General features: G+C 70.9%; 98 protein-coding genes and 1 riboswitch (2 of these 99 running past the window's edge). Of the genes, 56 read left to right on the top strand and 42 right to left on the bottom strand.

All coding sequences use genetic code 11. The features are described from left to right. The 5 genes from BLT59_RS16740 to BLT59_RS16760 form a co-directional block, all read right to left on the bottom strand. Positions 1-1920: the 5' portion of a penicillin-binding protein 1A gene (locus tag BLT59_RS16740; protein WP_091782493.1), read on the bottom strand. It extends 513 nt beyond the left edge of the window; 1920 of the gene's 2433 nt are visible here — the first part of the coding sequence; the start codon lies at positions 1918-1920; its stop codon lies beyond the left edge, outside the window. Between the two features lie 169 nt (positions 1921-2089). Beyond that, positions 2090-3349 carry an N-acetylmuramoyl-L-alanine amidase gene (locus tag BLT59_RS16745; protein WP_091782496.1) on the bottom strand — a complete coding sequence of 420 codons (1260 nt, stop codon included), beginning with the start codon at positions 3347-3349 and terminating at the stop codon, positions 2090-2092. Positions 3350-3486: 137 nt separating this feature from the next. Then, on the bottom strand, positions 3487-4098 hold the full coding sequence (locus BLT59_RS16750; protein ID WP_091782500.1) for a hypothetical protein: 612 nt from the start codon (positions 4096-4098) through the stop codon (positions 3487-3489). A 199-nt stretch (positions 4099-4297) separates the two neighbouring features. Next, positions 4298-4654 carry a phasin gene (locus tag BLT59_RS16755; RefSeq protein WP_091782794.1) on the bottom strand — a complete coding sequence of 119 codons (357 nt, stop codon included), beginning with the start codon at positions 4652-4654 and terminating at the stop codon, positions 4298-4300. Positions 4655-4989: 335 nt separating this feature from the next. Further along, the gene (locus BLT59_RS16760) at positions 4990-6255 is read right to left on the bottom strand and encodes a glycosyltransferase (protein WP_091782504.1); all 1266 of its coding nucleotides are present in this window, start codon (positions 6253-6255) and stop codon (positions 4990-4992) included. 123 nt (positions 6256-6378) lie between these two features. Here BLT59_RS16760 and BLT59_RS16765 point away from each other — a divergent pair, with 123 nt between their 5' ends. Further along, a complete protein-coding gene (locus tag BLT59_RS16765) occupies positions 6379-7644 on the top strand; it encodes a glycosyltransferase family 4 protein (protein ID WP_091782798.1) in 1266 nt (421 codons plus the stop codon). A 163-nt stretch (positions 7645-7807) separates the two neighbouring features. Continuing rightward, on the top strand, positions 7808-7984 hold the full coding sequence (locus BLT59_RS31335; protein WP_173009393.1) for a hypothetical protein: 177 nt from the start codon (positions 7808-7810) through the stop codon (positions 7982-7984). 21 nt (positions 7985-8005) lie between these two features. On the opposite strand, the gene BLT59_RS16770 is transcribed toward BLT59_RS31335, so the two are convergent. The 5 genes from BLT59_RS16770 to BLT59_RS16790 form a co-directional block, all read right to left on the bottom strand. Then, positions 8006-10498: a putative bifunctional diguanylate cyclase/phosphodiesterase gene (locus BLT59_RS16770; RefSeq protein ID WP_091782507.1), complete on the bottom strand. Its 2493-nt coding sequence runs from the start codon at positions 10496-10498 to the stop codon at positions 8006-8008. Between the two features lie 94 nt (positions 10499-10592). Beyond that, a complete protein-coding gene (locus BLT59_RS16775) occupies positions 10593-12275 on the bottom strand; it encodes an acyl-CoA dehydrogenase family protein (RefSeq protein WP_091782510.1) in 1683 nt (560 codons plus the stop codon). 231 nt (positions 12276-12506) lie between these two features. Beyond that, the gene (locus tag BLT59_RS16780; protein ID WP_091782512.1) at positions 12507-12713 is read right to left on the bottom strand and encodes a hypothetical protein; all 207 of its coding nucleotides are present in this window, start codon (positions 12711-12713) and stop codon (positions 12507-12509) included. 191 nt (positions 12714-12904) lie between these two features. Next, positions 12905-14455: an FAD-dependent oxidoreductase gene (locus BLT59_RS16785; RefSeq protein ID WP_091782515.1), complete on the bottom strand. Its 1551-nt coding sequence runs from the start codon at positions 14453-14455 to the stop codon at positions 12905-12907. Between the two features lie 113 nt (positions 14456-14568). Then, positions 14569-15477 (bottom strand): DMT family transporter, encoded by a 909-nt coding sequence (locus BLT59_RS16790; RefSeq protein ID WP_091782801.1) that lies wholly within the window; start codon positions 15475-15477, stop codon positions 14569-14571. Between the two features lie 239 nt (positions 15478-15716). Between BLT59_RS16790 and BLT59_RS16795 the strand changes: the two genes are divergently transcribed. After that, positions 15717-16589, top strand: coding sequence for a YihY/virulence factor BrkB family protein (locus BLT59_RS16795; protein ID WP_091782517.1), 873 nt, complete (start codon positions 15717-15719; stop codon positions 16587-16589). 394 nt (positions 16590-16983) lie between these two features. On the opposite strand, the gene BLT59_RS16800 is transcribed toward BLT59_RS16795, so the two are convergent. Then, the gene (locus BLT59_RS16800) at positions 16984-18759 is read right to left on the bottom strand and encodes a glucan ABC transporter ATP-binding protein/ permease (protein ID WP_091782520.1); all 1776 of its coding nucleotides are present in this window, start codon (positions 18757-18759) and stop codon (positions 16984-16986) included. A 280-nt stretch (positions 18760-19039) separates the two neighbouring features. Here BLT59_RS16800 and BLT59_RS16805 point away from each other — a divergent pair, with 280 nt between their 5' ends. Then, positions 19040-19813 (top strand): motility protein A, encoded by a 774-nt coding sequence (locus BLT59_RS16805; RefSeq protein ID WP_091782523.1) that lies wholly within the window; start codon positions 19040-19042, stop codon positions 19811-19813. Position 19814: 1 nt separating this feature from the next. Further along, positions 19815-20648, top strand: coding sequence for an OmpA/MotB family protein (locus BLT59_RS16810; protein ID WP_091782526.1), 834 nt, complete (start codon positions 19815-19817; stop codon positions 20646-20648). A 92-nt stretch (positions 20649-20740) separates the two neighbouring features. Here the strand turns inward: BLT59_RS16810 and BLT59_RS16815 are convergent, their stop codons facing one another. Then, the gene (locus BLT59_RS16815) at positions 20741-21220 is read right to left on the bottom strand and encodes a CAP domain-containing protein (protein WP_091782529.1); all 480 of its coding nucleotides are present in this window, start codon (positions 21218-21220) and stop codon (positions 20741-20743) included. 192 nt (positions 21221-21412) lie between these two features. Between BLT59_RS16815 and BLT59_RS16820 the strand changes: the two genes are divergently transcribed. Further along, positions 21413-22495 carry a GGDEF domain-containing protein gene (locus BLT59_RS16820; RefSeq protein WP_091782532.1) on the top strand — a complete coding sequence of 361 codons (1083 nt, stop codon included), beginning with the start codon at positions 21413-21415 and terminating at the stop codon, positions 22493-22495. Here the strand turns inward: BLT59_RS16820 and BLT59_RS16825 are convergent. Beyond that, positions 22448-25117, bottom strand: coding sequence for a DUF3772 domain-containing protein (locus BLT59_RS16825; protein ID WP_091782535.1), 2670 nt, complete (start codon positions 25115-25117; stop codon positions 22448-22450). The genes BLT59_RS16820 and BLT59_RS16825 overlap by 48 nt on opposite strands. Positions 25118-25626: 509 nt before the next feature. On the opposite strand from BLT59_RS16825, the gene BLT59_RS16830 reads away from it, so the two are divergent. Beyond that, positions 25627-26175, top strand: coding sequence for an HNH endonuclease (locus BLT59_RS16830; RefSeq protein WP_091782538.1), 549 nt, complete (start codon positions 25627-25629; stop codon positions 26173-26175). Positions 26176-26191: 16 nt separating this feature from the next. On the opposite strand, the gene BLT59_RS16835 is transcribed toward BLT59_RS16830, so the two are convergent. The 3 genes from BLT59_RS16835 to BLT59_RS16845 form a co-directional block, all read right to left on the bottom strand. Beyond that, a complete protein-coding gene (locus BLT59_RS16835; RefSeq protein ID WP_175544039.1) occupies positions 26192-26419 on the bottom strand; it encodes a hypothetical protein in 228 nt (75 codons plus the stop codon). A 46-nt stretch (positions 26420-26465) separates the two neighbouring features. Further along, positions 26466-27410 (bottom strand): outer membrane protein, encoded by a 945-nt coding sequence (locus BLT59_RS16840; RefSeq protein WP_091782544.1) that lies wholly within the window; start codon positions 27408-27410, stop codon positions 26466-26468. Between the two features lie 254 nt (positions 27411-27664). Continuing rightward, complete coding sequence (locus BLT59_RS16845; RefSeq protein ID WP_091782547.1) at positions 27665-28639, bottom strand: outer membrane protein; 975 nt, start codon at positions 28637-28639, stop codon at positions 27665-27667. Between the two features lie 277 nt (positions 28640-28916). Here BLT59_RS16845 and BLT59_RS16850 point away from each other — a divergent pair, with 277 nt between their 5' ends. Then, positions 28917-29255, top strand: coding sequence for an MmcQ/YjbR family DNA-binding protein (locus BLT59_RS16850; protein ID WP_091782550.1), 339 nt, complete (start codon positions 28917-28919; stop codon positions 29253-29255). Between the two features lie 4 nt (positions 29256-29259). On the opposite strand, the gene glmM is transcribed toward BLT59_RS16850, so the two are convergent. The 6 genes from glmM to pal all read right to left on the bottom strand — a co-directional run bounded on the left by glmM (position 29260) and on the right by pal (position 36411). Beyond that, positions 29260-30600 carry a phosphoglucosamine mutase gene (gene glmM / locus BLT59_RS16855; protein ID WP_091782804.1) on the bottom strand — a complete coding sequence of 447 codons (1341 nt, stop codon included), beginning with the start codon at positions 30598-30600 and terminating at the stop codon, positions 29260-29262. A gap of 129 nt (positions 30601-30729) precedes the next feature. Further along, positions 30730-31476 carry a sulfite exporter TauE/SafE family protein gene (locus tag BLT59_RS16860; protein WP_091782553.1) on the bottom strand — a complete coding sequence of 249 codons (747 nt, stop codon included), beginning with the start codon at positions 31474-31476 and terminating at the stop codon, positions 30730-30732. Between the two features lie 243 nt (positions 31477-31719). Beyond that, on the bottom strand, positions 31720-33642 hold the full coding sequence (gene ftsH, locus BLT59_RS16865; RefSeq protein WP_012321255.1) for an ATP-dependent zinc metalloprotease FtsH: 1923 nt from the start codon (positions 33640-33642) through the stop codon (positions 31720-31722). A 48-nt stretch (positions 33643-33690) separates the two neighbouring features. Continuing rightward, positions 33691-34803: a tRNA lysidine(34) synthetase TilS gene (gene tilS / locus BLT59_RS16870; RefSeq protein WP_091782556.1), complete on the bottom strand. Its 1113-nt coding sequence runs from the start codon at positions 34801-34803 to the stop codon at positions 33691-33693. Continuing rightward, positions 34800-35795: a tol-pal system protein YbgF gene (ybgF, locus tag BLT59_RS16875; RefSeq protein ID WP_091782559.1), complete on the bottom strand. Its 996-nt coding sequence runs from the start codon at positions 35793-35795 to the stop codon at positions 34800-34802. The genes tilS and ybgF overlap by 4 nt, the downstream gene beginning before the upstream one ends. Positions 35796-35916: 121 nt before the next feature. Continuing rightward, the gene (gene pal / locus BLT59_RS16880) at positions 35917-36411 is read right to left on the bottom strand and encodes a peptidoglycan-associated lipoprotein Pal (RefSeq protein WP_012321252.1); all 495 of its coding nucleotides are present in this window, start codon (positions 36409-36411) and stop codon (positions 35917-35919) included. A 351-nt stretch (positions 36412-36762) separates the two neighbouring features. Between pal and BLT59_RS16885 the strand changes: the two genes are divergently transcribed. Beyond that, entirely contained in the window at positions 36763-37167 is a 405-nt protein-coding gene (locus tag BLT59_RS16885; protein ID WP_091782562.1) for a response regulator, read from the top strand. A gap of 152 nt (positions 37168-37319) precedes the next feature. Here the strand turns inward: BLT59_RS16885 and BLT59_RS16890 are convergent, their stop codons facing one another. Further along, positions 37320-38369 carry a WcbI family polysaccharide biosynthesis putative acetyltransferase gene (locus BLT59_RS16890; RefSeq protein WP_091782565.1) on the bottom strand — a complete coding sequence of 350 codons (1050 nt, stop codon included), beginning with the start codon at positions 38367-38369 and terminating at the stop codon, positions 37320-37322. A gap of 73 nt (positions 38370-38442) precedes the next feature. Here BLT59_RS16890 and BLT59_RS16895 point away from each other — a divergent pair, with 73 nt between their 5' ends. The 3 genes from BLT59_RS16895 to BLT59_RS16905 all read left to right on the top strand — a co-directional run bounded on the left by BLT59_RS16895 (position 38443) and on the right by BLT59_RS16905 (position 41137). Continuing rightward, on the top strand, positions 38443-39510 hold the full coding sequence (locus BLT59_RS16895) for a GSCFA domain-containing protein (protein WP_091782568.1): 1068 nt from the start codon (positions 38443-38445) through the stop codon (positions 39508-39510). 74 nt (positions 39511-39584) lie between these two features. Then, positions 39585-40193, top strand: coding sequence for a nitroreductase family protein (locus BLT59_RS16900; RefSeq protein WP_091782571.1), 609 nt, complete (start codon positions 39585-39587; stop codon positions 40191-40193). A 149-nt stretch (positions 40194-40342) separates the two neighbouring features. Then, complete coding sequence (locus tag BLT59_RS16905; RefSeq protein WP_091782574.1) at positions 40343-41137, top strand: SHOCT domain-containing protein; 795 nt, start codon at positions 40343-40345, stop codon at positions 41135-41137. Positions 41138-41262: 125 nt separating this feature from the next. Here BLT59_RS16905 and BLT59_RS16910 read toward each other — a convergent pair whose 3' ends face one another. Beyond that, positions 41263-42288, bottom strand: coding sequence for a KpsF/GutQ family sugar-phosphate isomerase (locus BLT59_RS16910; protein WP_091782577.1), 1026 nt, complete (start codon positions 42286-42288; stop codon positions 41263-41265). Between the two features lie 216 nt (positions 42289-42504). Between BLT59_RS16910 and BLT59_RS16915 the strand changes: the two genes are divergently transcribed. Beyond that, on the top strand, positions 42505-43938 hold the full coding sequence (locus tag BLT59_RS16915; RefSeq protein WP_091782581.1) for an FAD-linked oxidase C-terminal domain-containing protein: 1434 nt from the start codon (positions 42505-42507) through the stop codon (positions 43936-43938). A gap of 96 nt (positions 43939-44034) precedes the next feature. Here BLT59_RS16915 and BLT59_RS16920 read toward each other — a convergent pair whose 3' ends face one another. From BLT59_RS16920 to BLT59_RS16935, 4 genes are all read right to left on the bottom strand, one after another. Further along, positions 44035-44574 (bottom strand): Ros/MucR family transcriptional regulator, encoded by a 540-nt coding sequence (locus BLT59_RS16920; protein ID WP_091782584.1) that lies wholly within the window; start codon positions 44572-44574, stop codon positions 44035-44037. Positions 44575-44966: 392 nt separating this feature from the next. Continuing rightward, entirely contained in the window at positions 44967-46187 is a 1221-nt protein-coding gene (locus BLT59_RS16925) for an ABC transporter permease (RefSeq protein ID WP_091782586.1), read from the bottom strand. Between the two features lie 88 nt (positions 46188-46275). Continuing rightward, a complete protein-coding gene (locus tag BLT59_RS16930; protein WP_091782589.1) occupies positions 46276-46770 on the bottom strand; it encodes a DUF4112 domain-containing protein in 495 nt (164 codons plus the stop codon). Between the two features lie 81 nt (positions 46771-46851). Further along, complete coding sequence (locus BLT59_RS16935; protein ID WP_175544043.1) at positions 46852-48021, bottom strand: aminotransferase; 1170 nt, start codon at positions 48019-48021, stop codon at positions 46852-46854. Positions 48022-48376: 355 nt separating this feature from the next. Between BLT59_RS16935 and BLT59_RS31340 the strand changes: the two genes are divergently transcribed. The 6 genes from BLT59_RS31340 to zwf all read left to right on the top strand — a co-directional run bounded on the left by BLT59_RS31340 (position 48377) and on the right by zwf (position 60468). Next, positions 48377-48553: a hypothetical protein gene (locus BLT59_RS31340; protein ID WP_244514027.1), complete on the top strand. Its 177-nt coding sequence runs from the start codon at positions 48377-48379 to the stop codon at positions 48551-48553. A 298-nt stretch (positions 48554-48851) separates the two neighbouring features. Beyond that, positions 48852-50246 (top strand): MdtA/MuxA family multidrug efflux RND transporter periplasmic adaptor subunit, encoded by a 1395-nt coding sequence (locus BLT59_RS16945; protein ID WP_091782595.1) that lies wholly within the window; start codon positions 48852-48854, stop codon positions 50244-50246. Positions 50247-50310: 64 nt separating this feature from the next. Further along, complete coding sequence (locus BLT59_RS16950) at positions 50311-53439, top strand: MdtB/MuxB family multidrug efflux RND transporter permease subunit (protein ID WP_091782598.1); 3129 nt, start codon at positions 50311-50313, stop codon at positions 53437-53439. Further along, the gene (locus BLT59_RS16955) at positions 53436-56900 is read left to right on the top strand and encodes an efflux RND transporter permease subunit (RefSeq protein WP_091782601.1); all 3465 of its coding nucleotides are present in this window, start codon (positions 53436-53438) and stop codon (positions 56898-56900) included. The genes BLT59_RS16950 and BLT59_RS16955 overlap by 4 nt, the downstream gene beginning before the upstream one ends. 233 nt (positions 56901-57133) lie before the next feature. After that, positions 57134-58630, top strand: coding sequence for an efflux transporter outer membrane subunit (locus tag BLT59_RS16960; RefSeq protein ID WP_091782809.1), 1497 nt, complete (start codon positions 57134-57136; stop codon positions 58628-58630). Positions 58631-58941: 311 nt separating this feature from the next. Next, positions 58942-60468 (top strand): glucose-6-phosphate dehydrogenase, encoded by a 1527-nt coding sequence (zwf, locus tag BLT59_RS16965; RefSeq protein ID WP_091782604.1) that lies wholly within the window; start codon positions 58942-58944, stop codon positions 60466-60468. A 274-nt stretch (positions 60469-60742) separates the two neighbouring features. Here zwf and rnhA read toward each other — a convergent pair whose 3' ends face one another. The 4 genes from rnhA to BLT59_RS16985 form a co-directional block, all read right to left on the bottom strand. Next, positions 60743-61228 (bottom strand): ribonuclease HI, encoded by a 486-nt coding sequence (rnhA, locus tag BLT59_RS16970; protein WP_091782607.1) that lies wholly within the window; start codon positions 61226-61228, stop codon positions 60743-60745. A 7-nt stretch (positions 61229-61235) separates the two neighbouring features. After that, positions 61236-62201 (bottom strand): homoserine kinase, encoded by a 966-nt coding sequence (gene thrB / locus BLT59_RS16975; RefSeq protein ID WP_091782610.1) that lies wholly within the window; start codon positions 62199-62201, stop codon positions 61236-61238. 117 nt (positions 62202-62318) lie between these two features. Further along, a complete protein-coding gene (ispH, locus tag BLT59_RS16980) occupies positions 62319-63320 on the bottom strand; it encodes a 4-hydroxy-3-methylbut-2-enyl diphosphate reductase (protein WP_091782613.1) in 1002 nt (333 codons plus the stop codon). A gap of 132 nt (positions 63321-63452) precedes the next feature. Beyond that, on the bottom strand, positions 63453-64298 hold the full coding sequence (locus BLT59_RS16985) for a C40 family peptidase (RefSeq protein ID WP_091782616.1): 846 nt from the start codon (positions 64296-64298) through the stop codon (positions 63453-63455). 281 nt (positions 64299-64579) lie between these two features. Here BLT59_RS16985 and BLT59_RS16990 point away from each other — a divergent pair, with 281 nt between their 5' ends. Beyond that, complete coding sequence (locus tag BLT59_RS16990; protein WP_244514028.1) at positions 64580-64912, top strand: hypothetical protein; 333 nt, start codon at positions 64580-64582, stop codon at positions 64910-64912. 66 nt (positions 64913-64978) lie between these two features. Here BLT59_RS16990 and BLT59_RS16995 read toward each other — a convergent pair whose 3' ends face one another. Then, a complete protein-coding gene (locus BLT59_RS16995; RefSeq protein ID WP_091782622.1) occupies positions 64979-65689 on the bottom strand; it encodes an MgtC/SapB family protein in 711 nt (236 codons plus the stop codon). A gap of 233 nt (positions 65690-65922) precedes the next feature. Here BLT59_RS16995 and BLT59_RS17000 point away from each other — a divergent pair, with 233 nt between their 5' ends. The 10 genes from BLT59_RS17000 to crcB all read left to right on the top strand — a co-directional run bounded on the left by BLT59_RS17000 (position 65923) and on the right by crcB (position 74589). Continuing rightward, positions 65923-66948, top strand: a complete 1026-nt coding sequence (locus tag BLT59_RS17000) for an AAA family ATPase (RefSeq protein ID WP_091782624.1) — start codon at positions 65923-65925, stop codon at positions 66946-66948. Between the two features lie 140 nt (positions 66949-67088). Further along, the gene (locus tag BLT59_RS17005; RefSeq protein ID WP_091782626.1) at positions 67089-67958 is read left to right on the top strand and encodes a DUF58 domain-containing protein; all 870 of its coding nucleotides are present in this window, start codon (positions 67089-67091) and stop codon (positions 67956-67958) included. A gap of 51 nt (positions 67959-68009) precedes the next feature. Next, positions 68010-68489 carry a DUF4381 family protein gene (locus tag BLT59_RS17010; RefSeq protein ID WP_091782629.1) on the top strand — a complete coding sequence of 160 codons (480 nt, stop codon included), beginning with the start codon at positions 68010-68012 and terminating at the stop codon, positions 68487-68489. Then, positions 68486-69520, top strand: a complete 1035-nt coding sequence (locus tag BLT59_RS17015) for a VWA domain-containing protein (RefSeq protein WP_175544040.1) — start codon at positions 68486-68488, stop codon at positions 69518-69520. The genes BLT59_RS17010 and BLT59_RS17015 overlap by 4 nt, the downstream gene beginning before the upstream one ends. A gap of 103 nt (positions 69521-69623) precedes the next feature. Further along, positions 69624-70553, top strand: coding sequence for a VWA domain-containing protein (locus BLT59_RS17020; protein ID WP_091782632.1), 930 nt, complete (start codon positions 69624-69626; stop codon positions 70551-70553). 13 nt (positions 70554-70566) lie between these two features. After that, the gene (locus tag BLT59_RS17025) at positions 70567-71487 is read left to right on the top strand and encodes a tetratricopeptide repeat protein (RefSeq protein WP_091782635.1); all 921 of its coding nucleotides are present in this window, start codon (positions 70567-70569) and stop codon (positions 71485-71487) included. 20 nt (positions 71488-71507) lie between these two features. Continuing rightward, a complete protein-coding gene (locus tag BLT59_RS17030; RefSeq protein WP_091782638.1) occupies positions 71508-72758 on the top strand; it encodes a BatD family protein in 1251 nt (416 codons plus the stop codon). A 96-nt stretch (positions 72759-72854) separates the two neighbouring features. Further along, a complete protein-coding gene (locus tag BLT59_RS17035) occupies positions 72855-73280 on the top strand; it encodes an EF-hand domain-containing protein (RefSeq protein ID WP_139174061.1) in 426 nt (141 codons plus the stop codon). 179 nt (positions 73281-73459) lie between these two features. After that, positions 73460-73969 carry a hypothetical protein gene (locus BLT59_RS17040; RefSeq protein WP_091782641.1) on the top strand — a complete coding sequence of 170 codons (510 nt, stop codon included), beginning with the start codon at positions 73460-73462 and terminating at the stop codon, positions 73967-73969. A gap of 74 nt (positions 73970-74043) precedes the next feature. Beyond that, positions 74044-74115, top strand: a riboswitch (Fluoride riboswitch). Between the two features lie 84 nt (positions 74116-74199). Next, a complete protein-coding gene (crcB, locus tag BLT59_RS17045; protein ID WP_175544041.1) occupies positions 74200-74589 on the top strand; it encodes a fluoride efflux transporter CrcB in 390 nt (129 codons plus the stop codon). Between the two features lie 118 nt (positions 74590-74707). Here crcB and BLT59_RS17050 read toward each other — a convergent pair whose 3' ends face one another. Then, positions 74708-75538 carry a pyruvate, water dikinase regulatory protein gene (locus tag BLT59_RS17050; RefSeq protein ID WP_091782644.1) on the bottom strand — a complete coding sequence of 277 codons (831 nt, stop codon included), beginning with the start codon at positions 75536-75538 and terminating at the stop codon, positions 74708-74710. Between the two features lie 487 nt (positions 75539-76025). On the opposite strand from BLT59_RS17050, the gene BLT59_RS17055 reads away from it, so the two are divergent. The 3 genes from BLT59_RS17055 (at position 76026) to BLT59_RS17065 (ending at position 78071) form a co-directional block, all read left to right on the top strand. Then, the gene (locus tag BLT59_RS17055; protein ID WP_175544042.1) at positions 76026-77198 is read left to right on the top strand and encodes a uroporphyrinogen decarboxylase; all 1173 of its coding nucleotides are present in this window, start codon (positions 76026-76028) and stop codon (positions 77196-77198) included. Between the two features lie 7 nt (positions 77199-77205). Then, complete coding sequence (hemJ, locus tag BLT59_RS17060; RefSeq protein ID WP_091782647.1) at positions 77206-77637, top strand: protoporphyrinogen oxidase HemJ; 432 nt, start codon at positions 77206-77208, stop codon at positions 77635-77637. An 83-nt stretch (positions 77638-77720) separates the two neighbouring features. Continuing rightward, positions 77721-78071: a lysozyme inhibitor LprI family protein gene (locus tag BLT59_RS17065; protein ID WP_091782650.1), complete on the top strand. Its 351-nt coding sequence runs from the start codon at positions 77721-77723 to the stop codon at positions 78069-78071. Between the two features lie 60 nt (positions 78072-78131). On the opposite strand, the gene hisG is transcribed toward BLT59_RS17065, so the two are convergent. Together hisG and BLT59_RS17075 are read right to left on the bottom strand one after the other, a co-directional pair. Continuing rightward, positions 78132-79124, bottom strand: coding sequence for an ATP phosphoribosyltransferase (gene hisG, locus BLT59_RS17070; protein WP_091782653.1), 993 nt, complete (start codon positions 79122-79124; stop codon positions 78132-78134). Then, on the bottom strand, positions 79121-80275 hold the full coding sequence (locus tag BLT59_RS17075; protein ID WP_091782656.1) for an ATP phosphoribosyltransferase regulatory subunit: 1155 nt from the start codon (positions 80273-80275) through the stop codon (positions 79121-79123). The genes hisG and BLT59_RS17075 overlap by 4 nt, the downstream gene beginning before the upstream one ends. A 197-nt stretch (positions 80276-80472) precedes the next feature. Between BLT59_RS17075 and BLT59_RS17080 the strand changes: the two genes are divergently transcribed. Then, positions 80473-82158, top strand: a complete 1686-nt coding sequence (locus tag BLT59_RS17080) for a methyl-accepting chemotaxis protein (RefSeq protein ID WP_244514029.1) — start codon at positions 80473-80475, stop codon at positions 82156-82158. 16 nt (positions 82159-82174) lie between these two features. On the opposite strand, the gene BLT59_RS17085 is transcribed toward BLT59_RS17080, so the two are convergent. From BLT59_RS17085 to BLT59_RS17095, 3 genes are all read right to left on the bottom strand, one after another. Further along, positions 82175-82432, bottom strand: a complete 258-nt coding sequence (locus BLT59_RS17085) for a hypothetical protein (RefSeq protein ID WP_091782662.1) — start codon at positions 82430-82432, stop codon at positions 82175-82177. A gap of 93 nt (positions 82433-82525) precedes the next feature. After that, positions 82526-84061 (bottom strand): histidine--tRNA ligase, encoded by a 1536-nt coding sequence (gene hisS, locus BLT59_RS17090; RefSeq protein WP_091782666.1) that lies wholly within the window; start codon positions 84059-84061, stop codon positions 82526-82528. Between the two features lie 132 nt (positions 84062-84193). Further along, positions 84194-84697 carry a DUF3429 domain-containing protein gene (locus tag BLT59_RS17095; RefSeq protein ID WP_091782669.1) on the bottom strand — a complete coding sequence of 168 codons (504 nt, stop codon included), beginning with the start codon at positions 84695-84697 and terminating at the stop codon, positions 84194-84196. A 430-nt stretch (positions 84698-85127) separates the two neighbouring features. Between BLT59_RS17095 and rho the strand changes: the two genes are divergently transcribed. The 12 genes from rho to BLT59_RS17155 all read left to right on the top strand — a co-directional run bounded on the left by rho (position 85128) and on the right by BLT59_RS17155 (position 95911). Next, a complete protein-coding gene (gene rho, locus BLT59_RS17100) occupies positions 85128-86414 on the top strand; it encodes a transcription termination factor Rho (protein WP_091782820.1) in 1287 nt (428 codons plus the stop codon). A gap of 287 nt (positions 86415-86701) precedes the next feature. Then, entirely contained in the window at positions 86702-87313 is a 612-nt protein-coding gene (locus tag BLT59_RS17105) for a Maf family nucleotide pyrophosphatase (protein ID WP_091782672.1), read from the top strand. A gap of 12 nt (positions 87314-87325) precedes the next feature. Beyond that, positions 87326-88387, top strand: a complete 1062-nt coding sequence (locus tag BLT59_RS17110; RefSeq protein ID WP_091782675.1) for a cation diffusion facilitator family transporter — start codon at positions 87326-87328, stop codon at positions 88385-88387. Continuing rightward, positions 88384-89247, top strand: a complete 864-nt coding sequence (locus BLT59_RS17115) for a shikimate dehydrogenase (RefSeq protein WP_091782678.1) — start codon at positions 88384-88386, stop codon at positions 89245-89247. The genes BLT59_RS17110 and BLT59_RS17115 overlap by 4 nt, the downstream gene beginning before the upstream one ends. Next, entirely contained in the window at positions 89244-89882 is a 639-nt protein-coding gene (coaE, locus tag BLT59_RS17120; RefSeq protein WP_091782681.1) for a dephospho-CoA kinase, read from the top strand. The genes BLT59_RS17115 and coaE overlap by 4 nt, the downstream gene beginning before the upstream one ends. Before the next feature lie 66 nt (positions 89883-89948). Then, entirely contained in the window at positions 89949-90176 is a 228-nt protein-coding gene (locus BLT59_RS17125; protein ID WP_091782822.1) for a hypothetical protein, read from the top strand. Between the two features lie 73 nt (positions 90177-90249). Then, a complete protein-coding gene (gene dnaQ, locus BLT59_RS17130; protein WP_091782684.1) occupies positions 90250-90972 on the top strand; it encodes a DNA polymerase III subunit epsilon in 723 nt (240 codons plus the stop codon). Positions 90973-91173: 201 nt separating this feature from the next. Beyond that, positions 91174-92403 carry an extracellular catalytic domain type 1 short-chain-length polyhydroxyalkanoate depolymerase gene (locus BLT59_RS17135; RefSeq protein ID WP_091782687.1) on the top strand — a complete coding sequence of 410 codons (1230 nt, stop codon included), beginning with the start codon at positions 91174-91176 and terminating at the stop codon, positions 92401-92403. Positions 92404-92519: 116 nt separating this feature from the next. Next, a complete protein-coding gene (locus tag BLT59_RS17140) occupies positions 92520-93410 on the top strand; it encodes a TIGR01459 family HAD-type hydrolase (protein ID WP_091782690.1) in 891 nt (296 codons plus the stop codon). Between the two features lie 245 nt (positions 93411-93655). After that, complete coding sequence (locus BLT59_RS17145; RefSeq protein ID WP_091782693.1) at positions 93656-94054, top strand: DUF350 domain-containing protein; 399 nt, start codon at positions 93656-93658, stop codon at positions 94052-94054. A 10-nt stretch (positions 94055-94064) separates the two neighbouring features. Continuing rightward, the gene (locus tag BLT59_RS17150; protein ID WP_091782696.1) at positions 94065-94751 is read left to right on the top strand and encodes a DUF1190 domain-containing protein; all 687 of its coding nucleotides are present in this window, start codon (positions 94065-94067) and stop codon (positions 94749-94751) included. Further along, the gene (locus tag BLT59_RS17155) at positions 94751-95911 is read left to right on the top strand and encodes a glutathionylspermidine synthase family protein (RefSeq protein ID WP_091782699.1); all 1161 of its coding nucleotides are present in this window, start codon (positions 94751-94753) and stop codon (positions 95909-95911) included. The genes BLT59_RS17150 and BLT59_RS17155 overlap by 1 nt, the downstream gene beginning before the upstream one ends. Here BLT59_RS17155 and BLT59_RS17160 read toward each other — a convergent pair. Next, positions 95898-96536, bottom strand: coding sequence for an HD domain-containing protein (locus BLT59_RS17160; RefSeq protein ID WP_091782701.1), 639 nt, complete (start codon positions 96534-96536; stop codon positions 95898-95900). The two genes, BLT59_RS17155 and BLT59_RS17160, sit on opposite strands and share 14 nt — an antisense overlap. Positions 96537-97049: 513 nt before the next feature. Here BLT59_RS17160 and BLT59_RS17165 point away from each other — a divergent pair. From BLT59_RS17165 to BLT59_RS17215, 10 genes are all read left to right on the top strand, one after another. Then, the gene (locus BLT59_RS17165; protein WP_091782705.1) at positions 97050-98009 is read left to right on the top strand and encodes a YiiG family protein; all 960 of its coding nucleotides are present in this window, start codon (positions 97050-97052) and stop codon (positions 98007-98009) included. A gap of 312 nt (positions 98010-98321) precedes the next feature. Beyond that, positions 98322-98900: a peroxidase-related enzyme gene (locus BLT59_RS17175; RefSeq protein WP_091782711.1), complete on the top strand. Its 579-nt coding sequence runs from the start codon at positions 98322-98324 to the stop codon at positions 98898-98900. A gap of 290 nt (positions 98901-99190) precedes the next feature. Further along, positions 99191-101446 carry an ATP-binding protein gene (locus BLT59_RS17180; RefSeq protein ID WP_091782714.1) on the top strand — a complete coding sequence of 752 codons (2256 nt, stop codon included), beginning with the start codon at positions 99191-99193 and terminating at the stop codon, positions 101444-101446. A gap of 15 nt (positions 101447-101461) precedes the next feature. Next, positions 101462-101923, top strand: a complete 462-nt coding sequence (locus BLT59_RS17185) for a response regulator (RefSeq protein ID WP_091782717.1) — start codon at positions 101462-101464, stop codon at positions 101921-101923. Then, entirely contained in the window at positions 101920-103647 is a 1728-nt protein-coding gene (locus tag BLT59_RS17190) for a response regulator (protein ID WP_091782721.1), read from the top strand. Before BLT59_RS17185 ends, BLT59_RS17190 begins: the two co-directional genes overlap by 4 nt. A gap of 215 nt (positions 103648-103862) precedes the next feature. Next, complete coding sequence (locus tag BLT59_RS17195) at positions 103863-107093, top strand: PAS domain-containing protein (protein ID WP_091782724.1); 3231 nt, start codon at positions 103863-103865, stop codon at positions 107091-107093. A gap of 119 nt (positions 107094-107212) precedes the next feature. Continuing rightward, positions 107213-108343: an FAD-binding domain-containing protein gene (locus BLT59_RS17200; protein ID WP_091782728.1), complete on the top strand. Its 1131-nt coding sequence runs from the start codon at positions 107213-107215 to the stop codon at positions 108341-108343. Between the two features lie 91 nt (positions 108344-108434). Beyond that, on the top strand, positions 108435-109040 hold the full coding sequence (locus BLT59_RS17205; RefSeq protein WP_091782731.1) for an SOUL family heme-binding protein: 606 nt from the start codon (positions 108435-108437) through the stop codon (positions 109038-109040). A gap of 289 nt (positions 109041-109329) precedes the next feature. Then, entirely contained in the window at positions 109330-111936 is a 2607-nt protein-coding gene (locus BLT59_RS17210; protein ID WP_091782734.1) for a TonB-dependent receptor, read from the top strand. 224 nt (positions 111937-112160) lie between these two features. Then, positions 112161-112391: a DUF6894 family protein gene (locus BLT59_RS17215; RefSeq protein WP_091782824.1), complete on the top strand. Its 231-nt coding sequence runs from the start codon at positions 112161-112163 to the stop codon at positions 112389-112391. 49 nt (positions 112392-112440) lie between these two features. On the opposite strand, the gene paoC is transcribed toward BLT59_RS17215, so the two are convergent. Continuing rightward, on the bottom strand, positions 112441-114660 hold the full coding sequence (gene paoC, locus BLT59_RS17220; RefSeq protein ID WP_091782738.1) for an aldehyde oxidoreductase molybdenum-binding subunit PaoC: 2220 nt from the start codon (positions 114658-114660) through the stop codon (positions 112441-112443). Between the two features lie 3 nt (positions 114661-114663). Further along, a protein-coding gene (locus BLT59_RS17225) for an FAD binding domain-containing protein (protein ID WP_091782741.1) crosses the window boundary here: on the bottom strand, positions 114664-115343 show its 3' portion. It continues 271 nt past the right edge of the window; only the last 680 of its 951 coding nucleotides appear in the window; the start codon falls outside the window, past its right edge; its stop codon occupies positions 114664-114666.

The following is a 115343-nucleotide window of genomic DNA, read 5'->3' on the forward strand; positions in this document are numbered from 1 at the left end:
GAGCACCTGTTCCGAATCGTCCACCAGCTTCGGCTCGTCCTGGCCGGACCACTTCTCGGCGTCGCAGCCGATGCATTTGCGGTTGTCGTGCCGGTAGATCGTCTCGCCGATGCGGTCCTGGATCCGGTCGATCAGGGTCGGCCGGATGCGCCGGCCGCCATTGGCCAGCATCGAGTAGGCGGTGACCATGCGCATCACCGTGGTCTCGCCCGCGCCGAGCGACATGGGCAGCACCGGCAGCATGTCGTCGTAGACGCCGAAGCGGCGGGCGTACTCGGCGATGAGCGGCATGCCGACATCCTTGGCGAGGCGCACCGTCATCAGGTTCTTCGAGTGCTCGATGCCGTAGCGCAGGGTATGCGGGCCGCCGGACTTGCCGTCGTAGTTCGATGGCGTCCAGGCCTCCTGGCCGGGACCGGCCTCGATGGTGATGGGCGAGTCCTGCACGATCGAGGCGGGCGTGTAGCCGTTGTCCAGTGCCGCCGAGTAGACGATCGGCTTGAACGAGGAGCCGGGCTGGCGCATCGCCTGCGTGGCGCGGTTGAATTCGGATTCGTCGTACGAGAAGCCGCCGACCATCGCGTGCACGCGACCCGTATTCGGGTCCATGGCCACGATGGCGCCGGAGACCTCGGGCTTCTGGCGCAGGCGGAACTGACCGCGCCCGCCATCCATCGCCTCGACATAGACCATGTCGCCGGCCTGGAGGTTGGCGCGGCCGGCCCAGCGCATGCCCTCGGGGGTGATCACGCCGGTCTCGCGGTCCTTGACCACCTGGCCGGAAGCCTCGCGTTTGGGCTGCAGGCCGATCTGCACGCCGCCGCCGCCATTGCCCAGCACCACGGCGAGACGCCAGGGCGCCACGTCGCCGAGGGCCGGAACCTCGGCCGCCGCCATGCCCCAGTCGCGGCCGGTCAGGTCGACCTTGGTGACCGGACCGCGCCAGCCATGAGCCTGATCGTAGCGCACGAGGCCGTCGACCAGAGCCTTGCGGGCCCAAGCCTGCATCTTCGGATCCAGGGTCGTGCGCACCGAGAGGCCGCCCTCGTAAAGCTTCTTCTCGCCGTAGCGCTCGGAGATCTCGCGGCGGACCTCCTCGGTGAAGTAGTTGGCGTTGGCGGCGTTCGGAAAGGCGACGCGCGGGTTGACGCCGAGCGGCATCTTCTTGGCGGAATCCGCCTCTTCCTTCGTGATGTAGTTGTTCTCCGCCATCAGGCGGATGATCTCGTTGCGGCGGTCCAGCGCCGCCTGGGTCTTGCGGTAGGGGTGGTAGTTGTTGGGCCCCTTCGGCAGGGCGGCGAGGTAGGCCGCCTCGTTGATGGTCAGTTCGTGGACCGACTTGCCGAAGTAGTCCAGCGCGGCGGCCGCCACGCCGTGCAGGTTGCGGCCCGGAACGATCGTCCCCAAAAAGATCTCGTTGAGGTAGAGTTCGAGGATCTTGTCCTTCGAGTAGGCCGCCTCGATCCGGAGCGCCAGCAGCGCCTCCTTGATCTTGCGGTCGTAGGTCTGCTCGGAGGAGAGCAGGAAGTTCTTGGCGACCTGCTGGGTGATGGTCGAGGCGCCCTGGCGCTTGCCCGATTTGGCGTTCGTCAGGAAGGCGCGCACGATCCCCTCGGGGTCGATGCCGCCGTGCTTGTAGAAGTTCTTGTCCTCGGCCGACAGGAACGCCGCCACGACGATCTTCGGCATCGCCTGGATCGGCAGGTACAGCCGGCGCTCGCGGGCGTACTCGGCGAGCAGCGAACCGTCCGCCGCGTGGACGCGGGTCATCACCGGCGGCTCGTAATTGGAGAGCGCGGCGTGGTCGGGCAGGTCCTGGCTGTACTTCCAGTAGAAGTAACCGCCCGCCGCCGCGCCGATCACGAACAGCACCGCGGCGGCGCTGAACAGGATCCCGAAGAAACGAAGGATCAGACGCATCCGGTGTTCCGCTCGTCGCTGGCCCGGCCGAATGCCGGAATCGGCTCATCCGGCGCGTGCGTCCGCTCTCGATGCGGTCGGCCCCCGGACGGTCCCGTCAGGCCCCCTCGGAATGCCGGTTTCGGCGGCCGTGCGACGGGGCGTCGGACGTCCCGTATCGACACTCTATCTATGGTGAAACTGGGGCGGCGGCTGCCGAGCGGCGTGTCCCGGCCGGGCGGCCGAGCGTGGCGCGGTTGGTGAAGAACAGGTCGATCGCCTTGGCCATGGAGCCGGTGACACCGGCTCGCCACTCCGGCGATTGCAGCATCTCCAGGTCGCGCTTGCTGGAGAGATAGCCGAGTTCCACCAGCACGCTCGGCACGTCGGGGGAGCGCAGCACCACGAAGCGCGCCTCGCGGTGGGGCTTGGCGCTCATCTCCATCACCGGGCCGAGCTGGCCCATCAGCGTGCGGGCGAAGCCCGAGGAGAAGCCGCGGGTCTCGCGCAGGGTCAGCTCCTGCAGGATGTCGGCGATGTCCGGCGGCGCCTCGGCGGAATCGACGCCCGCGGCGGCGTCGGCGCGGTTCTCGCGCTCGGCAAGCTTGGCGGATTCGACGTCGGTGGCCTTCTCGGCATTGGTGTAGATCGTGGCCCCGCGCACCTGGGGCGCCGCCGAGATCGAATCCGCGTGGATCGACACGAACAGGTCGGCCCTGGCCTCGCGGGCGAGGCGGACCCGCTCGGCGAGCGGCACGAACACGTCGCGGTCGCGGGTCATCCGGACCCGGTAGCGGCCACCGGCCTGCAGCTTGTCCACCAGCGCCTGGGCGAAGCCGAACACGATGTCCTTCTCGAACACCCCGCCGACCGCAATGGCACCGGGATCGGTGCCGCCATGGCCGGCATCGACCATGATCAGCGGGCGCTGGTCGGCGGGCTCCGGCGGAACGCTGCGGGCCTGGGCGGGGGCGGGATCGGCGGCGGCCGCCGCCTTGCGGAAGGCGTCTCGGTCGGCGCGCTGCAGCGGGATCGTGAGCAGTACCGCGCCGTCGCGGGGCCGCGTTGCCGTCTCGATCTTGCCGACGGTGGCGGGAGCGGCGAGGTCGATCACGATGCGGGAGCGCCCGGGCGCGAACAGGCCGTAGCGGAAGGATTGCACGAGGCCGTCGCGACGACTGCCGGTGCCCGATTCGAGCTGGAAGTTGACCTCGGGCAGGTCGATCACCGCCCGGTCGGGCCGCTCCATCACGAAGCCGCGGGCCTCCACGGCCCGGGACAGCGTCAGGATGAGCCGTGTGGTGCCGGCCTGGCTTGCGAGGTCGGCCCCGATGGCGACGGCCGGCTTCTCGCCGTTCTGTGCGGCAAGCGGCGTCCCCGCCAGTGCCGCCAGAAGCGCCACGGCGAGGCGAAGCCATGCGGTACGGATCAGGCGCGCGCAGTTCGGCATCGGTCCGGTATCGTCTCCCGTGCCCTCCGTTAAGGCATGGAACCGGCTTGGTTAACGGGCGGTTGCCGTCGCCGGTTCGATCCGGCCGGCCTTGTGACCGGGATGCGACAAGTCCCGCGCCGCTCCGAGGCACGGTCTCAGGGGTGCGTGATGACGCGGCTCGCCTGACCGACCACCGTGACCCAGCAGGTCAGAGATGCGTCGGCGGCCCGCTGAACCTCACCGACCTGCAGGCGAATCACGTCGGCCGGGGAGCGGGCGCCCGAGAGCGCCCGCAGATGCGCGAGGGCGGCCTCGCCCTCGCCGCGCATGTAGCGGGCAATGGTCGAGCCGATCCCGACGACGTCGAGGCGGTCGGGCGCGACGGTGATTCGGTTCGGGGCCGCGGTCGCGGCGAGTCCCGGCCCCGCGGCCGGCACCGGCGGGAGGGCGATGTCAATCGCGGCCTCAACTCCGGAGGCCGTCTCGGTGGCGGCCCCAGCCACCGGTTCGGACGGGACTCCCGCCCTGGCGTCGGGCGTATGCCCGGCCACGATCTCGGACGCCGTGTCAGGCGTCGCCTCGATCATGACCGCTTCGACCGCCCCGACTCCTGCCTGGACGGCTTCGACGGGCCGATCGGTCGCCGGACCGGGTTGATTTGCCGTGTTCGGGGCGTCCGCGGCTTGGATCTCGGGCGAGGCCGGCACGGCCTGCAACGGCTTGGGCGTCCCGGTGGGGCGGCTCCTCGGTCGACGCGGCTTACCCATCGCGCGATCTCCTCCTGTCGGCGTCGGCCCGTCCTGACGGAGCGGCGGCCGGAGGATCGTGTGCGGCCGGCTCGCCCGCGGTGTCGGCGCCGGACCCGTGACGCCCGGGCGTCAGAGCGTGGGATCCGGCTGGCGCTGAGCGGCCTTCCGGACCCCGGATTGCGTCCCCGATCGCGGATCGGGGACGGGTCGACCGACCTTAGCGGGCGGCGGCGTTCTGGGCGAGAGCGCCGTAATCCTTGGCCTGGGCCTGGAGCGCGGCGAACTGGCTGCGGACGAACTCGGACTGGAGCTCGAACGCCTCGCGGAGGTCCTTCGTGCGCACCAGCTTCTGGGCGAAGTCGAAGGTCGCGTTCGCGTTGGCCTGCGCGTGATCAAACCCCTTCGCGACCGCGGCGCTGAAGGTCGACTGGAAGGTCTGGCCCGAAGCCTGGACCTGCTCGGCGGCCTTAACGGCGTTCGCCATCAGGGTGCCGACGGCGGTGCGAGCCTGATCGACGCTCTTGTCGGCGAAGTCGCGCATCTCGGTCGGGATCTCGAAATTCGGGGTCTGCATCGATGTCTCCAGCATCATTCATGGAGCGGGACGCCGGATGCGTCCGCGGTGACGCGCCTCTATATGTTGCACCGCAACAAGAAGTCAAGTGCAGGTTCCGGAGCAGCACCAAACCTGGAAGCCCGATAAAATGCCGATCCGAGGTCCTTACCCAGTCATCGGCTCGCGGCCTGAGACCGATAGCAGATTGCGTGCGAGCTATGCCATCCATCTGAGTGGCCAAGATTGCTAGCTCCGGCAATGGGCGATGTTACAAAGAGCTATCTTTCTGTCCAAGAGGGCACGAACGGAACGTGAATTCTTCTGGTATGCCAATCGTTCCGGCGCGCGCCGGATCATTGCGCTTCGAGGATCGCTTCCCGATGCTGCATCGCACCAGACACGGATCCGGCCAGTCCGGCGTAGAGCGCGCAAAGTGCGGCCGTATGGGCATCCAGGCTCATCGGCGCCGCGTGGAACAGCCTGCGGGCCTCCCGCCCGAGGGTATCGGCCACGGCATCGTCCCGGAGCGCCGTGAAGGCCGCGGCCAGCGGCTCGATCTCCGGGGCGACCACGAAGCCGGTCCGGCCCTGCCGCACCTTCTCGGCGGCGCCAGAGCGGTCGGAGGCCACGACCGGGATGCCGGCCGCCAGCGCCTCGTAGACGGTGAGCGGCCCGGTCTCGTACCAGCGTGACGGCGCGGCGAGCGCCCGAGCGCGGGCGCGGAGCGTAGCCCAGACTGCCGCAGGGCTCCGCCATCCGATCACCTCCACGCCGTCCCGGCCGCGCAGCTCTGCCTCCAGTGGGCCGGCGCCGATGAACAGGGCGGCGAGGCCGGCACGGCGCGCGGCATCGGCCACGAGGTCGGCGCCCTTCTCGCGGGTCAGGCGGCCCACATAGGCGATCGCGTCGCCGCGGGCGGGTTCGGCCGCCGGCCCCTCCGGGAGCCGGACCGGGTTGTCGACCCGGTGATGCGTGAGGGCGTAGCCGCCGAGCAGATCCCCGAGCCGTTGCCGGCTGGCGTCGCAGACATGGACGACGTGGAGCGGATCGCGCCGGGTCGCTTGGCCGACGGCCTTCCGCAGCGCGGCGGCGCGGGCGACCCGCACGAGCTTGTGGACCCGGCTGCGGGGATCACAGGGCGCCGCGATGCAGGCGGCCGAGAGGGGCGCGAGCCCGCACGGCTCGGCCCGGTCGAAGCGGTAATAGACGCCGTTCGGGCAGGCCAGGGCGTAGTCGTGCAGGGTCACGATCAGGGGCACACCGGCCTCCGACAGGACCGGAAAGATTGCCGGCGACAGGGCCCGGGTCCATTGGTGCAGATGAATGCAGTCCGGCCGCAGGGCGAGCCCGGCAAGGGCCGCGGCGAGCCGGCGGGCGGCATTCGCGTGCCAGATCCCGGCGGCGGCGGCCCGCGCCGCGCCGAGCGACCAGATATCGGGCAGGCCGAGGTCGATCCGGCGAATGCCGGCATGGTCGAGGAGCGGGTCGACCGGACCCGGGATCGCCTGGATGTAGGTGACGGCGAGGCCGGCCTCGGCGAGCCCGCGCGCGGATTCCAGCGCCACCTTCTCGGCCCCGCCGGTGGCGGCCGCGAATTCGGCCAGGATCACGACATGCATGGTGACCCTCCCGGGGATCGATCGGTCTCGCAGGCCAGGAGGATGAGGCAGACCGGTTTACGGGCGATCAACCGCGGCCGGATACAGATGTCGGCCTCGGATCGCAGCGGCGGAAGTCCTGACGTGCACGTCGTCCTCGTCGCAGACCACGCCGCGATCAACGGCGGCCAGGCCAAGGTCGCCATCGAATCCGCCCTGGGGCTCGCTGCCCGGGGGATCCGCGTCAGCCTGTTCGCCGCGGTCGGCCCGGTGGACCCGCGGCTGGAGCCGGCCGGCATCCGGGTGGTCTGCCTGGAGCAGGACGACGTCACCACGGCGCGCAGCAAGCTCGCCTTCGCGGCCCAGGCGATCTGGAACAAGCCGGCGCGCCGCGCCCTGGCGGCGGAGCTCGCCGCCTGCGATCCCCGGGACACGCTGGTCCACGTTCACGCCTTCGCCAAGGCGCTGTCGCCGTCGATCGGCCCAGCGCTCCGGACCTCCGGGCTGCCCTGCCTCTACACGATGCACGAGTTCTTCCTCGTCTGCCCGACCGGCGGCTTCTACGCCTATCCGGAGCAGCGGATCTGCCATCGGACCCCGATGTCAGCCGCCTGCATCGTGGCGAATTGCGACGCGCGCAGCTACCCACGCAAGGTGGCCCGGATGATCCGCCATGCCGGCCTCGCCCACGTGGCCCGGCTGCCAGAGCTGTTCTCCCACATCATCACGATCAGCGACCTGCAGGAGAGCGTCGTGCGGCCGCTGATGCCCCGCGGGACCGTGTTTCACCGCGTCGACAACCCGATCGCGGTGGCGCGGGCGCCGGTGCACGCGGGCCCGCCGGGCGACGTCCTATTCGTCGGGCGGATCTCCACCGAGAAGGGCGCGCCGATCTTCGCCGAGGCGGCCCGGCGGGCGGGGGTGCGGGCGGCCTTCGTGGGCGACGGGCCCGAGCGGGCCGAGCTCGCCGCGCGCTACCCCGAGGCGGCGATGCTCGGCTGGCGCGACGCCGAGGCCGTGCAGGCGCTGATGCGGCAGGCCCGGGCGCTGGTCTTCCCGAGCGTCTGGTACGAGGGTCAGCCGCTCACCGTCTACGAGGCCCTGGCCTGCGGCACGCCGGTGATCGTCAGCGACGCCTGCGCGGGGCGCGAGGCCGTGACCGACGGCGAGACCGGGTTCTGGTTCCGCTCGGGCGACCCTGACGCGCTGGCCGCACATCTGCTGCGCCTGTCCGACGACAGCCTCGCCGCCCGGATGGGCCGGGCTGCCCACGACCGCTACTGGGCCGCGCCCCTGACCTTGGATGCCCATCTCGACCGCCTCGAATCCGTCTACGAGACGGTCATGCGCGCGGCTGCCACCCGCGCGCGGACCCTCGGCCCGGTCGGGCGGCCGCTCGCGACCGCCTGATATCCCGGTTGAGCGTCAGCGCCCCGCCCTGGAAAGGCGCGACCCGCCCCTTCGGACCCGCCAGATCGACGCGCCGTCCGCGAAGTATCGGAAACACCCGCCCTCCGTCGCGTTGATGCCCACCAGCACCCTTGCGTGCCTCCGTCACGGATGAGCGAGCGACATGGCCGAGAACCACAAGCCGAACGAGAACAAGCCGGGCTTCCAGCAGGGCAGCGCCAAGCCGGGCGACGCCAAGAACCCCGACAACAAGCAGGAGAAGCTGAACGAGCGCCTGGACGACGCCCTGGAGGAGACCTTCCCGTCGAGCGACCCGGTCTCGGTGAAGATCACCAAGTAGGCCCCCGCGCGCCGGGCGGGATCAGGCCGCCCGGTCGCCCGGGATCGCCTCCCGTTCGCCGTCGATCAGGCGGCGGGCCTCGGGCCCAGGGACCGCGCGGCTGAACAGGAACCCCTGCACCTCGTCGTAGCCCTCGGCGCGGAGCATTGCGAGCTGCTCGGCGGTCTCGACACCCTCGGCGGTGGTGGCGATGCCGAGGCTGGTGCCCAGGCTCGCCACCGCCCGTACGATCGCCGTGCAGTGGGTGTTCTCGCCGACTTGGCTCACGAAGGAGCGGTCGAGCTTGATCTTGTCGAACGGGAAGCTGCGCAGGTAGCTCAGGCTCGAATAGCCGGTCCCGAAATCGTCCATCGCGATCCGGATCCCCATGGCCCGCAACTCGTGCAGGGTCGCGAGATTGGCGGTGCTGTCGGCGAGCAGGACCGATTCGGTGATCTCCAGCTCGAGACGCCGCGGGTCGAGCCCCGTGACGGCGAGCGCGCCGCGCACGGTCTCGACCAGGTTGCGGTTGCGGAACTGGATCGGCGACAGGTTCACGGCGAGCCGGATCGTCTCCGGCCACGCCGCCGCCTCGGCGAAGGCGGTCTGCATCACCCAGGCGCCGATCGGCACGATCAGGCCGGTCTCCTCGGCGAGCGGCACGAACTCGGCCGGCGAGACCGGGCCGTGCTCCGGGTGGTGCCAGCGCAACAGCGCCTCGAAGGCCAGGATCCGGTCGGCGCGGGCATCCATGAGCGGCTGGTAGACCAGCGAGAACTGGCCGCGGGCGAAGGCCTCGCGCAGCTCGTTCTCGCGCCGCCGCCGCGCCTGCACCCAGGCATCCATCTCCGGCTCGAAGCACCGGAAGGTGCCGCCGCCCTCGGCCTTCGCCCGGTACAGGGCGAGGTCGGCGTTCTTCATCAGCGTCTCAGGATCGGTGCCGTCCCGGGGCAGGCAGGCGACGCCGATGCTGGTGCCGATGTGGCAATCCTGGCCCTCCAGGCGGAAGGGCCGGCCGAGCTCTGCGATCACCCGGGCGATCAGCCCGTCGGCCAGCGCCGGGAGATCCAGCCCGCGCACCAGGATGGCGAACTCGTCGCCGCCGAGCCGGGCCACGAGGTCGTCCTTGCGCAGGCAGCCGGCGATCCGCTCGGCCGCCTCGCGCAGCAGCGTGTCGCCGACCGGATGGCCCAGCGTGTCGTTGACGATCTTGAACTTGTCGAGGTCGAGGCAGAGCAGCACCGCCTCCTCGCCGTCCCGGGCGTGGCGGGCGATCGCCTCGCCGAGGCGGTCCCGGAACAGCACGCGGTTCGGCAGCCCGGTAAGGGCGTCGTGGTGGGCCATGTGGGCGATGCGGGCCTCGGCCCGGCGCCGCTCGGTCATGTCGATGGCGGCTTCGAGCACGGCCTGCCGCCCCTCGAACGGCATCGCCCGCTGGAACAGGGAGACCTCGATCGCCGACCCGTCGGCGCGGCGGTGGAGCGAGCCGGCGGCGGAGGGCAGGCCGAGCCCCGTCGCCTCCTCGGCCGCGATGGCGAGGTCGGCCGGCGCCCGGCTCAGGAACTGCTCGCGGCTGTAGCCGTAATGCGCGACGGCCGCGTCGTTCACCGCCAGGAAGCGGTCGCGCGCGTCGGCCACGACCCACATCGGCACCGGGTTGTTCTCGAACAGGAGCCGGAACGAGGCTTCCCGGGCCTTGATATCGCCGACATCCGTCATGGTGACCGAGAGGAGATCGCCGACGCAGCCCGCCTCGACCTTGAGGTAGAGCGTGCCGCCGTCGGACCGGGGGCGGCTCAGCTCGAAGGCGGAGCGCCCACCCCGCTCGACCATGGCGGCGAGCGTCGCGATCGTCCGCTCGGTGATCGCCCCGGGGAAGAACTGGCCCACGCGCTGCCATTGCAGGGCGGCGGCGGGGCGCTCGAGGAGCCGCTCGGCGCCGCGGTTGAGGGCGACGATCTTGAAATCGACCGGGCGGCCCGCGGCGTCCCGGATCGTGCTGAGGGCCAGGATGCCCTGGTCGGTGGCCGTGAACATCGCCTGGACCAGCTCGGTCCGGACGCTCGCCCCGTCGAACCCGATCAGCACGAACGGCTCGCCCCACCGGTTGCCCAGGGGCAGGCCGACGAGGCGGGTCGAGGTCACGACCCCGGCTGCGAGGCGATCGCACCGGCTGTAGGCAGGTAGGCCCGACGCGAGGGCGGACGTGACCATCTCGTCGACGGGCTCGCGCAGCTCGATCGGGAGCGCGTCGACCGGGAGGGTCTCGACCGGCGGGCCTGCCGAGCCCTCCACGCCGTCCGCGAGCCAGGCACCGAAGGCCTGGCCCGCCCAGAGAATCCGGGCGGCCCGCCCGTCGCGGGTGGTCACCAGGGCGGCCCGGTCGGCGAGGCGGCCGAGGCTCCCGAGCACGACGGCCTCGTAGGACGGGATCGGCGCCCCCGGCGTCCGGCAATCCTGCCAGTGCCGGAGGAGGTTCTTGCCCGTCTGTCCGTCGTCGTGCTGCGCGCTCACCGAGCCGCCCCAGTTGTTCACCGGGCGTCAGGAAGCAGGGACTTCGTTTAAGCCGGGTTCATATGCCGACTTATAATCCCATGTTACGTACTATTCCCCAGCTTTAGCTGGGATTTCAGGCGGATTCGAGCAGCCGGCGGGCGATCACCTGGGCCTGGATCTCCGCGGCGCCCTCGAAGATCGAGAGGATGCGCGCGTCGCACAGGATCCGGCTCACCGGGTACTCGAGCGCGAAGCCGTTGCCGCCGTGGATCTGGAGGGCGTTGTCGGCCGCCGCCCAGGCGACGCGGGCGCCGAGCAGCTTCGCCATCCCGGCCTCCAGGTCGCAGCGCTTGCCGGCATCCTTCTCGCGGGCCGAGAAGTAGGTGAGCTGGCGGGCGATGTTGATCTCCACCGCCATCATGGCGAGCTTGTCGGCCACCCTCGGGAAGCTGACGAGCGGCTTGCCGAACTGAACCCGCTCCTCGGCGTAGCGCAGGCCGACATCGAGGGCCGACTGGGCGACGCCGATGGCCCGCGCCGCGGTCTGGATGCGGGCCGATTCGAAGGTCTGCATCAGCTGGGCGAAGCCCTTGCCCTCGACCTCGCCCAGCAGGTTGCCGCCCGGCACCTCGAAGCCCTCGAAGGCGAGCTCGTACTCCTTCATGCCGCGGTAGCCGAGCACCTCGATCTCGCCGCCCGACAGGCCCTGGACCGGGAAGGGCTCGGCATCGGTGCCGCGGGGCTTCTCGGCGATCAGCATCGAGAGGCCCTTGTGGCCCTTCTCTTCGGGCTTGGTGCGCACCAGCACCGTCATGATGTCGGCGCGGACCGGATGAGTGATCCAGGTCTTGTTGCCGGTGATCTTCCAGACGTCGCCCTCCTTCACCGCGCGGGTGCGCAGGCTGGCGAGGTCGGAGCCGGTGTTCGGCTCGGTGAAGACGGCGGTCGGCAGGATGTCGCCCGAGGCGATCTTCGGCAGGAAGCGCTGCTTCTGCTCCTCGGTGCCGCCGCACAGGATCAGCTCCGCGGCGATCTCCGAGCGTGTGCCCAGCGAGCCGACGCCGATATAGGCCCGGGACAGCTCTTCCGAGACCACGCACATGGCGGTCTTCGGCAGGCCCATGCCGCCGTATTCCTCGGGGATCGTCAGGCCGAAGACGCCGAGCTCGGCCATCTTCTGCACGATCTCCATCGGGATGTAGGCGTTCTTCAGGTGCCACTCGTGCGCCTGATCGACCACCTCGGCCTTGCCGAAGCGGCGCATCTCGGAGCGGATCGCCTCCATGTCCTCGTCGAGGCCCGAGGCGCCGACCGTGGCCGAGCCGCTGCCGTCGCGCATCTGCGCCACCAGGGCGGCGCGGTTCTCCGGCGTGTTGCCCTCGGCGATCAGGGTCTCGACCGCCTCGGTGCGGTACTGCGCCACCTCCTTGGCGGAGAGGCCGAGCGACCCGGTGAGGCGGACCATCTCGCCCTGGCTCATCGGGATGCCGGAGAAGAGCTGGTCGAGATACTCGCCGGCGCCGATCCGGACGAGGAGCGCCTCGGTCTCGCCGAACCGGCCCTCGGCCTGGAGGCGCTCGGCGTAGCCGCCGAGTTCGTTCACCGCCTCCGCGTAGGTCGCGAGCCAGGCGAGCCCGTGGGCAGCGTGCTGCTGGCTCTCGAGCTTGGCCGCGTCGACCCGCCCGTCCGTCCCGAGGACCCGCGTGCGGACCCGCCGGGTGGCCTCCGCGACGAGGGCCTTGGCGCTCTCGCCGGCGGCCCTCGCGAGGGCGACGACATCCTGCGGCTCGGTCTGGATGGCGGGGGATGCGGACATGATTTTTGCTCGCGTGGCGTCTTCTTGGATCGGATCTTTTAACCTGCCGCGCTCCGGAGCCGAAGCAGATTTCGTTTGGCTCGTCTTGAACTCAAGTTGAATGCCGGGCTCGTGAGCCAGTGCGTAGCGGATCGAAGTCAAGGCCGGACCGGTGCGGCGATGCGCATCGATCCGGACATTGATGATCAGTCCGACGGGCTGTTGGAAGCTGTTCGCCAGACCGTGTCCAGCTCAGCGCCTCTGCTCGCAGCGCGTCTTCACGTAGGCTCCATCCTCCCCCTTGAAGCCGGTGCTGGCCGCCAGCACCGGTCCCTGGACGAGACATTCCTGGAGCGTGTGGGCCGGGCCGGTGACCACGTCGAGGGCGGTCTCGCGGGAGCAGTCCGGGGCTTGGACGGAGGCGGCGCAGATGAGGGCGACGACGACGATCTGGTTCATGGGGCCTCCCGTACAGGCCCGGCTCTCAAGACGGCGGGCGGCGTCTACCGAAAGATGAACCATCGGAACTGGTTCCATCGACCTGAGCGGTCCATCTTCGCGCGCGCAGCAAAGCAATCCCATGCAGCGCCGCGCTCGATGCGGTTCTACGATCCTGTGTCGCTTCCCGGCATGCGCGATGACGGAGCGCGTCACACCAGAGCGGGAAGATCTGCGCCGGACTCGATCGCCTCCGGGCTGGGTACGCGCCCCTCGCCCAGCAGGTGCAGGAATGCCGTGAAGGCCGGGTTGCGGCCGATGCTGCAGGCGGCCACCGCGCGGTTCTCGCGGATATAATAGGCGATGAAGTCCAGCGCTGCCGGATCACCCTGCAGGATGATCCGCTCGAAATCCGGCGCGTAGCCGCCGTAATCCAGGCGCTTGTCGCCCTGGTTGCTCCAGAAGAATGGCGTGCCCGCGAAGGCGTCGGTAGCACCCAGGATCGCCCGGGCGACGTGGGTGCCGTGCTGCTGCGCCAGCCGCCAATGCTCGATCCGAGCGGTGACGCCGCTGATGCGCTCCGGGAAGGCCGCGATATCGCCCGCGACCCAGACCTTGTCGGCGAGCTTCAGGTCGGCGCCCACCGGCAGGCCGCCGGTCTCGTCCGGCTCCGCCCCGGCGACGATCCCGGTCTCCGGCGCGGCGCCGGCGCCGATCAGCACGAGGTCGGCCGGCAGCCGCGCGCCGTCCGCGGTCTCGACCGCCTCGACGGATCCGGTTCCGGCGATCCGCGCGACCTCGCCCGTCACGAAGGTCACGCCGTTGCCGGCGTGGTAGCGCTTCAGCGCCGCGCCCACGGCCTCGCCAAAGCGCTTGGCGAAGGGGGTTTCCTCCCGGGCCAGCACCGTCACCGACAGGCCGCGCTTGGTCAGGAAGGCCGCGGCCTCCAGGCCGATGAAGCCGGCGCCGATCACCACCACGCGCGTCGCCCGCTCCGCCGCGGCGCTGAGCCGCACCGCGTCGTCGAGGCTGCGCAGGGTCATCACGCCTTCGAGGTCCCTGCCGTCGAAATCCGGCACCACCGCGCGGCTACCGGTGGCAATCAGCAGCGCGTCGCCGGACAGGAGCCGTCCGTCCGCCAGGGTGACGCTGCAGGCGGCCGGATCGATCCGGATCGCCTCCGCTTCGATCCGCTCGACCCGATGGGCGGCGGCGAAATCCGGCTCCAGCAGGGTCTTCTCCGCCGGGGTAGGCTTGGCCAGGAACTGCTTGGACAGCTTGGTCCGGTCGTAGGGCGGATGGTCCTCCCGGCCGACCATCGTGATCGTCCCCGAAAACCCGTCGCGCCGGAGGGTGGTAACGCAGGCCACGGCCGCCGCGCCGGTGCCAACGACCAGGACCGTCGCGATGGGCGTCCGCGCCTGCCGCGCCGGGGCAGGTTCGGGAGTCAGCGTCGCCACCGCCTCGCCGCCCTCGATCCGGACGGGATAGCGGGTGAGTCCCTCCAGCGCCGGCGGCTCCTCCAGGCTGCCGTCGGCGACCGCGAAGGCCGCCTTGTGCCAGGGGCAGTAGAGCCGGCCGCCGCAGATCTCGCCCTTGGCGAGCGGCGCCCCGAGATGCGGGCACTTCGCCTGAAAGGCACGCACGCCGTCGGCGTCGCGCACGAACAGCACCGCGTTGTCGCCAGCCTTGCCCTCGGCCTTGCCGCCCAGGGGGATCGCGTCGAGGGCGAGGCGGATCTCGCGGGGCTTGTCCTGGTTCATCCTCGCCTCGCGCGGTGCCGGCCCGGGCCGAGCCGGCCCGCGCGCACCAAACCGCGAGGGCGCGAAGGGTTTCCGCGCCTTCCGTCGCAGGGGCGGCGGCCTCAGCGGCGGCCTCAGCCGCGACTCGCCACCGCCACGCCGAGGGCGGCGAGCGCCATGCCGGCGCCCTGCACCGGGGTCAGCACCTCGCCGAACAGCAGGTAGCCGAGCACGGCCGCGACCGGCGGCACGAGGAAGAACAGGGCGGCGACGCCCGCCACGGCCCCCCGCCGGATCAGCACCAGCAGCAGCAGGATCCCCGCGACCGAGTTGACCAGGACCGCCCAGCCGAGGCCGAGCCACAGGGCGGGCGCCGGGTCGAACGCGGTGCCGCCGAAGGCGAGCGCCAGCGGGATGGCGCAGGCCATGCCGCCGACGAACTGGAGGGTCGCGCCGGCCAGGAGATCGACCCGGCCGCCGGTGCGCTTCTGCCAGAGCGTGCCGAGGGTCAGCGCCAGCACCGCCAGGAGGCTGACGGCCAGCGCCGCCGGCGGGATCCCGGACGGGTCCGTGGCGCCGAGCTTCGGGGCGAGCACGAGGCCCGTGCCGACGAAGCCCATGAGGATCCCGAGGGCCCGCCGGCCGCTGACCCGCTCGCCCAGCAGCGGTTGCGCCAGGAGCGCGGTGAGCAGCGGCTGGAGGCTGCCGACCAGGGCCGCGATGCCGGCCGGCAGCCCGTGGCTCACCGCCCAGAAGACGCCCGACAGGTAGACCCCCTGCATCAGGAAACCCGCGATGACCGGGTCGCGCCACCCTGCATGGTCCCCCGGCCAGCGCACCCGGGAGGCCGTGGCGATCAGGGCCAGCACCAGGGCGACGGCCGTGAAGCGGATTGCCGTGAAGGTGAGCGGATCGACGTGCGGCACCACCGCCCGGGCGGAGATGAAGCCCGTGGCCCAGATCGGGATGAACAGCGCCGGAAGGGCGCCGGACGCGAGCGTCGACGGGCGTGGGAGCGGAGGCATGTCCGCCGGACGGAGCATGTCGGCGCGCGCGGCGCAACGGTGATCTCGCCCTCCGGTCGGCGCGCGGCCGCCACGGCTGCCGGCGTGGCGCGGGTGCGTCACCGCGCGGCGATCGGGACCGGATCCGGCCGGCGGCGTTGACGCGCGGGTGCCGGCGCCGTTCATCGGCGGGCCTCTCCCGAGAGGATCACCCAGAGGATCGTAAGATCGAGGATCGTCGGATACCCGTGAAACCTCTCCGCAGCGGATTACAGGTCATGGGCGTCGCCGCGCAGCGCTTCGTCTCCCATGACGGCTGGGCGATCGCGAGCCACATCGCGCTCTCGAGCCTGACCTCGCTGTTCCCGTTCCTGATTCTGCTGGCGGCGCTCGCCGGCCTGTTCGGCACGCAGTCGCTCGCCGACGAGGCCGGGGTGCTGATCTTCGACGCATGGCCGCGGGAGATCGCCAAGCCGATCGTCGGCGAGGTGCACCGGGTGCTCACCGAGCAGCGCAGCGGCGTACTGACACTCGGCGCGCTGTTCGCCCTGTACTTCTCCTCCTCGGGCGTCGAGAGCCTGCGGGTCGGGCTGAATCGGGCCTACGGCCTGCGCGAGAGCCGGCCCTGGTGGCTGACCCGCCTCGAATCGATCGGCTACGTGATCTGCGGGGCCTTCGCGATGCTGGCCTTCGCGCTGCTCGTGGTGCTGGGGCCGCTGATCTGGCGCAACGTCGTGCTGGTGGCGCCCGGGCTGGAGCCCCTGAGCCTGACGGTGGCGATCGGGCGGATCGGCGTCACGGCCCTGTTGCTCGCCGTCGTCCTGGTGATCGCCCACAAATTCGTCGCCGCGGGCCGCCGCTCGATCCTGTCGGTTCTGCCCGGGATCGCCGTGACGCTGGTCCTGTGGTTCTTCGCCGGCCTCGGCTTCGGCTACTACCTCGACCGGTTCTCCAACGCCTACGCGTCGACCTACGGGGGTCTGGCCACCGCGATGGTGTTCCTGGTGTTCCTCTACTGGCTCGCCGCCATGTTCCTGTTCGGCGGCGAGATCAACGGCACGGTGATCGCCGCCCGCCGCAGCCGCCTGCAGGCGAAGATGCTGGCGCGCCGGGCCGAGAGGGAGGGTAGAAGGGTGGGAACGAGCCCCTGAGGGTCTCGGAGAACGGCGCGAATCTGCAGGGGGCGCTGTGAACGGGCGGGGCTGCCCTCGCTCCAAGGCTCGCCGCAATGCTGGTTGGCTCGGAAGCCTGTGCGGGCATCGTTTCCGGGTAAGGGCCAGGTCCCGCATCGGGGAGAGGCCGGGTCTGGTCGCCGATGGGATCGCGGGGATCTTCGCCCGGATCGTGTGGGTGTGAACCACGCCATCGCCCTGCCCGGGTCAGTGCTTCGACGCCGTCTTTCCGGGGCGCCGCAGGCGCGCCCGGAATCCGGACGCCCCGTCGGTACAGATCGTGTCGCGGCGGCTCTGGATTCCGGGCTCCGCTTCGCGACCCCGGTATGGCGCAGCCGAAGGCGTTCCGAACCGAGTCTCCGGAACAGCGGGCTCACGCCGCCAGCGCCAACCCCTCCTCCTCATCGGCCTGGGCCGCCATGAACTGCGCCCGGGCGAGTTCGGCGAAGCGGCCATCCTGCGCGACCAGCTGGTCGAAGGTCCCGGCCTCGACGATCCGGCCCTCGTGGAACACGAGGATGCGATCGGCGTCGCGGATCGTCGCCAGCCGGTGGGCGATCACGAAGGTGGTCCGCCCCTCCATTACGGTCTCCAGCGCGCCCTGGAGCTTGCGCTCGGTGGCGGCGTCCAGCGCCGAAGTCGCCTCGTCGAGGATCAGGATCGGCGGGTTCTTCAGGAGCGCCCGGGCGATCGAGAGCCGCTGGCGCTCGCCGCCCGAGAGCGAACGGCCGCGCTCGCCGATCACCGTGTCGAGACCGGCAGGCTGGCGCGCCATGAAGGTGCTGGCCTGGGCCCGCTCCAGGGCGTCGAGCATCTCGGCGTCCGTGGCGTCGGGGCAGCCGACCTGCAGGTTCTCGCGGATCGAGCGGGCGAACAGCATCGGCTCCTGGAACACCACGCCGATGTTGTGGCGCAGGCTCGAGAGGCCGACGTCGCGGATGTCCATCCCGTCGATGCGGATCGAACCGGAGGCCGGGTCGAAGCTGCGGTGCAGGAGGCCGAGCGTCGTCGACTTGCCCGAGCCGGTCGTGCCCACCAGCGCGATCGTCTCGCCCGGCCGCGCCGTGAACGAGACGCCGTCGAGGGCCTGGCGCCTTCCATCGTACGAGAAGGCGACATCCTCGAAGGTGACCGCACCCTCGAAGCGCGCGACCTGCCGGGCGTGCGGCCGGTCGGCCACCGCCGGGACGGTGTCGTAGATCTCGAAGAACTCGGCGATCTTCGGCGCCTGCTGGAACAGGCCGTTGACGAAGCCGACCACGTGATCGAGTCGGGCCACGAAGGCGGTGGCGAGGCTCATGAAGGCCACGACCTCGCCCACCGTGGTGGTGCCGGCCTGATAGAGCCAGATGCCGGTGACGAAGATCGCCGTCATGGTGATGGTGGCGGAGGCGCGGGTCGCCACGTTGGCGAGCGCCCACCAGGACAGGACCGGGATCTGCGCGGCGAGCAGGTTGGTGATGATGCCGCGCATCGCCTCCTTTTCGGCCTTGGCGCGGGTGAAGGACTGAATCACCGCGACGTTGCCGAGCGCGTCCGACGCGTGGGCGGCAAGCCCCGAGTTGAACGCCTCGACCTGACCCTGCAGCGTCTCGGTCCGGCGCATCACGAAGGTGGTGAGCGCCGTGAAGGCCAGCACCAGCACCACCAGGATCGAACCGAGCTGCCAGTTGATGAACAGCGTCATCGGCAGGAGCACGCCCAGCGACACCAGGGCGACGAGGTGGTCGCGGAAGAAGCCGAGCCACAGCCACGCCATGCCGTTCGTGCCCTCCAGCATCGCCTTCAGGACGCGGCCGGAATGGTTGGCCGAGTGGAAGGCGAGCGGCAGGTCGAGGACGTGCTCGAAGTAGCTCGCCATCGACGACAGGCGGTTGCGGTGCGCGAGCCGGTCGGCGTGGAGCGCGATGAACACGCCCGCCGCGATGGTGAAGAAGCCGAACGCCACCCAGGCGGCGAGCAGGGGCAGCATGGTGCCCATGGCGTCGCCGCCGCGCTTGAGATGGGTCAGCTGGTCGATGATCCGGCCCATCAGCAGGGGTTCGGCGAAAGCCGCGATCGCCAGGACGACGTTGGTCGCGGCCAAGCCTATGGCCAGCCGCCGCTCCGCCTTCAGGAAACCCAGGACCCGCCCGTACAGACGAACCATCGTACCGCTCCGCCACCCCTGGCCTGGCCCGTGTGACCCGGGTCTCACGCCGTCTCTGAGGAGGCTCGCCGACCGACATCCGCGCCGGATCCGGGTCAAACCCCTCTTGGGAAACGGGTATGCCAGCGCCCGCCTGAACGGGCGATGACAGACCGATACAGGGTCGAAACGGCTGTCTTTACGGTTCGTTCAGCAAGATTTCCTAATTCTGTAGGCTGCCCGGCCCTTTTCGGCCCCGGCTTCCGGTTTTCCTAACGCTTCGGCATCGGGCACCCGCCTCATGGATCTCGCAACCGCACTCGGCCTGCTATCGGGCCTCGGCGTCGTGGTCGGGCTGATCATGCTCGATGGTGGGCATTTCGGCGCCTACGCGTCGGAACACGCGGTGGTGGTGGTCTTCGGCGGCGCAACCGCGGCCACGATGATCCGCTTCCCCTTCTCGGTGATCGTGCACGGCCTGCCCATGGGCCTGCGCTACGCCTTCATGATGCGCTCGGTGAAGCCGCAGGAGCTGATCGAGGAGATCACCAAGATCGCCGACGTGGTGCGCAAGTCCGGCCCGATGGCGCTGGAGAACATGGAGATCTCCGACCCCTTCCTGGCGCAGGGCGCCCGCTACATCGCCGACGGTTACGACCGCGAGTTCATCCGCGACACGATGGAGCGGGACCGCGACAACTTCCTGATGCATCTCGACGAAGGCTCGAAGGTCTACCGGGCCTACGGCGACTGCGCCCCGGCCTGGGGCATGATCGGGACGATCCTCGGCATGGTGGCGATGTTCGCCAACATGTCCGACCCCTCGAAGCTCGGGCCCGCCATGGCGACCGCGCTGCTCGCCACCCTCTACGGCGCCGTGATCGCCAACCTGATCACCCTGCCGCTCGCCGACAAGCTGCACGTCAAGCTCGAGGAGGAGGATGTCTCGCGCTCGCTGATCATCGACGGCATCCTGATGATCCGCGACCAGAAGAGCCCGACCCTCGTGCGCGAGATGCTCGTCGCCTACCTGCCGCACAACCATCGCGAAGCGCTGATGGAGCAGGCCGCGTAACATGGCCAGGAAGAAGCGCGGCGGCGCGCATGGCGGTCACGGCTGGTTCGTCACCTTCGCCGACCTGATGGCGCTGCTGATGAGCTTCTTCGTGATGGTCGCGGCGTATTCCACGCAGGACCAGAAGAAGATGCAGATGGTTGCGGGGTCGATGCGCGACGCCTTCGGCGTCAACAAGGAATCGAAATTCGCCGGCATCATCGAGTCCGAGGGCCTGCCGGCCGCCGACCACGTGAAGTACCTGCGCGACGTCCCGGCCGACCAGGCCACCGACCGCACGACCCCGTCGCGGCTCAACAAGAGCAGCGAGTTCGGCCTGACCGACACCGGCGAGCCGGAGAATTTCGGCCTGGCGGCCGCCTCCCTGCGGCAGGCTCTGCAGAGCCTGCCGGATTTCGCCGAGCTCTCGAAGAACGTCGTGATCGCCCGGACCGAGCAGGGCCTCGACGTGTCGATCGTCGATCAGGACGGGCGCTCGATGTTCCCGGAGGGCTCGACCCGGCCCAACGAGCGCACCCGGAGCCTGCTGGAGAAGCTCGGCCCGGCGCTCCGCCAGATGCCGAACCGCATCGCAGTCACGGGCTACACCGCCACGGACCGGCCCGGCCGGCGTCCCGCCGCGCCGCCCTGGGAATTGTCGGCCGGCCGCGCGGTCAGCGTCCGGGACATCCTGGCCGGCGCCGGCGTTCCGGACGACCGGTTCGCCACCGTCGCCGGCAAGGCCGACACCGAGCCGATGTTCCCCGACGACCCCTACATGCCGGCCAACCGGCGCGTGACGGTGACGCTGCTCAAGGAGGCCCCCCCGGTGCCGAACGTGAAGGGGCTTCCGTAAGCGCGCCGCGGCTGCCGGATGGGTCCCACTGACGGCGTCGCCCGACGGCGCGGATCACCTCCCCCGCGCGATCGTCGGGCGCGGAAGCGCCGCTACTTCGCCGTGAGCAGCGCCCAGTACACCTTGTACTTCGAGCCCGGCGCGAAGGCGGTTGCGATTCCCATCCGGGTCGCCCCGGGCGCCAGCATGGTGGCGTCGTGAGGCGGGCTCTCACGCCAGCCCGAGAAGGCCTCGGCGAGGGTGTGGTAGCCCGCCGAGAGGTTGGCGTTGACGTTCGCGTAGCCCAGCCGCTCGACGGCAGCCTTAACGGTCTGGGCCCGGCTCGGCCGATCGGCGAGCGCCATGGCGGCCGCCTCGGCCTCGGCGAGGCGCTGCAATTCGGGATCGACCGTCAGCGGCGGCGCGCCGCGGTTGCGCCGATAGGACGAGATCATGTCGCGCGCCGCCTCGACGTCGATATGCGCGCTGTTGCTGGCGAGCGGCAGGTAGATGCTCGGCAGCGCCGTGCTGCTCGGCGCCTGGGCGGCGCAGCCGCCGAGCAGCGCCGCCGCCAGCGTGGCCGGGCCGACCATCCGGGTCCTGATCCCCGTCCTGATCCGGCCGAGCCCCCGCCCCGCATGTCGACCGTCCCGATCGCGTCTCGTCACGACTTTCCCATCCCTGCGACGGCCCTGCCGCCCAGGCGGCATATAGGTCCTGCCACGCCGCCATGCATCGGACGATTAGGGCTTCCTCAAAGGTCCTCGGTCTAAAACAGCACACCGATGACGACCGAGCGCGCCCTGGCCCTGGTGGATTCGCCCCGCGACCGATCCGTCGGCGGGCTCTCCGACCCGTCGGCTGCGGACGAGGAGGCCTCCGGGGCCGCGGCCGCGTTCGCCCTGCATCAGGCGATCATCCGCCGGCAGGCCGGACTGCTGGTGCAGCAGCAGCGTGCCCTGGCGGCCGCCGGGATGGGCCTGTGGTCCTGCTGCCTGCGCGCCGGCGCCCTCGACTGGTCCGGGAGCGTCCACGACTTGTTCGGTGTCCCCCGGGGCACGACCCTGCACCGGCCCCGGATCCTGGAACTCTACGAGCCTGCCTCGCGGCGCCTGCTGGAGAGGCTTCGGCACCGGGCGATCACCCGGAGCGGCGCCTTCGTGCTCGATGCCGAAGTCCATGCGGGAGGCCGGCCGCGCTGGATCCGGATCCGCGCCTCGGTCGAGACCGCGGACGGGCGCCCCATCCGCCTCTTCGGAACCAAGCAGGACATCACCGAGGAGATCGCCCGGCTGGCCGAGCTGAGCCGGCGTGCCGAGCGCGACCCGCTCACCGGGCTGGCGAACCGCCGCGGCTTCGAGGCCCAGTTCGAGGCCCAGTTCGCGGCCAGGACGGCCGGCTCCGGTCCAGATCCCCTCGGCGCCCTGCTGCTGATCGACCTCGACGGGTTCAAGCCGGTCAACGACGTCCACGGCCACGCGGCCGGCGACCTGTGCCTCCGGCGCTCGGCCGCACGGCTGGCCGCCGTCTGCCGGGACGCGGCACTCGTGGCCCGCATCGGCGGCGACGAATTCGCTGTGCTCCTGCGAGGCCCCGTCGACCCGTTCGCGCTGGTGGAGCGCGGCCGGCGCATCATCGCCGCCTTGAACCGGCCGATCCCGTATCGCGGCCAGGGGCTGCGGATCGGTGCCTCCGTCGGGATCGCCGTGGGGAACCCCACGTGCGGCGGCCGCGCCCGGCTGTTCGGCCGGGCGGACGGAGCGCTCTACGCCGCCAAGGACGCCGGCGGGAACGCCGTCCGGATCGCCCTCGGCGGCCGGTTAGCCACCCGCGCTCCGCAGGCCGCGGTCGCGCTGGAGCCGGGCTGAGTCGCCGCCCTCGGGCACGGAGGCCGGCTGGATGAGGCGGCTGGCGATCTCGCCCATGGCACTCTGCATCGTATCGAGCCCCTGCACGGTGACGATGCTGGAGCCGGGCCCCAGCGGCGGGATGAAGCCCGCCTCCGAGAGAGTCGCGAACACGGAGAAGTTCAGGTCGGTCACCACCTTCTGGCCGAGGCTCACATCCACGATCCCGACGAGCAGCTCGAATTCCAGGAACGGGTCGCCGATCTTCTTGAACACCACCCGGGGCGGCGGCTCCTTCAGGATGTCGGAATGGCTTTGCGCGCAGGCCGTGATGATCTCGGCGGCCCGCACCGGGTCCTGATTGCGCAGGACGCTGACCGTGATGCTGACGCGCCCGGTCCGGTCACCCCGAACCCGGTTCTTGACCACCCCGGAGATCAGGTTCGAGTTCGGCACGATCACGGCCGAGCGGTCGAAGGTCTGGATCTCGGTGGAGCGGACCGAGATCCGCTTCACGATGCCCTCGGAATCGCCGATCACCACCTGGTCGCCGACCCGGATCGGGCGCTCCCACAGGAGGAGCAGGCCGGAGACGAAGTTGTTGACGATCGACTGCAGGCCGAAACCGATACCGACCGACAGGGCGCCGGCCACGATGGTGAGCTTCTCCAGGCTCAGGCCGAGATACGAGAAGGCGAGCGCCAGCGCGATCAGGAAGCCGCAATAGCCCGCCACCGTGGTGATCGAGTTGCGCAGGCCCGCGTCGAGGTCGGTGGCCGGCAGGTAGGTGTTCTCCAGCCAGCGCTGCACCCCGCGGGTGATGAACACGCCGACCACCAAGATGCCGATCCCGAAGGCGATGCTCGAGAGCGAGATCGTGACGTCGCCGACCTTGAAGCCGAAGAAGGCCTGCCGGACCGACGAGACGATGTCGGTGGAATCAAGCCCCCAGGGCGCCAGCACGAGGACCGCGGCCGCCAGGAACAGGACGAGCCGGGTCGCGCCGGTGGTCAGGACCGAGATCTGGTTGAGCGAGCGCTTCCGCAGGCCGGTATTGGCCTGGAGCGTGGTGGCGAGCCGCGTCTCGTCGCTGAGCGCGCGGCCGACGAAGATGTCGACGCTCTGGACCAGCAGGTAGAGCAGCACGAGGACGGCCGCGTCCCAGATCAGCTGGTCGATCAGGAAGGCCGCGAAGGCGACGTAGCCCACCAGCGCACCAAGGCCGATCAGCGCCACCGCGGCCCAGCCGAGCAGCCGCGCCGGCCCGCCGATGCCCGTCGTGGTCTTGGTCGGCACGTAGGGGCCGAAGCAGGCCTCCTCCTCCTGCTCGGTGTCGGCGAACCGGTGGAGGCCGACGGCCAGGATCAGCGCGGTGGCCACGGCGCCGATGCCCCGCGTGGCGATGGAGATCGGCAGGGCCGCCGAAATCCCGGAATTCAGGGCCTCCACGGACTTCACCACGGTGATCACCGTGGCGATGCCGACCGCGAGGCGGGTCAGGCGCGTGGCCGCGGCATCGCTCACCGGGGCGGGCCGCCACGCCGGCTTCTCGGGGCTGAGCAGCCCGTCGCAGAGGGCCTCCACGAAGGCGATGAAGGCGAGGCCCCCGAGGATCGCGGCGGCCACCGGCAGGAGCCGGGACGGCAACAGGTTGGTGGAATCGAGGGCGTAGTAGACGGCGTAGGACCCGGCCACGGCCGGCACCGTGCCGAGCAGGATCACCCGCCAGGCGGCGAGCATCACGGCGCGCCGCGACGGATCGGCCTTGGCGGGGTCCCGGCGGGCGCCCTTGGGGGCGATGTTGCGCCGGCCGAAATACAGCGCGATCGAGATGCCGAAGGCGAGCCCCAGGAACAGCAGGTTGGCGATGTTGCCGTTGCGGGAGAACAGCAGCCCGATATCCGACACGGCGCTCTGCAGGGCGCGCGTGTCGCGGGGTACGTCGCCCATCACCTTGGTCCAGAGGCCAGGGCCGACCAGGGGTTGGGAGCGCTGGAGCAGGTCACGGGTGAAGGATTCGCGGCGGCGATTCGAGACCCGGTCGACGATCTGATCGCCCTGCACCACCAGGGCGCGGGCGAGGCGCTGGGTCTCGTCGATGCGGGTGACGGCGGCCTCGCGCTCGCCGCGCTCCGCGGCGACGTCGGCGCTTTCCTGGGTGTCCTTCGGCTTCGGGCCGAGCTGGGCCAGGCGCTCGCGCGCGGCTTCCAGCGGCGCATCGAGCCGCGTGACGAGGGTGCGGATCTCGTCGGTGACCGTGACGGCGCTGTCGCGGATGGCGGTGAGGTCGGCCACCGTCAGGTCCGTGTGCCCGAGCTGCTTCTCGCGGGCATCCAGCTCGGCCTTGGCGGCATCGAGCTTGGCCCGGACCTTCTTGAACTGCTCGGGTACCTCGGCCCTGGCGGCCGGCGGGGTGGCCTTGGCGTCGGAGGGTTTCGTCTCGGACGCCTTCCCGTCCGAGGACTTGGCCTCCGGCACGGGCTTGCTGTCCGCGGGCTTGCCGGCGGGCGCAGGATCCTGGGCGAAGGCCGGCAGGGTCAGGGCCGCCGGGGATCCGAATACCAGCGCGGCGAGCAGGACGAGCACGGGGGACGGGCGCGGGGCGCCCTTCGGCTTCCGGGTCCGCGCTGGGATACGATGCATGAGCAACCTCTCGTCGGGCGCGCGGCGGCCGGCCGGAGTCCGGCATCGGCGAATCGGCGGCGATCGGGGACCGGGCGGGCCTCCTGGCGGCCGGGCGCTCTGGGCGAGCAATAGGGCGAAACCGTGCCCCTGCCCACCCCGGGCCGGATCCGGCGCCTGTCAGCCTGCTGTGGGTGCGTCCTCGGGGCTCAGCCGGAAAAGCTTCACAAGGGTGTCACGCTGGGATTAGATGAAGACCTGATGGACAGGGCCTTTTCGTTGCTACGCGAAAGGGCGCGGCCGGTGGCGATACCGGCCCGGCCCGGCCGCGTTCCGGATGCTACCGCATCGACCGGCGCCCCCGCGCGCCGGCCCGCCGCCCTGTTGTTCCCTCCGCCTCTCCCGTCAAGCCGTCGCTCCGCGCGCCGGCTCGTCCTGCATCGGCCCTGGGCCGGCTCGGACGGGCCGGCGGGGCGGCGGCATGGTCCCGCGCGTTATCCGCGCCAGAGCTAGTCCGAAGAGTCGCGCCGATGATGGATCTCCAAACCCTCGTCCTCAACGCGGATTATCGGCCGCTCTCGTATAATCCGCTCTCCCTCTGGTCGTGGAAGGACGCCTTCACGGCCCTGTTCCTCGACCGCGTCACCCTGGTGGCGAGCTACGACGTGGAGGCGCGCTCGCCTTCCCGGTCCCTGCGGGTGCCGAGCGTGGTGGCGCTGAAGAACTACGTGGCGCTGGCCCGCAGCCCGGCCTTCACCCGCTACAACATCTACCTGCGCGACGGTTTCAGCTGCCAGTATTGCGGCCTGCGGCTGCCCTCGGGCGGCCTGACCTTCGACCACGTGGTGCCGCGCTCCCGGGGCGGCCTGTCGAGCTGGGAGAACGTCGTGGCGGCCTGCTCGCCCTGCAACCTGCGCAAGGCCAACCGCACGCCGGACGAGGCGGACATGCCGCTGATGACCGAGCCCCGCCGGCCGACGCGCTACGAGCTGCACCACCGGCAGCCCGAGTTCGACCACCGGCAGTACCACCACACCTGGCTCGACTACCTGTACTGGGACAGCGAGCTGGAGAGCTGAGGACGGAGCGGGGCCCTCACCAGGCAGGCGCGCGGCGGGGCGGCTCGTTGTACATCGGGACGTTGTGGTTGCGCGGCAGGTAGCCCTGCACCAGCATGGGCGGGGGGACGTCCGGCACCGGCCGCACCCGCACGATCCGGCGGGACGGGTGATGAGCCCCGCGGCGCTCCGCGGAGGCCGGCCCGTGGACGAGCACGAGACCGACGAGCAGCGCGGCGCGCGACGCCCGGGGCCACAGTCTCATGGAACGGACAATCATGGTCAGGATCCGGCCGGCGCGGGAGGAAGGATCAGAACTTCACGGCCGCGCCGCCCCGGACGGTGTTCAGCTCGGCCTTGTGACCGTTGAAGTCCTGGAACCGCACGTACTGGTACTCGCCGCGCACCAGGATGTTGGGCGTGATGGCGTATTCCAAGCCGAAGCCGAGGGCGACGCCTCCGATGGTCTTAGTCCGGGCATTTGCCGTCAGCGTCGTCGGCCCGAGCGGGACGGTCTGAGCGCCTTGTCCCGCCGGCGTCGAGTTGTTGAGCGGGAAGTTCGGATTGAAGCTCGCGTAGCCGTGGTGGTAGACGGCCGCGGGCTGCCCGGTGGTCAGGGCCTGGTTCGCCGCGTAGGTGGTGGCGCTGTAGCCGTAATTCTGGACCGCCACGGTGTCGTTGATGGTGACGCGGCCGATCGCGGCACCGGCAGTGACGTACGGGAGCAGGTTGCCGAACGCGTAGCCGGCCCGGCCCCGGATGGTGCCGTAATCCTCGATCCGCGTGTTCGAGGTCCCGGACAGATTCACGTCCTCGGAAACCCCGCCGGAGGTCGTCATGATGCGGCCGATACGGTTGGTCGACCAGCTGTTCTGATCCGTGTGCGTGTAGTCGGCCTCGATACCGAGGACGATGTCGTCGAACTGCACATTGTACCCGGCGAAAGCGCCGAAGCTGGCCCCGTGGGTCCGCGTGCCGGGGAGCGATAGGTATTTCGAGACGCTGAACTCGCTCTCGATGTCGCGGTTGCTGAAGTAATTCGCCAACGTAGACTGCATCGCGTCGCGCTGCGACAGGCCGCCCGACGTGAAGCCGCCGTGGCCGCCCAGATACACGCCGCTCCAGTCGACCACCGGAGCCGGGACCGGGTCGTAATCCGCGCCGCGCAGGTAATCGTAGTCCAGATCGGCGGCGCGCGCGGTGTTCACGCCGCAGAGACCGAGAACCGCCAGCAGCGGGAAGGTGACGGTACGCATCGGGATCGTCCTGGGACCGAAAGAGACGGACGGCGGATCGCGCCTCGACACGGTGATAAGCCGGTAACCTTAATTCTCCGTTGCTCGGCCGTGATGACTGGATCCCGATCCGGGTCTTTCAATCCCGGCGTGTCTTGCGGACTATTGGGCCGGGCAAGAACCGGATCGAGCACCCTGGGCCGCAGAAACGCGAGACGGCGCGGAGAGCCTCCGCGCCGTCATCGTCTACCGGTGGGATCGCGTTGGAGGTGCGATCAGTACTTGCGCACCAGCGGGCCGGGGATCGGCTCCGGCATCAGCGGCGGCAGCGGGGCCGCCACGAAGCCGCCGAGGTAGTAGCGCAGGCCGATCTTCACGTCGTGCGCCTCGATATCCTTGATCTTGATCGCCTGCAGGCTGCCGGTGCAGCACGGCACGAAGCCCGGTCCCGTCTCAGCCTTGCCGAGGTTCAGGTAGCGGTAGGCCAGTTCGATCTTCAGCGCGTCGGTCACGTTGTAGGCGAGACCGGCGTGGAGCGCCCAGGCGAGGCTGCCGCTCGTCTTGTCCTTGTAGAACTTGCTGCCGCTGTTGGTGTTGTACACCGCGTTGCCGTTCGGGTCGTAGACCGGGGCGTACGGGATGCAGCCGCAGCCGGCATTGGTGTAATCGTACGCGTAGGTCGGGCTGGTGAACTGCTGGTTCGTCGAGTAGCTCGAGACGTGGTTGAACGCGTAGCCGACGCCGCCGCCGATGAACGGCGTGATGCCGTACCACGTGCCGAGGTCGAAATAGGCGTTGGCGAGCACCACCGCCGAGTCGAAGCTTCCGCTCGACTTGTTCACGCCGTACGAGCCGAGCCCGTTATCGAAATCCGGACCCTTGTAGTACTCGCTGCCGCGCAGACCGGTGGAGTAGCGGTACTCACCGGTGATGTCGCCGCGCAGGAACGGGGTGAACTGGTAGCCGACGCCGACGCCCGCGAAACCGCCGCCGCCGATCGCGTTGCCGAAGGCACGGTTGGACTCGGCGTAGCCGGTATAGTCGTAGGCGTCGCTGTAGCGCGGACGGGTGTAGATGCTCGCGCCCACGTCGCCGCGCAGGTACCAGCCGCCGCCGACCTCGATCGGCGGGGGCGGCGGCGGGGGCGGCGGCGGAAGCAGCAGATCCGCGGCCGCGGCGAGGCAGGGCGTGCCGACGCTCGCCGCGAGCGTCAGGCTGCGCACCAAAGCGTTCAGCTTGGAGCGGGCCATGGAGATTCCTTCACTGGACTCGTGAGCCGGACGCGCGGCGCGCGGTCCCGGGGTACGGAGCGAAGGATGGAAGCAACGTCTTAAATCTGGCTTAACGTTAAATGTTAGCCTTGTGCATCCGTTGCGGACGTGTCGAAACGGTTATCCGGGCGGGACTTGCTTGTCTCTGCCGCATCGCGTCACCAAGTCGGATGAGTTTATCTGTCGTAGCAAACGCGCATGTGCGACCCGATCGTCGCCGCCCGGGTGCCCGGGCCTCGCAGGGGCTGACATCCGCATGGGGCCCGAGGACGTGCGCATCCTGGCGCTGATGCTGCCGGAGACGGTGGCGGGCGCCCATAGCGGCAACCCGGATTTCCGGGTCGGCGGCCGGGTTTTCGCGACCCTCTGGATCGAGGAGGCGCGGGTGGTGCTGCGCCTCGCGCCCGAGGATCAGGCCGCCCTGTGCGAGGCGGAGCCGGACCTGTTCACGCCCCTGGACGGCGCCTGGGGGCGGCGGGGCTGGACCAATCTCGACCTCGACCTCTGCGAGGAGGAGATCCTGCGGACGGCGCTGCTGGGGGCTTGGCGGATGACCGCACCCGCGGAGCTGCGCGCCGCCTACACGGACGGATGACCGCTCAGGCGGCCGCGCGGGTGACCGCGTCGACCACCTCATCGACCACGTCATTGACGAGGCCGCGATCGTCACCCTCGGCCATCACGCGGATCACCGGCTCGGTACCGGAGGGGCGGATCACCAGGCGGCCGGCATTGCCGAGCCGCTCGCGGGCATGCTCGATGGCGCTGACCACGCTGTCCTCACGCAGGGGCTCGCCGCTCCGGTAGCGGACATTCTTGAGGATCTGCGGCAGCGGATCGAAGCAGTGGCAGACCTCGCTCACGGGCCGGTTCTGCCGCTGCACCACGCTGAGGAGCTGCAGGGCGGCCACGAGGCCGTCGCCGGTGGTGGTGTAGTCCGACATGATGATGTGCCCGGACTGCTCGCCGCCGAGGTTGTAGCCATGCGTGCGCATGTGCTCGAGGACATAGCGGTCTCCCACTGCCGTGCGGGCGAGCGTGAGGCCGAGGCCGCCGAGATAGCGCTCCAGGCCGAGATTGGACATGATCGTGGCGACCACGCCCGGCTGCGTGAGGCGCTCATCCTCCTGCCAGGAACGCGCCACGACCGCCATGAGCTGGTCGCCGTCGACCACCTGGCCCTTCTCGTCCACGATCAGCACCCGGTCGGCGTCGCCGTCGAGCGCGATGCCGATATCGGCCCGGCGCTCGCGCACCATGTCGATCAGGGCCGCGGGCGCGGTCGAGCCGACATCCCGGTTGATGTTGAACCCGTCCGGCTCGGTGCCGATGGCGATGACCTCGGCGCCGAGTTCCCACAGGGTCTCGGGGGCGACCCGGTAGGCCGCGCCGTTGGCGCAATCGACCACGACCCGCAGGCCGTCCAGGGTCACCTGCCGCGGCAGGGTCCGCTTGGCGAACTCGATGTAGCGGGCATGCACGCTCTCGATGCGCTTGGCCCGGCCGAGATCGTTGGAGCCGGACAGGCGCTTGTGCATGTCGGCATCGATCAACCCCTCGATCTCGTGCTCGATCGCGTCGTTGAGCTTGAATCCGTCCGGTCCGAACAGCTTGATGCCGTTGTCCTCGAACGGGTTGTGCGAGGCCGAGATCATCACGCCCAGATCGGCCCGCATGGACCGGGTCAGCATCGCCACGGCCGGCGTCGGCACCGGCCCGAGCAGCAGCACGTCCATGCCCACCGAGGTGAAGCCGGCCACGAGCGCGGTCTCGATCATGTAGCCGGAGAGGCGGGTGTCCTTGCCGATCACCACCCGGTGGCGGTGCTCGCCGCGCTGGAACACGAGCCCGGCGGCCTGCCCGACCTTGAGGGCGAGTTCGGGCGTGATCACCCCGTTGGCCCGGCCCCGGATGCCGTCGGTTCCGAAATACTTGCGCACCATCACGTCTCCGAAGCCGGGCCGTGGACCCGACACAGCTTAGCAGATTCCAGAGAAGTCCGACTCGAACGCTTCCCTAGGGTGAATCGGTTGCTCCGCGACAAAGGCGTTCGAAATGCGGCGCGGCGCTTACAGGATCCTGGGCAGCGCCGAGACCGTGAGCATGATTCCTGAGAGCGTGAGCAAGCTCAGCACGAGCCTGCGGAACGCCGTCTCGCTCACGCCCACATAGGCCCGGGTCCCGAGGAGCGTGGGGATCAGCATGGCGGGCAGGACCACAGCCAGCATCGGCAGAACCGGCCGCGTGATGAGCCCCGAAGCGAGATAGGTGATCATCGTTACGGTGAGCATCGCGAGGTTGAAGTTCTGGATGATCGTGCGCTGCACGTCGCGCTCGTAGCGGCGCAGGGTGCACCAGAGGGTTGGCAGCACGCCCGTGAAGCCGCCCAGAGCGCCCATCACGCCGCCGGCAAGGCCGACCGCGGCATCGGCGAGCCGGCCACCCACCGTGATCCGCGGCAGATCCTTGGCGCACAGCATCACCGGGCACCAGACCATCAGCAGGAGGCCAAGCAGCGCCTTGAACAGGTCGGCGTCGAGCCGGGGCAGGAGCAGGACGCCGAGGGGGATGCCGGCAAGGCCGCCGAGCACGAAGGGGGCGAGGCGCTCGAGGTCGAAGCCGCGCCGCACCGAGACGGCGGCGACGATCTGACCGGTGAGGCCGCCGGCCACGGAGAGGATGGCGGCGAGCTTCGGATCGATCACCCAGGCCCAGAACGACAGGGCCACGAGCCCGAAAGCGAAGCCCGACAGCCCCTGCACGAAGCCGGCGACGCCGGCGCCGAGGGCGACGACGAGATAGGTCGAGACCGACATCGGGGATTTCGCGGCGCTGCAGGGGAGAGGGTTCTGTGTTTCCGCTTCGCTGATCGACGCGGAGGCCACCGGCCAAGCTGATAGCATCGATGTGCCGATAGGAGATCCGGTTTGTCACCGGAGACGCGACGTGCCCTCCCGCCTCTGCGGGGGAGGGAAAGTCACGGTCCGCACTCTGCCTGCACCCCGCACGAAAAAGGGCGCCTCGCGGCGCCCTTTCCGATCGTCGTCCTATCCGTCGCCTCAGGCCTGCGGCTGCGGCTCCAGCCCGCCGTCGCTCTCCTTCGGCCGGCCGCGGCCCGCCGAGGGGACCGAGGAGCCCCGGGCCGGGGTCGGCGGAACGTCACCGCCGTCGCGGATCGGGGGCTGGCCCTTGAGCAGGTTGCGGATCTCCTCGCCCGAGAGGGTCTCGTATTCGAGGAGCCCCTGCGCCAGGGCCTCCAGGTCGTCCTTGTGCTCGGCGAGGATGCGGCGCGCCTCCTCCAGGCCGGTCTCCACGAGGCGGCGGACCTCGGCGTCGATCTTCTGGGCCGTCGATTCGGAGACCGATTGCTGCCGGCCCATCGACATGCCGAGGAAAACCTCGTCGTTGTTGTCGCCGTACGCGACGGTGCCGAGCTCGGGGCTGAAGCCCCAGCGGGTCACCATCATCTTGGCAAGGCGCGTCGCCTGCTCGATGTCCGATTGCGCGCCCGACGTCACCTTCTCGCGCCCGAAGATCATCTCCTCGGCGATGCGCCCGCCCATCATGATCGCCAGCCGCGAGGTCATCTGCTCGAAGCTCATGGAGAGCTTGTCGCGCTCGGGCAGCTGCATGACCATGCCGAGGGCCCGGCCGCGGGGGATGATGGTCGCCTTGTGCACCGGGTCGGTCGCCGGGACGTTCAGCGCCACGATGGCGTGGCCGCCCTCGTGGTAGGCGGTGAGCCGCTTCTCGTCCTCGGTCATGACCAGGGTGCGCCGCTCGGCGCCCATCATGACCTTGTCCTTGGCGTCCTCGAACTCGTGCATCGTCACGATGCGCTTGCCGCGGCGGGCCGCCAGCAGGGCCGATTCGTTGACGAGGTTCATCAGGTCCGCGCCCGAGAAGCCCGGGGTGCCGCGCGCGATGGTCTTCAGGTCGACATCGGGCGCCAGCGGCACCTTGCGGACGTGGACCCGCAGGATCCGCTCGCGGCCGGTGACGTCCGGGTTCGGCACCATGATCTGGCGGTCGAACCGGCCCGGGCGCAGCAGCGCCGGATCGAGCACGTCGGGGCGGTTGGTCGCCGCGATGATGATGACGCCCTCGTTGGCCTCGAACCCGTCCATCTCCACGAGGAGCTGGTTCAGGGTCTGCTCGCGCTCGTCGTTGCCGCCGCCGAGGCCGGCGCCGCGATGGCGGCCGACCGCGTCGATCTCGTCGATGAAGATGATGCAGGGCGCGTTCTTCTTGGCCTGCTCGAACATGTCGCGCACGCGGCTGGCGCCGACGCCCACGAACATCTCGACGAAGTCGGAACCCGAGATCGTGAAGAACGGCACGTTGGCCTCACCGGCGACCGCCCGGGCGATCAGGGTCTTACCGGTGCCGGGCGGGCCGACGAGCAGCACGCCGCGCGGGATCCGGCCGCCGAGCCGCTGGAACTTCTGGGGGTCGCGAAGGAACTCGACGATCTCCTGCAGATCCTCCTTCGCTTCCTCGACGCCCGCGACGTCATCGAACGACACGCGCCCGTGGGCCTCGTTCAGGAGCTTGGCCTTTGACTTGCCGAAACCCATGGCGCGGCCGGCGCCGGACTGCATCTGGCGCGAGAGGAAGATCCAGGCGCCGATGAAGACGAGGATCGGCAGCCAGCTCACGAGAAGCTGGATGAACCAGGGCGTGTTGTCCGACGGCGGACGGGCGGTGATCTGCACCCCCTTGCCCTGGAGCTTGGAGACCAGGCTCGGGTCGTTGGGCGCGTAGCTGGTGAAGTTGCCGCCGCCGACATAGGTGCCGGACACGTCCTGCCCGGAGATCACCACCGACTGGATCTTGCCGGCATCGGCGTCGTTCAGGAGCTGGCTGTAGGCGATCTCGCTGCCGCCGCCCCGGTGCCCCGGATTCTGGAACAGGGTGACGAGGGCCAGCACCAGCAGGAAGATGACGACCCACAAGGCAAAGTTGCGAAAATTCGGGTTCATCGATCAATCCCTGGCGCGTGCGACCCCCAGGACGGACCCGCCACGCGGCTAGTCCTGTCCGTCCGTGCACACCTCGCCAATGTAGGCGGGGGGTTCTCCCTTGCCAAGTAATTCGGGAGGCCCTGCGGCGAGGGCAGCACCTGCCGCCCTGCGTCGACGCGGCGGAGCAGGGGCGAGGCTCACGGTCCCTCCCGCATCGGCGCAGACCAGAAACCCCGCCAAGGTGCGCCGGATCGGCTCCCGGCGCCGCAGGGCCGGCAGGAGCGATTCGAGGACCAGGGTTTCGAGGCGTTCGAGACGGCGCGGCGGCGCGCCGGCCCGGGTCAGGGCGAGATCGAGGCAGCGCAGGGCCACGGCGTCGGGCAGGGCCGCCAGGGCGGCCCCGTCGAGGCCCATGCCAACCCCCGTCTCCGGTCCGGGCCGCCGCAACCGGTCGAGGGCCTGCTCAGCCGCGCTCCGGAGCGCGGCCTCGTCGCGGGCGGCGCGCTCGGCGAGCCGGGCAAGGCGCGCCTGGGTCAGGCCCTCGCGTTCCAGAACCGGCCAGGCCGCGCGCAGGCGGCCGCGGGCGAAGCGCGGATCGCCGTTGGCGGGATCGCGCAGATACGGGATGCCCCGGGCCTCGCACCACGCCACCAGGGCGGATTTCGGCAGGTGCAGGAAGGGCCGTCCGAGGGTCAGGCCGGGGACGAGGTCCCGCTCTGCGCGCATGCCGGCGAGCCCCGCGAGGCCGCTGCCGGCGGCGAGCCGGATCAGCACCGTCTCGGCCTGATCGTCCCGGGTGTGGCCTGTCAGGACGAGGCCGGCGCCGACCGCCTCGGCCTGGGCGGCAAGCAGGGCATAACGGGCCGTTCGGGCCGCGTCCTGCAGCCCGGTGCCGGGCTTCGCGCCCGCCCAGGTCAGAATTGCGTGGGGCAGGCCGAGTTCTCGGGCGGCGCGGCCGACGTTCTCAGCCTCCGCGGCCGAGTCCGGACGCAGGCCGTGATCCACGGTGGCGACCTGCAGTGATGCGCCGGTCGCGTCGCGCAGGATCGCGGCGGCATGCATCAGGGCGCTCGAATCGGGACCGCCCGAGACGGCCAGGAGCGCGCCCCGGCCGCCGCGCGCGGATGGGCCGAGCCAGGGGCTGAGGGCAGCGAGGACCGGGTCGTCCGGGCCGATCAAGCGCCGCAGCGGGCGCGCTTCTGCTCGCGCGCGACGCCCTGGCGGACGCCGTTGCCGGCATTCGGGAACTTCCGGTCCAGCTCGGCCAAGGTCGCGCAGGCTTGCTCGCGGGCGCCGAGCGCGTTGAGCGTGACGCCGAGCTTCAGCATGGCGTCGGGGGCCTGGGAGGAGCGGGCGTAGTCGGTGGAGACCTTCAGGAACTGCTCGGCGGCCTCGCGGTTGCGGCCGCGCGCGAGGTAGCTCTCGCCGAGCCAGTAGGTCGCGCCGGCGACGCGGTTGTCGCGCGGATGCGACTGGATGAACTGGCGCAGGCCCATCTCGGCCTGCTCGTACTGCTTGGCGCGGTACAGCTCGACCGCGGCGTCGTAATCGGCGGCCGGATCGCCGGTCCGGGTGGCGGCCACGCTCTCGGAGGGCCGCGCCGGGATCGCCCCGGTCCGGGCCGGCGGCCGCAGATCGACCGGCTCGTCGTAGCCGGGAACGGCGTCGGCGTCCTCATCATCCCCATTGATTGCCCCATTGATCGCCCCTTGCGGCAGACGCTGCGGCCGGGGGGCGGCCTCGGTCGCCTCGACGGCGTCACGCGGCGGCAGCGGCGCGGAGGGCTGCGTGCTGCCGAGCTGCACGGGGGCGCCCGGGGCTCCGGGGGATTGGGACGGGTCGAAGGCGTCGCCGCGCTTGCCGGGGCGGCCGGCGCCCGGATTGCCGCCGTTGACGGCGCCCGACGGCGCGGGGGCGGCCGAGGGCTTGCCGCCCTTGCCCTCGTTCAGGCGGAACTCGACGTCCTCCTGGAACTTGCGCAGCTGCTCCTTGAGCTGGCGGTTCTCGTACTGGAGGGTCTCGATCTGTCCGGCCATGAGCCGGGACTGGTTCTCGATGCGGCCAAGGCGCACCACCAACTCGGAGGCGTCCTGCGCGGCTGCCGGGTGGCCGAGGAGCATGGCTCCCAGGATCGTGGTGAGCGCGAGGCGGGTGCGAAGACGGGCGGACATGGTGCGGGTGCGATCCGGTGGCGGCGCGAGGGCCTAACAGATGCGCCGTTCCGCGGCAAAACTGCGGCGCGAGGCGGAGGCGGCGGTCGGAAGCCGCCTCCGGGGTCGTTTTCGCCGCGGCTTACGCCCCGGCGCCGCGATCGAGGACGATCACCGCACGGCGGTTCTGCGACCAGCAAGAGATGTCGTTGCACACGGCCACCGGCCGCTCCTTACCGTACGACACGGTCCGCATCCGGCTCGCCGCGATGCCGCGGGTGGCGAGGTAGTCGTTCACCGCCTGGGCCCGGCGGGCGCCGAGGGAGAAGTTGTACTCGCGGGTGCCGCGCTCGTCGGCATGGCCCTCGATGATGAAGGTGTAGCGCGGGTAGCGCTGCAGCCACGCGGCCTGCTTGTCGAGGGTCGCGGTCGCGGTGGGCGTCAGGTCGGTGGAATCCGACTCGAAGAAGACCCGGTCGCCGATATTGACGACGAAGTCCTGGGCGCTGCCGGGGGTCGCGGCGCCCGCCCCGAAGGCGGAGGCGTCGGCGAGGTCCTTGTCGTTGCTGCAGGCGCCCAGGCCGAGGGCGGCGACGAGCGCGAGGCCGAGGGCGGCGGCGCGGAAACGCTGGGGCATGGTCTAAAAAACTCCTCGAGCGGTGCCGAAGGCCGGCTGCTGGTCTTCGAGGCGGGTCCGCGTATTCCTGGCGCCGTTGGTAGGCGGGGTTGGTTAAGCGACGGTTCCGCCGGGCGGCGCGGGGGCGTGGTGACGGCCCGCACCGGTCGACGGCGTGCGCTGACACACCCGGGACGCGCCCGGAATGCGGCGGCGGCGGGGCGGCGGGCTGCGACGCGGCATTTCGGCCGCCCCGGTTGCGGCGTTGCAACAGGCGCCGGGCCTCCGCCCGGTAACGGGTCCAGGCGGGTCTTTAAGAGATCCTCAACCCTGTCGCTCCCTAATCGGCGGGCCGAACACCGGACCTCCCGCATGCGCCCCGCCCAGAGCGTCCTCATCGTCGAGGACAGCTACCTGCTCCTCGAGATCGTCGCGAGCCTATGCGAGACGCACGGCATCCGGGTGATCGAAGCCTCCACGGGCGAGGCCGCGCTGACCATCCTGCGCGACCGGGGCGGCGCGATCGACTGGCTGTTCACCGACATCCACCTGCCCGGGCTGATCGACGGCTGGACGGTGGCCCACGCCTTCCGGGCAATCCACCCGGACCGGCCGGTGGTCTACACCTCGACGGACACGCACGGCCGCAGCGGCGTGCCGGGCAGCCTGTTCCTGCGCAAGCCCTTCCAGATGCAGGAGGTCAACCGCCTGGTCCGGATGATGGTCGAGGGCCTCGGCGCGGCCGGCTCCGACAGCCGGCTCTGCGCGGCGGGCTGAGTCACGGATCCATCCGAGCCGGACCGTCATCGCGCGCGCAGCGAAGCGACCCCGGGCGGCCCGCGCTCGGCCGGCGAGGCGCTCCTGGATTGCTTCGCTCCGCTCGCAACGACGCGTCTGCCGGCTGGACGCCTTGGCTCCCGGGGGCGGCCTCAGCCGCCCCGGAACAGCGCGACGATCTCCGGCGCGGCGAGCCACGCCTCGACCCGCGGGCAGGCGAGATCCCCGGGGGTCATCGCGTCGTAGAGCGCGAAGCTCGCCGCGATGAAGCCTGGCAGGTCGTAGAGCACCGGGAAGTCGTCGCCCCGCGGCTTGGTCTTGAACAGGTACGAGCCGGTCAGGCCGAAATGCTCGGCGATGGGCGGGTAGATCGGCCAGACCACGTCCTGGGCCAGCTCGTCGCCGAGGTAATCCTCGATCTCCACGGGCTCGGGCGCGAGACCGCTCTCCTGCAGCAGCCGCCGGGCGATGTCGCCGAGGACGTGGACCTTGGGATGGTTCATCAGGTGCATGAAGGCGCCGCGGCGCGCCCAGCGGGTCACCTCGCGCTCCAGCCCGAAGCCCAGGGCGTCGGCCGCGCCGACGAGCTCGCGCACGGCCGGGTCCCAGTGGTCGAGGTAGCCCAGGCGGGCGAACAGGTCCTCGCGGAACAGGCCGGCGGTGCGGCCGGCATCGAGGCCGAGCCGGTGGGCGGTCAGCACGATCGCCGAGTGGTACTGGCCCAGCGGCGACGGCGTCAGCTTCAGCGCGGCGAGGTCCGAGGCTTGGCCGACATAGACCATGTCCGGGTGGAAGGCCGAGAACACGATCGACGGGAACAGCTTGAGCCGCGGGTCGGCCGCGCGCACAGTGGCGACGTCGCCGCCCGGGATCAGCCCGGCCGGGAAGGCCTGCGAGAAGACGTGGTCGTGGGCGCGCAGGGTGCGGATCAGGCCGTCGACATGGCCGTGGTCGCGCTTGAGCGAGCCCATGGGCAGGTAGCGCACCGGGCTCCTCGGTGCGAGCAGGCGCATGGCCCGGGCGATGCCCCGCGCCTGGCAATTGCCCAGCACCGCGATGCTCGGCCCGTCACGGGTCGTGGCGGCGCGGGCGCGGTTCCGCCATGGTGTCGCCCAGGTGGGGGCCCAACGGGTAGGCGCCCAATCGGGCGCCGAGCGGGTGAACGCGCTGCGGGCGCGCCGGGGCAGGTCGTTCAGGGCCACGTCGCGTGCCGGTGTCAGCGGACGGGTCAGCGGTCCCGAGGGCCGTCGCCGTCGTGAAGAAGAGGGTTCGAAGATGGCGTTGAATCCGTATACGGGTCTACCGGCCGAGCGATTCTGGCGCAAGGTCGTCACCAACGTGCCGCCCTTCGCGGTCAATCCGCACCCGAAGGACACCTTCGTGATCGGGCCGACCGACAAGGTCGCCACCGGCGGCTCCTGCTTCGCGCAGCGGGTGGCCGAGGCGGTGCGCGGCGCCGGCTTCAACTACTACCTGACCGAGCCGCCGCCCCCCGGCATGAGCGCCGAGGAGGCCAATGCCCGCCAGTTCGGCACGTTCTCGGCGCGCTACGGCAACCTCTACTACACGCGCCAGTTCGTGCAGCTGTTCGACCGGGCCTACGGAACGTTCGAGCCGGAGCTGAAGGCGTGGCTGCGCGACGACGGCCGCTACGTTGACCCGTTCCGGCCCACGGTCGAGCCCGCGGGTTTTGCGAGCGAGGCCGAGGTGGTCGCGGCGCGCGACGCGCATCTCGCCGAGGTGCGCCGCCTGTTCGAGACGCTCGACGTGTTCGTGCTGACGCTCGGACTCACGGAAGGCTGGCGCTGGCGGGCCGACGGCGCGGCGCTGCCGCTCGCCCCAGGCGTCGCGGGCGGCACCTTCGACCCTGAGCTCTACGAGTGCGTCAACGCGGGCGCGGGCGAGGTGCTGGGCGACCTCAACGGCTTCCTCGACCGGCTCTGGAGCGTGAACCCGAAGGCGCGGGTGATCTTCACGGTCTCGCCGGTGCCGATGATCGCCACCTACATGGACCGGCACGTGATGGAGTCGAACAGCTACTCCAAGTCAGTGCTGCGGGTGGCGGCCGGCGAGGTGGTCGGCCGCGGGGACCCGCGGGCGGTCTACTTCCCCGCCTACGACATCGTCACGAGCAACGTGAATGCCGGGCGCTACTACAACGAGGACCAGCGCACCATCAACGACGCGGGCGTGCGCCACGTCATGCGCCTGTTCCTGGCGACCTTCGCGCGCGACCGGGTGAACGCGGCGCCGGTTCACGCCCCCGTGGACCTCGCGGCCGAGTTCGAGGGCAATGCCGGCGTGATCTGCGACGAGGAGGAGATCGAGCGCAGCGTGGCCTAGGATGGCGTAGGGTTTGCCTCCGGGCGGGCGTTTCGGGCAAGCTCGGCTGCCCGGGCGCCCGCGCCCATCCGGAGATGAATCCCTTGAGCCTGCCCTCGCCCCGCCGCGCCGACCACGACATCGATCCGGTCTTCGTCGCGCGGTACTCGCCCCGCGCCTTCACGGGCGAGGCTCTGCCCGAATCCGAGCTGATGCGGATGATCGAGGCGGCGCGCTGGTCGCCCTCCGCCTACAATTCGCAGCCCTGGCGCTTCCTCTACGCGCTCCGGGGCGATGCCAATTGGGACACGTTCCTGGGCCTCCTCGTTCCCGCCAACCAGAAATGGGTCGCCGGCACCGGCGCGATCCTGTTCCTGGTCTCGAACGGGCTCATGAAGGTCGGCGACGAGCTGAAGCCCTCCTACAGCCACTCCTTCGACGCCGGCAGCGCCTCGCTCGCCTTCCAGCTCCAGGCGATCCATCAGGGCTGGCACGCCCACGGCATGGTCGGCTTCGACCATGTCCGCGCGCCCGAGGTCCTGCGCCTGCCCGAGAACCATCGGATCGAGGCCGCCTTCGCGGTCGGCCGCAAAACGCCCGAGGCGGACCTTCCCGAGGAGCAGCGACCCCGCGAGACCCCGAACGGCCGCCGGCCGATCACCGACTTCACCATCGCGGGCCCATTCCCGCCGACCGCGGCCTGAGACGGCCCGGAACCCGCTTGTACGACCGCAGATTGGGTCTGCAACGCAACGCCGCCGCAGGGCCCGGGGCGGCCTTCGGGCTCCCGGGCCGGCGCGCACCCGGTCTCGGGCGCATCGTATCCGCCCTCCACCGCTTCGGGAGCTGGCTCATGGATCCGTCCGACAACGCTGCCGAATCCGACCCATTCCGGGATGACGGGCCGTTCGACCCCGTCTCCGGACTGCGGAATGTCGCCGAGCGTCACGGGGTCAGCCTGGACGCGGTGCGCCACCTGATCCGGGCCCTGGAGCGCGGCCACGGCACGATGGCGCAGTTCGACCATCCCGATCTCGGCGGGATGGGACAGTGGTTCTCCGGCGGCATGGTGATGGTCGGCCGGATGTTCGACGACGGCCTGAAGGCGCGGGTCGGCGCACTCTGCACCGAGCTGGCCGGGGCGCTCCCAGCAGGCGGCTTCTCGGACGCTGCGCCCGTGGCACGACGAGGCGGCGGCGAGTGGTGGCCGGCCGGTCTGGGGGATCCGGCGAGCACCGGCGCTCAGAACGGGCTGCGCTACGCCTATTTCCCCGACAGAAGGCGGCTCGCCGTCGACTCGGGTTCGGAGGTCGCTCTCTACGATACCGGCGAGCACCGCATCACCGGCGTGTCGCAAGCGAATGGCAGCCTCGGCTTTACGGGACCGGCCGGGGCCGTCGCCCTCGACCGCCTGCGCCGGATCGAGGCGGAGGTCGCGGCGCCGCGCCAAGTGGACCCGCGTCAGGTAGACCCGCGCCAAGCGGATAGGGCGCAAAAGGCGGCACCCGCGGAGACGCCCGCGCCGGACCGGTCCTCGGCGGACGCGGTGCTCGCGACCATCGAACGGCTGGCGGACCTGCACGCGCGCGGCGTGCTCACCGATTCGGAATTCTCGACCAAGAAGGCGGAGCTGCTGGCGCGGCTGTGAGAAGCGCCCGACCGGCGGATCCGCCACCGGTCGCCCCACCCTCCGTTCTCATCCTGAGGTGCCGCAGCGCAGCGGAGGCCTCGAAGGATGCGAGCGAGGATCGGACCTGCCGGCTCCGAACGGCCTCAGACGATGCCGACGCGCAGCAGGTCGTGGACGTGCACGATGCCCACGGGCCGTCCGTCCGTGACCGCGAAGACCGCGGTGATGAGCCGGCGGTTCATCAGTTCCAGGGCGGCCTGAGCCAGCTTGTGCGGTTCGACGGTGACCGGATCCCGGGTCATCACCGTCGAGACCGGCGTGTCGAGGAGCGCAGGGCCCATGTGGCGGCGCAGGTCGCCGTCCGTGACGATGCCGACAAGGCGCCCGGCCCCGTCGGTGACGCCGACGCAGCCGTAGCGCCGCGCCGCGATCTCGATCAGCACCTCCGACATCAGGGCGCTCTCGTGGACCAGCGGCATGTCCTGGGGCCCGTGCATCACCTGCTGCACGGTCCTGAGGCGGGCCGCCAGTGTCCCGCCGGGATGCAGGGTGTGGAAGCGCGCCGAAGTGAAGCCGCGCCGCTCCAGCAGCGCCACCGCCAGGGCGTCGCCCAGCGCCAGCTGGATCAGGCTGGAGGAGGTCGGCGCGAGGTCGTGCGGGCAGGATTCCCGCACGCGGGGCAGCTCCAGCAGCACGTCGGCGGCCTTGCCGAGCGTGCTCTCGCCGTTGCGGGTGATGGCGACCAGGGGGATCGAGAACCGGCGGCTGAAGCCGACGAGATCGGACAGTTCCGCGGTCTCCCCCGACCAAGACAGCGCGATGATGACGTCGTCCCGGGCGATCATCCCGAGGTCGCCGTGGCTCGCCTCGGTCGGGTGGACGAAGAAGGCGTGCGTGCCCGTGGAGGCCAGCGTCGCGGCAATCTTGCGGCCGACATGGCCGCTCTTGCCGATGCCGCTCACGATGACGCGGCCTTTGCTCTGCAGGATGGTCTGCACCGCCTCCTCGAAGGCCGCGCCGAGCCGGCCCTGGAAGGCCGCGCTCGCCTCCTGCAGGGCCGCGATGCCGAGCTGGAGGCTGCGGATCCCGAGATCGCGGGTGGTGGCGAGATGCGCCGACGGCGCGTCATAACGATCGTCGCGCAGGGCGCTGGAGGCGGGAGCGTTCATCGTGTCCGTTCTTGACCCGTCGACCGGATCCGGCACCGGAGGCCGGAATCGAGGCTCGGCGCAGCGAGGCGTCTCCGGCGACGCTAGGCAGCCGTCGTGGTTGAAATGTGACGCCGGGACGACGCAGCGCCGCACTCTGGTTGAAGGCGCGGCCGCCGAGGTCCATGCTGCCCGCACGCCATCCCGCGCCGCGGGCCCAAGGAGGGCACAAGCCCCATGACCATCCGCTTCCCCGACCCCGATCCCGCGATCCTCGCCCGCCGCGAGGCGATCCTGGCCGGCCTCGCCCCCCTGGTCGCGCCGGAGGCGCTGGTGGTCAGCGAGGACGAGCGCCGGGCGTTCGAGACCGACGGGCTGACCGCGTACCGGCAGATGCCGCTCGCCGTGGTCCTGCCCTCCACCACCGCGGAGGTCGCCGCCGTGATGGCCTATTGCCACGCCAACGGCGTGCGGGTCGTGCCCCGCGGCGCCGGCACGTCGCTCGCGGGCGGCGCCATCGCGCAGGCCGACGCGATCATCCTGGGCGTCGGCAAGATGACCAAGGTCCTCGACATGGACTTCGCCAACCGCACCGCCCGGGTGCAGAGCGGCATCACCAACCTCGCGATCTCCGGGGCGGTCAGCCACGAGGGCTTCTTCTACGCCCCCGACCCGTCGAGCCAGCTCGCCTGCACGATCGCCGGCAACATCGCGATGAATTCCGGCGGCGCGCACTGCCTCAAATACGGCGTGACCACCAACAACCTGCTGGGCGTCACCCTGGTGCTCAACGACGGCACCGTGGTCGAGATCGGCGGCCAGCACCTCGACAGCGGCGGCTACGACCTGCTCGGCCTCGTCTGCGGCTCGGAGGGGCAGCTCGGCATCGTCACCGAGGCGACCGTGCGGATCCTGCGCGCAGCCGAGGGTGCGCGGCCGGTGCTGGTCGGCTTCTCGAAGGTCGAGGATGCGGGCGATTGCGTCGCGGCGATCATCGCGGCCGGAATCATCCCGGTGGCGATCGAGTACATGGACCGCGAAGCGATCCTGATCACCGAGGATTTCGCTCAGGCCGGCTATCCCCGCGACGCCGAGGCGATGCTGATCATCGAGGTCGAGGGCTCGGACACCGAGTGTGACGCGATGCTGGCGCGGATCGAGACGATCGCCAAGGATTTCCGCCCGACCAGCGTGCGGGTCTCGCGTTCGGAGGCGGAATCGGCCGCGATCTGGAAGGGCCGCAAGTCGGCCTTCGGGGCGACCGGCCGGATCTCCGACTACATCTGCATGGACGGCACGATCCCCACCGGCCAGCTCGGGCCGGTGCTGGAGCGGATCGGTGCGATCTGCGCCGAGAAGGGCCTGCGGGTCGCCAACGTGTTCCACGCGGGCGACGGCAACCTGCACCCGCTGATCCTGTTCGACATCAACAGGCCCGGCGAGTTGCAGAAGGCCGAGACTGCGGGCGACGAGATCCTGAAGCTCTGCGTCGAAGTCGGCGGCTGCCTGACCGGCGAGCACGGCGTCGGGATCGAGAAGCGCGAGCTGATGCGCTTCCAGTACGATCAGGTCGATCTTGAGCAGCAGATGCGGGTCAAGGCGGTGTTCGATCCGCACTGGATGCTGAACCCCGCCAAGGTGTTCCCGCTCGACGGGCGGCTCGCGGCCTGAGCCGCGACCGCGCGCCGTTCAGGGGCTCCGGAGGGGGTTGAGGACGCGATCGTCTTCGATCGCGCGCCTACGACCATTCGGCCCCTCCGGCCGCAATCAGGCGGCTTCGACCTTGCGGCTGGCGCGGGACTTGGTCGTGGCGGCCGCGGTCTTGCGCCGGCTCGGGGCGGGGGTAGAGGCCGCCTCGTCTGCGGGCTCCGCATCATTGGCGGCCGACTGAGACCGACCCGGCTGGCCGAGACCGAGGCTCTTGGCGAGCGCCGAGCGCTGCGCCGAATAGTTCGCCGAGGTGGTCGGGTAATCGGCCGGCAGACCGTAGCGCTCCCGGTAGCTCTGCGGATCGAGCCCGTGCTTGGTCAGGTGGCGCTTCAGCGTCTTGTACGACTTGCCGTCGATGAAACTGATCAGTCCGTCGGGGCGGATCGACTTGCGGATCTGAGCGGGCGTCGGCCGCTCGACGCTCTCGGCCGCCGGAGCGGCCGGACCGGACCCGATCGCGTTCAGCGCCTCGTGGATGCTCGCGATCAGGGCCGGCAATTCGGCCGAAGGCAGCGAGTTGTTGGAAACGTAGGCCGCGACGACGTCCACGGTCCGCTCGATGAAATCCAATTGCGATGTCGGCGCAGTTTCTGACATTCTCTCTTTCCTTGGAACAAAAGCCTGATGGGGACCCCTGTTGCGCGAGTTAAGACAGCGTCTGAAAAATGCAAGGCAATCCATACAATTATCTGTGATCAGGACAAAGTCTAAGTCTCCATCATCCGGCAAGGCTTACAGGGTATGGTTGCATTGATGGCAGTTGAAGCACACTTCTGAGGCGCTTTATCGCTCTCCGATCCACGAATTCTAGTCGGTTCCTGGAGCCGAGTTTTTGTTGGCGGCAGAGACCTTTACCCCCAGGATCGGGACCATCCCGAGACGGTCCTATACGGTTGCCGCCCGGTCATTCCGCGACAAGGCTCAATCTTCGTACAGTTGTGCGGACGCGCGGCCGGGACCTGCGTCATTTTCTCCCGCCGGTGGCGACCTCAGACGAAAGTCTTACGGGGATCGAAGGCGTCGCGCACGGCCTCGCCGGCGAAGACGAGCAGGCTCAACATCACGGCGATGACCAGGAAGCCGGTCAATCCGAGCCACGGGGCGGTCAGATTGTCCTTGCCCTGGGCGAGAAGCTCTCCGAGGGAGGGTGAGCCGGGCGGCAGGCCGAAGCCGAGGAAATCCAGCGAGGTCAGGGTGGTGATCGAACCGTTCAGGATGAACGGCAGGAAGGTCAGCGTCGCCACCATGGCATTCGGCAGCAGATGAACGGTCATGATGCGGATGTTCGACAGGCCCAAAGCCCGCGCGGCCCGGACGTATTCGAAGTTCCGGGCCCTCAGGAACTCGGCGCGGACGACGCTAACCAGCGCCACCCACGAGAACAGCAGCATGATCCCGAGCAGAACGAAGAAGCCCGGTGCGATGAAGGCCGAGATGATGATGATCAGGTAAAGGGTCGGAATGCCACCCCAGACCTCGATGAAGCGCTGGAAGGCGAGATCGACCCAACCGCCGAAATAGCCCTGCACGGCGCCCGCGATGACGCCGATCACCGACGAGACCGCGGCCAGGATCAGGCCGAACAGCACCGAGATGCGGAAACCGTAGATCACCCGCGCCAGCACGTCCCGCGTGGTGTTGTCGGTGCCGAGCCAGTGCCAGGGAATGTCCGCGCAACCCGCGCCACCGAGTTTCTCGGCCACGGGCCGGCACTGCGCGTCGGTGAGCATCCAAGTGGGCGGCGACGGCGACGGCGTCGGCAGATCCTCGTTGATCGTGTCGTACGAGAACGGGATCGGCGGCCACAGCGCCCAGCCGTTCGCGGCGATCTCCTTGCGGATCTCGGCGGAGCGATAATCGGTCGTGGCGAGGAAGCCGCCGAACTTCTCCTCGGGATAGTCGACCAGGACCGGGACCAGCCACTCGCCCTTGTAGGACAGCAGGATCGGGCGATCGTTGGCGATGAATTCCGCGAACAGGCTGAGCACGAACAGGATCGCGAAGATCACGAACGATCCGTAGCCGAGCCGGTTGCGGCGGAAATTGTCGAGGCGGCGCCGGTTGAGCGGCGACAGGCGGGCGCGCCGGCTCGCTCCCGCGGCCGGGACCGGAGGCGGCGCCCCCTCGTCCGGGCGCAGGACCAGCGGCTGGGCGCCCGGCATCGGCGCGGGCACGACTTCGCTCTCGCCGGGACGCGTGACCTCGTTCATCCGTGCTGCCTCCCGCGCCGCGGCGCACACGCTCCCGCGGGGCTTGGGCAGCCCCGCGGCCGGCCGGATCGGAAGCGGATGAGGGGGCTCAGCCGTCGAGCCGGGTCGCGGTGCCCTCGATCTCGGTGGGGCGCAGACCACCGCTGCGCTCCAGCCAGCGGCGCAGCAGACGAACGTTGCGGCGGTTGGCCTTGAAGGCGGCGTCGAACAGGTCGCCCGCGACCGGCACCGCGCCGATCAGCCCGTCGAAGGCGACGTTCAGCCCCATCCGGGCCAGCAGCCAGCGCGGCGCGCCGAGGCGCTTCGCCTCGTAGACGATGAAGGAGGAAATCACCATGCCGGCCACGTCGCCGATCACCGGCACGAGCCCGATCAGCGCGTCGAACCCGACCCGCCTGTTGATGCCCGGGATGACGAACGCTGTGTCCATCAGGTGGGCCAGAGTCTCCAGCCGGGCGAGACTCGCCTCCTGGCTGAGATCCGCCGACAGGAAGGCGGGCCGGGAACCGGAGCGGGTCTCGCCCCCGGAAAAGGTCTCGGCACGGGCGAAACGCCCGGCCTGGGCAGCCTGGGTGAAGTCCATGGTCGGGATCCGTCGGGAAGCCATCGTCCCCAACGATGTGGCGCCCCGATCGGATCCCCGCAAGGACGGTACCGGCCCGCGTCACGCGGCGCTCCCGGCGAGGCCGCTCATGCGGTCGAGCGCCGCATCCAGGGTGGCGTCGTCCTTAGCGAAGCAGAGCCGGACGAGGCCGCGCACGGAGGCATCCGGGTAGAAGGCGCTCACCGGGATCGCCGCGACGCCGTGACGGGTGACGAGGGCCTCGCAGAAGGCCACATCGTCGGCGCGGCCCAGGGCGGTGATGTCGATGTTGAGAAACCACGTGGCCTGGGCCGGCAGCACCGAGAAGCCGAGGTCGCGCAGGCCGCCCGCGAGCCGGTCGCGGGAGCGGGCGTAGCCGGCCCGCATCGCCTCGAACCACGCGGCCGGCTTGCCCAGCCCGTAGGCCACCGCCTCCTGGAGGTTCGGGGGCGTGGTGAAGGTGAGGAACTGGTGCGCCTTGGCGAGACCGCGCATCAGCCGGGCATCGGCCATCACGAAGCCGACCTTCCAGCCGGTGAGCGAGAAGATCTTGCCGGCCGAGCCGATCTTGACGGTCCGCTCCCGCATGCCGGGCAGCGCCATTAGCGGCCGGTGGCGCGCGCCGTCGAATACCACGTGCTCCCAGACCTCGTCGCAGAGCGCGGTCACATCGAAGCGCTGGCAGTAGCGGGCGAGCAGATCGAGGTCGTCCGGCGCGAACAGGGTGGCGCTCGGGTTGAGGGGGTTGTTCAGCACCACGACCCGGGTGCGCTCACCGAAGGCCGCCGCGAGGGCGGCCTCGTCGAGGCGAAAAGCCGGAGGCTGCAGCGGCACGACCCGCGGCACGCCGCCGGCCCGTCGGACCAGGGGCAGGTAGGCGTCGTACATGGGCGCGAACAGTACGACCTCGTCGCCGGGCTCGATCAGTGCCAGGAGCGCGCCGGCCAGCGCCTCGGTCGCCCCGGAGGTGACCATCACCTCCGTCTCCGGGTCGAGGGCGAGCCCCTGGTGGTGCGCGTAGTGGGCGGCGACCGCCTCCCGCAGGGCCGACAGGCCCATCATCGGCGGGTACTGGTTCCAGCCCTCCAGGAGCGCCCGCGCGCCCCGCTCGCGCACATCCTCCGGCCCGGGATCGTCCGGAAAACCCTGACCGAGATTGATCGCGCCGTGGACCCGCGCAAGCCGCGACATGGTCTCGAACACCGTCGTGGGCAGCGCGGCAAAGACGGGATTGATGAAGGCGGGCTTCATGCGGCGCGGCAGGGTGTACGGCACGCGGCGCCGGGCATCGAAGGTGTCGGCATGGCGGGTCTCGGCATCGCCGGCCTGTAGCATGGGCGTTGGGCGTTGCGGAATGTGCGCAGCCGCACAGACCCCGTCTCCGGCGCGCAACCATCGACTGACGAATGTTGACATTCATCACCCGTCTCGTAGGTTCGGATCACGGCTGGAGCGGCGCACTCGCCGACGGGGCTTCGCCCCCTCGCCCCGTCAGCGGGATGCCGCTCCGGTCTCCAGAAGGGCCATCGACTTGCGGGTCGGTGGCCCTTTCGGCATGTGCGGCGGCGGCCGCTCCGATCATCGGGTCGACCTTCCGGATTCGACGATGCGGCCCTCCTCACGCGTGTTCCTCGGCTGCTTGATCCTGGCGCTGCTGATCGGCGGACTCGGACTCGGCCTTCGCCGCGCCGTGGCCGTCACGCCGGTCGATCCCGCGTTCCAGGCGGTGCTGCGCGCTTATGCGGCACCGGACGCGTCCGGCGAGCCCCAGCAACACGAGTGAAACGTCGCCGCCCTAGTGACGGCGCATTGGCCGGGCACCGGTGAAGCGCACCGAGGGGTGAGCGAGCGGTAAGACCGCGGCTGAACATGTCGCCGCGGTAAGGAGCCGTTCGGGGCCCGGACAGCTTTATGGGCTTACGCTCCCGCACACGGGATCGGAGCCGTCGGTTCCCGCGGGATCGGGCGGCTTCAGGATGGGCTTCCGGGACGCGGCGTTCCGGAGGCGGCATGGGGGCTTGGACAGCGAGGGATAGGGTGCCGCCGGTCGCGCAGACGACCGTCCTGTGCTCTAGTCAGGCATGAACGAGAGTTCACCGATCCGGACCGACACGGCCCGCGCCTACCAGCCCGGCGAGGCGCCCGCGCGCGAGGTCCGGACCCGGCGTTTCAGGCCGATCCGCTGGCTCGTGCTCCTGGTGCTGCTCGCCGGTGCCGGTGCGATCGGCCATCGCTGGTACGAAGCCCGCACCGACAAGGGCGCGGAGCCCGCGACCGCGCACCGGACCGGCGGCCGCGGCGGCCGGCACGGCGGCGCCGACATGCCGCAGGCGGTCGGTATCGCGAACGTCACGACCGGCGACATGCCGGTGGTGCTGCAGGGCCTCGGGACCGTGACACCGCTCGCCACCGTGACGGTGAAGTCGCAGATCAGCGGCTATCTCACCCAGGTGAAGTTCCGCGAGGGTCAGACCGTCAAGGCGGGCGACGAGCTCGCGCAGATCGATTCCCGGCCCTACGAGGCGCTGCTCGCCCAGTACCAGGGCCAGCTGGCTCGCGATCAGGCGCTGCTCCAGAACTCGAAGCTCGACCTGCAACGCTACCAGACGCTGAACCGGCAGGACTCGATCTCGAAGCAGAACGTCGACACGCAGGCTGCTCTGGTGAAGCAGAACGAGGGCACGGTCGCGGCCGACCAGGCGCTCGTCGACCAGCAGAAGCTCAACATCGCCTACACGCACATCACGTCACCGGTGGACGGCCGGGTCGGCCTGCGCCAGGTCGACCAGGGCAACTACATCTCGGCCGCCTCCACGGCGATCGTGGTGGTGACCCAGCTCCACCCGATCTCGGTGGTCTTCACCCTGCCGGAGGACGACGTGTCGCGGGTGATGCGGCAGGTGCGGGCCGGCGCGAAGCTCACCGTGCGGGCCTACGACCGTGGCGACGCCCACGAGATCGCCACCGGCCGGCTCGACACGGTCGACAACCAGATCGACACGACCACCGGCACGGTGAAGCTGCGCGCGCTGTTCGACAATGCCGACGAGGAGTTGTTTCCGAACCAGTTCGTCAACGCCAAGCTGACCGTCGACACGGTGCGGGGCGCGACGCTCGTGCCGAATTCCAGCCTGCTCCAAGGCACACCCGGCACCTACGTCTACCTGATGGACGGGGACAGCAAGGTCACGGTCCGGCCGATCAAGACCGGCGAGACCGACGGCACCACCACCGTGGTGATCTCCGGCCTGAACCCGGGTGACCGCGTCGTCACGGACGGCACCGACCGGCTGAAGGACGGCGCGCCGGTGCGGATCACCGAGGGCGCGCAGGCGGCCACGGGCGACGGCAAGGCCGCCGAGGCCAAGGCCGACGGCAAAGGGGATGTGAAGCCCGGCGCGCCCGCCGACGCGGCGGCGGATTCCCATGGGACAGCGGAGGGCGGTCGTCGGCACCGGCGCCGTCAGGCGCAGTGAGGACGGCTCAGGCGCGACGCTCCCCCTCCCCCTGCAGAGGGGTGAGGGATAACGGGAGCGCGTCATGAACCCGTCCCGCCTGTTCATCCTCCGCCCGGTGGCCACGACGCTGCTGATGCTGGCGATCCTGATCGTCGGCGGCGTGTCGTACCTGAACCTGCCGGTCTCGGCGCTGCCGGCCGTCGATTACCCGACCATCCAGGTCCAGACTTTCTATCCGGGTGCCAGCCCCGAGGTGATGACCTCCTCGGTGACCGCGCCGTTGGAGCGGCAGTTCGGGCAGCTCGCCAACCTCAACCAGATGACCTCGCAATCCTCCGCGGGCGCCTCGGTCATCACCCTGCAGTTCAGCCTGGACCTGTCCCTCGACATCGCCGAGCAGCAGGTCCAGGCGGCGATCAACGCCGCCGGCAACCTGCTGCCCTCCGACCTGCCGGCGCCGCCGATCTACGCCAAGGTCAACCCGGCCGACGCGCCGGTCCTGACGCTGGCGCTCACCTCCAAGACCCTGCCGCTGACCCAGGTCCGGGATCTGGCGGAATCGCGGTTGGCCCAGAAGATCAGCCAGGTGGCGGGCGTCGGCCTCGTGAGCATCTCGGGCGGTCAGCGGCCCTCCGTGCGGGTGCGGTTCAACGCAAGGGCGCTCGCCGCCTACGGGCTCAACATCGACGACCTGCGCACCACCATCACCAACCTCAACGTCAACACGCCGAAAGGCACGATCGACGGGCCGAAGCAGTCCTACGCGATCAACGCCAACGACCAGATCCGCGACCCGAAGGCCTACGATTCGGCGATCATCGCCTACCGCAACGGCGCTCCGGTGATGCTCTCGGAGGTCGCCGACGTGGTCGAGGGGCCGGAGAACACCAAGCTCGGCGCCTGGGCCGACGCGACGCCGGCGGTGATCCTCAACATCCAGCGCCAGCCGGGCGCCAACGTCATCGCGACCGTCGACAAGATCAAGTCGCTGCTGCCGCAGATGCAGGCGAGCCTGCCGGCCGCCGTGGCGGTGGCGCCGCTCACCGACCGGACCACCACGATCCGCGCCTCCGTGGAGGACGTGCAGTTCGAGCTCGGCCTCGCCATCGCCCTCGTGGTGCTGGTGATCTTCCTGTTCCTGCGCAGCCTGTCGGCAACCCTGATCCCGAGCCTGTCGGTGCCGCTGTCGCTGGTCGGCGCCCTGTCGGTGATGGACCTGTACGGCTTCTCCCTCGACAACCTGTCGCTGATGGCGCTGACCATCGCCACCGGCTTCGTGGTCGACGACGCCATCGTGGTGATCGAGAACATCGCCCGGCACGTCGAGGCGGGCGACTCGCCCCTGGAGGCGGCGTTGAAGGGCTCCCGCGAGATCGGCTTCACCATCATCTCGCTCACCGTCTCGCTGATCGCCGTGCTGATCCCGCTCCTGTTCATGGGCGACGTGGTCGGGCGGCTGTTCCACGAATTCGCCATCACGCTGGCGGCCACGATCATCATCTCGGCGGTGGTCTCGCTGACCCTGGTGCCGATGCTGTGCGCGCGGCTCCTGAAGCACGTGCCGGAGGCCGAGACCCGCCACCGCCGGGAGGGCGCGATCTCCCGCCTCGGCCGACGCGCCATCGACGGCACGATCGAATCCTACGGCCGCTCCCTGCGGGTGGTGCTGGACCACCAGGGCCTGACGCTGCTGGTGGCCTTGGGCACGCTGGCGCTCACCGCCTACCTGTTCGTGGTGATCCCCAAGGGCTTCTTCCCGGTGCAGGACACGGGCGTGATCCAGGGCATCACCCAGGCCGACCAGTCGGTCTCCTACGCCGCCATGGCCGAGCGGCAGCAGCGCATGGCCGAGATCGTCCTCAAGGATCCGGACGTCGCCAGCCTGTCCTCGTTCATCGGTGTCGACGGCCAGAACGTCACGCTCAATTCCGGCCGGATGCTGATCAACCTGAAGCCCCGGGAGGAGCGCACGGCGTCCGCCAGCGCGATCATCCGGCGGATCTCGGCGGCGGCCGCGGACGCGCCCGGCATGCGGCTCTACATGCAGCCGGTCCAGGATCTGACCATCGACACCGCGGTCTCGGCGACCCAGTATCAAGTGATCCTCGAGAGCCCGAACATCGACGATTTCGAGACCTGGGTGCCGCGCTTCACCGAGGCGCTGGCGAAATCGCCCGTGGTCACCGACGTGGCGAGCGACCACCAGGGCCAGGGGCTCGCCGCCTACGTGACCATCGACCGGCCCACCGCCGGCCGCTACGGCATCACCCCGGCGACGATCGACAACGCCCTCTACGACGCCTTCGGCCAGCGGATCATCTCGACGATCTTCACCCAGTCGAACCAGTACCGGGTGATCCTGGAGGCCGATCCGAAGCTGCACACGACCCTGCGCAGCCTCGACGCGATCTACCTGCCCTCGTCCACGGCGGCGAACGGGCAGGTGCCGCTCTCCGCGGTGGCGCGGATCAGCGAGCGGCGGGCGCCGCTGCTGATCTCCCATCTCGGCCAGTTCCCGGCCACCACCGTGTCGTTCAACCTCGCCCCGGGCGCGGCCCTCGGGCAGGGCGTCGAGGCGATCGAGCGGGTCAAGGCCGAGATCGGCCTGCCGCCCTCGTTCCGGGTGGTGCCGCAGGGCTCGGTCTTCGCCTTCCAGTCGGCGCTCGGCAACGAGCTGTTCCTCGTGCTGGCGGCGATCGTGACCGTCTACATCGTGCTGGGCGTGCTCTACGAGAGCTTCATCCACCCGATCACGATCCTGTCGACCCTGCCGTCGGCGGGGATCGGGGCGCTGCTCGGCCTGATGCTGTTCGGCCTGTCGCTCGACATCATCGCGGTGATCGGCATCGTGCTCTTGATCGGCATCGTGAAGAAGAACGCCATCATGATGATCGACTTCGCGCTCCAGGCGGAGCGCGAGGACGGGCTGGAGCCGCGCGAGGCAATCTTCCAGGCCTGCCTCCTGCGCTTCCGGCCGATCCTGATGACGACGCTGGCGGCCCTGTTCGCCGCGGTGCCGCTGATCCTCGGCACCGGCGTGGGCTCGGAGCTGCGCCAGCCGCTCGGCATCTGCATCGCGGGCGGCCTGATCGTCAGCCAGGTGCTGACCCTGTTCACGACGCCGGTGATCTATCTGGCGTTCGACCGGCTGGAGCGGCGGATTTCCGGGCGGCGGGGGCCGGATCTCGCGGGCGGCGAGGCGCTGCCGTGAACATCTCCGAGCCGTTCATCCGGCGGCCGGTGGCGACCACGCTGCTCACGATCGGCGTGCTGCTCGCCGGCCTGTTCGCCTTCCTGAAGCTGCCGGTGGCGCCGCTGCCGCAGATCGACTTCCCCGTCATCCTCGTCCAGGCGCAGATGGCCGGCGCCTCGCCCGACACCATGGCCGCCACCGTGGCGGCGCCCCTGGAGCGGCGGCTCGGCGCCATCGCGGACGTCAACGAGATGACGTCGACCAACACGCTGGGCTCCACCCGGATCGTGCTGCTGTTCGGCCTCAACCGCGACATCGACGGGGCGGCCCGCGACGTCCAGGCGGCGATCAACGCGGCGCGCGCCGACCTGCCGGCGGCGCTGCGGCAGAACCCGACCTACCGCAAGTTCAACCCCGCCGACACGCCGATCATCATCCTCGGCATGACCTCGCAGACGCTGACCCGCGGCCAGGTCTACGATTCCGCCGCCACGGTGGTGCAGCAGAAGCTGTCGCAGCTGCCCGGCGTCGGCAACGTCGATATCGGTGGCTCGTCCCTGCCGGCGGTGCGGGTCGAGCTCGATCCCACGGCGCTGTTCAACTACGGCATCGGCCTCGAAGGCATCCGGGCGGCGCTCGCCTCGGCCAATGCCAACTCGCCCAAGGGCGAGATCGATGTCGGCCCCCGCCGCTACCAGCTCTACGCCAACGACCAGGGCCGCAAGGCCGCCGATTACCGCGACATCATCGTGGCCTACCGCAACGGCGCGGCGGTGAAGCTCACCGATGTCGGCCAGGTGCTCGACGGCGTCGAGGACAAGCGCAACCTCGGCATCGTCAACGGCGAGCCGGGCGTGCTGCTGTTCGTCTACAAGCAGCCCGGCGCCAACGTGGTCGAGACCATCAACGCCGTGAAGGAGGCGCTGCCGCAGATCACCGCGGCCCTGCCTGGCGGCATCGACATCAAGCTCACGGGCGACCGCAGCGCCACGATCCGCGCCTCGCTGTCGGCCACCGAGGAGACGCTGCTGGTGGCGGTCGGCCTCGTGATCCTGGTGGTGTTCGGCTTCCTGCGCTCCTGGCGGGCCACGCTGATCCCGGCGGTCGCGGTGCCGATCTCGATCATCGGCACCTTCTCGGCGATGTACCTGCTCGGCTACTCGCTCAACATCCTGTCGCTGACCGCGCTGATCATCGGCACCGGCTTCGTGGTCGACGACGCCATCGTGGTGCTGGAGAACGTCCAGCGGCACATCGAGGAAGGCAAGCCCCGGCTCCAGGCGGCGCTGATCGGCGCCCGGGAGGTCGGCTTCACGGTGATCTCGATGAGCCTGTCGCTCATCGCGGTGTTCCTGCCGATCCTGCTGATGGGTGGCCTCGTCGGCCGCATCTTCCAGGAATTCTCCGTCACCCTGTCGCTGTCGATCCTGATCTCTCTTGTCCTGTCGCTCACCACGACGCCGATGATGTGCGCCCGGCTGCTGCGCGCCGAGGGGCACGGTCCGGACGGGGCGCCCGCATCGGGGCGCCGGCCGAATCTGGTGATCCGGATGCTGGAGGGCGGCTTCTCGGGGCTGCTCCGCGCCTACGCGCGGACGCTGGAGGTGGCGCTGGCCCATCCGCGCCTCGTCCTGCTCAGCCTGCTCGCCACGGTCGGGCTCAACGTCTACCTCTACATCATCGTGCCGAAGGGCTTCTTCCCCGAGCAGGATACCGGCCAGATGATGGGCGGCGTCCAGGCCGACCAGCGCATCTCGTTCCAGTCGATGGAGAAGAAGCTCAAGCAGGCGACCGCGATCGTCGGCGCGGATCCGGCGGTGGAGAGCGTCGTCGGCTTCACGGGCGGGCGCGGCACCAACTCGGCCAACGTGTTCGTCGGGCTGAAGCCGCTCAACGAGCGGGCGCCGATCTCCACCGTGATGGCGCGGCTGCGGCCGAAGCTCGCGCAGGTTGCGGGTGCGCGGCTCTACGTCTTCCCCCGCCAGGATCTGCAGATGGGCGGCCGCCAGAGCTTCGCCCAGTACCAGTACACCCTTCAGGGCGACACCGCCGAGGAGCTGTTCGCCGCCGCCCCGAAGCTGCTCGCCGCCCTGCAGAAGGACCCGACCTTCGCGGATGTCACCTCCGACCAGCAGGAGGGCGGGCTGGAGAGCCGGGTGGTGATCGACCGGGCGACCGCGTTCCGCTACGGCATCACTCCGAACAAGATCGACAACACCCTCTACGACGCCTTCGGCCAGCGCCAGGTCTCGACGATCTACAACCCGCTGAACCAGTACCACGTCGTGATGGAGATCGCGCCGCGCTACCTGGAGTCGCCGGAGACCCTGAAGCAAATCTACGTCTCGACCTCGGGCGGCAACGCGGCCGGCTCAGCGACCACCAACGCGGTCGCCGGCACCGTCGCGGCGGGCGGCAGCGTCAACACCAACGCGGCGACCGGCACGAGCAGCCCCGGCAGCGCGTCGTCGGCGACCATGAGTGCCGGGGGCGCCGCCGCCGGCACCGGCGCGGTCGGCGGCGCCTCCGGCAACACGGGCGCGGCCACCGCGGCGGCCTCGGCCAGCACGGCCGACACGGCCTCGAACGCCGCCGCCATCGCCTCGGACTCGGCCCGCAACGCGTCGTCCAACGCCATCGCGGCGAGCAAGGGCGGCGCCTCGTCGAGCGCGCCGGTCTCGGCCGCCAAGGAGACGATGGTGCCGCTCTCGGCCTTCGCGCGGATCGAGCCCGGCAACGCCCCCGTGCAGGTCAGCCACCAGGGCCTGTTCGTGGCAACCACGATCTCGTTCAACCTCGCGCCGGGCAAGAGCCTGTCGGACGCCACCGACGCCATTGACCGGGCGATGGCGTCCCTGCACCTGCCGGCCACGATCCATGGCGAATATGCCGGCGCCGCCAAGAACTACGTCGCCTCGGCCTCGCGCCAGCCGCTGCTGATCCTGGCGGCGATCCTGGCGGTCTACGCGGTGCTGGGGATCCTGTACGAGAGCTTCGTGCACCCGCTGACGATCCTCTCCACCCTTCCCTCGGCCGGCGTCGGCGCGGTGCTCGCCCTGCTGGTGACCGGCACCGACTTCACCATCATCGCGCTGATCGCGGTGTTCCTGCTCATCGGCATCGTGAAGAAGAACGCGATCATGATGATCGACGTGGCGATCGACGCCGAGCGGACCCGGGGCGCGAATCCCGTGGACGCGATCCGCGAGGCCTGTCTCCTGCGCTTCCGGCCGATCATGATGACCACGCTGGCGGCGATGCTCGGCGCCGTGCCGCTGATCCTGGCCAACGGCGAGGGCGCGGAGCTGCGCCGGCCGCTCGGCATCGCCATCGTCGGCGGCCTGATTGTGAGCCAGATCCTGACCCTCTACACCACCCCCGTCGTCTACCTCACCCTCGATCGCCTCCGGCACAGGGTGCTCAACCGCCGCAGGCGCGCCGGACGGGGCGGAGAAGCGGCGCTGCCGGCCGGGGAATGATGGTTAAGGTTTCACGTGAAACAGCGGCGGCTCCGGCCGGGTGTGAGGGTTCGTCCAATCAGCGCCCTCATCGTGAGGTGCTGCGCAGCAGCCTCGAAGGAGGGCTCCAGGGATCGCGCGGCGGGCTGGAGGGCTCCTTCGAGGCCTCCGCTGCGCTCCGGCACCTCAGGATGAGGGCGCGGGCTGGATGGCCCCTCACCCCCAAGTGTCGGGATGGGAGGACGGCATCGTCTATCCTCCGCGGCCTCACATCCCTTCTGCTGATCGCGCCCCTCCTCGCCGGCTGCGTGGTCGGTCCCGATTACACCCGGCCCTCCGTGGAGACCCCGCTCGCCTACAAGCAGGGTGGCGTCCGGGAGGACAGCCCAGCCTATGTCGCCGCACACAGGAAGGGTTGGCGCGAGGCCAACCCCAGCGACGCCGTGGAGCGCGGCGATTGGTGGCGGGTGTTCCGGGATCCGGCCCTCGACCGGTTGATCCGCCTGGTCGATGTCGACAACCAATCCCTTCGGCAGGCGGTGGCGAATTACCGGCAGGCGCGGGCGCTGGTCGCCTCCGCCCAGGCCGCCCTGTACCCGACGGTGATCGGCGCGCCGAGCATCACCCGGACCGGCAGCGGCAGCACTACGCGCACCAACGTGTCGCTGCTGGGGCAGGCAAGCTGGGAACTGGACCTGTTCGGCGGCACGCGCCGGAACATCGAGAGCGAGGCGGCCCTGGCGCAATCCGACGCCGCGACCATCGCGCTGACCCGCCTGAGCATCCAGGCGGAGATCGCCGCCGACTACCTGACGGTGCGCTACGCGGATTCCCTGCAGAAGGTGCTCGAGGAGAACGTCGAGAACTTCAAGAGGACGCTGGCGATCACCGAGAACCAGTATGCGGCCGGCGTGGCGGCCCGGTCCGACGTGATCACCGCGCAGACCCAGGTCCAGACCATCGAGGCCCAGGCCATCGCGGTACGCCTGACGCGGGTTCAGTACGTCAACGCCATCGCCACCCTGATTGGGCGTCCCCCCTCGGAGGTGTCGATTCCGGTGGCCGGCATATCGCGCAATCCGCCCGGCGTGCCGGTGGGCATCCCTGGCGAGTTGCTGGAGCGGCGCCCGGACGTGGCTCAAGCCGAGCGCCTCGTTCAGTCGCAGAGCGAGCGCATCGGCGTCGCGGTGGCGGCCTTCTTCCCCACGGTGACGATCTCGGCCCAGGGCGGCATCTCGGGGGCGACCCGCAACGGGCTGCTCTCGGCCGCCAACCAGGTCTGGTCGGTGGCGGCCTCCGGCAGCGAGGTGCTGTTTGACGGCGGCGCCCGCACGGCGGCTCTGCGCTCGGCGGAGGCCGGCTACGACGCGGCGGTGGCCAATTACCGGCAGGTGGTGCTGGCCGCCTTCGCCGAGGTCGAGAACCAGATGGCGGCCCTGCGCATCCTCGGCCAGCAGCAGCGAGCCCAGGACACCGCGGTGGACCTGTCGCGCAAGGCCGTGGAGATCACGCTCAACGAGTACCGGGCCGGCACCCAGAACTTCACCACGGTGGTGACCGCGCAGAACCTGCTCGTGAACAACGAGGTCAATGCCCTTCAGGTGCGGCTGAGCCGCTTCACCGCGGCGGTCACGCTGATCCGGGCGCTCGGCGGCGGCTGGGACGTGCGCTCCCTGCCGAGCGATTCCGAGTTGAAGGGCCCGAGCCTGCCGATCGACCGGGGCGGCCAGGCGGTCCGCCCCGACGAGTAGGCTGTGTCCGGCAGTTCCGCTCGATCGGACCCTCGGGCGCCTCACGCGCGCAGCGATGTGGCCTGCGACAGCGGGCGGCCTCCCGACCGACAGGCGCGTCCGGTCCGAAGCGCCGTCACGGCCTGGTCGCATGCCCCGAGCCGGACCTCCACGGCGACGTGGCTGTGAGCCCAGGGTTCGGGGGCATGGATATGCATGCAGGGTTCCTTGATCCTAGACTCGGCGCCGCATAGCCCATGGGCGCCGGAACGGGCCTCGCTGCGGCGGGTTGTCAGGCCGGTTTGCTGCACCGCAGCCAGATGGAGTCAGGGATGGCCGAACCGACGAGAGCCCTCAAGGACACGGCCGCCTGCGGCACGCAGCCGGCGCCTCCCTGCACGCTGGTGATCTTCGGGGCCGGCGGCGACCTCACCAAGCGCCTGCTGATGCCCTCGCTCTACAATCTCGCAGGCGCGGGCCTGCTGTCCGAGGGCTTCTCGATCCTGGGTGTCGATCACAGCGACGGCACCGACCAATCCCTGCGCGACAACCTCACCCAGGCCCTGGAAGCCTTCAGCAAGGATCCGACCTCGGAGTTCCACGCCGACCATATCGATCCGAAAAGCTGGGGCTTCATCCGCGACCGGCTGCACTACCTGAAGGGCGATTTCGAGAAGCCCGAGACCTTCGCGGCCGTGAAGGAGCGGGTCACCGGCAGCGCTGTGTTCTACTGCGCGGTGGCGGCGCGCTTCTTCGGGACGATCGTGGACGGGCTTGGGCAGGCCGGCCTGCTTAAGCAGGAGGGGGAGAATTTCCGCCGGGTCGTCATCGAGAAGCCGTTCGGCTCCGATCTCGCCTCGGCCAAGGAGCTGAACGCCCGCATCCTCCGCCAAGGCGACGAGAGCCAGTTCTACCGGATCGATCACTTCCTGGGTAAGGAGACGGTGCAGTCGATCATGGCGTTCCGCTTCGCCAATGGCCTGCTGGAACCGGTCTGGCGGCGGGAATACGTCGACAGCATCCAGATTACCGCGGCCGAGACCGTGGGCGTCGAGGAGCGCGGCGGCTTCTACGAGCCGACCGGAGCGCTGCGCGACATGGTGCCGAACCACATGTTCCAGCTGCTCTGCATGGTCGCCATGGAGCCGCCGAACTCCTTCGGCGCGGAAGCCGTGCGGACCGAGAAGGCCAAGCTCGCCGAGGCCGTGAAGCCGATCCCGCCGGAGGACGCGGTGCGCGGCCAATACACGGCCGGCACCTCGGAGGGGCGCAATGTCCCGGCCTACCGGGACGAGCCGCATGTCGCCAAGGATTCGGTCACCGAGACCTACATCGCCCTGAAGCTGCAGATCGAGAATTGGCGCTGGGCCGGCGTGCCGTTCTACGTCCGCACCGGCAAGCGCATGACCGGGCGGCGCACCGAGATCGCCGTGCTGTTCAAGCCGGCGCCGTTCAAGATGTTCGAGGATACGCCCACCGCCGATCTTGGGCCCACCGTGATGCGGATCCTGATCGATCCCGACCACGGGGTCAGCACCGAGTTCAACGTCAAGGTGCCGGGGCCGCAGATGAAGATCGGCCGGGTGCGGTCCGGCTTCCGCTACAAGGACTTCTTCGCCGACCGGCCGAATGTCGGCTACGAGACGTTGCTCTACGATTGCATGACCGGCGACGCCACCTTGTTCCAGCGTGCCGACAACATCGAGGCCGGCTGGGCCGCGGTCGATCCGCTGCTCAAGGGCTGGCCGCAGGCGGAGGTGGCTTTCTACCCGGCCGGAAGCGCCGGCCCGAAGGAAGCCGACGCGCTCCTGGCCCGGGACGGTCGGCACTGGCTGGGGTTGGACGGGGAGACGGATTGAGTCGCTGAATCGTGCGTTCGAGAAAGCCTGCAATCGGATCCGCTTCCCTTCCTCCCCATCTGTGGGGAAGGGTCCCCCCTTCGTCAGCAGGGGTTGGAAGGGGTGAACCCGGGTTCAGGATCTGGCGCAGCCTTCATGACGACCGGGTCTGTATTCTGCATCGTCGCTCCCCTCTCCCGACCCGCTTCGCGGGCCGCCCTCTCCCGCAGGGAGGGAGAGGGAGTGGCAGCCCCGAGACCCGTCATATCCTCTGGCCAAGAAGCCAAATCCGCCCTCATCGCCGCTTGAATGGCAGCATCGCGGCCACCGCCAGCGCGTCGACCCGGTTGTTCAGCGGGTCGCTGGCGTGACCCTTCACCCAGTGCCACGCCACCTCGTGGCGCGCGCGGGCGGCGTCGATGCGGCGCCAGAGATCCTCGTTCTTCACCGGCTTCTTGTCGGCGGTGCGCCAGCCCCGCGCCTTCCAATTGTGGATCCAGCTGGTGATGCCCTGGCGCAGGTACTGCGAGTCCGTGAACAGGTCGACCCGGCACGGGCGCGTCAGAGCCTCCAGCGCCTCGATCGCCGCCAGGATCTCCATGCGGTTGTTGGTCGTGTGGGCCTCTCCTCCGGAAAGTTCCTTCTGGGCGTCGCCGAAGATCAGGATCGCGCCCCAGCCGCCCGGCCCCGGATTCCCCGAGCAGGCGCCGTCCGTGTAGATCTTGACGCGCTTCAGCTCGGCCGCGGCCTGCCCGCCGGGCCCGGTCTCATCGGTGCTCATCCGGCTCTCAGCTCGGCCGCCCGTAATCCCGCGCGTCGGGCGCCCGTCGGTGGAAGGCGAGCCGGCGATCGAACTCCCGCGGATCCTTCGGCTTCACCAGGGCGCCCGGGGGCACGTTCAGCCAGTCGACCAGCCGGGTGAGCATGAAACGGAGCGCCGCCCCCCGGCACAGGATCGGCAGGGCCGCGACCTCGGCCGGTTCGAGCGGCCGTATCGCCTCGTAGCCGGCGATCAGCGCAGCCGCCATATCCCGGTGGAAGGTGCCGTCGGCCTCGAAGCACCACGCGTTGAGGCAGACCGCGAGGTCGTACGCGAAGGCGTCCGTGCAGGCGAAATAGAAGTCGATCAGGCCCGACAAGGCGTCGCCAATGAAGAACACGTTGTCGGTGAAGAGATCCGCGTGGATCACGCCGCCCGGCAGGTTTTGCGGCCAATGCGCCTCCAGAAAGGCGAGGTCGGCCCGGGTGCGCTCCGCGAGCCCGGGCTCGACCAAATCGGCCTGGGCCTCCGCCTGAGCGAAGAGCGGTCGCCACGCGGAGACCGAGAGGTTGTTCTCCCGCACCATCGGGAAGTCCCGGCCTGCAGCATGCAGCTCCGCGAGCGCCCGGCCGAGTTCCCGGCAATGCCCGGCTCCCGGCGCCTTGACCGAGACACCCTCCAGGAAGCTCACGATGGCGGCGGGCCGGCCGCAGAGCTGGCCGAGGGCCTGGCCGGTCCGGTCTCGCACGGGCTGCGGGCAGGCGAGGCCGCGGGCCGAGAGGTGCTCCATCAGCCCGATGAAGAACGGCAGGTCCTGTTCCCGGACGCGCTTCTCGTAGAGCGTCAGGATGTAGGCGCCGTCGGTGGTGTGCAGGAAGAAGTTCGAGTTCTCGACGCCCTCCGCGATCCCCTTGAAGGAGAGCAGGCTGCCGATCGCGTAGGCGGACAGGAAATCGGCGAGCGCCGCGTCGGATACCTCGGTGTAGACGGCCACGTGTCTGCGCTCTGATGTCGGAAGTTCAACATGGCAAGGGGCGCCGAAGCGCCCCCGCATAAGACCTGCCACGCCTCGAGCCCGAGGGGTCGGGCCCGCGCTGTCCGATCGGACCGCCTATTCGGCGGCCTCGCTGCGCAGCTCCCGCGGCAGCGGGAAGACCATGTCCTCGATCACCGTCGAGACCGTGTCGACGATCACGTCGTAGCGGGCCGCGAAGGCGTCGATGATCTCCTCGACCAGCACCTCGGGGGCCGAGGCACCGGCGGTGAGGCCGAGCTTGCGGATCCCCTCGAAGGCCGGCCAGTCGATCTCCTCGGCACGGAGCACGAGGCGGGTGATCGGGCAGCCGACGCGCTCGGCGACCTCGCGCAGGCGCTGCGAGTTCGAGGAGTTCGAGGATCCGACCACGATCAGGGCATCCACCAGCGGCGCCACCTGCTTCACCGCCTCCTGGCGGTTGGTGGTGGCGTAGCAGATGTCGTCCTTGTGCGGCCCGGTGATGGTCGGGAACTTCTTCTTCAGCGCGTCGACGATGTGCCTTGTGTCGTCCACCGACAGGGTCGTCTGGGTAACCCAGGCGAGATTGTTGGGATTGTCGGGGGTCAGGGCCTCGATCTGATCGAGGTCCTCCACCAGGGTGATCGAGCCCTTGGGCAGCTGGCCCATCGTGCCGACCACCTCGGGATGACCCGAATGGCCGACCAGCAGCACGTGGCGGCCGCGCTTGTGGTGGATCTCGGCCTCGCGGTGGACCTTGGTCACCAGCGGGCAGGTGGCGTCGATCGTGGTCAGCCCGCGCGAATCGGCGTTGGCCGGCACGGTCTTCGCCACGCCGTGGGCGGAGAAAATCACCGGCGCGGCGCCGTCCGGCACCTCGTCCAGTTCGCGCACGAACACGGCGCCCTTCCGCTTCAGGCTCTCAACCACGTACTTGTTGTGGACGATCTCGTGCCGGACGTAGACGGGCGGCCCGTAGATGGCGAGAGCCCGTTCCACGACATCGATGGCCCGCACCACGCCGGCGCAGAACCCGCGCGGGGCGCAGAGCAGAATTTCCAGCGGCGGCTTGCCGGCAGTGCCCGGGACGGGCTCGGTGGTCGCGATATCGGCGGTCATGCGGGGGATGTGGCGAGGGCGGGGCTGTCCTGTCAACAGGACTGGCCCAGGAACCGGGCGAGAAGAGGGAAGCGGAGCCGCTCTGTAGCACGATTGCCGCGGGACTTGGACCCTCTCCCCCATTAGGTCCGCTCAGAGCCGCCGGGTTCCCGTCACGGCACCGAAGCTGTGCGCCGCGATGCGGGCGACCGCCTCGGCCAGCGGCTCCGCCGCCACCGCCATGTGGTGGCCGTTGGCGTGGATCAGCGTCTCGGGATCGCGCATCAACCCGACATGGCCGCGCCAGAAGACGAAATCGCCCCGGCGCAGGCGCGCGAGGTCGAGGGGCAGCGCCTCGCCGAGCGCCCGCTCCTGCATGTCGGCGTCGCGCGGGCAGGGCAGCCCGGCCGCGTCCAGACAGAGTTGTACGAGGCCCGAGCAGTCGAGGCCGAGACTGGTGCGGCCGCCCCAGAGATAGGGGGTGCCGGCGAGCCGCGCGGCCGTGGCGACATAATCCGGTTCGCGGGTGTCGAGTGGGGCGCAGTGGCGGGCGAACACGTATCCGCCCGGCGTCTCCAGATAGGCGGCCGCCTCACCCGTCACCGTGAGGCGGGCACCGAGGCTGAGATGGCCGAGGATCGGCCGCTTCAGGTCCGGCTCAGGGTACAGGAAGGTGCGCAGCGCCGTGACGCGGTGCGTCGGCTCCGGATCGATCGGACCCAGGCTCTCGGCCGGCAGGTAGCCGACATAGCCGTCGCGGGCGAGCTGCACGAAGGCGAAGCCTTCCGCCACATCGTAAAGATCGACCGCGTCACCCAGGAGCGCCTCGGTATCGAGCCCCGCATCGGCGGCGGGCGCGCGGCGCAGCGGCGCCGACGGCGCGGTCACGCGCCGCTTCGTGCCGGCGACGTAGCGCGCCGCCGTGACGCGGTCCCGCAGGCGGAGATCGGCGACATGCGGCCGGGCCGGGGTCAGCCGGGGATCGAGGCTCTCGGTCATGGACAGATCGTACCACGCCTGGCCGAAGGGCGCGTAAGCGGAGTCGCGACCGTGAGGCAGACATCTGTGCTACTATGCCGCACGGACCGGTGGAGGGTCCCAGCTGCCTCGGGATCGCCCGGAGGCCTGGCGGATCGAGCAGAAGGTGCCCGGGCGCGCATCACATCCGCGTCATGCACACCGGAGACATGTCCTCGAGGCGCCCATCACACGTTTTTGATGCACTGCACAACCGGCTCGGAACGCGCTATGTTCGCCGCATGAAGACTGCGAGTCGCCCCGTGAAGAAGACGCAGAAGAGCTTCGCCGACCTGCCGCCGATTCGCGTGCGCCGCGAGCCGCCCACCGTGAGCGAGGCGGTTGCCGCCGCACAGGATCTCGCGGACGATGTCGAGCAGCAGATTGAGATCGCCGCCGGCCTGATGGGCCTGCCGGCCGAGGAGGTCCGCCCCCACGTTCTGGCCGCCAAGAAGGTCAAGCCGGAGCGCGCGCCCGAGCGGATCCTGACCCATGCGAGCCCGAGCCGAGCTCCGCGCACGGTGGTGGTCGAGCGGCGTACCCGGCCAACCGTGGTGATCGAACGCCGCAGCCGCCCGCTCGACCCGCGCCGCTGACTGCTGGATCCCGGGGCCTGCCTTCGGAGCGCGGGCCCGATCGCGCCCACGGGTGCCCGAACACGCTCAGTCGGCGGTCTGGACCGACCATGTGGCGTGGCGGATGCCGGGCATGCGGGCCAGTTCGTTGGTCACGGCGTCGAGTTCCTCCGCCTTGACGGCGCTGGCCGTGAGCGTTGCCACCACGTCGACCGCATTCTCGCCCCGCTCCTCGATCTCGACGCTACCGACCGGGTAGTTCGCCGCCTCAAGACGCTCCACCAATAGGTCCTGGGCCGGCCCGGCCTCGCCGGGCGCCGTGGTAACCTGGACCTCGTAGGTCGCCTCGGTGGCGGATTCGCGGATCGGCGCGCGGTTGATGGCGTTCACCAGCGGGCGGAGCGCGGTGTTGCAGGCGAGCACCGTCGCCATCACGAACACCGCCTCCAGGGGCAGGTCCGCGCCGCAGAAGGCCCCGACCGCGGCCGAGCACCACAGGGTCGCGGCCGTGTTGAGGCCGCGGACGTTCATCCCCTCCTTCATGATCACGCCGGCGCCGAGGAAGCCGATGCCGGAGATCACGTAGGCCACGGTGCGGACGCCCCCGTCCGGGCCGGTCAGGCGCATGCCGAGATCCACGAAGGCGCTCGCCCCGACCGCGACCAGCACGGCCGTGCGCAGGCCCGCGGTGCGCTGCCGGTACTGCCGCTCGGCCCCGATGATCGTGCCCAGCACGAAGGCCACGAGCAGGCCGATGGCGGATTTCAGTTCTTCGGGGAGGGCGGCGTAGCTGGTCATCCACCGTCTCATGAAAGCGGGGAGGTGACGGAACCGTGACACCATGGCCCGGCTCAGGTCGGAAAGCGCATCCGAAGCGGGATTGACGGCCGCACCGGGCAGCGGGCACACCGGCAAGAGCCTGAGGATCCCTTAAGAATTCGGGACCCGGCCGAGGAGACGTGCAGGATGCAGCACACGGCCCAGGATATGGCCCGACGGGCGGATTCGGTCCGCACCGGATCGTTCTCCGCATGAGCGGCGCCACCAGCGGCGCCCTCGCCGAACGCCGGCCCGACACGGCGCCCAGCAGCGCTCCCGACGCCGCCCTGCACGGCCGCGTCATGGCGCTGCGCGAGGGCCTGGAGCGCGGCCTGATCGGCAGTGCCGGCCTCGTCGAGCGCCTGCTGATCGGGCTCCTGACCGGCGGCCACCTGCTGATCGAGGGCGCACCGGGGCTCGCCAAGACCCGCGCGGTCAAGCGGCTGGCGGACGGTCTCGACGGCTCCTTCGCGCGCATCCAGTGCACCCCGGACCTGATGCCGGCCGATCTCACCGGCACCACCGTCTGGCGCCAGGACAGCGGCACCTTCGAGTTCCTGCCCGGGCCGCTGTTCCACGCCCTCGTGCTGGTGGACGAGGTCAACCGCGCCCCCCCGAAGGTGCAGTCGGCCCTGCTCGAATCCATGGCCGAGGGGCAGGTGACGGTCTCGGGGGCGACGCACCGCCTCTCCGACCCGTTCATGGTCGTGGCCACCCAGAACCCGATCGAGCATGCCGGCACCTTCCCGCTGCCGGAGGCGCAGCTCGACCGCTTCCTCCTCCACGTCGTGGTCGACATGCCCGACGAGGCGACCGAGCGGGCGATCCTCGACCTCGTCGAGGGCGAGATCACCCATCACGTCGACGCGATGACCATGCGGTTGTCGCTGGCGGACGTGCGCGCGGCCCGGGAGGCGGCACTCGCCACCTACGTGTCGCCGGCCCTCAAGGACTACCTCGTCCGGCTCGTGGCGGCGACCCGCACCGACGCGGCCGCCCCGGACCTGCGCGCCATGATCGAGCATCCGGCCTCCCCGCGCGGCACCCTGGCGCTGATGATGGCCGGCAAGGCCCGGGCCTGGCTGCGGGGGCGCGACCACGTCACGCCCGAGGACGTCGCGGAGCTGGCCCGCGACGCCCTCTCCCACCGCATCGGCCTGACCTGGCGGGCGGCCGCCGAGGGCAAGACGGCGCGTGGCCTCGTCGGCGAGCTGGTGCAGCGGGTGCGGGCGCTCTGACGGTGTTCGGGTTGGGCCAAGCGCGCCGCAGATCTTCTCCCCCCTCTGCGGATGAGGGGGGCTCCCGCGTCAGCGAGGGCCGGGAGGGCGGAGGAAGAGATCCCGCCGGGCACGGCATCCACCTCTCGGGCGAGGCCCTGATGGGCCTGCGCCACCTCGCCCGGCGGGGTTCCGCCCCCGCCACAAGGACGCTGGCGGGCCTGCCCGGCGGCATCGTCACCCGGCGCCGCGGGCGCGGTTCGGAGCCGGAGGATGTCCGCCTCTGGTCCGAGGGCGACGACCGCCGCTTTATCGACCGCAACGCCACGGCCCGTACCGGACAGCTGCACGTCCGCACCCACCACGACGAGCGCGACCGCGCCGTGGTGCTCCTCGCCGATTTCCGGCCCGCGATGCTGTTCGGCACCCGAAGGGCCCTGCGCTCGGTGGCGGCCGCCGAGGCCCTGGCGCTGCTCGGCTGGCGGGTCGCCGCCGATGGCGGCCGTGTCGGCCTCGCGGTGGCCTCCGCCGGCGCACCGACCGTACTGCGGCCCGCGGGTGGCGAGCGTGCCATGATCGCGGTCACCGGCGCCCTCGCCCAGGCCCATGCCGACGCGCTCGGGGCCGAGTCCGGTTCCCTGACGCGCGCGGAGCCGCCGCTGGAGGCGACGCTCGCCCTCGCCCGCAACCTGCTGCCGGCCGGCGGCCACCTCGTCATCGCCAGCGCCCTGGACGATCCCGGCCCGGGCTTCGACGAGCTCCTGACTCTGCTCGCCGAGCGGATCGCCATCCGGCTGATCCTGGTGAGCGACGCCTTCGAGCGCGCCCGTCCGCCGGGCTTCTATCCCTTCGCCCTGGCGGATGGCCGCCGCGGGACCGCGCTGCCGACCGCGGCCGCGCCGGCGGGGGATTCCGCCGAGGCCCGGCTCGCCGACTACGCCCGCCGGGGCATCGCGGGCGTGCGCCTCGACGTCGAGACCGGCCCGGAAGCCTACGCGCCGCTCATGGAGCGCCTCGATGCGGTGCTGTGAGGCCGGACCCGGCGGCCCGATCCCCGGCGACCTGATTCGCGGCGCGACCCGATGAATCCCGTCGCGCCCGCCGAGATCCCCCTGTCCCTCGACCAGCTCCGGGGCCTGCACCTGCCCGGCGGCGCCGCCGGCGCCGTGCAGGGCGAGGTCGTCGCGGCGGCCGTCCTGGGCTTCCTCGCCGCCCTGCTGGTGGGGCTCGTGCGCTACGGGCGCGGCCGGGCACGGGCCACCCTGCGCCGGGCGGCGCTCGCCGAGCTCGCCCGGAGCCGCGACCTCGACCCGGAGGCGCGCCTCGTCGCCCAGGCCCGGCTGCTGCGCCGCCTCGACCGCTCCCTCGACCGGTCCGGCGAGACCGAGATTCGGGCAACGGGCGCCGACTGGGCGGCCCGGCTGGACGGGCGGTTCCGGACCGACTTCTTCACCCGGGGTGCCGGCCGGGTGCTCGCCGACGGGCTGTACTGTCGGCAGGATCCCGACCTCGACGCCCTGGACGCCGAGCTCTCCCGCCTGATCGGGCGGCTCCAGGCATGAGCGGCTTCCTGCCCGCGTGGCTCAGTGGGCTCCTGTCGGCCTTCGACGTCGCCGCGCCCTGGGCGCTGCTGGCGTTGCCCCTGCCGCTGCTGGCCGCGCGCCTGATCCCGGCGGAGCCGGAGGGCGGCAGCGGCGCCCTGCGGGTGCCCGCCACCCTGGTGGGCGGGGCGCGCTCCGGCGCCGACCTCGCAGCCCGGGGGCGGCGGCGGGCCCTGCTCACCTGGACGCTCTGGATCGCCCTGGTGGTGGCCCTGTCGGGGCCGCGGCTGGTCATGTCGGCGACCGCGCTCCCGGCCTCGGGCCACGAGATCATGATCGCCATGGACCTGTCGGGCTCCATGGAGCGGCGCGACTTCGCCCTCGACGGCGAGACCGTGAATCGGCTCACCGCGGTCAAGCGCGTCGGCACCGACTTCATCCGGCGCCGGGCCGGGGACCGGATCGGCCTCGTGATCTTCGCCGACCAGGCCTATGTGGCGGCGGCCCCGAGCTTCGACACAGCCGCGGTCGCCCGGGCCCTGGACGAGGCCACGATCGGCATCAGCGGCCGCTCCACCGGGATCGGCGACGGGCTCGGGCTCGCCCTGCGCCGCCTGGACCCGCGGGACGCGGGGGGGGACGCCGCCGGGGTCAGGCCGGGCGAGAAAGCCGCCAAGGCCGTGATCCTGCTGTCGGACGGCGCCAACAATGCCGGCCAGACGGCCCCCAAGGACGTGGCGGAGCTCGCCAAGGAGCTGGGCATCAAGGTCTACACGATCGCGCTGGGCCCGCGCGACATGGCCGATGCCGACGGCGAGCAGGACGTGGTCGACACCGAGACCCTGCGCGACATGGCGCAGGCGAGCGGCGGCGAGGCGTTCCGGGTCCGCACCACCGAGGATCTGGTCCGGGTCGCCGACGCAATCGACCGGCTGGAGGGCGGCCGCGCGCTCGCCCCGCCCCTGCCTCTGCGCCGGGACCTCTGGCCCTGGCCGGCCGCCCTGGCGCTCCTGGCCGCCGCCGCGCTGCTCGCGAGCCGGAGGGCGGCGTGATGGTTCGATACCCCGCGCCTCCAACCATCCCCCTCATCCTGAGGTGCCGGAGCGCAGCGCGGTCGCCTCAGGATGACGGAATTCGGGTTGGAGGATCCACCCGATGAGCGCCCTCGACGCCTTCGCGCTCCTGCGCCCGTGGTGGTTCCTGGCGATTCCGGTCGTGGCCCTGCTGGCCTTTCGCGCCGCGTGGCGCTCGGCGCCGCTGGGCGACTGGGCGCGGGCGGTGGACCCGGCGCTGATGGCCCATCTCGCCCGCACCGGCGCGGTGCTGGGCGGGCGGCGGCAGGCGAACCTCGCGGCCGCGCTGGCGGCCGGGACGATCGCCCTCGCGCTCACCGGTCCGGCCGTGGAGCGGGCGGACGGGCGGACCTTCCGCAACCTCGACGAGACCGTGATCGTCGTCGACCTGTCCCGCTCGGTCACCGAGGGCGGCAACCTCCAGGGCGTCCGGCAGGCCGCCGCGGCCGTGGCGGAGGCCGCCGGCACCCGGGCGGTCGCCCTCGTGGTCTACGCGGGCGACGCCTACCTCGCCGCCTCCCCGACCACGGACCGCGACAGCCTCGGCACCACCCTGTTCGCGCTGGACGCCGACACGGTGCCGGACCGCGGCTCCCATCCCGAGCGCGGGCTGGCGCTCGCCCGCCGCACCCTGGCGGAGGCCAACGTGGTGGCGGCCGACGTGGTGCTGATCAGCGACGGCGACGGCATCGGCGAGGCCGCCACCCGCGAGGCCCGCGCCATCGCCGAGCACGGCTGGCGGCTCCAGACCCTGTTCGTCCCGGCCGACAAGCCGCTGCCGTCCGGAGCGCCCAAGCCCGACCGGACCGCCCTCGACGCCCTCGCCCGGGCCGGCGGCGGCACGGCCGCCGACATCGCGACCCCGGGCCCGGTGCTCGACGCGGTCGGGGCCGGACTCGCCCAGCACCTCGCGGCCGGCGGCTACGGCGTCCTGGCCTACGCGGATCTCGGGCGCTGGCTGCTGCTGCTGGCGGCGCTGCCGGCCCTGCTGCTGTTCCGCAGGAGCGCGTGATGCGGAGAGCCCGATGCGGCTGACCCTTCCTGAGACGGGCTTCGCCGCCCCGCTCCGGGCCGGCCTGCCGCCGCGCTGGCGGCGGCTCGCCCGGATCGCCGGCCTCGCGCTCGCCGGGATCGGCCTGCTGGCGCTGCTCGCCGTCTCGCAGCCCCGCACCGGCTTCGGGCGGCTGCTGATGGGACTCGGCCTGCCGGGCCTCGCCGCGGATGTCTTCGCGGATCCGGCTTGGCGGGCCGCCGCCCTCTACGAGGCCGGCCGCTACGACGCGGCGATCGCGCTGTTCCGCGCCGGCGGGCGGCGGGCGAGCTACAATCTCGGCAACGCGCTCGCGCGGGCCGGCGACCTCGACAGAGCGCTCGCCGCCTACGACGAGGCCCTGCGCTTCAATCCCCGCGACGCCGACGCCCAGGCCAACCGCTCGCTCATCGCCCGGATGCGGGCCGAGGTGATCGACCGCGGGCCCGGCGGCGGCATCGCCAACGGCACGGCCCAGTACGGCGCCCGCTACAACAACACCGCCAACCAGGACCAGAACAACGACATCAACGCCGCCTCCAGCGGCGAGGGCCTGGCCGGCAACAAGGAGTCGAACGCCAGCGCGTCGCTGCCCGGTAACAGCAAGGTCGCCCGCCGCGGCAAGGCCGAACAGCAATCGATCGACGCCGGCAAGGGCCAGGCCCGGGGCTCGGCCGGCGACGCCGCCGGCCGCGGCCGGACCGGGGGCGGCGCCGCCATGGTGGCCGAGGCCCCCGAGCGCGAGGTCCGCCGGGTGACCAAGAGCTTCGAGGCCCACGAGATCCGCCCGGACCGGCTCTGGCTCCAGACCCTGCCGGACGATCCCGGCCGCTATCTCAAGCTGCGCCTGCGCGCCGAGCAGACCCGCCGGGTCGAGGCCGGCACCGCGATTCCCGCCGGGAGCAACCCGTGGTGATTTCTTTTGGGGTGGCTGAGATGCGCGCCCTGGCTCTCGCCCTTTTCCTCCTCGCGCCCCTCGCCGCCCGGGCCGAGATCGAGCCGGGCGACCTCACCCTGACGGTGACCGCGGAGCTCAACGGCAACAGCGCCCCCTTCCCCCGCGAGATGGTCCTCCTGAAGATCCACGGGGTCTACAAGCAGCCGATCCTGCTCGAGGAGGTGGTGCAGCCCTCGCTCGCCAACTTCTCCTGGACGCAGCTCGGCCGCGACCACTGGAGCAAGACCAAGCTCCCCGACGGCCAGAGCGCCATCGCGTTCGACCGCACCGTGGCGGTCTTCCCGCACCATGCCGGGCCGTTCACCATCGAGCCGTTCGTCCACAAGCTCACCGTCAACGATGTCGGCGAGCGGCGGGTGGTCGAGGTGCGCTCGAAGCCGATCCCGTTCCCGGTGGCGCCCTGGACCGAGCCCAGCGGCGGTCCCGACGCCAAGGAGCCCTGGTGGCTGCCCGCCAAGGACGTCGCGATCACCGATTCGTGGAGTCCCGACCCCGAGACCATCAAGGTCGGCGAGACCGCCCGCCGGATCGTCACCCTGGAGGCGCAGGGCATGGTCGCCGAGGGCCTGCCGCCGCGGCCGGTGATGCGCACCCGCGGCATCATCACCTTCGCGGGACCGGTCACCCGCGAGACCCTGCTGACCCCCTCCGGACCGGTGGCGCGGGCCACCTACCAGTGGGACGTGAAGCCCGGCGTGCCGGAGATCATCCCCCTCGACGCGATCGCGATCCCGTGGTTCGACACCAGCACCCGGACGATGCGCGAGACCGAGATCCCGGCCCGGCAGATCGGCGGCGGCCTGCCCGACCGCGAAACCGACCGGGCGCCGCCCCTGATCCCCTCGCCGCTCGTGGTCGCCGCCGCGGCGCTGGCCGCCTTCGGGCTGGGCCTGGCGCTGATCGGCTTCGGCCTCGGCCGGCCGCGTCTGCGCCTCTCCGCCGCCGCGCGCCGCGCGCTGCATCAGGCGGCCCGCGCGGGCGACGCGGCCCGGTTCCGCGCGGCCCTCGACGCGGCGACGCGGGAAGCCCCCGACCTCGCCCGGAATTGGCGGGCGCGGCCCGACCTCGCGGCCGCGTTCGCGGCCCTCGACCGGGCGGTCTTCGGCGCGTCGGGCACCCCCGTCCCCGACCTGCGAGCCCTGGCCCGGACCCTGTCACGCTCCGAACCGGGCGCCGCCGTGGCGCCGGGGCCGGAGCGGCTCGCGCCTCTGGACGGTCCGCTCCGCTGAGCGAAGCGCCGCTCCGCACCTTGTGAAGGCGCGTCCCGGAACGTCGCAGGGGGCCGTGATTTGGGATGCCGGCACCGATTACCACGGAGATCCTCCATGCCCGCGACTGCGCACAGACCCGTCCTGGCCGCGACGCTCGCCGCCGCCCTCCTCCTGCCGGCCACGCTCCCGTCCACGGCCCTCGCCCGGTCCTCCGGTACCGAGCGCACGCTCAAGATGGTCGACACCGACAAGGACGGCACGATCGATCTGGCCGAGGCCAGGGCCGCGGCCGGACACGTCTTCGACGGCGCCGAGACCGACAAGGACGGGACCGTCGACGCCAAGGAGCTGAAGGGCCGGCTCAGCAAGAAGGACCTGAAGGCGGCCGACACCGATTCCGACGGCACCCTCGACCGCAAGGAATACCTCGCCCTGGTCGAGCAGCGCTTCAAGGCGGCCGACCCCGACAGTGACGGAACGCTCGATGCGAAGGAACTGAAGACTCCGGCTGGACGCAGCCTGCTGCAGCTCCTGAAATAGTCCCTGCTCCCGGAGCTTCCGCCTTTGCACAGTTCATGAGCAAGTATTATTCCTGTGCAATAGCTCAAGATACGGGCAGGCATCAATATTTTGCACTATCTTGCGTTATCTGAATTGGCCCCGTAGGTTTCGGTTACCCGGGCGACAAAGCATCGGGTGAACCACCAGGGAGGAGCGCGATGGCACGCGCCAACGAGGTCAAGGACAGGTTTCGCGCTCGACTGCAGGAGGCCGATGCCCGCAGCAACGACTTCCGCAAGAAGCTCCTGGAGGAAGGGGCCCGGGCGCTGGAGCCGGTGGTCGGCGTCCTGAACCTCATGGCCGAAGTCCTCAACGAGGAGGACAACGTCCATGGCAGCATCACCGGCCTTGAGGCCAAGATCGATCAGGACAATTTCATCAGCCTGTGCGCGCGGCTGCGCGGGACCGATACCGAGCAGAAGATCAAGATCAAGTACGGTCCGGAACTCGGCGGCAGCAACTACATCTCGGTCTCGGGCCTGAACCAGCGCTACAACGAGCGCCTGATGCCGGGTGCTGCGAGCTGTGCCATCGGCCGGACCGTCGGCAGCGACATCCAGCTCGACGAGCACCGGGGCGACGAGCTCGCCGAGGTGGTCCGCGAGGTGGTGGAGGATTTCTACGCCGCCCAGATCGAGCAGCGCAGCCACTTCGCCGACGCCCGCTGACGCGCGGAGCGGCACGACCCGGCGCGGAAGCGGGAAAACCGGGATTCCCCTTCCCGCCAACCTGCGCTAAGCCTGTCCCCGATGGGGATGGAGCTCCCCGACAACCGCCCGGCATCCGATGCCGGGCTGATGGCTCCTACCGCACGGGCGCGCCTTTCGCCGTCCGCGGTGGGGCCGTGCGCCGAAGCCGCGACAGGACATGGCCGCCCGACCGAACAGGAAGGGCAGGTATGATCAACACCCTCATCGTCGTCGTCGGAGCGGGGCTCGGTGGCGGTTTCCGCCACGGGATCAATGTTGCGGTCGCCCGGCTGCTGCCGGGTCTTGGTTTCCCCCTCGCCACGCTGATCATCAACGGGCTCGGCTCGTTCCTGATGGGCGTGCTCGCCGAGAGTTTTGCCCTGCGGGGCGCCGCCGGCCACCCGGCCCGGCTGTTCCTGACCACCGGGATCCTCGGCGGCTTCACGACCTTCTCGACCTTCTCCCTCGACGCAATCAGCCTGTACGAGCGGGGTGAGACGGGCATGGCCGCTCTCTACGTCCTGGCCTCGGTCGCCGCCGGCCTCGCGGGCTTGGTGGCGGGGCTCGCCCTGGTCCGGGCGGTCCTGAGCGGCAGCTGAAAAGCCCCGGTTTCGGAAGGCCGAGACCTTTCGCGGGTGCAGGGTGGAACCCTGCAAAAACCCAGGGTCGCCGCCCCTGGACCCCGCCAAAGGGCTGAGCCCTATGGGAAGCCGGGACTCAATCGGCGATGAATTTCAGCCGGTGGTCGCGGTGGAGGTCGACGATCGCCGCCGCGGTCTCCTCGATGGAGCGGCGGGTCACGTCGATCGTCGGCCAGCGGTTCTTGACGAACAGTCGGCGGGAGGCGGTGATCTCGTCGGCCACCGCCGAGCGGTCGACGTAGAGGGAGGATTCGTCGGCGTTGAGGCTGGAGAGCCGGTTCTGCCGAATCTGCACGATCCGCTCCGGCGAGGCGAACAGGCCGACGACCAGGGGCTTCTTAGCCCGTTCAATCGCCGGCGGCAGCGGCATGCCCGGCACCAGCGGCAGGTTGGTGGTCTTGAGGCCGCGATTGGCGAGGTAGATCGAAGTCGGCGTCTTCGAGGTCCGGCTGACGCCGAGCAGGATCACGTCGGCCTCTTCCAGATCGTCCGGCAGGTTGCCGTCGTCGTGGGCCAGGGTGAAGTTCATCGCGTCGATGCGCTTGAAGTACTCGGCGTTCAGCATGTGCTGGGCGCCGGGCCGCGCCGTGGTCTCGGCGCCCAGATAGGCACGCAGCAGGTCGTGGACCGGCCGCAGCACCGACAGGCAGGGGGATCCGGTCTCGCGGGCGACCTCCTCCAGCCGCTCGCCGAGATCGCCGCCCACCAGGGTGTAGAGGACGAGGCCCGGCGCCGCCCGAATCTCGGAGATGACCCGGTCGAGCTGCGCGGCCGAGCGCACCAGCGGGTAGACGTGCTCGATCGCCGACACGCCCTCGTACTGCGCGGCCGCGGCGCGCCCGACATTGATCAGCGTCTCGCCGGTGGAATCGGAGACGAGGTGGAGGTGGAAGTAGCTGCGGCCCATTCCGATCGCCTCTGCGGTCGACTTTGCGGTCGACTCGGCGGTCGCCTTGCGCGGCGCCCAGGTTGTCCACCGCCGGCCGCCAGGGGAGTCGATGAATGTGGATAGGATGCCCGACCGGGCCGGTCCAGGCCGATTCTCTTGCGCGCTATCGACTCCGCCGTTCACAGGCAGGCGAGCGGGACGCGCGGAATCCGGGCCTCTGGGAGAATCCGGGACGCATCCGGGGCCCGTACACGACTCGGCGTTGCCAAGGTGCTGTCGGACCATCCGGTTCTCGCAAGATGGAGCAAATCCTTTAAAGCCTCGTTAACGGCGCGGCGTCGGGGACCGCCTGTGGACGCTTTTGTGCCCCCGAGATTCGGCCCCCCAATAGAAAAAACAGAGTCCTAGAATCTCTCTTTTCTTTTCGAAGGGGCCTGTGTGGGGATCGGTGCGCCGCGACTCGACAGGACGCGCGCCGACGGGCATGCGGGATGACGGAGATGGGATGGGAACGACCATGACGGGGACGGAGCGCGAGTCCGGGCGGAAGACGTCCGAGCGGACGGTGCTGCGCGTCCTCGAGGGCGAGGCGATCGGACCGCCTCCCGCCTGGATGATGCGCCAAGCCGGTCGCTACCTGCCGGAATACCGGGCGACCCGGGCGGAAGCCGGCTCGTTCCTCGACCTCTGCTACAGCCCGGATTTCGCCGTCGAGGTGACGCTCCAGCCGATCCGCCGCTTCGGCTTCGACGCGGCGATCCTGTTCTCCGACATCCTCGTCATCCCGCACGCGCTCGGCCAGGACGTGCGCTTCGTCGAGGGCGAGGGCCCGCGCCTCGACCCGCTCGACGGACGCGAGGCCTACGGCCGGCTGCGCGAGGCCGGCGACCCGGCGGTCATGACCCATCTCGCGCCGGTCTTCGAGACGGTGACGCGGCTGCGGGCGGAACTGCCGGACGAGACCACGCTGCTCGGCTTCTGCGGCGCACCCTGGACGGTGGCGAGCTACATGATCGGCGGCCGCGGCACGCCGGACCTCGCCCCCGCGCGGGCCCTGGCCGAGGGCGACACCGCCCTGGTCGACGCCCTGATCGACCGCCTCGTCACCGTGCAGACCGACTACCTCGTGCGCCAGCTCGAGGCCGGCGCCGATGCGGTGCAGATCTTCGAATCCCATGCCGGCACCCTGCCGCGTCCGATGCCCGTTGCCCGGCCCGATTCCGGCGGCACGGTCGAGCCCGTCGGCGACGTCGCCGGGAGCGCCCTGCCGGACGCGCCCGCGGCGGACGCCCTTACCCGCTGGTCGCTGCAGCCGATCGCCCGGATGGTGGCCGGCGTCCGCGCCCGGGTGCCCGGCGCCAAGATCATCGTGTTCGCCCGCGGCTCGGGTCTCGACGGCCATGCGCGGGTGGTGCCGGAGACCAGCGCCGACGCGGTCGGGGTCGATTGGGGCGTGGACCTGAAGGCCCTGCGGGAAACGGTGCCGGCCACGACGGTGACGCAGGGCAACCTCCATCCCGACACGCTGATCCAAGGCGGCGCGGCCCTCGACGCGGCGGTGGATACCGTGCTGGCGGCGACCGCCGGCCTGCCGCACATCTTCAACCTCGGCCACGGCATCACGCCGCAGACGCCGGTTGCCCATGTCGAGCGGATGCTCGCGCGGCTGCGGGGCTGAGCCGCCTGTGCTGTACGACTGGATCAAGGCCGGCCACGTCATCAGCCTGATCGCCTGGATGGCCGGGATGCTCTACCTGCCCCGGCTGTTCGTCTATCATGCGAGCCTGCCGCCGGGCTCGGAGGCGCAGAGCGCAACCTTCAAGGTGATGGAGCGCCGCCTGCTCAAGGCGATCATGAACCCCGCCATGATCGCCACCTGGGCGTTCGGGCTCACGCTCGCCGGGATGAGCGGCTTCTACGCGAGCCCCTGGCTGCAGGCGAAGTTCGTGCTGGTCCTGGCGATGTCGGGGATCCACGGTTGGCTCGCCCGGATGGTCAAGGATTTCGCCGCCGACCGGAACATCCGCGGCCACCGGTTCTACCGGGTGCTCAACGAGGTGCCGACGCTCCTGATGATCGGCATCGTCATCCTGGCGATCGTGAAGCCGGGCCTTTGATCCGGGGATCCGGGAATCCCGGAGCGATCCACCCTGCCGCCGCTCCGCGCGGAGCCTTTCCGCCAGATGGCCGTTGGCTGGCCATGCCGAAGCCCCTCGTCGCCGCCCTGGTGCTGGCCGCCCTGACGAACCTCGCCCCGCCGCCCGCGCGGGCCGCGAGCTTCCCGTGCGACAAGGCCGAGGCTCCCGACGAGAGGGCGATCTGCGCCCATCTCCCCCTCAACGACCGGGACGTCGAGATGGCGACCCGGTTCGAGATCCTGAAGAGCGTGCTGCCGATGGGCGGCCAAGCGAAGCTGCGCGACGACCAGGAGGCGTGGCTGCAGGAGCGCCGCGGCTGCGGCGGCGATATCGCCTGCCTCACCGCAGTCTACGACGCGCGGCTCAAGGTGCTGCGCGGGGTGCTGGCGGAATTTGCCAAGCAGGGGCCGTAATAGCCGAGGGCGTCCGTGATAGCCGAAGCCTCACGCGGCAGACGAGATCCGGCGAACCGTTCACAACCGCGCCAGAAGCCGCTCCGCCAGCGGGTTCTCGGCCGCGAAGGCGTAGTCGACCCGCCGCACCGTGACGGCCCGCGCGCCGGCCTCGACCAGGGCGCCGGCCAGGTCGAACACCGCGGCCTCGGGACAGCGCAGCACGATCTCGCCGTCCGGGCCGCGCGGCGCGCCGTAGGGCAATTCGGCCTCGTGCAGGCCCGCCAGGGTGGCGAGGTCGATCGTGCCGCTCTCCGGCAGGGCGGCGCGGACCTCCCGGGTGGTCCGGGCGCGCTCCTCGGCGGCGATGCGGCCGAGCACGGTGCGGAGCGCGGCCCGCTGGCCCTCGCCCCAGGGGGCCTTGAGCGAGGCGACGAGATTGGCCTCCGAACGCAGGATGATGCCGTCGTCCAGCACCTTCAGGGCGTTGGCCGAGAGCGTCGCCCCCGTGGTGGTGATGTCGACCACGATCTCGGCCGAGCCCGCGGCCGGCGCCCCCTCGGTGGCGCCCAGGCTCTCGACGATCCGGTAATCGGCGACGCCCTTCTCGGCGAAGAACCGGCGGGTCAGGTTCACGTACTTGGTGGCGACCCGCAGGCGGCGCCCGTGGCGGGTGCGCATGCCGGCCGCGACCTCGTCGAGGTCGGACATGTCGCGCACGTCGATCCAGGCCTGGGGCACCGCCACCACCACGGTGGCGTTGCCGAAGCCGAGCGGCGTCAGCAGCTCCACCTGGCCGCGCACGTCCGGCAGGGTCTCGCGGATCAGGTCCTCGCCGGTGACGCCGAGATGGGCGGCGCCCGAGGCGAGCTGCGCGGCGATCTCGGAGGCCGAGAGGTAGCGCACCTCGACGTCGGGGACGCCCAAGAGCTTGCCCCGGTAGTCGCGGGCGCCCGCGCCTTGCGCGAGTTTCAGCCCGGCCCGGCCGAAGAACGCGCTGGCATTCTCCTGCAGGCGGCCCTTGGACGGGACGGCGAGGATCAGCGGCAGGGCGGCCGCCTCCGAAGAAGTCATCGGCCGGCTCCCGCAACGCGCTCGATCCAGAAGGTGCAGCCCACCGCGGGCAGCGGCGTCGGGCTGCCGAGATGGCCGAGCAGGCCGTCGTAGCGGCCGCCGCCGACCAGGATCGGGCCCTCCCCTGACGCATCCCCCTGGGTCACCTCGAAGATGAAGCCGGTGTAGTAGTCGAGGTTGCGGGCGAAGCCGCCCTGGAAGCGGAACCGCTCGATCGGCAGGCCGCGGGCCGCGATGAAGCCGGTGCGCTCCTCGAACAGGTCGAGGGCGGCCGCGAGGGCGTCGTGCCGGATATTCGCGTCGGCGACCAGCGCCCGCAGGTCGCGGGCGGCGGCATCCGGATGGCCCGCGATCGCCCGGTAGCGGTCGAGGAGCAAGCGGTTCTCAGCGTTGAGCCCGGCCCCGCCATGAGCCTGCGCGGAGGCCTTGGCGAGGAAGCGCTCGGCGATCTCGCCGGCGCTGCGGCCGCCGACGGCCGAGATCCCGGCGATCGCCAGCACGTCCTCCACGAAGGCGCGCACGCCGCGCGGGTCCTGGCCCTGGATCGCCGCCAGCAGGCCCGCGTGGGGATCCTCCGGACGGGTGCCCTCGGCGCCGTTGGTCACGGCATCGAGCGAGCGCCCGGCCGCCAGCGCCCGGAGCGTCCGGCGCTTGGCGGCGGGCGGGACCGCGAGCCCGTCGAGGAGCGCCACGGTCAGGCCCATGTCGCCGAGCCGCACCGCCGGATCGGTCCGGCCGAACAGCGCGAGGCCTTCCAGGGCGAGGCCCAGCACCTCGGCGTCGGCCGCCGGCGTGTCGGTGCGCCCGATCGATTCGATCCCGGCCTGGAAGAACTCGTCGGGCTCGTCGGCGGCGAGCCGGAAGACCGGCCCGCAATAGCTGTAATCGGCAGCCCGCCCGTCGGCCTCGGCCCGGTGCAGGCGGCAGACCGGAATGGTGAATTCGGGCCGCAGGCACAGCTCGGCCCCGCCCGCATCCTGGGTGACGAAAATCCGCCGGCGGATGTCCTCGCCCGACAGTTCGAGGAACGGCTCCAGCGGCTGCAGCACCGGCGGCGTCACGGGCCGGTAGCCCGCCGCCGCCAGATGCGCGGAGAGCCGCGCGCGCGCCGCGTCCCCCGCCCCCGTCTCGCCCGCCTCCGGTCGTGTCATCGCAATCCACCTCGCGGGCGCTCTGTAGCAACCGCGATCGGACTTGGCGACACACCCCCGGGAAGCGTGCGGCCGGCGCGGTGCGCAGGACTGCGCAGAAGGCCCTTCACGGCCCCTCGAAGGGCCGGAGCCTTAACGGAACCATAACGCCGAGGCGCCACGATAGGCGCAGAACTCCGACACGCGGTGGACGTCCCGTGCACCTCCCCTTCCGCCTCAGGGCGCAGTTCCTCGTGCTCGCCGGTCTGATCGGCCTCATCGTGGTCGGCGTCGGCGCCCAGGCCGCCCTTCGGGTCTGGCAGAGCGCGGCGGTCACCCAGGAGATCGGCGACCGGCTGCTGCCGACGGTCGACCTGCTCGGCAACCTGCGCGCCACCATGACCCGCGTGCGCCTCGGCGCCACCCGGGTCATCGACGAGACGGAGCCGCACGCCCACGCCCAGGCCCGGGAGCGCAACGCGGCGCGCATCGCCGAGATGCAGGACCTGATCGGCACCTTCGCGGCCCTGCCGGGGAGCCCCGAGACGGTTACGGGCTTCAGGGCCTTCTCCGCGCAGTGGCAGGCCTATCTCGAGGCGCAGACGGACGCCTTCGCCCGCGTGGCCGGCGGCGACGCGGCCGGAGGACGGGCCGCCTTCAACGGTCCCGCCAACAAGCTCTACGACACCGCGTGGAAGAGCCTGGACGCCCTGAAGGCCTCGGCGAGCCAGGCGGCGCACGGGGCGGCCGGTCAGGTGCGCGAGACCAGCGCGGCGACCCTGACCACGATCCTCGTGGGCACCGGCCTCGGCGCCGCCCTGGCGCTGGTCCTGATGGCGTGGCTCGCCCGCGACATCGCGGGCCGCGCCCTGCGGGTCGCCGCCGCCATGACGGAGCTGGCCGCCGGCAATGCCGACGTGGCGGTGCCCTGCACTGAGCGGCACGACGAGATCGCCGAGATCGCCCGCGCGGCGCTCGGCTTCCGGGCCAGCCTGGAGCGCAACCGGGCACTGGAGGCCGAGGCGGCCGTGGCCCGGGCCGGCACGGAGGCGCAGCGCCGGGCCGCGATGCACGCCCTGGCCGAATCCTTCGAGGGCAGCGTCGGCGGCGTGATCGCGGCCGTGGCCGCGGCGGCCGCGCAGCTCCAGGCCACCGCCCGCAGCATGAGCGCCGTGGCGGCCCAGGCCTCGGCCCGGTCGGGGGGCGTCGCCCGGGCGGCCGGAGAGGCCGCCAACAATGTCGGCACGGTGGCGGCGGCGGCCGAGCAGCTCGGCGCCTCCGTGCGGGAGATCGGCCGGCAGGTCCAGGCCTCGGCCGGGCTGGCGCAGGGGGCGGTCGCGGAATCCGGCCAGACCGTGGCGCTCGTCCAGGATCTCAGCACCGCCGCGTCCCGGATCGGCGACGTGGTGGCGCTGATCTCCGGCATCGCCGCCCAGACGAACCTGCTGGCGCTCAACGCCACGATCGAGGCGGCCCGTGCCGGCGCGGCCGGACGCGGCTTCGCGGTGGTGGCCGCCGAGGTGAAGGCGCTCGCCGAGCAGACGGCCCGGGCCACGGAGGAGATTTCCGGGCAGGTCGGACGGATCCAGGATTCCACCGGCCACGCCGTCGGCGCGATCGACGGGATCGGCGGCCGCATCCGCGAGATCAGCACGGTCGCCGCCTCGATCGCGGCCGCCGTCGAGGAGCAGGGCGCGGCCACGCAGGAGATCGTGCGCAACGTCTCCGCGGCGGCGGCGGGGACCGACGCGGTCACCGACAACGTCGTCGGCCTGGCCGGGGCCGCCGACGAGACGGGCGCGGCCGCCTCCCAGGTCCTGGCCTCGGCCAACGCCCTGTCGCGCGAGTCGGAACGGCTCGGTGACGCGGTCGCCCAGTTCCTGTCCGGGCTGCGGGCGGCCTGAGGGTCCGCGCCGCCTCTCAGAGCGGCCGGAGGCTGCCGAGCCGGGCGCCGCGGGGGCGACGCGCGGGTTTGCGCCGGACCAGCAGCACAGCCACGGCCGGGGCGCCCGCCATCCCGGCGCTCAGGACCGGCGCGCTGCCGGTTCCCGGCGTGGCCTGGGCGGTGGCGCTCGGCAGGCGGTTGAGGGCCGGTCTGTCCGCCCGGGCCGGCAGGGCCCCGACCAGGGTGCCGGCGAAGACCAGCCCGGTGGACAGGATCAGGAGCGTCGCGCGCATGCCGGCTTCTCCGCGGCGCCGGGGCGGGCAGACACGCGAGCACCGGCGGAAGGACAACGTTCCGGAGGCCGCCGCGTTCGATGCGCGAAGGCCTTACTGCGCGGCGGCCGGGAAGTGCCGGCTCAGCACGGCGCGGACCTGCGCCACCATGTCGGCCTCGGGGCACGAGACCTGCGCGGGCCGCGCCGCCTTCCATTCGGCGTTGCTGGCGATGGATTCGGCCGCCTGGGCGCCCGCGATCAGGTCCTTGATCTGGACCTCGCCGGCCAGCCGCTCGTTCGAGCCCTGGATGATGGCCACCGGGGCGCGGCGGCGGTCGGCGTACTTCATCTGCGCCTTCATGCCGGCGGCGCCGAGGTAGAGCTCGGCCCGGATGCCGTCGGCGCGCAGGAGCGCGACGAGCCGCTGGTAATCGGCCATGTTCTCCCGGTCGAGGACCAGCACCACCACCGGCCCGGGCGCCTCGGTGCCGGCGATCAGGGGGCTGCCCACCAGCTGCAGGGCCGAGAACAGCCGCGAGACGCCGATCGAGAAGCCGGTGGCCGGGACCGGCTCGGCCCGGAACCGGCCGACGAGTCCGTCGTAGCGTCCGCCGCCCGCCACCGAGCCGAAGCGCACGGTCTGGCCGTCCTCGTTGGTGACCGGGAAGGTCAACTCGGCCTCGTAGACCGGGCCCGTGTAGTACTCGAGGCCGCGCACCACGCTCGGGTCGGCCCGGATCACGTCGTGGCCGTAGCCGGCGGCGGCGCAGAGGCGCATGATCGCGTGCAGCTCGGCGATGCCCTCGCGCCCGGTCTCGGATTGGCCCACCGCGTCGTGCCAGCCGCCGAAGAATTTTTCCCAGAACGCCACCTTGTCGGCGCCGTCCGCGGCATCGGCCTGGAACGACACGTAGGCGAGGATCCGGCCGACCGCCGCCGCGTCGAGGCCCGCGCCCTTGGTGAAGTCGCCGCTCTCGTCCTTGCGGCCGGCCCCGAGCAGGTCGCGCACGCCGTCGACGCCGAGCCGGTCGAGCTTGTCGATCGCCCGCAGCACGGTGAGGCGCTGGCCGGCCTTGTCGGGACCTGCGAGCCCGATCGCCTCCATGACGCCGTCGAGCACCTTCCGGTTGTTGACCTTGACCACGTACCGGCCGCCGAGCCCGAGGCGGTTCAGGGTGTCGGCCATCAGCATGCAGGTCTCGGCATCGGCCGCGACGCTGCCGGCGCCGACGATGTCGGCGTCGAACTGCATGAACTGGCGGAAGCGGCCCGGCCCCGGCTTCTCGTTACGGAAGACGTAGCCGGCCCGGTAGCTGCGATAGGGCTTGGGCAGGGCGTCGTAGTTCTCGGCCACGAACCGGGCCAGCGGCGCCGTCAGGTCGTAGCGGAGCGACAGCCACGCCTCGTCGTCGTCCTGGAACGAGAACACGCCCGCGTTCGGGCGGTCGAGGTCGGGCAGGAATTTTCCGAGCGACTCGGTGTACTCGACGAAGGGGGTTTCCAGGGCCTCGAACCCGTAGAGCTCGAAGCTCTTGCGGATCGTCTCCAGCATCCGCCCCTGGGCGGCGATCTCGCCGGCGCGCCGGTCGACGAAGCCGCGCGGCAGGCGGGGCTTCAGGGTCTCGGCCTTGCTCTCGGCCTTGGACATGGTCGTCTTCGCTTCTTGCGGGCCCGGAATCCGGGTCCAGCATCCGGAGTGACGCGTTCCCGACGGGGCGGGATGTTGAGGCCGGGCTCTAAAGCATGACGGCGGCGAGCGGCAAGGTTGTCGGTGCGACGCTCAGTACGGTGCCGTCAGCTTGAGCCAGAGCAGGGCAGCGAGGCTCACCACGGCGATCGGCATCTGTAGCGGGCGCAGGCGGCCATGCGCCAGCGGCACCTCGCCGGCGCGCGCCGCGATCGGGTCGAGGATCCCGATGGCGGCGTAGCCGAGGATCAGCATCGCGAGCGCCGGCACCGCCTTGCCCATCACGGCGGCGAACAAGCTGGCCAGTCCGAGGCCGTACAGGACCAGCATCGTCACGATCTGCGCCACCTGCGGCCCGCCCTCGGTCCGGAAGCTGACCCCCCGGCGTACCCCGGCCAGGAACAGCAGGATCGAGGCCGCATAGAGAAGGGTGAACAGCGCCACCAGATAGTCGAGGGGCTGGCCGTTCAGCCACCACGCCACCGCGGTGCCGAGAGCGATCGGCACCATGGGGCCGAAGCCGAAGACGATGTCGAGCCAGGGGATCCGGCGCGGCTCGTGGGTGGTGAGGGTGCGTCCGGTGGCGTCGTCGCGCATGGCGGTCAGGGAAACTCTCGGTTGGACGGTCTGCTGCGCTGCAGCGCCGGGACGGGGAACGGCCGCGCGCCGGCCCGGTTCCGATGACCCCGTCCCGGGCCCGTCTGCCTAGCGCCGGCACGGCGCCCCGGCGAGGCCCTTGAGTGCAGGAGAAAAAGGCGTTATCTGTGTGTGGCCCTCATCACAAGGTCTGCGCCGCAGCGCGCCCGTGAGCCGCGAGGGACCTGCCTCATCGGTTTCGCCAATCTGACCCGGGCCCCTCGCCGCAGCGCGGCCCGCTCTCCGGCGCCCATCCCCCGGGTGCCTGGCACTGAACCGGCCCTCCCACCTTCTTCCGTCGGTTGCAAGACACCCCATGACGCCAAACCCCGACGCCCTCGCCGACATCGAGACCGCGGAGCCGGCCGATGCGCCCACCGATCGGCCCACCATGCCTGCCGCCCTCGAGGGCGTCCGCGAGGTCAAGCTCCAGGACCTCAAGTCGAAGACGCCCACCGACCTGACGGCCTTCGCCGAGGAGGTCGAGGTCGAGAACGCCTCGACCATGCGCAAGCAGGAGCTGATGTTCGCGATCCTGAAGCAGCTCGCTGCCAAGGAGGTCGAGATCATCGGCTCGGGCACCGTCGAGGTGCTGCAGGACGGCTTCGGCTTCCTGCGCTCCTCCGACTCGAACTACCTGCCGGGTCCCGACGACATCTACATCTCCCCGACCCAGATCCGCCGCTTCGGCCTGCGGACCGGCGACACCGTCGAGGGCCCGATTCGCGGTCCCAAGGACGGCGAGCGCTACTTCGCGCTCCTGAAGGTCAACACGATCAACTTCGAGAACCCGGAGAAGATCAAGCACAAGGTCCACTTCGACAACCTGACGCCGCTCTTCCCGACGAAGCGCTTCAAGCTCGAACTCGAGAATCCGACCAAGAAGGATTTCTCACCCCGGATCATCGACATCGTCTCGCCGATCGGCAAGGGCCAGCGTGCCCTGATCGTGGCGCCGCCGCGCACGGGTAAGACCGTGCTGATGCAGAACATCGCCCAGTCGATCACCCTGAACCATCCCGAGTGCTACCTGATCGTGCTGCTCATCGACGAGCGGCCCGAGGAGGTCACCGACATGCAGCGCTCGGTGAAGGGCGAGGTCATCGCCTCGACCTTCGACGAGCCGGCCACCCGCCACGTGCAGGTCGCCGAGATGGTGATCGAGAAGGCCAAGCGCCTCGTGGAGCACGGGCGCGACGTCGTCATCCTGCTCGACTCGATCACACGCCTCGGCCGCGCCTACAACACCGTGGTGCCGTCTTCCGGCAAGGTGCTGACCGGCGGTGTCGACGCCAACGCCCTGCAGCGGCCCAAGCGCTTCTTCGGCGCCGCCCGCAACATCGAGGAGGGTGGCTCGCTCTCGATCATCGCCACCGCGCTCATCGACACCGGCTCGCGCATGGACGAGGTGATCTTCGAGGAGTTCAAGGGCACCGGCAACTCCGAGATCATCCTGGACCGCAAGGTCTCCGACAAGCGCATCTTCCCGGCGATCGACATCACCCGCTCCGGCACCCGCAAGGAGGAGCTGCTGGTCCCGCCGGACGCGCTCAAGAAGACTTACGTGCTGCGCCGCATCCTCAACCCGATGGGCGTCACCGACGCGATCGAGTTCCTGCTCGACAAGCTGCGCCAGACCAAGAGCAACAGCGACTTCTTCGACTCGATGAACACCTGAGGCGGCGGCTCGACGGGCATCCCGACCCTCCCCCTCATCCCGAGGCGCCGGTCGGAGGGCCGGTGCCCCTGTCCCGCCGCGACACGAAAACCACCGACCGCGCGATCGGGCCGTTGACCTTCCCCTAACCGCTCCCTGCCAGGATCATCGTCGGGCGCCAGGTTGCGTATCGGCCCCGCGACAGCCCCGCCGACCGGTCCATCCCGGCGGCGGGGTTCGTCGCAGCCCCCGCCCCGGCGCGCATCCATTCCCCTTGCGCCACTCACCGGATCCGTGACACTGGCGCGATGCCCCGCTCGCCCTGGACCGGTCCGCAACCGCTCCTCCTCGCCTCGACCAGCCCGACCCGGCGCCTCCTCCTGGAGAGCGCCGCCCTGCCGGTCGAGACCGCCGCCCCGGAGGTCGACGAGCGCGCCCTGGAAGCGAAGAGCGCCGGCCTGTCTCCGCCCGACCTTGCCCTGGTGCTCGCCCGCGCCAAGGCCGAGTCGGTGGCAGCGCGCCACCCCGGCCGGATCGTGATCGGCGCCGATCAGGTGCTCGATCTCGACGGCATCGTGTTCCACAAGCCGGCCGACGCGCAGGCCGCCCGGGCCCAGCTCGCCCGGCTGTCCGGCCGCACCCATACCCTGCATTCCGCCGTGGTCATGGCCGGCGCGGTGGGCGACGCCTTCGTGGAGACCGCCCGGCTGACCCTGCGCCCCCTCGATGACCGGGCCATCGCGGCCTATGTGGACTGCGCCGGCGAGGCGCGGGTGCGGTCGAGCGTCGGCGGCTACCAGCTCGAAGGGCCGGGGATCCACCTGTTCGAATCGGTCGTCGGGGACCACAGCACCGTGCTGGGCCTGCCGCTGCTGCCGCTCCTCGCCCGCCTGCGCGGCGCCGGGGTCCTGGATTTTTGAGGGAGCCTCGCCTTGGCCGGGCATGACCATTCGCAGGACGGCCATTCTCAGGGCGGTCCCTTTCACGACGACTCTCCCAGTAACGGCCATTCGCACCGCGGCCATGCCCATGGAAGCCATGCCCATGGAAGCCACGCCCACGCAGGGCACAGCCATGGTGGCCTCGGCGGGCACGCGCATGCCCCGAAGGATTTCGGCACGGCCTTCGCCATCGGTATCGTGCTCAACACCGCCTTCGTGGTGATCGAGGCGGCCTACGGCTATCTCAGCAACTCCATGTCCCTTGTGGCCGATGCCGGCCACAACCTCTCGGACATTCTGGGCCTCGCGGCGGCCTGGATCGCCGCGATCCTGGTGCGCCGCCGCGCCACCGCGCGCTTCACCTACGGCTATCGCGGCTCGTCGATCCTGGCCGCCCTGTTCAACGCCGTGTTCCTGCTGATCGCCATGGGGGCGGTGATCTGGGAGGCGCTGGTCCGGCTGGCGCATCCGGAGCCCGTCGCGGGAACGACCGTGATGGTGGTGGCCGCGGTGGGAATCCTGGTCAACGGCCTCACCGCCTGGCTCTTCGCCAGCGGCGCCAAGGGCGACATCAACGTCCGCGGGGCGTTCCTCCACATGATGGCCGACGCCGCCGTCTCGGCCGGAGTCGTGGTGGCGGGCCTCGTGATCCAGCTCACCGGATTCGCCTGGCTCGACCCGGCGGTCAGCCTCGTCATCGCGGCTCTGGTCGTCTGGGCGACCTGGGGCCTGCTGCGCGACAGCGTGGCGATGTCCCTCGACGCCGTGCCACCGGAGATCTCCCCGGACGCGGTGACCGGCTTCCTCCTCGGACGGCCGGGCGTCGCCGGCCTCCACGATCTGCATATCTGGCCCATGAGCACCACCAGCGTCGCCCTGACGGCCCATCTCGTGATGGGAGAGGGGCATCAGGCCCATCGCCTCCCGGGCAACGGCTTCCTCAACGAGACCGCCGAGGGCCTGCGCGCGCGGTTCGGCATCGGCCACGTCACCCTGCAGATCGAGGAGGCCGGCGGCCCGGCCTGCCGCCTCGCGCAGGATTGTGCGGCATGAGCGATCCTGTCCTGCGCGATCCCACGCCCCGCGCCTTCGTGGTCGGCCATCCGATCGCCCATTCGCGCTCGCCGCTGATCCATGGCCACTGGCTCGCCGAGCACGGGATCCCGGGCTCCTACGAGCGCCTCGACGTGACGCCGGCGGCGTTCCCGGACTTCATGCGCGCCCTGCCGGATTCGGGCTTCCGGGGTGGCAATGTCACGATCCCCCACAAGGAGGCGGCCTTCGCGCGGGCCGACATTCTGACGCCGCGGGCGAAGGCGATCGGGGCGGTGAACACCCTGGTGGTCGAGCCCGACGGGCGGATCCGCGGCGACAACACCGACGCGCCGGGCTTCTGCGCCCATCTCGACCACAGCCTGGGCTTAGCCTGGCCGGAGCGGGCGGGCGGCACCGCCCTGGTGCTCGGAGCCGGCGGGGCGGCACGGGCGATCGTGGTGGGGCTCGCCGAGCGGGGCCTGCGGCGTATCTGGGTCGCCAACCGCACCGCGGCCCGGGCGGAGGCGGTGGCGGCGCTCGCGCCGGGGATCGGCGCGGTCGTCGCCTGGGACGACCTGCCGGCGGCGCTCGGCGGAACCGGCCTCCTGGTCAACACCACGTCGCTCGGCATGAGGGGCCAGCCGCCCCTCGCCCTCGACCTGTCACCCCTGCCGGCGGAGGCGGCCGTGGCCGACATCGTCTACGCGCCCCTGGAGACGGAGCTCCTGGCGGCGGCGCGGCGGCGGGGGCTTTCCGCCGTGGACGGACTCGGCATGCTGCTGCACCAGGCGGTGCCGGGCTTCGAGGCGTGGTTCGGCGCCCGCCCCGCCGTCACCCCGGAGCTGCGCGACCGGATCGTGGCGGACCTCGCCGGATGATCCCGAAAGCCGGATCCGGACCCGTCATCCTCGGGCTCACCGGCTCGATCGGCATGGGCAAGTCGGCCACGGCCCGGATGTTCGCGGAGCGCGGCGTCCCGGTCCACGACGCCGACGCCGCCGTCCACGCCCTCTACGGGCCGGGCGGCGCGGCCGCCGCGGCGATCGGCGCGGCCTTTCCCGGCGTGCTCGGCGACGGCGGCGGCGTCGACCGGGCGCGGCTGCGCGCCGCGGTGCTCGACGCCCCCGACCGGATGGCGGCGCTGGAGGCCATCGTCCATCCCCTGGTCCGGGCGGCCAGCACGGACTTCCTGGCGCGGCACGCGGCGGCGGCGCTGGTCGTCCTCGACATCCCGCTCCTCTACGAGACCGGCGGCGAGGGCCGCTGCGACGCGGTCGCTGTGGTGAGCGCCCCGCCCGAGGTCCAGCGCGCCCGCGTGCTCGCCCGCCCCGGCATGACCGAGGCGGCCTTCGCGGCGATCCTGGCCAAGCAGATGCCCGACGCCGAGAAGCGCGCCCGGGCGGATTTCGTCATCGACACGGGCCGGGGTTTCGCCGCCGCCGAGGCCGAGGTGGCGCGGATCGTCGAGCGTCTGACGGCGCACCGTGCGCCGCCGCACCGCGGCGTCGGATGAAACGCCCGGAGGATTGAATATCTGCCGTTGTGTTCCGGGGGGAACACGAGCGGCAGGATGGACGTGATGGCGCGGCGCTTGGGCGGGATTGATCCGGTTCGGTCCAGCGGCATCCGGGCCGCGGCCCTTCTCGTGCTGCCGGCCGTGCTGCTGGCGGCCGTGCCCGCGCAGGCCCAGTACGCCGCCAGCTGCCCGCCGCCGAAGAAGTTCGCGGCCGGCGCCTGCGTGACCGCCTGCCCGGGCGGCTACGAGGACCGGGGCCCCGTCTGCGTCTACCGCAACACGTCCCGGTGAGGGGCACGGGAGCTTAACCCCTCCGCCCTATCCCGCTAGGGTCCGCCCCCCACCCCGCGAGTCGCGAGACCCAATGCTGCGCGAGATCGTCCTCGACACCGAGACCACCGGCACCGAGGCGAAAGGAGGCGACCGGCTGATCGAGATCGGCGCGGTGGAGCTCCTCAATCACATCCCGACCGGCCGGACCTTCCACCGCTACTGCAATCCGCAGCGGGCAGTCTCCGAAGGCGCGTTCAACGTCCACGGCCTGTCCGACGCATTCCTGTCCGACAAGCCGGTCTTCGCCGAGATCGTCGGCGAATTGCTGGCCTTCCTGGCCGAGGGCCGCCTCGTCATCCACAACGCGCCCTTCGATGTCGGCTTCCTCAACATGGAATTCGCCCGGCTCGGCACGAACGCCCCGCCCCCGATCCAGCTGGAGGACGTGGTCGACACCCTGCCGATGGCCCGGCGCAAGCATCCCGGCGCGGCCAACAACCTCGACGCCCTCTGCGCCCGCTACGGGATCGACAACACCCGGCGCACCAAGCACGGGGCGCTCCTCGACGCGCAGATCCTGGCCGAGGTCTATGTCGAGCTGCTCGGCGGCAAGCAGACCAGCCTCGGGCTCCTGGAGGCGGGGGCTGCCGCCCCGGTCGCCGGATCCCTCGTCCCGGTAGCGGCTCCGGCGGCACCCCGTGCCTATCGGAGCCGCCTCACGGATGCGGAGCGCGCCCGCCACGACAGCTTCCGGGCGAGCCTCGGTCCTGCCGCGATCTGGGGCGATTACATCGGGGCGGATGATCCGGTCTGATCTGCCGGTCTGACCCGCCCGTCCGATCCACCCCCGCCGCGCGAGACCGGCTGTTGCCGCATTGCATGGGGGCGTTTATTGCAATGCACAATAGGCTGTCGGCGTACCATCTCGCAGGATGGCGGGTCCGGCCCACGCGTCGGCACAGCCGTACCGGGGCCCGGCCTGGACAGAGATGCTGAGGCAGTGAGGCGCGCACGCATGACCGAGGAATTCGGCAGCCGCGACGGAGAGCGCGACGACAAGACCGGCCCGTGGCCCTTCGCCGACATGATCGAGGCCACCCGCCTCACCGGGCTCGGCCGGCTCGAGGAGGCGACCGCCCTGATCCACCGCAGCCTCGGCGGCCCGAGAGCCGCACCCGCAGCACAGACCGCCGCTCCACCGCAGATCGCCGCGAATCGCGACGATGCGGCCGCGGAGGCGCGCAATTCGGCAGCGGAAACCGGCACGCGGATGCGCGAGGTGGTGGGGCAGGTCGTGCGCGGCCTCGCACCGGTGCTGAAGGGCCTGGGCAACCCGCTGCGGCCGACTCCGCCGCCGGCCGGCCGGGCGGGCGGGACCGGACGCTTCGTGTCCCTGGCCCATGCCGAGCCCGCCGGCACGCGCGAGTACAAGCTGTTCATCCCGGGCCATCCGGACCGGGCGGCGCCGCTGATCGTGATGCTGCACGGCTGCACGCAGAATCCGGACGATTTCGCCGCCGGCACCGGCATGAACACCCTCGCCGAGCGCGCGGGCGTGTTCGTGGCCTACCCGGCCCAGAGCCGCCACGCCCATGCCCAGCGCTGCTGGAACTGGTACGAGCCCCGGGACCAGGGCCGCGGGGCGGGCGAGCCGGCGATCATCGCGGGCCTCACCCGCGCGATCCTGGCGGAGCACCCGATCGACCCGGCCCGAGTCTACATCGCCGGCCTGTCGGCGGGGGGCGCTGCGGCTCTCAACATCGCCCGCGCCTACCCGGATCTCTACGCGGCCGTCGGCGTGCATTCGGGCCTCGCGGCCGGCTGCGCCCGGGATCTCGGCTCGGCGCTGATGGCCATGCAGGTCGGCGCCCCGGGTCTCGGCACCCCGACGGCCTTCGGCGGCCCCGCCCCCGCGGCCCGTGTGCCGACGATTATCTTCCACGGTGAGGACGACGGCACGGTCAGCGTGCGCAACGCCGATCAAGTCCTGTCCCAGGCCAAGGTCGCCGGGCTGACGGCCCGGTCTGAGACCTTCGAGGGCCGCGGCCATCCCTTCACCCGCACCCGCTACCGGGACGAGGCGGGTCGGGTCGTCGTCGAGGATTGGCGGGTGCGCGGTGCCGGCCACGCCTGGTCCGGAGGCCGCTCCGACGGCAGCTACACCGACCCCGAAGGGCCCGACGCCTCACGGGCGATGCTCGACTTCTTCGCCGAGCACCGGCTAGGACCGGCCCGACGCCCGTAAGGCATTTCCGAAGGGCCACGCACGCCGGCGCATTGTCGGGGCGCAGACCTGATGTATCGCAGGGCTTTGCCCGGCACCCGCAAAAGGTCCCGGACCTTTTGAATCCAGGACCTTCCATGAGCACCACTCCCGCACCGATCCCGACCCTCCAGGGCCTCGCCGAGGTCGCCGACCGGTATGACCTGATCCTCTGCGACGTCTGGGGCGTGCTGCACGACGGCCAGAAGGCCCACGGGGCCGCCGGCGAGGCGCTGATCCGCTTCCGCGGCCTCCCGGGCGCGCGGCCGCGCCGGGTCGTCCTCGTCTCGAACGCACCCCGGCCCGGCGACGGCGTCGGCCGCATCCTCGACCGGTTCGGCGTGCCGCGGGAGGCCTACGACGCGATCCTGACCTCGGGCGACCTCACCCACGATCTGATCGCCGCGCGCCCCGGTGCGCGGATCCGGCATCTCGGGCCGGAGCGCGACCTCGGCATCTTCCAGGGCCTCGATCTCAGCCTCGTCCCGGAGGCGGAGGCCGACCTCGTCGTCTGCACCGGCCTGTTCGACGACCGCAGCGAGACCCCGGACGATTACCGTCCGGAACTGGAGCGTCTGGCCGCCCGTGGCCTGACGATGATCTGCGCCAATCCCGACCTCGTCGTGGAGAGCGGCAACCGCCTGATCCCCTGCGCGGGCCTGCTCGCGGCGGCCTACGCGGAGATCGGCGGCCCCGTGGTCTACGCCGGCAAGCCGCACCGCCCGGTCTACGAGGCGGCGCTCGCCAAGGGGACGGCGCTCACCGGGGCCCCGGTCGATCCGGCGCGGGTCCTGGCGATCGGCGACGCGATCCGCACCGACATCGCGGGGGCCCGCAGCTTCGGCGTCGCCAGCCTGCTGGTGGCCCGCGGCATCCACGCGGAGGAACTGGGCGTCACGGCCGCGCATCACCGCCTGGGCGACGTGGCGGCCTGGCTCGGCCGGCAGGCCGTGCATCCCGACGCGATGATTGAACGGCTGGTCTGGTAGCGCCCGTCTGGCACCCCGTCCTCCGAGGCGGGCGGGACCTCGGCACAGGGCCGCCAGCCTAACCGTCCGAAATCCGCGACAAGCTTGACACCGCGCGGGAAATTGCGTGGATTTGCGGGCGTGAACCGATCCCGCGCGCAGCAATCCGCCCTGACATTCGCCTCGCTTGTCGTGCGGTTCCTCCGGGATACCTGTCCGGCTTCGGTGCTTTCGACGTCCGGAGCCGGTGAGACGGCGAGCCTTGCGTGACCCTGGTCTCCGGGCTGCCGGACTTCCTGCTCTATCTCGGCACTGCGACCGGACTGATCGGCCTCTACCTGCTGATCTACACTCTCGCCACCGCACATAACGAGATCGCGCTGATCCGCCGGGACGTGACGGCCGCGGCCATCGCGCTGGGCGGAAGCCTGATCGGCTTCACCCTGCCGCTGGCGGTGGCGATCTACAATGCCCGGTCTCTGCTCGATTGCCTGATCTGGGGCCTGATCGCCCTCGTGATCCAGATCGCGATCTACTGGCTCGTGCGCCTCGCGGTGCCGGACTTGTCGCGCCGCATCGAGGAGGACCGCTCCGCCGCCGCGATCCTCCTCGGCGCGGCCTCGCTGGCGGGCGGCGTCGTGAACGCTGCCTCGATGACCTATTGAGCGGCCGGTGATGGAGACCGCGCCCGCTCCCGAAGCCGCCGGCGCGCCAGCAACCGGCTCCACCGCCACCCGCCGCTCCAAGCGCTCGGCCGCCGTGTCGCTGGTTCTGGTCGCCGGTGCGGGCGCGGCCGCCCTGACCCTCGGCGGCCTCGACTCGTCCCAGCGGGAGGAGGAGGCGCTCGTCTACGGGAGTCTCGGCGCCTGCATCGCCCAGCAGCTGCGCAGCGCTGAGGCCTGCATCGCCGCCTACAAGACCGCGCAGGAGACGTACGCGGCGACGGCGCCGCGCTACGAGACCGAGGCCGATTGCCAGCGCCACCACGGGAGCAGCGGCTGCACGCCGGGCGAGCAGGTCACGGCGGCCGCGAATGGCCGCTACCTGCCGGTCATGGCCGCCTTCATGATGGGGCGGACGGACGCTCAGGACCTGCCGATCCAGCCGCTCTACGCGCACGCGCCCGAAGAGGAGCGCGACGCGGCGGGGACGGCCGGACACGGGGGCGGCTACTGCACCGGCGCGGGCGGCCGGGTCGCCTATGCGGGCGGCGCCTCGCGGGTCCATGTCCCTGCCTCGGTCGCCCGCACCACGAGCACGACCCCGCGCACGATCAGCCGCGGCGGCTTCGGCGGCACCGGGCGCGCGACGGCGTTCTCCGGAGGCTCGGGCGGCCGCGCGGGCGGAATCGGAGGCGGCTGATGCGCCGCGTGGCGATCCCGGAGCGGCCCGACTGGCGGCTCCACGCCGCGCGGGCCGGCTTCACCTTCCACACGTTCGACGGCGCTCGCTACTGGGACGAGAGCGCCTATTACGCCTTCAGCCTCGCGGAGATCGAGGACGCCATCGAGGCGCCGAGCGCCGCGCTGCACGATCTCTGCCTTGCCTTCGTGGACCGGGCAGTCCGGGATGAGGCGATTCTCGCCTCGCTGCGGATTCCCGAGCATGCCTGGGACGCGATCCGGGCGAGCTGGGAACGGCGCGATCCCAGCCTGTATGGGCGCTTCGACTTCAGCTACGCGGAGGAAGGGCCGGCCAAGCTCCTCGAGTACAATGCCGATACGCCGACCGCCCTCTACGAGAGCGCGGTCTTCCAGTGGCTGTGGCTGGAGGACGGGCTGGCGCGGGGACGCCTCCCCGTCGGCGCCGACCAGTTCAACACCCTGCACGAGGCGCTGGTCGCGCGCTTCGCCGCGGTGGCGCCGCCGGAGGGTGTCGCCTTCGCGGGCTTCCCCGACGCGCCGGAGGATCGCGGCACGCTGGCCTATCTTCAGGATTGCGCGCTCCAGGCCGGCCGCGCCGCCCCCTTCCTGTCGGTCGAGGCGATCGGGCTCGCGGAGGACGGGCGCTTCGTGGACGAGGCCGGAGCCCCGATCGGCTGCCTGTTCAAGCTTTATCCATGGGAATGGATGTTCGCCGACCGGTTCGGCCGCGCGGTCGGCACGGCGACGACCCGCTTCCTGGAGCCGCCGTGGAAGGCGGTGCTCTCCAACAAGGGGCTGCTGGCGCATCTCTGGGGAATGGAGCCCGGCCATCCCAACCTGCTGCCAACCTTCTTCGAGGAGGACCCCGCCAAGGCCGCGCTGGGCCGGAGCTTCGTCAGGAAACCCCTCTACGGGCGCGAGGGCGCCAACGTGCTGATCGTGCGCGACGGCGCCGTCGCGGCACATGGCGCGGGTCCCTACGGCGGCGAAGGCTACGTGCGGCAGGCCCTGGCCGAATTGCCCAATTTCGCCGGCGGGCGCGCGCTGATCGGCAGCTGGATGGTCGGGGACCGACCCGCCGGCCTGTGCCTGCGCGAATCGGACGGCCTCATCACGACCGACCGGGCCCGCTTCGTACCGCACCTCATCGACCCGTGACCGGATCGCGGGCCTGGGCCGCTGCGCGTCTTCGGTCCAGCGTCGCCAACTCGCGCCGCATGTTCGACCGCGCCGGCCCCTCCAGCTCTGCCCGGGCCTGGTCCGTAAGGAACAGCGGCCGGCCGGATTCGAGGGGCCCGCGCAGGAAGGCCGTGCGCCCCTGTCGGTAGGCCGCCTCGCCGACGGCCGGGATGAACTCCCGTGCCACGCCCGCAGCGTAGTCGTCATAGGCGGCTTGCGCCGCCCCCAGGATCGCCATGTCCATGTCGAGGAAGACGGCGACGTCCGCGGCGAGCGCGGCCGGGAGACCGTCGGGGACGGCATGCCGCTCGGTCGCCCGGATCATCGTCTCGGCCGCCGCCAGCGTGGCCGCCGGGACCAGGCCGTCCATGAGCGTCCGCAGGAGCACGGCGCTGCGGCGCTCGTTGTCGGAGGCGCCCGGCCGGTAGACGGCGTCGTGGAACCAGATCGCCAGTTCTACGGCGTCGGGACTCCGGACAGTCGCGCGGCGGGCGCGGAACGCCTCTAGCAGCGCGTCGACATGCGCCTGGGCGTGATAGACGCGCTGCGGCTCGGCCAGCCGGGCACGCAGATCGGCCAGGATGCGGGGATGGCGGTCGAGCATCGTCCAATCCTCTATCTGATCCGCGTCCGCGGGCCGGGACGGGGTCGCGCCGGTCCCGGGCTCGTCGACGCCCCGTCCAAACGAAGGGGTATGTCGGGCAGCCTCCGGCCGTCGATGCTCCTGGTGTGAGGTCAGGCTGCCGGCGGTGCCTCTCTGCCGGGCCGACGCGCAATCATGCCCGGCGCCCGCCGACCACGGATCGGCCGGATGGGGCAGGATCCGGGACCGCTGCGACGTCCGGCCCCTGAGATTCCGCCCCGGCGGAAATCCTGACGTCCGAATGGACGGCCCGGCTCGATCAGAAATGCGCGTCCGACGGCCGATTCTGTCGGGTCTGGCGAGACCAGCATCTTCGTATAAATGATCAAGCATGTGACTTTTGATTTTCCGCAATGAAGCGCCCTTGTTGGTCTTCGGGTCTATACTGCCCGAATGACACGGGTTTTCGCATCTGGTCTTCATGCCGGACGCCGGCTACATGGGCCGAACGAATCTGGAGGATCCCCTGTGCCCATGAGAACGAGGACCCTGACAGCGGCCACTTGCCGGGTCGTGACGATGCTGCTCGCCGCCTCCCCTGCCCTCGCGCAGGCACCCGCGCCTGCCCCCGCCCCGGCGGGGCAGACGGCCAAGCCCGATGTCGACCCCGCGCAGGAGAGGATCCGCAAGCTCAACGCCTATGTCGGGCTCCTCAACCGGACCTTGCGGGCGCAGGAATCGCTCAGCCGCTATCAGAGCTGGGTCAACATGAAGACCGGTCCGACCGGCCGCGAGCGGACCATCTACGGCCTCTACGGGCTCTACGATGTGCGCGGCGAGATCGCGAAGGCGGAGGCCGCGATGGCGCAGCCGCCCGCGATGCCGGAACTCGACGGCGCCATGAAGAACTACATCGCCACCTACCAGGCGCTCGCCCCGACGATCACCGAGGCGGAGGGCTATTACGAGCGGCAGGATTATCGCGCGGACAAGATGGAGCAGGGCAAAGCGCTCCACGCCAAGCTCGCCGTCGCGGGGCCGGCCTTCCTGGCCGCGCGCGCCAAGGTCGACGCCGTGTTCCGCGTCGAGAAGGAGAAGAGCGACGCCCTCGAACTCGCCGCCATCGAGGCGCGGGAGGGCCGCAAGGCCCGCTGGCACGTCGCGAACGTGATGACCGAGGCGCGCAAGGTCATGGACCTGCTGCCCACCGACGCCAAGCCGGTCGTCGACATGGCCGCCTTCGAGGCCGCACTCGGGCGCTACGCGGTCGCCGTCAAGGACATGGACGGGTACAGCGCCGCCAATCCGAACTCCTTCCACGTGTTTGAGAGCCGGCCGCGCTCGCTCCTGGGTAAGCTGCGCGAATTCGACGCCAAGCTCGCCAGGGCCAAAGGCGACGCCCGCCGCGGCGCCGGGCGCGACGTGACCTGGATCGTCAACGACTACAACACGATGGTCTCGACTGCACAGACGGCCACGACCTTCTCGCGGTGAGCGGGGCGCGTCGCGTAGGCGGGGCGCCGGCCCAAAGCGGACTTCAAGGCGGTCTTCAAGGCAGTCTTGCACCGGGCCGGTGCCCGGCGCGCCCGTCAGCGCGGTCCGCGGCTCGATCCCGTCAGGCGCAGCGCGTTCGCGGCCGTGGTGACGGCCACCTGCCATCGCGCCCGTTCACCCGCGGGGTAGCGGATGCGCCGGGCGACGAAGGTGCCGCCGCGGTCGATTGCGTTGAAGCGACCGTTCGGTCTATCCGCTGCGCGGGACGGCCGGCGGCCCCGGGCGCCGGCTCGATCTGCGAGGAGCGCGCCCATGTCAGCCGAAGACGCCCCGATCGGCCGCTTCCCGGTCCCCCGCCTGGAGGCGCTGCCGGCAGACATCCGCGCGCGGATCGAGGCGGTCCAAGAGAAGTCCGGCTTCATCCCGAACGTGTTCCTGGTCCTCGCCCATCGTCCGGAGGAATTCCGGGCCTTCTTCGCCTATCACGACGCCCTCATGGACAAGCCGGGCAACCTGACCAAGGCCGAGCGCGAGATGATCGTCGTGGCGACATCGGCCATGAATCAGTGCCAGTACTGCGTGATCGCCCATGGTGCGATCCTCCGGATCCGCGCCAAGGACCCGCTGATCGCCGATCAGGTTGCGATCAACTACCGCAAGGCCGACATCACCGATCGGCAGAAGGCGATGCTCGATTTCGCCATGCTGGTCAGCCAGTCCGCGCATCAGGTCGGCGAGGCCGCGTTCGCGGCGCTGAGGGCTCACGGCTTCGACGACGCGGATGCCTGGGATATCGCCGCCATCGCGGCCTTCTTCGGCCTGTCGAACCGGCTGGCCAACGTGACCAACCTGCGGCCCAACCCCGAATTCTACACGCTCGGGCGCGGCTGACCGTGCGGCCGGCCCGCCCGTGCTGTGTATGGTCCCGGGTCGCCGGGACGCTGCCACAGGATCCCTCGCGGGGTCCGGCGAGATCCGGCATCCGGTGCGCGCCGACCGTGTGACCTGGCGTCGCGCGTGCGAGGCGGATCGGGGGCCGTCCGCCTTCGCCGCCCAGGGGCACTCCGCCAAAGAGACCGGAATCCCGCGCGAACCGGTTCTTTAAACCTATAGGAACCGCCCGGATCGGCTGCTAACACGCGTTAACTTTGCAGCCGACCCGATGAGGAGGCGAACCCGGCTTGAACCTTCGAAGTGGCGCAGCCCAGCGTCTCGACCTGACCGCCTGCGACCGCGAGCCCATCCACATCGTCGGCAGCGTCCAGCCGCACGGATTCCTGCTCAGCCTTGATGTCCGGTCCCTCGCCATCGTCCAGGCGAGCGCCAATGCCCCCGCGGCGGCGGTGGTCGGGACCGACCTCGACGCGGCTCTGCCCGAGGTCGCGGCCGTCGTCCGGCGCCACCTCGCGGCGGCGGAGCCCCAGGATGGCGCCCTCTATCTCCGCACCGTGACGCTGGAGACCAATGGCGGCCGCCAAGCCTACGAGGTGGCGGCCCATCGGGTCGACGACCTCGTGGTGCTGGAACTGGAGGAGATCGACACGGACGCGGCCGAGATCGGCGTCGACGTGCTCACGCCGCGCCTGCGGGCCTTCGTCGAGCGCCTGCAGACCGCCCTCACCGTCGAGGACCTTTGCCAGTTCGTCGCCGACGACATCCGCCAGATCACCGGCCTCGACCGCGCCCTCGTCTACCGGTTCGACCGCGACTGGCACGGCACGGTGCTGGCCGAAGCCAGCAACGGCGTGCTGCCCTCCTACCTCGACCTGCGCTTCCCCGCCTCCGACATCCCCGTCCAGGCGCGCGAGCTCTACCGCCGGAACCGGCTGCGCATCATCCCCGATGCCGGCTACGTCCCAGTGCCGATCCGGCCGGCCACCACGCCCTCCGGCATGCCGCTGGATCTCAGCCAGTCGGTGCTGCGCTCGGTCTCGCCGGTCCATGTCGAGTACATGCGCAACATGGGTACGATGGCCTCCATGTCGGTGTCGATCCTCGTGGACGGCGCGCTCTGGGGCCTGATCTCCTGCCACAACCGCGTGCCCAAGCGCGTGCCCCTCCAGGCGCGCAACGCCTGCGACGTGCTCACCCAGATCTTCGCCCTGCAGCTCTCGGCCCGCGAGCGCGGTGCGCAGTCCGAGACGCGTCTGGCGCTCGGCGCCGTGCAGGCGCGCCTTCTCGGATTCATGGCCGAGGAGGACAGCTTCGTCGACGGCCTGCTCAACCATCCCGACGACGTCCTGGCCCTGGTGGACGCCACCGGCGCCGCGGTGGTGACGGCGGATCGCTGCCGGCTGCTCGGAGCGACGCCGTCCGAGCGTGAGGTCCGCGCCCTGTACCGGTGGCTGTCGGAGCGCGACGACGCCGAGGAGGTCTTCATCTCCGAGGCCCTGTCGGAGGCGTTTCCAGCGGCCGCTGACTTCGCCGACCGGGCGAGCGGTCTCCTCGCGATCTCGGTCTCGAAGAAATACGCGAGCTACATCCTCTGGTTCAGGCCCGAGGTGGTGCGGACGGTGAAGTGGGGCGGCAATCCCGTGAAGGCCGTCCAGCCCGACCCGGACGGCGGCGCAGACCGGCTGCACCCGCGCAAGTCGTTCGAGATCTGGAAGGAGACCGTGAAGAGCCGCTCCCTGCCCTGGTCAGTCCCGGAGGTGGAGGCCGCCAAGGATCTGCGCGCCTCGGTGCTCGGCATCGTGCTGCGGCGGGCCGAGGAACTGGCCGCCATGAGCGAGGAGCTGCAGCGTTCGAACAAGGAGCTGGAGGCGTTCTCCTATTCCGTCAGCCACGATCTGCGCGCTCCCTTCCGCCACATCGTCGGCTACGCGAACCTGCTGAAGACCCGCGAGGGCGCTCAGCTCTCCGACAAGGGTCGGCACTACGTGGAGACCATCATCGAGGCGGCTTTCTCGGCCGGAACCCTGGTCGACAGCCTCCTGAGCTTCTCGCAGATGGGCCGGCATGCCCTGAACAAGGTCTGGGGCGACATGAATGCCCTGGTCGAGGAGGTCCGCCGGAAGGTCCTGCGCGACGTCACCCCCGATCGGACCATCCGCTGGGAGATCGCACCGCTCGGCCGCGCCTATGCCGACCCGGTCATGCTGCGGCTCGTCATCGAGAATCTGCTGTCGAACGCGGTGAAATACACCCGTGGCACCTCGGAGGCGGTGATCGCGATGGGCAGCCTCCCGCCCCGGGAGGGCGAGGCGGTCTACTTCGTGCGCGACAACGGCGCCGGCTTCGACATGGCCTATGTCGACAAGCTGTTCGGCGTCTTCCAGCGGCTGCACCGGGTCGAGGAGTTCGAGGGCACGGGCATCGGCCTCGCCAATGTCCGCCGCATCGTCGAGCGCCACGGCGGCCGGACCTGGGCCGAGGGCAAGCTCGGTGAGGGCGCCACCTTCTACTTCACCCTGCCCATCCGGGAGGAGGCGCACTGACATGACGGAACCGACATGGCAGGCCTGAAGCCGATCCTCCTCGTCGAGGATAACCCGAACGACATCGAGCTGACGCTCGCGGCGCTGGAATCGAGCCAGCTCGCCAACGAGATCGTCATCTGCCGCGACGGGGCCGAGGCCCTCGACTTCATCTATCGGAGGGGCGCGCACGAGAAGCGGCAGGCCCAGGATCCCGCGGTGGTGCTGCTCGACCTGAAGCTCCCGAAGGTCGACGGCCTGGAGGTCCTCGCCAAGATTAAGGGTGACCCGGTCACCCGCACGATTCCCGTTGTCATGCTGACCTCCTCCCGCGAGGAGACCGACCTCGTGCGATCCTACGACCTCGGGGTGAACGCCTTCGTGGTGAAGCCGGTCGCCTTCGAGGAATTCTTCGCGGCGATCAAGGAGATCGGCGTGTTCTGGGCCCTCCTCAACGAGCCGCCGCCATACCGGGGAGGCTGGCCATCGAACGCGTGATCGGACATTCCGCGGGCCCGCTGCGCATCCTCCACCTGGAGGACAGCGACCTCGACGCCGAGCTGATCGAGGCCGAGCTGGAGTCGCTCGGGCATCCGATCGCCATCGAGCGGGTGATGACCCGCGACGCCTTCGCCCGCGCGGCGGTCGCCGGCCGGTACGACCTGATCCTGGCGGATTACGTCCTGCCGACCTTCGACGGGGTGAGCGCCCTCGGGATCGCCCGGACGCAATGCCCGGACACCCCGTTCATCTTCTGCTCGGGAACGCTCGGCGAGGATGTGGCCGTCGAGGCCCTCAAGAACGGCGCCACCGACTACGTCGTCAAGCAGCGCCTCGACCGGATGCCGCGCACGATCGTCCGGGCGCTGGCCGAGGCGCGGTCGCGCGCCGACAAGCGCGACGCCGAGGCCGCCCTGCAGGCGCTCAACGAGACCCTGGAGGCGCGCATCGCCGAGCGGACCCGGGAACTCGCGGAGGCGAACGATGCCCTCCAGGCCCAGATCGTCGAGCGGGAGCGGGCGGAGGATGCGCTGCGGCTCGCCCAGCGCCTGGACGCGGTCGGGCAGCTCACGAGCGGCGTCGCGCACGATTTCAACAACCTGCTCACGGTGATCGCCGGCAATATCGAGTTCCTGGAGCGCGCCGTCTCCGACACCCGCTCGAAGCGTCGCCTTGCGATGATGCGCGGGGCCACCGAGCGCGGCGCCCGGCTCACGGCGCAGCTCCTCGCCTTCTCGCGCCGCCAGCGCCTGGAGCCGAAGCCGATCAGCCTCAACCAGACGGTCGCCTCGATGCGGGACCTGCTGCAGAGTTCGATCGGCGGTGCGGTCCGCATCGAGACGACCCTGCAGGCCGACCTGTGGGCCGCCCTGGTCGACGCCACCCAGATCGAGCTCGTGATCCTCAACCTCGCCATCAACGCCCGCGACGCGATGGCGGTCGGCGGCCGGCTCGCCATCGAGACCGCCAATGTCACCGTCACCGGGGCGCCGACGCGGCCCGAGCAGCCGGCGCCCGGCGCCTACGTCATGGTGGCGGTGAGCGATACCGGCACCGGGATGACGCCGGACGTGCTGGCCCGGGTGTTCGAGCCGTTCTTCACCACCAAGGAGGTCGGCAAGGGATCAGGTCTCGGGCTCGCCCAGGTCTACGGCTTCGTCAAGCAATCCGGCGGCGGCATCCGCATCGACACGGTCGCCGGCGAGGGCACCTCGATCAAGGTCTATCTCCCCCGGGCCGCGGAGGCGGAGGGACATGTGCCCCGCATGCCTGTCCCGTCCGAGACCACGCGGACGCATCCGCCCGGCGGCGGGCCCCGGCTCCTGGTGGTCGATGACGACGCCGAGGTGCGCGAGGTGACGACGACCCGCCTGATCGAGGCCGGCTACGCGGTGCGCGAGGCCGCCTCCGGCCTCCAGGCGCTGGCCGCCCTCGAAGCGGATCCGGGCGTCGACCTCGTCGTGATGGACTTCGCCATGCCCGGCATGAACGGGGCCGAGACGGCTCTGGAGGTCCGGAAGCGCTGGCCGGCGCTGCCGGTTCTGTTCGTCACCGGCTTCGCCGACACCACGGCCCTGACCAAGGCCGGCGCCGTCGGCATCGACGGGATCGTACTGAAGCCGTTCCGGGTCGGCGAACTCGAGGGCAAGGTGGCCGCCGCCCTGGCGTCCCGCCCAACGGCGCAGCTCCGCCTGATCTCGGGCCGCGACAGGAGCGCCTGAGGCGTCTTCAGGGCGTCCTCCACACGGGTCGCGGCCATCGGAGGGCCTGACCTGATCGAGGCGGTTGCACCGGCCCGCGCGCTGGGGCACCGATGGGTCTGCGGGCACCGTACGGCCACTCCGCGCCGGTGCGAGGCCGCCCTGTCAGCCGGCCCTGCGACCGGAACGGTGGCGTCAGGCCGAGCGATGCCCATCGTGGAGCCTGTCCCTGTCCCATGTCTGAGACCGTCAGGACCGCGGATCTGCCCTTCCTCGCGGAGGGCGGGGCGATGGGCGCCCGAATGCGCGCCCACGAGTGGTCCGGCTCGCCCCTCGGACCGCCAGACACCTGGCGTCCCTGCCTGCAGGCGACGCTGAGCCTGATCCTGGGATCGCGGTTCCCGATGTTCGTGGCGTTCGGGCCCGACCTCGTCTTCCTCTACAACGACGCCTATGCGGAGATCCTCGGCGACAAGCATCCCGCGGCGCTCGGCGCGCGCTTCCGCGACGTCTGGTCAGAGATCTGGCCGGAGATCGGCCCCCTGATCGACCGGGCGCTCGCAGGCGCGGCGACGTGGTCCGAGAACATGCCGCTGACCATGAACCGGCACGGCTATGACGAGCCGACCTGGTTCACCTTCTCGTACGCGCCGGTGCGCGACGAGGCCGGCCGGGTCGTCGGCCTGCACTGCGCCTGCACGGAGACGACCGGCCGCGTCCAGGCCGAGGCGCGCCTGCGCGAGGCGGAGGCGCGGATCCGGGCGCTCACCGACCACCTCCCGGGCGGCTACGTCTATCAGCTCGCCACGGGCCTGGATGGCGCGGACCGGCGCTTCGTCTACGTCTCGCAGGGCTTCGAGCGCATGACCGGCGTGCCGGCCGAGGCGGTGCTCGCCGACCCGGCCGTCGCCTACGACCTCATCCTTCCGGAATACCGGGCCGGCATCGCCGAGGCCGAGGCCGCCGCGATCCGCGATGTCGCGCATTTCGATGTCGAGGCGCCGATGCGCCGGCCCGACGGCACCCGCGTCTGGACGCGCATCATCTCGGCCCCCCGGCGCGTCGGCGACACCCTGGTCTGGGACGGGCTGCATCTCGACGACACCCTGCGCCGCCGGACCGAGGAGCAGCTGCGGGAGAGCGAGCGGCGCCTGCGGCTGGCCACCGAGTCGGCGGAGATCGGCCTCTGGGACGTCGACGTCGTCGCCGACACCCTGTTCTGGCCGGCGCGGGTCAAGGCCATGTTCGGAATCTCGGCCGAGGTGCCGGTCTCGATGGCCGATTACTACGCGGGCCTGCATCCTGAAGACCGAGAGGCGACGAGCGCGGCCTACGCCTCCGCCCTCGATCCTGCGCGGCGCGCCCTGTACGACGTCGAGTACCGCACCGTCGGCAAGGAGGACGGGGTCGTGCGCTGGATCGCCGCCAAGGGGCGCGGGATCTTCGAGGGCGAACGCTGCGTGCGGGTGATCGGCACGGCGATCGACATCACCGCCCGCAAGCAGGCCGAGGAGGCCCTGCGCGCCAGCGAGGCGCAGTTCCGGGTCCTGTCGCAGGTGCTGCCGAACTTCGTCTGGGCGACCGACGCGGCCGGGGCGGCGAACTGGTTCAACGAGCGCGTCTACGCCTATGCGGGCCGGGAGCCCGGCACCCTCGAGGGCGCGGGCTGGCGGGGGATCATCCATCCCGACGATCAGGACCGGGTCGCCGCGGAATGGCGGGCGGCCGTCCGATCGCGGGCCGACTACCAGTCCGAGTACCGCCTGCGCCGCGCCGACGGCACCTATCGCTGGTTCCTGGCGCGGGCGCAGCCGGTCCTGGCGGCGGACGGCACGGTCACCCGCTGGGTCGGCACCAGCACCGACATCGACGACCAGAAGCGGCTCATGGCCGAGCTCGTGCGCTTCAACGAGACCCTGGAGCAGCGCGTGGCCGAGCGCACGGCCGAGCACGACCGGGTCTGGCGCAACTCGCGCGACCTGCTGGCCGTCATCGGGGCCGACGGCATCTTCCGCGCGGTCAATCCGGCCTGGCACACCATTCTCGGGCACGAGCCGGCCGAGGTGGTCGGCCACAGCTTCCTGGACTTCATCTGGCCCGAGGATGCGGGCCCGACCCAGGCGGCGCTCGAAGCCGCCGCGGCCGCGCGCGACCTGACCGATTTCGAGAACCGCTACCGGCACAAGGACGGCACCCCGCGCCTGATCTCCTGGCGCACCTCCGTCGAGGGCGACCGCGTCTACGCCTACGGCCGCGACGTCACCGCCGAGAAGGCCCAGGCCGAGGCACTCCGGCACGCCGAGGAGGCGCTACGGCAGTCGCAGAAGCTGGAAGCGGTGGGCCAGCTCACGGGCGGCGTGGCGCACGACTTCAATAACCTCCTGACGATCATCCGCTCGTCGGTGGACTTCCTGCGCCGGCCGGATCTCGCGGAGGAACGCCGGTCCCGCTACCTCAACGCCGTCTCGGAGACGGTGGACCGTGCGGCCAAGCTCACCGGGCAGCTCCTCGCCTTCGCCCGACGGCAGGCGCTGAAACCCGAGACCCTCGATGTCGGGGCGCGGCTGCGCGGCGTGGCCGACCTGCTCGATACGGTCACGGGGGCCCGCATCACGGTGGTGACCGAGCTACCGGACCATCCCTGCTTCGTCCGGGTGGACCTCAGCCAGTTCGAGACCGCCCTGGTCAACATGGCGGTGAACGCCCGGGACGCGATGGACGGCGCCGGCACGCTGACCCTGCGGCTGCGCTGCGGCGCGGCGCTGCCGCCGATCCGCGGCCATGCGGGCGCTGCCGGGCCGTTCGCGGCGATCGCCCTCGTCGACACCGGCACCGGCATCGGGCCGGACGTCCTGGCGCGGGTGTTCGAGCCGTTCTTCACCACCAAGGAAGTCGGCAAGGGTACCGGCCTCGGCCTGTCCCAGGTCTTCGGCTTCGCCAAGCAGTCGGGCGGCGACGTCGCCGTGGAGAGCGCGCCCGGCCGCGGCGCGACCTTCACGCTCTACCTGCCGCAGGTCGAGCCCGAGCCGTCCGGCGGCGATGCTGCCGCGGAGACGGCCGAGATCGATCCGGGCGGCGCGGGGCAGCGGGTGCTGGTGGTGGAGGACAATATCGAGGTCGGCCGCTTCGCCACGCAGATCCTGGAGGATCTCGGCTACGCCACGACCTGGGCGGCGAATGCCGAGGAGGCGCTCGATCAGCTCGGGGCCGACGGCGCGACCTTCGACGTCGTGTTCTCGGACGTGGTCATGCCCGGCATGGGCGGGATCGAACTGGCCCGGATCCTCCGTCGGCGGATGCCGCACCTGCCGGTGGTGCTGGCATCCGGCTACAGCCATGTCCTCGCCCAGGAAGGGACCCGCGGCTTCGAATTGCTGCACAAGCCATACTCGGCCGACCAGGTCTCGCGCGTGCTGCGCAAGGTCATCGGCAGGAGGCGGGCGCGGCCGAAACCCACGCGGACCTGACGCACGGGCGGATCCAGCCGGGGCAGACCTGCACCGGGGCGAACCTGCACCGGGACCGAATCGTGACATGCCGGGCGTCGGGCCGCTGCCGGGCGAGATCGGGGTCCTAGATCAGGTCCATGTCCCCGCCGTTTCCCATGACCCGCGCGGCCGGCCTTGAGGCCCTGGCGGCCTTCCTGGCCGGTCCCGGCGCCGCCTATACCGCGGCTCGCAACACCGATCGCGGGCCCGGCGCGACGCCGACAACCTCCGCCCTGTCGCCCTACCTGCGCCGCCGGTTGCTGACCGAGGACGAGGTCGCCCGGGCGGCGCAGCGCGCCTTCGGCCCCGCGGGTGCGGCGGCCTTCGTCTCGGAGGTGTTCTGGCGAACCTATTTCAAGGGCCATCTCGAAACCCATCCTGGCGCCTGGACGGCGTATCGCGACGGGCTGGCGGCCGCGCGGGCGCGCCTTTCGGCCGAGCCCGGCCTGCGCCGGACCTACGAACAGGCTGCGGCGGGGCGCACGGGCCTCGATGGCTTCGATGCCTGGGCCTCCCACCTCACCCAGGAGGGCTGGCTGCACAACCACGCCCGCATGTGGTTCGCCTCGATCTGGATATTCACCCTGCGCCTGCCCTGGGAGCTGGGGGCCGACCTGTTCCTGCGGCACCTGCTCGACGGCGACCCGGCCAGCAACACCCTGTCCTGGCGGTGGGTGGCCGGCCTCCACACCCGGGGCAAACCCTACCGCGCGCGACGCGACAACATCCGGCACTACACCGACGGGCGCCACGATCCCGCCGGGCTCGACGAGACCGCCGCGCCGCTGGAGGAGGCGATGCCGCCGCGGGAGGTGCCCCTTGCCCCGGCCGATTCCCCGCCCGACGGCGCGGTCGCCCTGCTGCTGCATCTCGACGACCTGCATCCCGAGAGCCTCCCCCTCGGGCCCGCGGGGGTGGCCCGCATTGGCGGCCTGCTCGCCCACGCCGAGGGGGCGGTCGACCAAGTCCGCGCGGCCGACGCGGCGGCTCTGGCCGACGCCCTGGCCCGCGCCGAGGCCCATTTCGGCTGCCCGGCCGCGCCCGTGCACGACGGCTGGGCCGGCGCGCTGCCTGTGGTAACTCCCTGGGCACCGGTCGGCCCCTCGGCGGAGGCCCTGCCGCCGGGCTGCCTCCGGGTCCGCCGATCCTGGGATTCCCGGGCTTGGCCCCTGGCCACCCGCGGCTTCTTCCGCCTCCGGAGCGCGATCCCCGATCTGATGGGGGCCTGATGCCGCAGCCCGGAGGCGACCGGCAGGCGCGGCGCCATCTGTTCGAAAGGCCGCACGGGCGGCGCCTGCGCCCGCTCTCGGAGGTTCCGCCATGGACAGGGTCATGTACGCGCTCGTCACCCTGTTGGAGGCGATCCTCGGGATCTTCGGCGTGCGGGCGCTCTACGAGCAGCCCGCCTACACGGTCGTCGAGCGCCTCGACCGCGGGGTCGAGATCCGGTCCTACGCGCCGCGCCGCGCGGTCGAGACCGACGCACGCGGGCAGGGCGACGGCGACGCCTTCGGGCGGCTGTTCCGCTACATCACCGGCGCGAACCGGGCGGGCGAGCGCATCGCCATGACGGCGCCGGTGGAGAGCGGCGGCCAGCGCATCGCCATGACGGTCCCGGTGGAGCAGGCCGGGACCGGCACGATGCGGTTCTTCCTGCCGCGCTCGGTGGCGGCGGCCGGGGCGCCGGCGCCGACCGAGCCGGGGGTCCGGCTGGTCGAGGTCCCGGCCGAGCGGATCGCGGCCCTGCGCTTCTCCGGCCGCCTCACCCCGGAGGCGCGGGCCGCGCAGACGCGCATCCTCGCCGCGGTCCTGGCGGCGGCCGGCCGCGCACCGGCGGGGGCGCCGTTCGTCATGGGGTACGACCCGCCCTTCGCGATCCCGTTCCTGCGCCGGAACGAGGTCGCCGTCCGCCTGTCCCCGCCGTGAGCCCGGGTCTTGTCCCGGCGGCCGGGCGCAGGGCATCGGACGCCGCCGCCCGCCACCGCTCTCATTGCGCAATTATCCCGGGATATTCTTCACAATAGTCCCGAAGACTTGCGCTAATCTTTGCGCTTTGTGGACTTTGCGCCACAGACCCGATCATTCGCGCCTCCAGATCGTCCCCGACGGGGATTAAACAGAATGTGAATTGAGATCGCGACCCGGCCCGAGATCAGTGAGGCTCACGCAGCCGACGAGAAGCGGCGCGTGCCATGAATTCAGGTTGGGGGAAGATATGCGTGCCCTGCGAGGCAGCTTGATCGCGTCCGTGGCGCTGTTGCCCGGTGTCGCGCAAGCTCAACAAGCCGTCACCCTCGGTGAGATCAGCGTCGTCTCGACGTCGCCGCTGGGTGTGGGCGGCGGCAATTCCAGCGGCGCGCAGAACCTCGACACCCTCGCCCAGGACGCGCCGATGCTGCCGGTCCCGGCCGGCGGGGTGCGGCTGCGCGGCTCCGAGCAGCCGCTCAACAAGATCCCCAGCACCGTCGAGACCGTCACGGCGCGGCAGATCGCGGTCGATCAGGGCTCCGACAACGTGATCGCCACGCTGGCGCGGCGGACCCCCGGGGTGAACCTCAACGATTCGCAGGGCAACGCGAACCGGGTCGACCTCAGCTACCGCGGCTTCACGGCCTCGTCGGTGCAGGGCGTGCCGCAGGGGCTGGCCGTCTACCAGAACGGCGTGCGCATCAACGAGGCCTTCGGCGACGTCGTCAATTTCGACCTGATCCCCCCGCAGGCGATCCAGCGCATCGACGTCGTCACCGGCAACCCGGTCTTCGGCCTCAACGCCCTCGGCGGCGCGGTCAACATCCAGATGAAGAACGGCTTCACCTGGCAGGGCACCGAGATCTCAGCCTGGGGCGGATCGGACGCGCGCACCGCCGGCTACCTCGAGTACGGCAAGATCTCCGGCCCCTGGAGCTTCTACGTCACCGGCGACGGCCTGAACGACCGCGGCTGGCGCTACCAGAACCCAAGCACGATCGGCCGGCTCTACGGCGATATCGGCTACCGCTCGCAGGATTCGGAGTTCCACCTGATCGGGCTCGCTGCCCGCAGCTTCTACGGCGCGGCCGCGGCCACGCCGGTGGACTTCACCCATCTCGATCCGCGGGCGATCTTCACCTACCCGCAGACCCAGACGACGCAGGTCGGCACGCTCCAGCTGACCGGCCGGGTCGACCTCTCGCCGACCTGGGATCTCGCCGGCAACGCCTATTACCGGCGCTTCAGCGAGACCTACGTCGACGGCAACCAGGGTAACTTCGAGAATTGCAGCAGCCGCTCAAGCTTCCGGGGCTTCCTCTGCTACCAGGACGACGCGTTCAACGTGAACGCGCCGCCCACCAGCCAGGTGGCGGCGCGCCGGGCCTACGCCAACCAGTTCGCGATCCTCGGCCTGAACAACCGGACGATCCCGTTCCTGCGGAACATCCCGTACGGCACGATCGACACGACCCTCACCCAGGCCGAATCCTACGGCGGCTCGCTCCAGGCGGCCAACCGCGACCGGATCTTCGGCCTGAACAATGCCTTCGTGGTCGGCGGCAGCGTCGACGCCTCCACCTTCGCGTTCAAGTCGTCCAGCACCCTGGGCGTGATCAACCCGAACCTGTCGATCACCACCGACCCGAACAACCCGTATTACGGCACGATCCCGGGCCTCGGCACGCCGGACATCCGCACCCTCGGGGCGATCGGCCTCGCGCCGAGCAATGTCAGCGGCTCGACCCTGTATCTCGGCCTCTACGCCACCGACACGCTGGACGTGACTGGCCGGCTGTCGCTGACCGGCGGCTTCCGGCTCAACTACGCCCGCATCCAGACCCGGGACCAGACCGGGTTCTCGCCGGACGTGACCGGCGCCCACGAGTATACCAAGGTCAACCCGCTCGCGGGCCTGACCTACCAGTTCGACCCGGCGCTCAACCTCTACGGCAGCTACTCGGAGTCGAACCGCGCGCCGACCCCGCTGGAACTGTCCTGCTCAAGCCCGACCCAGCCGTGCCTGCTGCCGAACTCGCTGGTGGCGGATCCGCCGCTCAAGCAGGTCACCGGCCGGACCTACGAGGCCGGCTTCCGCGGCGTGATCCCGGCCTTCCTGTCCGGCGGCGCCCTCACCTACAAGGCCGGTGTCTACCGCACCGACCTGACCAACGACCTCTATCAGGTCGCCGTCGCCGGCAACGCCGCCCGCGCCTACTACATCAACGTCCCGGCGACCCGGCGCCAGGGTATCGAGGTCAGCGCCGAGTACGCGGTCACGCCTGACCTGCTGGTCTACGCCAACTACGCCCTGGTCGACGCGACCTTCCAGTTCAACGCGACCCTCTCGTCGCCCAACAACCCGCTGGCGAGCACGGGTGCGGCCGGCGGCGCCGTGGGCGGCGACGTGATCCCGAACGGCGGCATCCGCGTCCGGCCGGGCGACAAGATCCCGCTGATCCCCGATCATCAGATCAAGGCGGGCTTCGAGTACAGCATCACCCCGAACTGGCGCTTCGGCCTCAACGTCTCGGCCTTCTCGTCGTCCTACTACCGGGGCGACGAATCGAACCTCAACCGCAAGCTGCCGGCCTACTACGTGATGAACCTGACGACGAAGTATCAGGTCAGCAAGAACCTGGAGATCTTCGGGCTGATCACCAACCTGACCAACAACCGCTACGCCACGTTCGGCACCTTCGCGGAGACGGGGACGGTCGCCGGCAACCTGTCGATCAACGACCCGCGGACCACGACCCTGGCGCAGCCGCTCTCGATCTACGCCGGCCTGACCTACCGGTTCGGGGCGGATCCGGTGCCGATGGCGCCGGAGCCGATCATCCGGAAGTACTGATCCCGTCCAGAAAACGACGATGGGCGGGGCCGCGGGATCCGCGGTCCCTCTCCTGTTTCGAATCCCCGGATTCATCAGGTCTAGGGGTCTTCGCGGCCGAGAGATAAGGCCCGGTCTTTCAAACTCAGATGCGTGCGGCCGCCGATCCGATCTGTATCCATGCTCGGCCGCTGGTGAGGCTTGCGGGCGCCCCCGCCCCGATCATCCCGATCCCGGAGATCCCCGTGCCGCGCTACTTCATCGACACCGCTGACCACGTCGAGGTCCGGGACGACGAGGGCAGCGTGCTGGCGGACCGGGCGGCCCTGCGGGACCTGCTGCGCCGGACCCTGACGGCGCTCCTGCACGACGAGGGCGCGGCGACCGGGGTGAACGACTTCACCGCCCGGGCCTACGACGAGGACGGCCGCCTCGTGATGCGGGCCCGGGCCAGCTTCCACATCGTGGACCCGTAGAGCGGGCCTTCGCGGGGACGCCCGGTACCGGGCGTCCCCGCAGACCGGCTCAGGCCGCGTCCGGCATGCGGTCGAGGAGTTTGTCGAGTGTGATCGGGTAATCGCGCACGCGGATGCCGGTGGCGTTGTAGATCGCGTTCGCCACCGCGGCGCCGACCCCCGAGATGCCGAGTTCGCCCACGCCCTTGGCCTTCATGGGCGAGGACATCGGGTCGACCTCGTCGAGGAAGATCACCTCCTGGTGCGGGATGTCGGCGTGGACCGGCACCTCGTAGCCGGCGAGGTCGTGATTGGCGAAGAAGCCGCGCTTGGTGTCGACCGCCAGCTCCTCCATCAGCGCCGCGCCGGTGCCCATGACCATCCCGCCGATCACCTGGCTGCGGGCGGATTTCGGGTTGAGGATGCGCCCGGCCGCGCAGACCGCCAGCATCCGCCGGACCCGCACCTCCGCCGTATAGGCATCGACCGCGACCTCGACGAAGTGGGCCCCGAAGGTCGAGACCTGCTGCGTCTTCGAGAACTTGCCGAACTCGATCGCGTCCTCGGCCACGAGCTCGCCGTCGGCGGCGGCCTGGGACAACGGGATGGCGCGGTTGCCGGCGCGGACCTCGCCATCCTCGAACACCGCGTCGGTGGCGTTGAAGCCGAGCTTCTGCGCCACCGCCTCCCGCAGCTTCACGCAGGCCGCGTAGACGCCCGCGGTCGACGAGTTGGCGCCGAACTGCCCGCCCGAGCCGGACGAGACCGGGAAGTCCGAGTCGCCGAGCCGGGCCACGACCCGGTCGAGGGGCACGCCCATCATCTCGGCGGCGGTCTGCGCGATGATCGTGTAGCTGCCGGTGCCGATATCGGTCATGTCGGTCTCAACCGTGACCGTGCCGTCGGCGGAAAGCCGCACCCGGGCGCCCGACTTCAGCACCATGTTGTTGCGGAACGCCGCCGCCATGCCGTGCCCGACGAGCCACTGCCCGTCCCGGACCTGCCCGGGCTTCGGGTTGCGCTTGGCCCAGCCGAACCGTTCCGCGCCGAGCTTCAGGCAGCCCACGAGGTCGCGGTGCGAGAAGGCGCGGTCCGGCTGGTTCGGATCGACCTGGGTGTCGTTGCGGATGCGGAATGCCACCGGGTCGAGGCCGAGCTTTTCGGCCATCTCGTCCATGGCGACTTCGAGCACCGCCAGGCCCGGGGCCTCGCCGGGCGCCCGCATGGCATTGCCCTCGGGCAGGTCGAGATGCGCGAGCTTCATGGCGGTCAGGCGGTTCGCCCCGGCGTAGAGGAACTTGGTCTGGTTGACCGCCGTCTCGGGATCGCCATCCGGCAGGTTGCCGGAGGTGCTCTCGTGAGCAATCGCGGTGATGGTTCCGTCCTGCGTGGCGCCGATCCGGACCCGCTGGATCGTGGCCGGCCGGTGGGTAGTATTGTTGGCGATGAGCGGCCGCGTCAGCGCCACCTTCACGGGCCGCTTCGCCGCCTTGGCGGCCAGCGCCGCCAGCACCGCGTCGGCGCGCACGAACAGCTTGCCGCCGAAGCCGCCGCCGACATAGGGCGCGTCGAGCCGGACCTTGTCCTTCGGCAGGGCGAGCATCTTGGCGAGGCTGCCGTGGCCCCAGCCGATCATCTGGTTGGAGGTCCAGAGCGTGACCTTGTCGCCGTGCCAGGCCGCCGTGGTGGCGTGCGGCTCCATCATCGCGTGGCTCTCGTCGGCGGTCGTGTAGGTCGCGTCGAGGGTCACGGGGGCCTGCGCGAAGGCGCCCTCGAAATCGCCGACGCGCTCCTCGCCGTTCCCGCCGCTGCCCTCGCCGCTATCGGCCGGGACCGGCTCGGCCGATTTCGCCGCTTCGGTGAGGTCGAATGCGCCGGCTTCGGGGGCGTAATCGACCTTGACCAGGAAGGAGGCCGCCCGGGCCTGCTCGAAGGTCTCGGCCACCACGACGGCGATCGCCTGATGGTAGTGCTGGATCACGTCGCCCCCGAACAGGTAGGCGACGTTCATGACGCCGCGCTCGATCCGGGGCGTGTCGAGGGTCGTGACGATCGCGATGACGCCGGGAGCAGCCTGAGCCGCCGCGGTATCGATGCGGTGCACGCGCCCCTTGGCGATGGCCGAGCCGATCACGTAGCCGTAGGCGGCGTCAGGAGCCACGTCGTGGCGCTCGTAGGCATAGGGCGCGGTGCCGGTCGTCTTGTACTTGCCGTCGATGCGGTCGGTGGGCTGGCCCACGACCTTGAGGCGGTCGATCGGATTCAGGCCCGCGGGGGAGTCGAACTTCATGGCTCAGGCCCTCGCTTGGTTGAGCGCCGCGGAGAGGGTCCGCTCGGCGAGCTTCAGCTTGAACGCATTCTCGGGCGTCGGCTTGGCGTCGGCGAAGACCTGATCGGTCACCGCTTTGGCGCCCTTCGGGAGATCGGCCTCGGCGGTCTCGACCCGCCAGGGCTTGTGGGCGACGCCGCCGAAGGCGACGTGGCCGGTGCCGTCCCTGGCCAAGATGGCGGCCACCGAGACCAGCGCGTAGGCGTAGGAGGCGCGGTCGCGGACCTTGCGGTAGATGTGCGTGCCGGCCACCGGCTTCGGCAGCGTCACCGCGGTGATCAGCTCGCCGGGCTCGAGGTTGGTGTCGCGCTCGGGCGCGTCGCCGGGCAGGCGGTGAAATGCGGCGATCGGGATCCGGCGCGCGGTGCCGGAGGCGTCGATCGTCTCGACCGTCGCGTCGAGCACCCGCATGGCCACCGCCATGTCGCCCGGATGCGTGGCGATGCAGGCCTCGCTGCCACCGATCACCGCGAGCGACCGGTTCACGCCGTCGAGCGCCGCGCAACCGGAGCCCGGCCGGCGCTTATTGCAGGCCTGGGCGGTGTCGTAGAAATACGGGCAGCGGGTCCGCTGGAGCAGGTTCCCGGCGGTGGTCGCCTTGTTGCGCAGCTGCCCGGAGGCACCCGCGAGGAGCGCTCGGGCGA

This window comes from Methylobacterium sp. UNC378MF (assembly GCF_900103195.1).
In the GTDB taxonomy this organism is placed as follows: domain Bacteria; phylum Pseudomonadota; class Alphaproteobacteria; order Rhizobiales; family Beijerinckiaceae; genus Methylobacterium.

Coding starts and splice junctions, on each gene's coding strand:
- BLT59_RS16745 (WP_091782496.1), bottom strand. CDS start 3,349: ATGCCGAACTGCGCGCGCCTGATCCGTACCGCATGGCTTCGCCTCGCC.
- BLT59_RS16750 (WP_091782500.1), bottom strand. CDS start 4,098: ATGGGTAAGCCGCGTCGACCGAGGAGCCGCCCCACCGGGACGCCCAAG.
- BLT59_RS16755 (WP_091782794.1), bottom strand. CDS start 4,654: ATGCAGACCCCGAATTTCGAGATCCCGACCGAGATGCGCGACTTCGCC.
- BLT59_RS16760 (WP_091782504.1), bottom strand. CDS start 6,255: ATGCATGTCGTGATCCTGGCCGAATTCGCGGCCGCCACCGGCGGGGCC.
- BLT59_RS31335 (WP_173009393.1), top strand. CDS start 7,808: ATGGCCGAGAACCACAAGCCGAACGAGAACAAGCCGGGCTTCCAGCAG.
- BLT59_RS16775 (WP_091782510.1), bottom strand. CDS start 12,275: ATGTCCGCATCCCCCGCCATCCAGACCGAGCCGCAGGATGTCGTCGCC.
- BLT59_RS16780 (WP_091782512.1), bottom strand. CDS start 12,713: ATGAACCAGATCGTCGTCGTCGCCCTCATCTGCGCCGCCTCCGTCCAA.
- BLT59_RS16785 (WP_091782515.1), bottom strand. CDS start 14,455: ATGAACCAGGACAAGCCCCGCGAGATCCGCCTCGCCCTCGACGCGATC.
- BLT59_RS16790 (WP_091782801.1), bottom strand. CDS start 15,477: ATGCTCCGTCCGGCGGACATGCCTCCGCTCCCACGCCCGTCGACGCTC.
- BLT59_RS16795 (WP_091782517.1), top strand. CDS start 15,717: ATGGGCGTCGCCGCGCAGCGCTTCGTCTCCCATGACGGCTGGGCGATC.
- BLT59_RS16800 (WP_091782520.1), bottom strand. CDS start 18,759: ATGGTTCGTCTGTACGGGCGGGTCCTGGGTTTCCTGAAGGCGGAGCGG.
- BLT59_RS16805 (WP_091782523.1), top strand. CDS start 19,040: ATGGATCTCGCAACCGCACTCGGCCTGCTATCGGGCCTCGGCGTCGTG.
- BLT59_RS16810 (WP_091782526.1), top strand. CDS start 19,815: ATGGCCAGGAAGAAGCGCGGCGGCGCGCATGGCGGTCACGGCTGGTTC.
- BLT59_RS16815 (WP_091782529.1), bottom strand. CDS start 21,220: ATGGTCGGCCCGGCCACGCTGGCGGCGGCGCTGCTCGGCGGCTGCGCC.
- BLT59_RS16820 (WP_091782532.1), top strand. CDS start 21,413: ATGACGACCGAGCGCGCCCTGGCCCTGGTGGATTCGCCCCGCGACCGA.
- BLT59_RS16825 (WP_091782535.1), bottom strand. CDS start 25,117: ATGCATCGTATCCCAGCGCGGACCCGGAAGCCGAAGGGCGCCCCGCGC.
- BLT59_RS16830 (WP_091782538.1), top strand. CDS start 25,627: ATGATGGATCTCCAAACCCTCGTCCTCAACGCGGATTATCGGCCGCTC.
- BLT59_RS16835 (WP_175544039.1), bottom strand. CDS start 26,419: ATGAGACTGTGGCCCCGGGCGTCGCGCGCCGCGCTGCTCGTCGGTCTC.
- BLT59_RS16840 (WP_091782544.1), bottom strand. CDS start 27,410: ATGCGTACCGTCACCTTCCCGCTGCTGGCGGTTCTCGGTCTCTGCGGC.
- BLT59_RS16845 (WP_091782547.1), bottom strand. CDS start 28,639: ATGGCCCGCTCCAAGCTGAACGCTTTGGTGCGCAGCCTGACGCTCGCG.
- BLT59_RS16850 (WP_091782550.1), top strand. CDS start 28,917: ATGGGGCCCGAGGACGTGCGCATCCTGGCGCTGATGCTGCCGGAGACG.
- BLT59_RS16860 (WP_091782553.1), bottom strand. CDS start 31,476: ATGTCGGTCTCGACCTATCTCGTCGTCGCCCTCGGCGCCGGCGTCGCC.
- ftsH (WP_012321255.1), bottom strand. CDS start 33,642: ATGAACCCGAATTTTCGCAACTTTGCCTTGTGGGTCGTCATCTTCCTG.
- ybgF (WP_091782559.1), bottom strand. CDS start 35,795: ATGTCCGCCCGTCTTCGCACCCGCCTCGCGCTCACCACGATCCTGGGA.
- pal (WP_012321252.1), bottom strand. CDS start 36,411: ATGCCCCAGCGTTTCCGCGCCGCCGCCCTCGGCCTCGCGCTCGTCGCC.
- BLT59_RS16885 (WP_091782562.1), top strand. CDS start 36,763: ATGCGCCCCGCCCAGAGCGTCCTCATCGTCGAGGACAGCTACCTGCTC.
- BLT59_RS16895 (WP_091782568.1), top strand. CDS start 38,443: ATGGCGTTGAATCCGTATACGGGTCTACCGGCCGAGCGATTCTGGCGC.
- BLT59_RS16900 (WP_091782571.1), top strand. CDS start 39,585: ATGAATCCCTTGAGCCTGCCCTCGCCCCGCCGCGCCGACCACGACATC.
- BLT59_RS16905 (WP_091782574.1), top strand. CDS start 40,343: ATGGATCCGTCCGACAACGCTGCCGAATCCGACCCATTCCGGGATGAC.
- BLT59_RS16910 (WP_091782577.1), bottom strand. CDS start 42,288: ATGAACGCTCCCGCCTCCAGCGCCCTGCGCGACGATCGTTATGACGCG.
- BLT59_RS16915 (WP_091782581.1), top strand. CDS start 42,505: ATGACCATCCGCTTCCCCGACCCCGATCCCGCGATCCTCGCCCGCCGC.
- BLT59_RS16920 (WP_091782584.1), bottom strand. CDS start 44,574: ATGTCAGAAACTGCGCCGACATCGCAATTGGATTTCATCGAGCGGACC.
- BLT59_RS16925 (WP_091782586.1), bottom strand. CDS start 46,187: ATGAACGAGGTCACGCGTCCCGGCGAGAGCGAAGTCGTGCCCGCGCCG.
- BLT59_RS16930 (WP_091782589.1), bottom strand. CDS start 46,770: ATGGACTTCACCCAGGCTGCCCAGGCCGGGCGTTTCGCCCGTGCCGAG.
- BLT59_RS16935 (WP_175544043.1), bottom strand. CDS start 48,021: ATGAAGCCCGCCTTCATCAATCCCGTCTTTGCCGCGCTGCCCACGACG.
- BLT59_RS31340 (WP_244514027.1), top strand. CDS start 48,377: ATGCGGCCCTCCTCACGCGTGTTCCTCGGCTGCTTGATCCTGGCGCTG.
- BLT59_RS16945 (WP_091782595.1), top strand. CDS start 48,852: ATGAACGAGAGTTCACCGATCCGGACCGACACGGCCCGCGCCTACCAG.
- BLT59_RS16950 (WP_091782598.1), top strand. CDS start 50,311: ATGAACCCGTCCCGCCTGTTCATCCTCCGCCCGGTGGCCACGACGCTG.
- zwf (WP_091782604.1), top strand. CDS start 58,942: ATGGCCGAACCGACGAGAGCCCTCAAGGACACGGCCGCCTGCGGCACG.
- rnhA (WP_091782607.1), bottom strand. CDS start 61,228: ATGAGCACCGATGAGACCGGGCCCGGCGGGCAGGCCGCGGCCGAGCTG.
- ispH (WP_091782613.1), bottom strand. CDS start 63,320: ATGACCGCCGATATCGCGACCACCGAGCCCGTCCCGGGCACTGCCGGC.
- BLT59_RS16985 (WP_091782616.1), bottom strand. CDS start 64,298: ATGACCGAGAGCCTCGATCCCCGGCTGACCCCGGCCCGGCCGCATGTC.
- BLT59_RS16995 (WP_091782622.1), bottom strand. CDS start 65,689: ATGACCAGCTACGCCGCCCTCCCCGAAGAACTGAAATCCGCCATCGGC.
- BLT59_RS17000 (WP_091782624.1), top strand. CDS start 65,923: ATGAGCGGCGCCACCAGCGGCGCCCTCGCCGAACGCCGGCCCGACACG.
- BLT59_RS17005 (WP_091782626.1), top strand. CDS start 67,089: ATGGGCCTGCGCCACCTCGCCCGGCGGGGTTCCGCCCCCGCCACAAGG.
- BLT59_RS17010 (WP_091782629.1), top strand. CDS start 68,010: ATGAATCCCGTCGCGCCCGCCGAGATCCCCCTGTCCCTCGACCAGCTC.
- BLT59_RS17015 (WP_175544040.1), top strand. CDS start 68,486: ATGAGCGGCTTCCTGCCCGCGTGGCTCAGTGGGCTCCTGTCGGCCTTC.
- BLT59_RS17020 (WP_091782632.1), top strand. CDS start 69,624: ATGAGCGCCCTCGACGCCTTCGCGCTCCTGCGCCCGTGGTGGTTCCTG.
- BLT59_RS17025 (WP_091782635.1), top strand. CDS start 70,567: ATGCGGCTGACCCTTCCTGAGACGGGCTTCGCCGCCCCGCTCCGGGCC.
- BLT59_RS17030 (WP_091782638.1), top strand. CDS start 71,508: ATGCGCGCCCTGGCTCTCGCCCTTTTCCTCCTCGCGCCCCTCGCCGCC.
- BLT59_RS17035 (WP_139174061.1), top strand. CDS start 72,855: ATGCCCGCGACTGCGCACAGACCCGTCCTGGCCGCGACGCTCGCCGCC.
- BLT59_RS17040 (WP_091782641.1), top strand. CDS start 73,460: ATGGCACGCGCCAACGAGGTCAAGGACAGGTTTCGCGCTCGACTGCAG.
- crcB (WP_175544041.1), top strand. CDS start 74,200: ATGATCAACACCCTCATCGTCGTCGTCGGAGCGGGGCTCGGTGGCGGT.
- BLT59_RS17050 (WP_091782644.1), bottom strand. CDS start 75,538: ATGGGCCGCAGCTACTTCCACCTCCACCTCGTCTCCGATTCCACCGGC.
- BLT59_RS17055 (WP_175544042.1), top strand. CDS start 76,026: ATGGGAACGACCATGACGGGGACGGAGCGCGAGTCCGGGCGGAAGACG.
- BLT59_RS17065 (WP_091782650.1), top strand. CDS start 77,721: ATGCCGAAGCCCCTCGTCGCCGCCCTGGTGCTGGCCGCCCTGACGAAC.
- hisG (WP_091782653.1), bottom strand. CDS start 79,124: ATGACTTCTTCGGAGGCGGCCGCCCTGCCGCTGATCCTCGCCGTCCCG.
- BLT59_RS17075 (WP_091782656.1), bottom strand. CDS start 80,275: ATGACACGACCGGAGGCGGGCGAGACGGGGGCGGGGGACGCGGCGCGC.
- BLT59_RS17085 (WP_091782662.1), bottom strand. CDS start 82,432: ATGCGCGCGACGCTCCTGATCCTGTCCACCGGGCTGGTCTTCGCCGGC.
- hisS (WP_091782666.1), bottom strand. CDS start 84,061: ATGTCCAAGGCCGAGAGCAAGGCCGAGACCCTGAAGCCCCGCCTGCCG.
- BLT59_RS17095 (WP_091782669.1), bottom strand. CDS start 84,697: ATGCGCGACGACGCCACCGGACGCACCCTCACCACCCACGAGCCGCGC.
- rho (WP_091782820.1), top strand. CDS start 85,128: ATGCCTGCCGCCCTCGAGGGCGTCCGCGAGGTCAAGCTCCAGGACCTC.
- BLT59_RS17105 (WP_091782672.1), top strand. CDS start 86,702: ATGCCCCGCTCGCCCTGGACCGGTCCGCAACCGCTCCTCCTCGCCTCG.
- BLT59_RS17115 (WP_091782678.1), top strand. CDS start 88,384: ATGAGCGATCCTGTCCTGCGCGATCCCACGCCCCGCGCCTTCGTGGTC.
- coaE (WP_091782681.1), top strand. CDS start 89,244: ATGATCCCGAAAGCCGGATCCGGACCCGTCATCCTCGGGCTCACCGGC.
- BLT59_RS17125 (WP_091782822.1), top strand. CDS start 89,949: ATGGCGCGGCGCTTGGGCGGGATTGATCCGGTTCGGTCCAGCGGCATC.
- dnaQ (WP_091782684.1), top strand. CDS start 90,250: ATGCTGCGCGAGATCGTCCTCGACACCGAGACCACCGGCACCGAGGCG.
- BLT59_RS17135 (WP_091782687.1), top strand. CDS start 91,174: ATGACCGAGGAATTCGGCAGCCGCGACGGAGAGCGCGACGACAAGACC.
- BLT59_RS17140 (WP_091782690.1), top strand. CDS start 92,520: ATGAGCACCACTCCCGCACCGATCCCGACCCTCCAGGGCCTCGCCGAG.
- BLT59_RS17150 (WP_091782696.1), top strand. CDS start 94,065: ATGGAGACCGCGCCCGCTCCCGAAGCCGCCGGCGCGCCAGCAACCGGC.
- BLT59_RS17155 (WP_091782699.1), top strand. CDS start 94,751: ATGCGCCGCGTGGCGATCCCGGAGCGGCCCGACTGGCGGCTCCACGCC.
- BLT59_RS17160 (WP_091782701.1), bottom strand. CDS start 96,536: ATGCTCGACCGCCATCCCCGCATCCTGGCCGATCTGCGTGCCCGGCTG.
- BLT59_RS17165 (WP_091782705.1), top strand. CDS start 97,050: ATGAGAACGAGGACCCTGACAGCGGCCACTTGCCGGGTCGTGACGATG.
- BLT59_RS17175 (WP_091782711.1), top strand. CDS start 98,322: ATGTCAGCCGAAGACGCCCCGATCGGCCGCTTCCCGGTCCCCCGCCTG.
- BLT59_RS17185 (WP_091782717.1), top strand. CDS start 101,462: ATGGCAGGCCTGAAGCCGATCCTCCTCGTCGAGGATAACCCGAACGAC.
- BLT59_RS17195 (WP_091782724.1), top strand. CDS start 103,863: ATGTCTGAGACCGTCAGGACCGCGGATCTGCCCTTCCTCGCGGAGGGC.
- BLT59_RS17200 (WP_091782728.1), top strand. CDS start 107,213: ATGTCCCCGCCGTTTCCCATGACCCGCGCGGCCGGCCTTGAGGCCCTG.
- BLT59_RS17205 (WP_091782731.1), top strand. CDS start 108,435: ATGGACAGGGTCATGTACGCGCTCGTCACCCTGTTGGAGGCGATCCTC.
- BLT59_RS17210 (WP_091782734.1), top strand. CDS start 109,330: ATGCGTGCCCTGCGAGGCAGCTTGATCGCGTCCGTGGCGCTGTTGCCC.
- paoC (WP_091782738.1), bottom strand. CDS start 114,660: ATGAAGTTCGACTCCCCCGCGGGCCTGAATCCGATCGACCGCCTCAAG.